The organism is Corynebacterium sp. LK2510, from assembly GCF_040946405.1.
GTDB lineage: Bacteria > Actinomycetota > Actinomycetes > Mycobacteriales > Mycobacteriaceae > Corynebacterium.
This window is the reverse complement of the sequence record NZ_JAYWLR010000005.1, coordinates 1-113,528: the sequence shown is the minus strand read 5'-3', so window position 1 is coordinate 113,528 and position 113,528 is coordinate 1. Positions and strand designations below refer to the sequence as shown.

Below are 113,528 nucleotides of genomic sequence, written 5' to 3'. Positions count from 1 at the left end.
TGTAGCGGCCGGTAAGCACGTCCGTGTAGAGGAACCCGTCGAGGTGACCCACCTCGTGCTGCAGGCAGCGCGCGAAAAATCCCTCGCCCTCGATTTCGATCTCGTTGCCGTTTTCGTCCAAGCCGGTGACCTTGGCCCAGTGGGCGCGGCCGGTCGGCCATCCTTCGCCCGGTACGGACAGGCATCCTTCGTCGTCCTCACCGTCGTCGCGCGGCATGGTCTTGGGGATCTCGCTGGTCTCGAGCACCGGGTTGATCACGGTGCCGCGGCGCATCGTATCGCCGTCGGGGCAGTGGTAGACGAACAGGCGCAGGTCGACACCAATCTGGTTCGCGGCCAGGCCGACGCCGTGGGCGGCGTCCATGGTCTCGTGCATGTCGGCGATGAGCTCGGCCAGCTCCTCAACCGGCTGTTCCACCAGGCGGGTGGGGTTGTGGAGGACGGGGTCCCCGTGAATCACGATGGGTCGAATTGTCATGCCAATATATTAGGCATGCTTTCCCCGGATGACTTAGCCATCCTCGACTTCGAGGCCTCGGCCCCCCGCGCGGTGGGCGCGAAGGAAGAGGCGATCCGCCAGCGCCTCGACTTGACGCCGGTGCGTTACTACCAGCGGCTCAATGTGCTTCTCGACGCCCCCGAGGCCCTCGCCGCCCGACCCCAGCTCGTGCGCCGGCTGCAGCGCATCCGCGACGACATGGCGTAAACGCTGTTTCTCGGCGCGTCTCCCGGCGTTACGGGTTCTGGTTATCTAATGTGGCTGCTGTGAATCGTGATAATACTGAGCCAGTTGATTCTTACGACAACGACGGCACCGACACCTTCCAGGCCGTCGACGCCGAGGACTACCGCGGCGCCCACCGTGCCGACGGCGACGACTACGCCTACGCTGCGGGCACCGGCGCAGGAAGCACTGCTGCTGCCGCCGGGGGCATCCCGAAGCGCGGCCTCGGCATGGTCCTCATCGCCGTCGCCGCAATCCTTCTGCTCTGGGGCGTCTACGCGTTGACTCAGGGCCCCGCCGACCAGGCGAGCAACACCGCAGGCAGCGCGACCACTGGTGTGCCGACTGCAGCCTCCGCCGCGCCGTCGGCTGCTGGTCAGCCCGGTGCTGTTGCGCCGTCGGCGGCTCCGTCTGCTGAGGCTGGTACTGAGGCTGAGGCTCCGGCTGATAATGCCCCTGAAGCTCCGGCTCCTGCTCCCGCTCCGGCTCCGGCCGGTGCGCCGCTGACCCGCGAAACCGCCGAGGTCCTGGTGTACAACAACTCCCCAACACCGGACCTTGCCAGCCGCACCGCCGACCAGCTGGGCCGCGACTACCAGGTGGTCAACAAATCGAACGACGCCGCGCAGATGAACCTGCCCGAGCAGACCTACGGCATCTTCCCGCAGACCACGGTCTTCTTCGACCCGGCCGTCCCGGGTTCCGAGCAGGTCGCAGCCGATGTCGCCCAGCGCGTCGGCGGCACCCCGATGCCGGTTACCGAGGTGCCGCAGGGCGCGTCTCTGCCGCGCGAAGCCACCGGCAACGCCCGCACCGTCACGGTCGTCCTGGCTGGCTAGTTCTGGTCCCAGCGCGCCCGCAGCGCCTCACCTTGGGTGGGGGTTGCGGGCGTTTTTGGTGGTTTGGCGGTTTGGTGGTTTGGCACCAGTGACAAATCTGGCCAGGGTGAAAATCTGACCTGGGGAAAGTGACACATCTGCACAGCCACCCGACACATTTGTCACCGACCACGGACAGCCAACCACCAACCCAACCAACCACCAACCACCAACCCAACCAACCACCAACCACCAACCAACCACCAACCCAACCAAAAACCCGCAGCGCAAAACCCCTCCCCGGTAAGCTTTCCGTCATGGATCCGTACCGCGACTTCGCCCGCTCACCCAAGCCGACGCTGGGAGTGGAGTGGGAGATCTGCCTCGTCGACCCCGAAACGCGCGATCTTGTCCCGCGCGCGGCAGAGGTCATCGACGAGGCTCACTCGCGATACCCGGAGCTTCACTTGGAGAAGGAGTTTCTGCAGAACACGGTCGAGTTGGTCACTCCGGTGTGCACCAACACCGCCGAGGCCCTCGATAACCTGCAGTCGACTCTGACCAAGCTGCGCACCGTCGCAGAGGACAAGGGCCTCAAGCTCTGGGCCGGCGGCGGCCACCCGTTCTCGGACTTCCGCACCCAGCCGCTCAGCCCGAAGATCACTTACCAGGAGATCATTGAGCGCACCCAGTACTGGGGTAGGCAGATGTTGCTGTGGGGTATCCACTGTCACGTGGGCATCCGCCACGAGGACCGGGTGTGGCCGATCATCAACGCGTTGATGACCAAGTACCCGCACCTGCTGGCCATTTCGGCGTCGAGCCCGGGCTGGGACGGCATCGACACGGGCTACGCCTCGAACCGTACGATGCTCTACCAGCAGCTGCCCACTGCCGGCATGCCGTACCACTTCGACACCTGGGACGAGTGGGTGCAGTTCATGACGGATCAGCGCACCTCAGGGGTGATCAACCACACCGGGTCGATGCACTTTGACATTCGTCCGGCCGCGAAGTGGGGCACTATCGAGGTGCGCATCTGCGATGCGACGTCCAACCTGCGCGAGCTCGCCGCGGTCGTCGCGCTGACCCACTGCCTGGTGGTGCACTACGACCGGATGCTCGACGAGGGCAGGCAGCTGCCGAGTCTCCAGCCATGGCACCTCGCCGAGAACAAGTGGCGCGGCGCCCGCTACGGCCTCGAGGCCCTCGTCATCACCTCCCGCGAGACTGACGAGCGCTGGGTGACAGAGGAGCTCGCCGAGCTTGTCGACGTCCTCCAGCCCATCGCCCGGGAACTCGGTTGCGTCGATGAGCTCAACCTCGTTCTGGAAGTCCTCGAGCGCGGTCCCGGCTACAAGCGGATGCGCCGGATCTACAACGTCCACCGCGACTGGAAGCCGGTCGTGGACGCGTCCTGCCGGGAGATGATCGAGCTCGCCTGGCGCTAACGCTGCGCGTCGGTGTCGAGCTCGACGCGCATCGGCTCGTTGCGCTTGGACGCAACGCCGCGGCGCGGCTGGAGCTCGGTGGGGTGCTCGTTGCGCGACAGGGAGTCTTCATCGCCGTAGAGGCCTTCGCGGCGGGCGATGCGCCCGAGTCGCTGCGCGGTGACCGGGTTGGTCATGAGTGCGAAGAGGACGAGCAGGACGAGGACGCCGACGTCGCCGCGCTCGCCGGGGCCGAAGGTGGGGTGGGTGACAACGCGGATGAGCGTGCCGATGACCATGAGGACCAGGCCGGTGGTCTGGGGTTTGGTGATGGCGTGGATGCGCGACATGGTCGACTTGAAGCGCACCGAGCCCACCGCGGCCGAGAAGACCATGAAGGCCCCGGGGAGGATGAAGATGAGCGAGACGATGTCGCCAATAAGGTGCCAGTTCACAGTGAGCCGTCCTTTCGGCGGAAGCGGGCCACAGCCAGCGAGGCGATGAAGCCGAGCAGTGCGATGACCATCATGATGTTGACCACGGTGGTATCGAGGGTCCAGGCGATGTAGAGGGCCAAAACACACTGGAGGGAGGCAGTCACGGCGTCGTTGCCGAGCACTCGGTCCATGGAGTCAGGCCCGACGACGATGCGCCAGCTGATGATGAACATGCCGAGGACGATCAGGGCCGCGGCGATGGTGAGGAAAAAGGTGTACAGGGTGTGGTCCACGGTGCCTACCTCCTGCTTTCGAAGATGTCGATCATCTGGCGTTCGAGCTTGAGCACGTTGTTGATCTCCCTGTCGATGTCGTCTTCGGTCTCGGCGTCGAGGACGTGGATGGTCCACTCGCGGTTGGCGATGTCGATGTCGGAGACCGAACCACCGGGCTGCAGGTTGTAGAAGCAGGTGGCGAGGTAGAGCACGAGGTCGTTAGAGACGCGCATCGGAACCCGCAAGATGGCGTTGCGCGGCGGCTCCTGGGGGCGCAGCGCGAGCCAAGCCACCTTGATGGAGGCGGTGATGAGGGTTCCGATCCATTGCAGCAGGAAGACAAACAGCTTGCCGTAGTGGATCTTGTAGTCGCTGACCGGTACCTGCGGCAGCGGCAGCGCCAAGACGATGATGGTGGCCAAAGAGACACCGGCAATGAGGTTGCCCCACGTCAGCTCACCCTGCAGAAGGATCCACATGACGGTGAGCCAGAGGACGAACGAGGGGTGGAAGCGTTTCGCAATTCCGGACATGGTTACTGTTCACCTCCGACGGCGTTGCTGCGGGCGCCGACAGGCTCGGGCACGGCGACCGTGGAAACACCGGTGGCATCGGGGATGGACCCGCGGTCGTCGACAGTTCCGTCGTGCTCGCTCGCGGGCGCGAGGGAATCCTCGCGGTTGCGGTTTGTGATTTCGTCGCGGGTACCGCGGTTGGGTTCGACGGCGGGGCGGTCAAGGCGGCGCGTCGGATCGTCGGCATTCTCGCCGAGCACGGCACTGCGGTAGATCGAGCGGTCGGAAGCGGATTCGGCGGCGCGGTCCGTAACAGACGCCATCGGCCCGGCGAGCACCGTGATTGCCAGAGACGCGACGACGAGGGTGGTGGTGGAGGCAACCATGCCAACCGGCAGGCGGCCGACGTCGTCACGCTCATCCTTCGACACTGTCTCCTTGACGTCAGCGAGCGCGGACGGACGAGCGATGACAACGTCACCTTCGGGGGCGTCGGCGCGATCGCGTAGGAAACCCTTCGACCAGACGATCATCATCACGTACAGGGTCAGCAGCGAGGTGATAACCGCGCCGGCGATGAGCACCCAGCTCAACCAGGAGCCTTCGTTAGCGCCGGCCTCGAGCAGCATGATCTTGCCCAGGAACCCGGAGAACGGTGGGATGCCACCGAGGTTAAGCGCCGGGATGATGTACAAAATGGCGATCAGCGGCGCCGTGTAGAGCAGCGAGCCGAGGCGGCGCAGCTGCGAGGTGCCGGCCTGGCGTTCGATGAGACCGACGACGAGGAACAGCGTGGTTTGCACAAGCACGTGGTGGACGGCGTAGAAAATCGCGCCGGACAGTCCCTGCAAGGTGCCAAGTGCCACACCGAAGAGCATGTAGCCGATGTGGCTGACCAGGGTGAACGAGAGCAGACGCTTGATGTCGTTTTGGGCGAGAGCGCCCATGATTCCCACGATCATCGTGGCCAGGGCCACCCACATAAGCATCGTGTCGAGCGAACCGGCGGTAAATACCGAGGAGCGCATGCGGATGATCGAGTAGATGCCCACCTTGGTCAGAAGGCCCGCGAACACGGCGGTGACGAGCGAGGCGGCGGTGGGGTAGGAGTCGGGCAGCCAGGCGTCGAGGGGGAAGACGGCGGCTTTGATGCCGAAGGCCACGAGCAGCGTGGCGAAGATAGCGGTGCGGGTGCCGTCCGGGATCTCCTCCATGCGCAGGCCAGCCTGGGCCATGTTCACGGTTCCCACCGAGGCGTAGACCATCGCAAGCGCGAAGAGGAAGACCATCGACGAAGCCATCGAGACGACGACGTAGCTAATGCCCGAGCTCACTCGCGCGGGGGAGGCGCCCATGGTGAGCAGGATGTAGGAGGCCACGAGGAAGATTTCGAAGCCGACGTAGAGGTTGAACAGGTCGCCGGCGAGGAACGCGAGGTTCACGCCCATGGACAGCAGCATGTAGGTGGGTAGGAAGACGGCGACGGGGTCGTCCTCGACGCCGTCGCGAAGCCCCTGCGAAATGCCGTACCACATGACGGCGAACAAGACGATGGAGGAGACGAGCAGCATCACAGTGGAGAGGCGATCGGCCACTAACGTGATGCCGATGGGCGCGTCCCACCCACCCATCTGCACTGTTTGGATGCCGTAGAGGTCGGCGACGAGCAGCAGTGTGGTGGCGATGCCGGCGAGGGCGAGCAGCGCGATGAACGCGATCGCGCTCTGCAGCTGCACCCAGCGGCCGGTGACCAGGATCAGGGCTGCGGCAACTGCGGGAAGCAGCACCGCCATCGGGATGAGCTGGTGTGCGTGGGGCAGTGCCCACGCCGCGTACGCGAGAAAGAAATCAGTCACCCTTGGCCTCCTTGACGGGCTCCTCGAAGCTGCGGGGGCCGAAGCTGTCACCTGACGAGCTCGCGCGCCCAGTGCGGGGGTCGTCGGACGCGTCGTGGTCCGGCGCCGCGGACGGGGTCGACGGGCGCGCAGCAATCGCCCGGTCCTCCACGTCGCGTTCAATCACGTCGGCGGTGCGGTAGCGGTACTGCCTGTACGCCAGCGCCAGCATGAAGGACACCAGCGCCATCGAGATGACGATGGCGGTCAAAATCATCGCCTGCGCCAGCGGGTCAGCGACGTGATCGCCGTAGAGTTCGCTCTCGCGGCCGCGTATGGGCGGGGAACCCGCCTGCCCGCCCGCCTGCAGGATGAGCAGGTTCGCGCCATTTCCGATGAGGGTCAGCCCGAGGATCATGCGCAGCATGACGCGGTCGAGCATCAGGTAGACCCCGGCGGCGATGAGCACACCCGAGCCGATCAGCAAAAAGAGGTTGGCCTCCATTTATTTCTCGCTCCTTTCGCTTGTCGACGCCACCCGGATCGACGTCGATCCCGACGTCGCCACCGCCTCGCGCTCCGAGGCGCGTTCCTGGCGGCGTGCGTTCTGCTTCTCGCGGCGGACCTTGTTCTTCTCCTGCAGCTGGCGTGCGCGCTCGCGGGCGCGCTCCTTGCGCTGGTGCTCCTCGTAGTCGAGGTGGGCACCCACGGACAGGAGGACGTGCATGGTCAGGCCGATGACGATGAGGTAGACACCCGCGTCGAAGACGAGGGCCGACGGGATCGCGACCTCGCCAATCAGCGGCAGATCCGGCTCGATGTACCCACTGGTCAGCGGCGGGTTGCCCAAGAACATGGGGGCGATCGCCGCCACAGCGGCAACGATGAGGCCGACTCCCAGCATCTTCGCCGGGTCGATGGGCAGCGCCGCGGTGATCTCGCGGCGCCCGCCGGCGAGGTAGCGCAGTGCCAGGGCGAGGCCAGCGACAAGGCCACCGGCGAAGCCGCCGCCCGGGGCGTTGTGGCCGCCGAAGAAGAAGTACATCGACAACAAGAACATCGACGGGAACAGCACGCGGGTGGACACATCGACCATGAGCGAGCGGTTCTGCGCCGTTTCGGTGTCCACACCTGCGGCGAGCCAGCGCGGCTTGGTGGTTAGCAGTACCGGTCGCCGCGAGGGGCGGCGGAACGAGCCGGTGCCGTAGATGAGGCTGGCTACACCGGTCGCGGCGATGACCAGAACGGAAATCTCGCCGAAGGTATCCATCGCACGCAGGTCCACGAGCAACACGTTGACGGTGTTCGCGCCGTGGCCGATCTCGTAGGCCAGGTCGGGCATCGCCGTCGAGATGGGCTCTGCCACGCGCGACGAGATGGCGGTCATGGCCACCACCACGACGGACACGCCGGTGCCGATAGCCAACCAGGAGCGCAGGCGCACGTCCTCGGCCCGGACTTCGATCTCGGTGGGCATCTTGCGCAGCACCAGCATGAAGATGACCATGGAAATCGTCTCAACCAGCACCTGCGTTAGTGCGAGGTCGGGTGCGCCGTGGAGGGAGAAGATCACGGCCATGGAGTAGCCGCTGAGCCCGACCATGACAACGCCGGAGAGGCGGTTGCGCTGCAGTGTGGCGGCAACGGCCACGATCACCAGGAACGCGACCGTCACACCCTGCAGGGGGCTGTCCCACACGATCATGCGGATCGAGTTGCTGTCTCCGAGGATAAGCGCGGACAGCGGCAGGACCATGAGGACGAAGAAGATAACAGCCAGGTTGATGGTCAGCGAGCCGCGCTGAGTCGACGCCGTCAGGCTGAGCGACCAGCTGCGCAGGCGCGCGAGGATGTTGTCCCAGACTGCGTCGGCGTCACCAAGCGCGGGCTTATCAAACTGCGCCTTGGCCACCAGGCGGCGCTGCCAGAACATGATGGAGCCGAGCGCAACAATGATGGCAGTGAGCAGCAGCGGCAGGGTGAATCCGTGCCACAGCTTCAGGTAGGAGCCTTCGACGTCTGGGAAGCGCACGTCGAGGTACTCGTTAAACGCATCCGACAGCGGCAGCGGGAAGACGCCGAGGACCGCGGTGATGGCTGTGAGCAGGAAGGGCGACAGCCACAGCGCCGGGCCAATGGGCTCCATGCGCTCAACAGCTTCCGACGTCACGCCGTCGCCCTTCGTGGCAAAAGCACCGTACAAGAAGTGCAGGGAGTAGGCCATGGTGAGGATGGATCCGGCAATCAGGCCGACGAGCATCATGCCGCCGGGCATGCCGACGAGGAGCTCTTCGTGCAGGACAGCCTCGAGCGCGGCCTCCTTGGACACGAAACCGAACAGCGGGGGAATGCCCGCCATCGACGCTGCGGCGATAACGGCCAGCGTGGCCAGCAGCGGGGCGCGGCGGCCGAGGCCGGAGAGCTTGCGGATGTCGCGGGTGCTGGTGGAGTGGTCGATCGCGCCGACGATCATGAACAGCGCTGCCTTGAACAGCGAGTGGGCAAACGTCAGCGCGAGGCCCGCCATAGTCGCCTCGCGCGAACCCACGCCCATCACTGCGGTGATGAAACCGAGCTGGGAGACGGTGCCGTAGGCGAGGATGAGCTTCAGGTCTTTTTGCTTCAGCGCCATCCAGCCGCCGAGCAGCATGGTGAACACGCCGGTGCCGATGACCACGATGTGCCAGGTCGGAACGGCAGAGAGGTCCGGGGCGAGGCGGGCGACGAGGTAGATACCGGCCTTCACCATCGCGGCCGCGTGCAGGTACGCCGAGACCGGGGTGGGCGCGGCCATCGCGCCGGGCAGCCAGAAGTGCCACGGTGCCTGGGCGGACTTGGTCAGCGCGCCGAGCATGATCAGCACGATCGCCACGGAAATCGCCGGGGCGGAGTCGATGTTTGCAAACTGGGAGATCTCGGACAGGCGCCAGATTCCGGTCTGGCGGCCGAGGAGAATGATGCCCACAAGCATGGACAGGCCGCCGAAGGTGGTGACAATGAGCGCTTGGAGGGCCGAGCGGCGCGCGGAGGCGCGCTCGCCGTAGTAGCTCACCAGCATCTGGGACAGGATCGATGTCAGCTCCCAGAAGACGTACATGAGCAGGAAGTTGTCGGAGATGACAAGCCCGTACATGATGGCGGCGAAGCCGGTGAGTTGCCCGCCGAAGACCGCGAGGCGGCGCGGGTTGGAGTCGAAGTATCCCCAGCAATAAAAAAGGACGAGTGCGCCGATGCCGAGGATGATCAGGCTGAACAGGCCTGCCAGGGCATCGAGGCGGAACTCCAGGTTCAGGTGGGCGCTGGGCATCCATGTGTATCTGGCGAGGATTTCACCGCCGTTGCTGAATGCTCCGTCATAAAACAGACTCACCATCCACGCGAACCCTCCCAGCGGCACGAGGGCGAGAAGCGCGAAGGCGACGCGTCCGAGTGCGCGAATCAGGAAGGGGGCGGCGAAGGTGGCAACGAACAGCGCGACCATCAATGTCAGCACGTGGCAGGCCCTCCTCAAGCTCCGTTTTGTGGCGGACCTGTACCCACGCGGGTGGTGAGGCGGGGGCAGACCCAGTTCGTGTTCTAACCGCGTCCAACGATCCCTTATATGAACCCACGCATGGGCCCGAACATGGGACTGCACTCCACCGCATCAACTTGAGTAGCTACCCAAACAAATGTGAGGCGCGTCATGTCGTGGCGCGACCAACATCGACAACTTTACATTTATGCGCGGCTTTTAGCGAAGGCGGCCTTAGAAGTTTCCGTGGATGCGCTGAGCCGCCGAGGACAGGGCCGCGGCAACGGAGTGGGATGCATCGGAGTGGAATCCAATGGCCCATGCGCGGCGGTTCTCGTTGGTCTGGTGCTGGACTTTGACGCAGGTGACGGTGGCTTCGTAGAGCTCGATCTGGTGGAAGGAGAGCATTTCGACGAAGCGGCCGTAGCGGTGGAGGACCTCGGTGATCGCCCCGACTGGGCCGGAGGCGGTGACTTCCTCGATGGAGGTGTGCGGAGTGGCGGTCTTCGGCAGCGCGGTAGTAGCCAAACGGAAGTGGGTGTTCAACCAGGATTGGGCGGATGCGTCGGTGATGGCGACGTGGAACGTGGGGGCTGGGGCGTAGGTGGCCATGAACAGGCCCCAATCCATTCCTTCTGCCTCGTCGCGCAGGTCCCGCGGCAGTTTCCTGTCGATGTCGTACCGTGCCTGCAGCGGATCGCGGGTGTCGCGGAAAACGGTGGCGGTTCGCGTTTGGGTCTGCGTCTGAACGTGCGGTGCGGTTCCGAACTGGGTTCCAAACTGAGTGCCAAACTGGGTGTTGAAGTAGGTGGCGAAGCTGGTGTCGGTCAGATTGCGGGTCATCGCGGCCGGTTTCCTTCTTGTGGCTCGAGGTTGGTTTTCACCGGTTCTCGTGGTGCTGGTAAGTCCTACCGACTACTTCCCCGTGCCACATGAACCGGTGGGCTATGTGTGGCCGGGGTACGTAGCCTTTGCTACCGCTGCTGCGAGAAGAAGAATCTGAGTCACGTAGGTCACACTAACGGAGATAAATGTGGCCTGCAACTCATTTTTGAAACTATTTTCCGCGTCACGTTCCATAGGGTGGGCAGGAACGCTGTTTAACTCCCAAAATGTGGGAAGCGTAAAGCCCCGCGCGCCGGGGTGAATCCGGTGCGCGGGGCTCGTCTTGGGTGGGCAATCCGGAGAATCTACGCCCCGAACCGCCGTAGGAACAACGCTTCGGCCACCGCGATGCGCTCGATCTCGCTCGGGTCTACGGACTCGTCGACCCCGTGGATGCCGCACTGCGGCTCCTCCACGCCGAACAGCGCGATCTCGGCGTTGGGGAACTGCTCCTGCAGCGTGATGGTCAGCGGGATGGAGCCACCCGCGCCGACAACGGCAAGCGAATCGGTGCCGTAGGCCTCGCGCAGGCACTCGCCCAGAAGCTTGGCGGCCGGGCCATCGGGGTCGGTGGAGAATGGTTGGTTGAGGCCAGAGATGTTTACCTCGACCTTCGCGCCCCACGGCGTGTGGGCGCGGATGTGCTCCTCCATCTTCTCTGCCACGAACTCCGCGTCCATGCCGGCGGGCACGCGCAGGTTGAACTGCGCTTCGGCGCGTGGGTTGACGGCGTTGACCGCTTCGGCGACCGGGGTGGAGGTGAACCCGATCATCGTTACCGCCGGTCGCGCCCACACCATGTCGGCGGGCTCGTCCTCAACGGTGCCGAGGAGCTGTACGCCCTCGAGCACGCCGGCATCGAGGCGGAAGTCCTCGCGGGTATACGGGTCGCCCTCCCACGTGGCGAGGCAGCTGACTCCGTCGATGGATGTGCGGCCGTGCTCGTCGAAAAGCGAGTTGGCGATGCGCACGAGGGCGTGGGCCGCATCCGGTGCCGCCCCGCCGAAGCTGCCGGAGTGGATCGCGCCCTCGAGTGTTTCCACGGTGACGTTGACCTGCGCCCCGCCGCGCAGTGACGTGGTCAGGGTCGGGGTGCCGACGGCGACGTTGCCGGAGTCTGCAATAAGTATGGCATCGGCGGCGAAGAGGGCCGGGTCGGATTCGATGAGGCGCACGAGCCCGTCAAGCCCGCCGAGCTCCTCGGATCCCTCGACGACGACCTTGAGTCCGAGGTCGGTTCCACCCGCGGCCTGGGTAAGACGCAGTGCCTCGAGGTGCATGGCGAGGTTGCCCTTGCAGTCGGCGGCGCCGCGGCCGTACCAGCGCCCGCCGCGCTCGGTCAGGGTGAAAGGGTCGGATGTCCATGCGGCGGGGTCGCCGGCGGGGACGACGTCGTAATGCGAGTAGAGCAGCACGGTCGGGGCGTCGCCGACGGGGTCCTTCGTGGCGATGACGGTGTCCGCATCGTCCACGGTGGCGTGGCGGGTCACGTTAAGCCCCAGCTGCTCGAGCGCGGAGACGGTCCAGGCGCACGCCGCCTCGTGCTCGCTCGCAAGCTCCGGCGTGGAGTGGGGCGAGTTGAAGGAGACGAGGGCGGACAAGTCCGCGAAGATGCGGTCGCGGTGCGGGGAAAATGCGTCGGGGGTCGTCATGGCCCCGAACGTACCACCGCGGTTGGTGCCGTTAAGCACAGTGCTTATCGACGCCCACCTGCACCCATCAACCCTCACGCCGCGTCGTTGCACTCGGGGGCCGAGAGTGCTAAAAATGGTCACTAGCACTCGACGCATGTGAGTGCTAAGAACGAATACTCTCAAGTAGGTGAGGCTGACACCACTCATCAGCCGTGCCGTCGCGGGCGCCTGCTTATCCGCTGACGTCCGCCTGGCCCCAACGTTTACGGAGCCGGGCGGTGGAGTGTCGTCGCTCAACGAAAACTCTGACTCACTAAGAGGAGCAACAAACTCACATGGCAAAGATGATCGCATTCGATGAGGAAGCACGCCGCAGCCTTGAGAACGGCCTGAACACCCTGGCAGACGCTGTCAGGGTCACCCTCGGCCCCAAGGGTCGCAACGTCGTCCTGGAGAAGTCCTGGGGCGCGCCGACCATCACCAACGACGGCGTGACCATCGCTAAGGAGATCGACCTCGAGGACCCCTACGAGAAGATCGGCGCCGAGCTGGTCAAGGAAGTAGCGAAGAAGACTGACGACGTCGCCGGCGACGGCACCACCACCGCTACCGTCCTCGCCCAGGCACTCGTGCGCGAGGGTCTGCGCAACGTTGCCGCTGGCTCCAACCCGATGGGCATCAAGCGCGGCATCCAGGCTGCGACCGAGAAGGTCTCCCAGTACCTGCTCGACAACGCCAAGGAGGTCGAGACTCAGGAGCAGATCGCCTCGACCGCGGGTATCTCCGCCTCCGACCCGGAGATCGGCAAGAAGATCGCCGAGGCCATGTACGCCGTCGGCAACGGTGCCGTAAACAAGGAATCCGTCATCACCGTTGAGGAGTCCAACACCTTCGGTGTTGACCTCGAGGTCACCGAGGGCATGCGCTTCGACAAGGGCTTCATCTCCGCGTACTTCGCCACCGACATGGAGCGCGGCGAGGCCGTCCTCGAAGATCCGTACATCCTCCTGGTCTCCTCCAAGATCTCCAACGTCAAGGAGCTCGTCCCCGTCCTGGAGCAGGTCATGCAGTCCGGCAAGCCGCTGCTGATCATCGCCGAGGACATCGAGGGCGAAGCCCTGTCCACCCTCGTGGTCAACAAGATCCGCGGCACCTTCAAGTCCGTCGCCGTCAAGGCACCGGGCTTCGGCGACCGCCGCAAGGCCATGCTCCAGGACCTCGCCATCCTCACCGGTGGCCAGGTCATCTCCGAGGAGGTCGGCCTCTCCCTCGAGACCGCCGGCATCGAGCTGCTCGGCCAGGCCCGCAAGGTCGTCATCACCAAGGACGAGACCACCATCGTCCAGGGTGCCGGCGACCAGGCCCAGATTGACGGCCGCGTCAAGCAGATCCGCGCCGAGATCGAGCACTCCGACTCCGACTATGACCGTGAGAAGCTGCAGGAGCGCCTGGCCAAGCTGGCCGGCGGTGTTGCCGTGATCAAGGTCGGCGCTGCCACCGAGGTGGAGCTCAAGGAGCAGAAGCTGCGCATCGAGGACGCCGTCCGCAACGCCAAGGCTGCCGTTGAAGAGGGCATCGTCGCCGGCGGTGGCGTGGCCCTGCTGCAGGCCGCCAAGGAGCTCGAGAACGACCTCGGTCTCGAGGGCGACGAGGCGACGGGCGTGAAGATCGTCCGCGAGTCCCTCTCCGCTCCGCTGAAGCAGATCGCGCTCAACGCCGGCCTCGAGCCGGGCGTTGTGGCCGACAAGGTTGCCAACCTCCCCGACGGCCAGGGCCTCAACGCGGCCACCGGCGAGTACGTCGACATGATGGAGGCGGGCATCAACGACCCGGCCAAGGTCACCCGCTCCGCACTGCAGAACGCGGCCTCCATCGCCGCGCTGTTCCTCACCACCGAGGCTGTTGTCGCGGACAAGCCGGAGCCGGCTGGCGCTGGCGCTGGCATGGACCCGGAAGCAATGGGCATGATGTAAGAATTCTGTAGCCCCGCTACAGATATATAAGGAGGTGCACCCCCGGCGACGCTGCCGGAGGTGCACCTCCTTTTTGTGGATATCCACCCCGGCCTGACTGTTGTACAGATCCTTCCATTGGAACTAGACAAATCTGTTTGCTTTGGGCGTACAGGCAGGTGTAAGTTTTGATAGGTCTTATTATCTCAATGCTTTAGGAGTTTCTAATGGCACTTACGCGTTCTGCGGCTGCCCTCAGCGCGATTGCGCTCGTTTTCTCCCTCAGTGCCTGCGGTTCCGACGCGGAGACCGACGCCAAGACGATCCGCGTCGGCGTGTCCCCCGGACCGTACTCCGTGCTGTTCCAAGACGGAATTGATCCCATTCTCACCGAGGAAGGCTGGAACATCGAGTACACCGAGTTCACCGACTTGCAGCAGGCCGATATTGCCGTGCAGGAGGGCTCGGTGGACCTCAACGTCGACCAGCACACCGCATACATGAACGTGTTCAACCGGGAGAAGAACGCTGACCTCGCCTCGTTCACGGAGATCCCCACCGTGCCCGCCGGCCTGTACTCGGAGCGTCACTCGACCATGGACGCAGTGGCCGAGGGGCAAACCGTGGCTATCCCGCAGGATGCCTCCAACACCTCCCGCGCCTACAACATCCTTGCCAGCGCCGGCTGGATCGAGATCAAGGACGGCGCGGACCCGGCCCTGCTCACCGAGAACGACATCATCAACGACCGCTACAAGCTGGACATCAAGACGATGGACTCCGCGACCATCCCGCGTGCTCTTCCTGATCTTGACTGGGCTGTCATCCCCGGTGCGATCAGCTACTCCTCCAAGGTCGACCCGAGCCTGCAGCTGTTCCAGGAGACCCTGCGCCCGGAGCTGATCCTCGTCGCGGCCACCCGCTCCGACGAGATCGGTGAGGAGTGGACGAAGGCTGTCGCCGACGCGTACCGCGACGACTCGTTCCACGAGTTCCTGGACAAGGAAAACGTGAACAACTACTGGTTCGTCCCGGAATCCATTAGGTAATGCCCGCAGTAACCTTCAACCGTGTCACCAGGACGTACGGTGACATCACCGCCTTGGAGGATGTGAGCTTCGCCGTGCCTGCGGGCTCCATCTGCGGTGTGGTGGGCACCTCCGGTGCGGGAAAGTCCACCCTGTTGCGCACGGTCAACGGGCTGGAGGTCCCGACCGGTGGGTCCGTGACCGTGCTTGGTCAGGAACCAGCACAACTCAAGTCCGGGGAGCTGCGGGCTCTGCGCCGCGACGTTTCCATGATCTTCCAGCACTACAACCTGCTCGGCTCAAAGACGGTGGCGGAAAACGTTGCGATTCCGCTGCGCCTGGCAGGGGTGGGCAAGGCGGAGATCGCGCAACGCGTGGCGGATGCTCTCGACCTCGTGGGGCTTACCGATCGTGCCGGCCACCTCCCGCGCCAGCTTTCCGGCGGACAGCGCCAGCGCGTGGGCATTGCCCGTGCACTGGTCACGAACCCCAAGATCGTGCTGTGCGATGAGCCGACGAGTGCGCTGGACCCGATCACGACCGCGCAGATCCTCGACCTTCTGGTCAAGATCAACGACGAGCTCGGGATCACCATCCTCATCATTACCCACCAAATGGATGTCATTGCCAAGATTGCGGACTTTGTCGCGGTGCTCGAGAACGGGCGTTTGGTGGAAAAGGCCTCCGTCGGCGAGATTTTCGCTCGTCCCCGCGCCGAGCTGACCCGCCGTTTCGTGGAGACCGTGGTCCCGCAGCGACTCCCGGCATCGTTGGCGCAGGACGCTGCGAAAGGTGCGTTGGGCACGGTCGTTCGTGTCGTCCACGAGGGCGGGGCCGGCCGGAGCCTTCTCAACGACCTGCACAAGATCTTCGGGGTCGATGCCTCATTGCTGCATGCTGCCGACGCCCCGCTGCGGCACACCACAGTCGGCACCATGGTGCTGGGGCTCCAGGGGTCAGACGATCGGGTGGGCCAAGCGCTGGACTGGCTTGCCGCCCGCAACGGAATCACTGAGGAGGTGCTGTCATGACCGACCTTTTTGAGACACGTGTGACGCTGCAGCAGTACGTCGATGCAGGCTGGGAAACCCTCTATATGGTGGGTATCTCGCTTTTCATTGGCGCGCTCGCTGGGATCCCGCTAGCCCTCGTGCTGGTCATCACGCGGCCAGGGGGACTGCGGCCGCGCCCCGTGATCTACCACATCGCCAATGTCGTGGTGAACATCATCCGCTCGCTGCCATTCGTCATCCTGATGGTGGCCATCGTGCCGTTGACCCGGCTCATTACCGGCACCTCGATTGGTACGACCGCGGCGCTGGTGCCGTTGACCATCTATATTTCTCCGTTCATCGCCCGCCTCATCGAGGCATCGCTGCTTGAGGTCGGCTCCGGAATCCTCGAGGCCGCAGAGGCGATGGGCGCGACGATGTGGCAGACCATTTTCTGGTTCATGCTGCCCGAAGCCCGCGCGTCGATCATCCTCGCGCTGACCACGGCGACCGTCGGCCTCATCGGCGCAACCGCGATGGCCGGCACTATTGGCGGCGGTGGAGTGGGTGACCTGGCCATCTCCTACGGCTACCAGCAGTTCGATACCTTCGCGATGCTCGCAACCGTCATCATCCTCATCATCGTGGTTCAGGCCATCCAGTCTCTCGGTAATTGGCTTGCTCGCAGGGCTCGTTACTAGAGCGCAGCGCACGAAAATGGGGCCTCACCGTTAGGTGGGGCCCCTTCGCTTTGCTTGGCGACGATCGGCCTACTTCACGTGCTGCGACAACCACTCGCGCTGCAGCGGGGCGCTCGCCGGCACGGTGTCGCCGTGCGTGGCGTCCGCGACCTCCTGGTACTCCACGCTCGCACCCTTGCCCTGCCATGCCTTAATAACGGACTTGATCGACTCGCGGTTAACAGTCGTGTCCTTGTCGCCCGCCACCACGAACACCGGGCCCTGCGGCAGCATGAGCTCCATGCGCTGCTCGTCCAGCAGGTCCTGCATCGGCTTCGTGTTCGCCTTCGAGATGAACAGCTCGCCGCCGGACGTGTCCGCGACCTCCGTGCGCATCTCGGGCAGGGTGAGCTTTTCCGCCTTATCGACGAGCTCCTTGCCGCGCTCGCTCAAGAACTCGTCGCCGTCGACCCCGTCGAAGGCGTTAAGCGCACCCGCAATGACGATGGGGAAGAAGCGCACCGCGGTGCCCTTGAGCATGCGGGCGACGTCGACGGGGCGCACGCCCATCAGGCGCAGGTTCTTGTTCACCAGCTCTGTGTCGCCGGGAGCGATGGCGACGGTGGCCGCGAGACCTGCGGCCGGGTTATCGGCCGCCGCGATGGCCGCGTAGCCGCCCTGGCTGAAGCCGACGTTGATCCAGCGCTCGCCCGAGCCGAACTTCTCACGGGTCGACTCCACGAGGCCGTTGATTGCTCCGGCGAGTGACCCCTTGTGCATGTAGGTCGCGCTGACCTCCTCGACGCCGAGGCCTTCATAATCTGGCTGGGTGACGATGTAGCCCTCATCAACCCACCCTTGCAGGTACTCCGTCCAGGGGGTGATGTAGCGCTCGATGGGGTCGCCCTTGGTGTGCAGCGACGGTGCACTGTTGGTGGACAGCCCGGTCGTGCCGTGTGCCCAGCTGAAAATCGCGCCGTCGGCGCGGCGGTTCTCCGGAATCGTGACCAGGCCCGTCATGGGGACAGGGCCGCGGGCGCCCTCAGCGGTGTAGCGCACCCGGTAGGTTGCCGCACCGGTCGGGGCGGCCGGCACCTCGTCGTTCGGGGTTTCGATCCATTCGGCGGCGGTGTCCATGTTTTCCTCCATGCTTTGTGGGGCCGTGTGTGGGCCGTGTGTGGGCACTGTATTCATTGCGGCTGGTGCGAACCCAGCGCAGTTCCGAGTTCCCACTTTAGGCGCTGGACGCTGCTGTGCCTGTGATGGTGAGCATCCGGTGCTCTCGTCCTCATTGATGCACAAGCATTGCCTGACGCTGGGGCGATGTTGCTTGGCTGTCTACGAACGGCAGTGAATCCCCCCGGATTGGGGGAGCGGATAAACCGGTTTTGGCGCGCGGGGAACCCCGATTATCGGTGATGAAATTCCCGCCGTTACAGAAGTCTTTCGCCGTTCACCTTGCATTTACCGTTTCGCGAACGTCTCCCCAGTTCATGCGCATAGTTTAATAATCGAAAGAATTCTGCTGTGTGCCGTAGGTAACGGTCGTGCAAAGATTCGCTCACGAATGAATCGAAGCGAGATGTTGACGGGGTTGGAGATTGTGGCAAGATGTTCCGTGTGACGCTCCACGGGGTGTCAGAATCTGTCCAGATACGCCAGGGTCACTCTGGCACCTACTCCAAAAGGGGAAAAACATGGATCTCGGTACCATTGCTACCCAGTTCAAGGACCTCGGCACCGTGCTGAACGCTATCGCTAAGCTTTTCTCGGTCACCGAGAACGGTGGCCTCTACGACGTTTTTAAGACCATCGGTGGTCTGTCCAGCGACGACAACGCTTTCGAGGGCTCCTCTGAGCTCTTCTCCGGTTCCTCCAAGTCCGACGCTAAGTAATCGGTCTTACACACTTTTTGAAAGGATTTTGACATGAACGAGATCTCCTCCCAGTGGGTTGAGCTTTCCTCCGGCGACGGCATCGGCGCCACCTTCATCGACCTGGCCGAGACCTTCGGCGACTTCTTCAAGGCTTTCGGCGACCTCGCCGGCGTTGCTGCGAAGTACATGTAAGGACTTGTGGGTTTAGCCCACACCTTGCACCGACCCCGTCGCATTGCGGCGGGGTTTTTGCATGCTTGCAGGGCGCGCATCCAGGCATTTCGTTCGCAGAGCACAGCAGGCCCAGTGCAGCTAGAATGGGCGCCATGGCTGAGCACAACGACGACGATATGCCGATGGTCGACCTTGCACAGGTCGAAGGCTACTGGGTGGACGATTCCGACGAGGATGACCCGGTCCTGCTGAAGGCAGACGGCTCGCCGATCCAAACGTGGCGCGAGAATTACCCCTACGACGAGCGCATGAGTCGCGACGAGTACGAAAAGACGAAGCGCGCGCTGCAAATTGAGCTGCTGAAGTGGCAGAACTGGACCAAGGACACCGGCCAGCGCCACATTATTATTTTCGAGGGTCGCGACGCTGCCGGCAAGGGCGGCACCATCAAGCGTTTCAACGAGCACCTCAACCCCCGCGGTGCGCGCACGGTCGCTCTTGAGAAGCCGTCGCCGCGCGAGAGCACGTCCTGGTACTTCCAGCGCTACATTCAGCACTTCCCATCGGCAGGCGAGATCGTGTTTTTCGACCGCTCCTGGTACAACCGCTCCGGCGTCGAGCGCGTTATGGGTTTCTGTACGGAATCCCAGCACGCTGAGTTCCTGCGTGAGGTGCCCATGCTGGAGAACATGATCTTGGGCTCGGGCATCTCGCTGACCAAGTTCTGGTTCTCTGTGACTCAGAAGGAGCAGCGCACCCGCTTTGCTATCCGCCAGGTCGACCCGGTGCGCCAATGGAAACTCTCGCCGATGGACCTTGCCTCCTTGGACAAGTGGGAGGACTACACCCGCGCGAAGGAAGAGCAGTTCCGCTACACGGATACTGACGAGTCCCCGTGGATCACCATCAAGTCCAACGACAAGAAGCGCGCCCGCATCAACGCGATGCGCTACATCCTGAGCAAGTTCGAGTACACCAACAAGGACCACGAGCTCGTCGGGGAGCCCGACCCCTTGATCGTCAAGCGCGGCCGCGACCAGATCGGCGACTAGTGTTCGTCTCCACCGAACGCCTCGATGACGTCGCGGTGCTCAGCCTCGCGCGCGACGAGAAACGCAACGCCATCAGCATGGCGCTGGCAGACGAACTGACCAGCGCCGTCGATGCCGTGGCGGACTCGGCCCGCGCGGTCGTAATCACTGGCGAGGGCTCCTGTTTCTCTGCCGGTGCCGACCTGAGCGAAGACAAAGTCGGCCCGGGATTTTTCAACTCCTTTGACGCGCTGACCGACGCGATCCGCACCGCCGATGCGCCTGTAATCGCCTACGTCAACGGCCCCGCCATCGGCGCGGGCACAATGCTTACCCTCGCGTGCGACATTCGCGTCATTGCCCCGCAGGCCCAGTTCCGCATCCCGGTGGGAGACGTTGCTATCGGTGTCAGCGAGTGGGTCGTGAGGGCGCTGTCCGACCTCGTCGGCGGGGCGCGTGCCCGTACCATGCTTTATACGGGCCTGCCACTGATCGCGGATGAAGCCGTCGCCTGCGGATTTGGCCTGGCAGGCCAGTACGATGACGCCCTCGAGATTGCCCGCCTCGTCGCAGCCAAGGCCCCGCTGACCCAGCGCAGCATCAAGATGCAGTTCGCCCCGGAGCTTTACTCCGCGGAGCAGCGCACCGCGGCGACGGCAGCGCCGTTCGCCTCCGAGGACATCCGGGAGGCCGCCCGTGCGCGAGCTGAGAAACGCCCCCCGCGTTTTACCGGGCGCTAAGCCTTGAGCTGAGAGAAGCGTTCCAGGTCGTCTGGGGCGCCGGCGAGCACGACCAGATCGGTTGCAGCGAGGCCCGCGCCGGGGGAGAACGGCTGCCACACGCCCTCGGCGGAGCGCACCGACACGACCTGGACACCAAAGTCGCGCCACAGCGCGGCGCTATCCACCGGCGCGCCGAGCAGGGGCCGGGGAGTAGACATCGTGATCACGCCGTAGTTGGGTGCGAGCTCGGCGAAATCCTGGAATCGGCCGCCGAGGAGGTGGGCGACCCTGCGGCCGGTGTCGTGCTCCGGGCGGATCACGTGGTGGACGCCGAGCTGGCGCAGGATGCGCGCGTGCGAGTCGGAGTCGGCCTTGGCCCAGATGTCGGGCACGCCGAGTTCGACCAGGTTGGAGGCAGTAAGGATCGAGGCTTCGAGGTGGGCGCCGATGCCGATGACGACCCGCTCCATCTCTGCGACACCCAGCTGGCGCAGGGCTTCGGCGTCGGTGGTGTCGGCCACGGCGGCGTCGGTAAGCATGGGCGCGTAGGTGCGGACCCGCTTCTCGGTGGAGGCGATGCCGAGGACTTCGACGCCGTAGCGGGTGAGCTCGTGGGCCAGCGCGCCGCCGAAGCGGCCGAGGCCGATCACGACGACCGGGGTGATGTTGATTCTCTGCTTGCCCCGCAAACGGGAGCCGAGGGTGCTAGCCAATGAAGGGCCTTTCTATGGGGTAATCAAACCTGCGAATAACGTGCCGTGAGGCCAGTGCCGCCACAAGGGTGAACGGGCCGACACGGCCCAGGTACATCAAAGCGCACAGGACGAGCTGCGAGGGCGTGCTGAGCGAGGCGGTGATGCCGGTGCTCAAACCCACGGTGGCGAACGCCGAGAACACCTCGAAGTTGACTTGGTCGGCAGTGAACTGCGGGTCGAAGGCGCGCAGCGCGGCCACACCGAGCGTGACCGCCCCGACACCAGCGGCGGCGACGGTCATGGCCTGGCGCACCACGGACGAGGGGATTCGGCGGTGGTCGACGGCGGTGGATGGCCTGCCGCGGAACTCCGCCGCCATCGCCGCGAGCAGGACGATGGCGGTGGTGAGTTTGATGCCGCCGGCGGTACCGGCGGATCCTCCACCGATGAACATGTAGATGTCGGTGATCATCAGCGTGATCGGGTGGGCGTGGGCGTAGTCGATCGAGTTGAAGCCGGCGGTGCGCGGGGTGACACCGCTGAAGAAGGCGTTGAGAAGCTTCGAAGCCAAAGGCATGTCAGCGAAGACGCCGCGCCATTCCGTCAGCGCCAGCAACACCGTGGCGGACAGGACCAGGACGAGCGTTCCCCACAGTGTCATGCGGGTGGTGACAGACAACCGCCGCGCGCTGACGGGGCGCCCGTCCACGATGCCGCGGACGCGTTCTTTGAGCCGGTGCACCAGTTCGGCGAGCACCGGATACCCCAGCCCGCCGATCATGAGCGCGCCCGCGAGCGGCACGAGGATCCACCCGTCGGTGTTGTAGGACACCAGGCTGTCGGAGCGCAGCCCGAACCCGGCGTTGTTGAACGCCGAGACCGCGTGGAAGATCCCCTCCCACGCGGCGCGCGCCGGCGGCATACCGTAGGTGGCGGCGAAGCGGACGCCGACGATGAGGGCGGTGAGAACCTCGAACACGAGCGTGAGAATGAGGGTCTTGATAAGTGTCTCGCGCACACTGCCCTCGGTAATCGGGCGGCCTTCGGCGGCCGTCGAGTAGCGGGTGCGCAGCGTGACCCGGCCAGAAAGCAGCATGCCGGTCAGGGAGGCGATGCTCATGATGCCGAAGCCGCCGACCTGGATCAGGGCGAGCACCACGACCTGGCCGATGATGTTGAAGTGGCTGCCGGTGTCCACTACGACAAGCCCGGTCAGCGTCGTCGCCGAGGTGGCGGTAAACAGTGCCGCCATCGGGGAGGTGAACTGCCCGGTGGCGGAGGAAAACGGCATGGACAAAAGCAGCGTGCCGAACAGGATGAGCAGGGCAAACCCCGCCGCTGTGAGCTGTGTTGGCCGCAGCCAGCCCGACGAAGAACTCTCCACCAGCAAAAGCGTAGACCTCGCGGCGCACCGCGAGGCGAGGATTGGAAGAAATTGCTAGTGTTGCACCGGCTCGATCGGGTTGCCCTGCCACACCGAACCCGCCGGGACGTGGTCGCCGCGCATCATGAGCGAGCCCGGCTGCACCGTCGCACCGGCACCGATGTGGGAGGCGGGCAGGGCCACCGAGTGCGCTGCAAGGGTCGCGCCGGGGGCGATGTCGACGGTGTCGAGACTCATCACGCGGTCCTGGAACAGGTGAGTCTGCACCACGGTTCCGGGGCCGACGGTCGCACCCGCGCCAACGGAGCACAGGTCGGTCTCCGGGAACCAGTACGAGTCCACCCACGCCCCGCGTCCCACGCGCACGCCGAGCAAGCGCAGCGCCGCGTTCATCTCGCCGGTGCCGTGCGCGTGCGCGAAGAACCAGGGGGCGGCGACCAGTTCGACGAACTGGTCCTGTAGCTCGTTGAGCCAGACAAACCAGCTGTACAGCGGGTGCTCGCCGGGCACGTGGCGGCCCACGCACACCCACTTCGCCACCGCCGTCATCGCGAGCGCGCCCGCGGCACACGCCATGAAGATCACGCCGCCGAGCGCGTACGCCCACCACCCCAGGTACGCCAGGGCGGAGTGGACGCCGACGATGAACGCCGCGGTGACCATCGCGTGCCCCATCGGGGCGAGCAGGCGCATCGTCTCGATCATCCCGCGCTTGCGCTTCACGCTTGTCGACGGCCGATAAGTCAGCGCCTCCCCACCCTCGGCCTCGACCTCGACGCGGCGCATCCGCTCTGGCGGCGAGCCCCACCAGTTCGAGCCGGCCTTCGACTTCTTCGGGGTCGAGGACAACACCGCCACGAGGGAGTTCTTGGCCAGCTTGCGCCCGGGCATGGTGATGCCGGAATTACCCACGAACGAGCGCTTGCCCACGGTGGTCGTGCCCGTGCGCATCCAGCCGTGGCCGAGCTCGTAGGTGCCCACGAGGGTGTCGTCGGCGAGGAAGGCGCCGTCTTTGACCGTGGTCAGGCTGGGCACCATCACGGCGGTGGAAATCTCCACGTCGCGGCCGATGGTCGCGCCGAGTAAGCGCATCCAGGTGGGGGTCAGGGCGCCGGCGTAGAGGGGGAACAGGCGCGTGCGGGCGTCGTCAAGCAAACGCGTAATCGCCCACAGCTTCCAGCCGCTGGCGGAGCGAACCGGGGTCACACCGGGGCGCAGACCCGGTGACAGGGCGCGCACGGCTAGCCACGTCAGGGCGATCGACGCGGCGAGGTAGACCAGCCCGCCGACCGGGGCGAACAGCAGCGCGCCGATGGCGGGGTGGCCGCCGGTCAGGGCAACGAGCCCGATGACGACCAGGACACCTGCGGCGGCAGCCACGATGGGCAGACACGCCAGCGCGAGGGAGGTCGCGCCGTAGAGCCACGCCCAGTAGCGGCGCCGCGGGGGGCGCTCGGCGGGGAAGCGGTGCTTGGAGCGGCCGACCTTGCGCGCCGGCGAACCGGCCCAGCGCGCGCCCTTCTTCACGGGCTTGTCGCCGGTGACCGTCGAGCCCGCCTCGATGTGGGCGCCGTCGTGGATGACGGTGCCCGGCAGCATCGTGGACCGCGCGCCGACGCGCACCTCGCGGCTGATGGAAATCGCGCCGATGCGCACGACGTCGCCGTCGATCCAGTAGCCGGTGAGGTCGACCTCCGGCTCCACAGCGGCACCCTGGCCGAGCTCGAGCAGGCCGGTGGTCGGCGGAAGGGAGTGCAGGTCCACGCCGGTGCCGACGCGCGCGCCCAGCAGGCGGGCGACGTAGGCCACCCACGTCGAGCCCGAGAGGTTCAGTGCGCCGGAGGCAGCCATCCAGCGCTCGGCGGCCCAGAGCCGGATGTGCGTGACCCCGCCGCGCGGGTACTCGCCAGGGGTGATGCGCCCGCGGATAAGACGCGCGCCGAGGGCACCGATGTGCAGCCGGCCCAGCGGGGTGCACAGCACCACGAACAGTACGGCGAGGACGACCCAGTCCAGCTGGATGAGCCCCAGCGCAGTAGCCAAGATGGCCCACCACGTGACGTACGTGGCGGCCTGCAGGGTCAGCAGCGGGACCTGCAGGAGCGTTTGTGTAAAGCGGGTTCCGGCGCCCACGGGTACGACGTCGCGCTCGCGCACCGGGGCGGGGGCCGAGTCCGTCAACGAATCAATGAAGGCGGCCAGCACCTCGAGGCGCGGGTGGTCGTAGAGGTCGCGCACCGCGATCGTGGGGACACGCTCGCGCAGCCGGGCGATGAGCGTGGCCGCCGCCAGCGAGGACCCGCCGAGCTCGAAGAAGTCGGCGTCGCGGGACTCGACCGGCGTGCCCAGCACGTCGAGCCACACCGCGGCCAGCCACGTCTCAGTCGGGGTCATGCCGGCAACCTCCGCGGCTGCGGGAAGCGGCCACGGCAGTGCCTTCTTGTCCACCTTGCCCGAGGTGCGGATGGGCAGCTCATCCATCACATGCAGGCGCGGAACGAGGGCGGCGGGCATGAACTCCGCCAGGCGCTCGCGCGCAGCGTGGACGTCCCACGGCTGACCCGGATCGTCCAAAGAGACGTAGCCGACCAGGACCTTGTCGCCCGCGCCGGTGGTCTGCACAGCCACAGCGGAGTTGTACACGCCCGGCAGGGACGCGACGTTGGCCTCCACCTCGCCGAGCTCGATGCGGCGCCCGCCGATTTTTACCTGGTCGTCGGCGCGGCCGATAAACGCCAGGCCGAGGTCGGTGGCGCGGACGTTGTCGCCAGTGCGGTAGGCCCGCTCCCAGTCGCCCATGGGCGCGTACTTCTCCGCGTCCTTGGCAGGATCGAGGTAACGCGCCAGGCCGACGCCACCAATGACGAGCTCGCCGCCCGCGCCGGGTGCGGTCTCTTCTACGCGCAGGTCCCAGCCGTCGAGAGCCCAGCCGATGGTCACAGGCTCGCCCGGGTGCAGCCGCGCGGCGGACGCCACCACGGTGGCCTCGGTCGGGCCGTAGGTGTTCCACATCTCGCGGTCAGCGGTGGCAAGCCTATCGACGAGCTCCTGGGAGCACGCCTCACCACCGACGATGAGCAGCCGGACGTTCTCGAGCGCCTCGGCGGGCCACAGGCCCGCGAGGGTGGGCACGGTGGAGACTACCGAGATGTCGCGGCGGATCAGCCAGGGGCCGAGGTCCTGGCCCGAGCGCACCAGCGAGCGCGGCGCGGGCACCAGGCAGGCGCCGTGTCCCCATGCCAGCCACATCTCCTCGCAGGAGGCGTCGAAGGCGACGGACAGGCCGGCGAGCACGCGGTCGTCCGGGCCGAGGGGCTCGTCCTGGCAGAACAGGCGGGCCTCGGCGTCGACAAAGGCGGCGGCGCTGCGGTGGGTCACGGCCACACCCTTCGGCGTGCCGGTGGAGCCTGAGGTGAAGATGATCCAGGCGTCGTCGTCAAGCGCGGGCGAGTTCGTGTCTCCCGCCGGGGAGCTGGTGTCTTTGAGCGGGCGGAAACCGTCGTCGGTGAAGATGCCGTCGATGTGGGCTTCGCCGAAGACGATCTCTGCGCGCTCGTCGGGGTCGTCGGCATCGACGGGGACGTAGGCGCACCCGGCCCACAGGGTGCCGAGGATGGCGATGTAGAGCTCGCGCGTGCCGGAGGTCATGCGCACGCCGATGCGGTCGCCGCGGCGCATGCCGGCTTGGTGCAGGTCGCCTGCGACCTCCCGGATGCGCTCGACGAGCTCGGCGTAGGTGAGGATGTCGCCGTCGTCGATGGCGGCGGCGTCGGGGTGGCGCCGCGCGGTGTCCGACAGGATGTCGATGAGCGTGCGCGGGGCAGGCGCAAGGTGGCTACGCAGGAGCTTGTCGGCGTACGTCATGGGGCACAGGATAGCGGGCTACAGTGGCGCGCCAAAATAGTTGGTGTTAAACCAGGATTGGATTACTCCGCGTCTTGGGCAATCGCCTTGTGCAGCTTCTTCAAGCTCTTGAGTTGCTTCTGGGAGCTGGCGTCCAGTGCGAGATCCTCGGCGGCGCCGACGGCGGCGGCGAGTTCGGCGTGCGCCTTCCTGCCCTTCTTCGTCGGCGTGACGATCTGGCGGCGGCGGTCCTTCGGGTCGCGGTCGCGCGTGACCCAGCCGTGGCTCTCGAGCGAGTCGACGAGGCGCACCATGTCTGAGGCGTCGATAGCCAAAAGCGAGGAGAGCTGGGTCTGCGAGTGCGGGCGCTCGGTCACGCAGGTGAGGATCCAGTACTCGCGCATGGTGGTGTTGCGCTCGGCGAGGGCGCGCTCCACCCCGTCCTTCGTGTGTCGGCGGACGCGCTCGATCTGGAAGGAGGGGGACTTCGTCAACGCGGAGGGCAGATCAAGTGAAGGGGCCATGCCCTCAATTTACGACAATCGTTGGGGAGCTTCAACATTCCTATGCTCCCACGATCAACGCATTTCCGGGCTCTGGACGAGGCGTTTCGAGTGTGGCCCAGGAGCGGTTGCGGCGCAGCGCGGGCTTACTGCGTGGGCAGGTTCGCCTCGACCCAGGCGATGGTGCCCCCCTCGACGTTGATGAGGTGTTCTGGGTCCCAGCCCACGGCCTGCTCGAAGTATTCGCACGCCTGGGCGGAGCGCCCGCCGGACCTGCAGATGACGTAGATGTCGCGCTCTGTGTCGATCTGGTTGTACGTCGCGATGAGCTCGCTTAGGGGGAGATTGATGGCGCCGGCGGCGTGGACCTCGGCGAATTCGTCGCGTTCGCGCACATCGATGAGCTGCGCGTCGGAGGGGACATCGGTGACATTGACGTGTTTCATATGCGAGAGCGTACAAGCGTGGCGCGGCGCAGGGGGTTGACACTAACGCTAAAGTTGATGTTGAGACTTTGTGAGAGAGTGTTTCCTACCCCAGTGCCCGAGTCGAGGAGAATCCAATGAAGCGCACCCGCCTGACCATCCTGACCACGAGCCTCGCCGCAGCGATCGCGCTCGGCGCCCCCGCAGCGTTCGCCGCTGATTCGCTGCCTAAGGAGACCACCGCGGCCACCGGCGAGTCCTACTACCTCAACGCGGAGGGCACCCACTACGTGCCCACCCGCGAGGCCGTTGAGACCCCGTTCGCCGACCTCGACAGTGCGGTGCGCGAGAAGTCCGTGGCAGTGGACCATGCCACAACCGCTGGCCTGCTGCCCGCACAGCCGGCTGCCGACCAGCCTGCGCAGGAGGTCCCGGCTGGCGAGGGCGCCCCGGCGGAAAAGCCGTTTACCCGCGAGCACGTGGACCCTGACTCCGATCACCCTGTCGCCGCGGGCCTGGTTGCCCTGCCGTCCGTGCTGACTATCGAGGGCAGCACCTACTATCTCAACGCCGACGGCGAAACCTACGTCACGGACGTCGCCCGCGTTAGCGAACCGCCGACGCAGGACGAGGTCACGGCCTCCAACAAGCTTCTGGCGCAGCACAGTGCCGAGGTGGCGCGCCAGGCACTCGCCGAGGTGCGCGCCGGTAACAGCGCTGCGGGCGAGGCGGGGGCTGCAGCCGAAGCGCCGCAGGCCGACACCCAGCGCGCCGCCTACGCCGCTCCTGTCGTTGAGGTGGGCACAACCGCCGCCGCAGCCCAGGATGGGCCCGCCGCTCAGGACGTTGTGGCTGAGGCGCGCGGCATCGGCGCGGAGACCGGCTCCAACGCCGTGGCCCGCGCGCTTGCTGCGCTGCTCGTGGCCTCCCTCGTCGGTGCCGCAGTCTTCGCCTACGGCCGTCGCCGCCTGGTGTAGTGCCCTCGTCTGCGCAGCGCCCGCCGCGCCGCGCGGCGGGCCAACGACCTTCTACGGCCAGGCCAACACGCCGCCCCACGCGCCTCCGCCCGGACCGCCGCGTCTTCCTCATCCGCCGGGCCGTGGCCGCGGGTGCGGCGCTTCTGCTTGTCCTCGGTCTGGCGAGCATGTGCTCCGGCGGTGAGGCCACCTCGCCGGCTCCGGTGGCGCCGTCAAACTCTGCACATGCAGCGCCATCGGCTACTGAGAGACCGGCGCCATCTGCATCCGCGGCTTCCGCTATCGCGCCACCGTCGACCGAGACTGTTCCCGTAGGCCGGCCCGTCCAGCTTGCCGTGCCGTCGCTGGGGATGGACGCGCCGGTCGAACAGGAGGACTGCCGCGTCGTCGGAGATGTCATCGACCCTGTTTCCTTGCGCGAGGCCTGCGCGTACACCGCGCCCGACCGCCCGTACTCGCTGCCCGGCAGCGACGCGCCCGATGTGGTCGTCATCGCCGGCCATACCGGTGCCGGGGTTCCCGCGGTGTTCAATTCGCTTTTCGACGGCCGCTCCAACCGCCACACCGTCTCCATCGGCGACGTACTGTACGTGCGCACGCGTGAGTCGGGGAGTGACTGGCTCGCGTACCGCGCCACCGACCTGCATGAGCCGCGCAAGGAAGGGCTGGCGGAGTCGGCGGAGATCTGGGGGACCGGCCCGACTCCGGGCAGGTTGCTCACCATTAGCTGTATCCAGCCGGCTAACCCGCTGGCCAACTCCGTGCAGAACGCCGTGGTGGGCTGGCAGTTTGACCGCGTGGTCAGTGGTGAGCAAGTGGACGCGAACATGGGCTGGTCGCGCTAAATGGGGCCAGCTATGCCAAATTGTTACCCGTGTGACTGGTGTGACTAAAGAAACTCGCGTAGATTAGTGCCGAACCCTAAAGCTTGCCTTGAGACTTGAGAGTTTTGCTCGAGACTTCAAAGCACCGCCCGCACCCGTTGGAGTTGCTCATGACCATCGCTAAGACCCTTCCCGCCCTCGCTCTCGCCGCCGCGCTGAGCTCCACCATCGTCCCCGCAGCCCAGGCCCAAAGCTCGCAGGAAGGTGCCGGCCAGCCGCAGGAACAAACCCAGGAACAAACCCAGGAACGGGCACAGGGGCAAGCGCAGTCCTCGATGACCGGCTCCAGCGCCTCAGCCGCCGCTGCTGCCGGCCAGGAGGACCTCCCGCCGCTGAGGGCCTTTGAAGTGGGTGGGGTGGCCGGCACCTACAACGGTGTGAACTGGTACTACCACGCCAATGAAACCCACGTCGTCGACAACACCGCCAACGTCGTGGCGGACGTGACCACCCTCGGCACTAAGGCCATGACCATCGAGGCCTTCGCCGATCTCGCCGGCTACCGCGTCCCCACCAAGGAGGACAAGGCTGCTGGCTCTAACGCGTCGTCGGATTCCTCGTCGGTGCTGTCCCCGCAGATCTCCGGCACCCAGCTGGCCGACGCCTCCTCCCTTCCTGCTCTGCCGCTGGCCGCAGTAGGCGAGTTCGCCGGTCGTCTTGCCGGTCAAGACTGGTTCTACAACCGCGACGTCTCCTTCGTGGTCAACAGTCGCGACCTGATCAACCAGCAAGTCGACGCGGGCCAGGCCGGTGTGAAGTTCACCGCCGACCTCGCGCGCGAGCTGCAGCGCTCCCTGCCGGTCAACGTTGTGGTTGATGGACTGTCCTCCACCCCCGGCGCCCAGACGCCGGCCACCGCAGGGTTGGACCTTGGCTCGAGTGCCGGTGAGATCGCGGGCAGCTCCGCCAACGACATGGCGCGCCTGGCACTTTTTGCCCTGCCGGGTATCCTGCTCATCGGCGGGATCACCTGGTACCTCAACCAGGACGGCCGCACCTACGTGGAAAGCTCTTCGCGCACTAGCTCCGCACCTTCTGAGCAGGAGATTGCCTCCTCCGAGAACATGCTGAGCAGCAACCGCTCCGAGGTGCAGCGCCAGGCCCTCGGCGGCTCGTCGCTGGGTGGCAACGGCGATTTCGGTGGCTCCTCCGCGGCGAACGGATTCGCCAACGGGTCCAGCAATGGTGCTGATGTCAATATCGCCACCACCGCAGCCCAGGGCCGCGGCATCGGCGCGGAGACGGGCTCCAACGATTTTGCCAAGGGCCTTGTCGGCTTAGTTCTCGCATCGCTTATCGGCGCGGCCGTGTTCTTCGTCGGCCGTAGGCAGCTGGTCTAAGGCTTTCGCCTCACGGCAGCACGGAGAACTGCGTGGCGCTTAGCGACGCAACCCAACACGCAGCAACACCCCGCAGGAGATTTCCCTGCGGGGTGTTGCCTTGTTTGTGAATGCTCATACCCACGACATGAGCAACGCCCGGTTGCCGTGGCAACCGGGCGTGGGGAGGCCGGGGAGGCGTCGACAAGCGAAGGCTTAGTTGACGGTCTTGGCTTCCTTCTCATCCTCGAGGTGGTCGCGGGAGTTGTCGCCGACCTTCTTGTAGTTCTCGAGGGCTTCGTTCAGGATGCGCTCGGCCTCCTCGCGGTTGCCCCAGCCGGAGCCGGTGACTTCCTTGTTCGGCTCGAGGTCCTTGTAGTGGACAAAGAAGTGCTCGATCTCGTCCTTGGTGAAGTCATCGATGTCGTCGATGTCCTGGAAGGACTCGTAGCGCACGTCGTCGAGGACGCAGAGCAGCTTGTCGTCGCCGCCGGCCTCGTCCGTCATCTTGAACACGCCGACCGGGCGGGCGATGACCGTGACACCCGGGAAGACCGGCTCCGGGGTGATGACGAGCGCGTCGAGGGGGTCGCCGTCGTCAGCAAGCGTGTTGTCGATGAAGCCGTAGTCCGCCGGGTAGGCCATCGGGGTGAACAGGTAGCGGTCCAGGAAGATGCGGCCGGACTCGTGATCGACCTCGTACTTGTTGCGCGAACCCTTGGGGATCTCGATGATGACTTCGATGCTCATGCATGCTCCTTCGGTTGGGAGATAGTCGGCGGGCGAGCGCCGGTGAATAATCGCCCACCATCATACGTCGGCTAGTCTTTAGCGCGATGAAGGTATGGACATGGGCACTTGCCGCCGTTGCCGCAGTCGCAGTGAGCGGCGTCGCCGTGGCAGGCGTGAGCGCGCAGCGCGAACTCGCCGCACTGACACACGAGGCGCCCTACGTGCTGCCCACTCCGACACCTCTCATGGAGCCCGCCACCCCGGAACCTATTGACACCGCCCAACGCGACGAGATCATCTCCCGGCTCGCGGACAACCCCGCGCTGGCCACCTTCCACGCACGGGTGTCCTCCGCTGACACGGGAGAGGTGGTCTTCGACCGTCTTTCCGCCGAGCCGCTCCTGCCGGCGTCGTCGACCAAGGTGCTCACCGCCTCCGCCGCGTTGCTCGAACTCGGCCCGCACGATCGCATCACCACCACCGTCGTCGAAGGCGATCACCCGGGGGCGGTGGTGATCAAGGCGGCAGGCGACGTGTGGTTTGACGAGGACCAACTCGACGACCTCGCCCGCCAGATCGGCTCCGCCACGGCGGTGTACGTAGATACCTCCGCCTGGCCGGCCGAGACAAAGCTGCCCGGTTGGGACCCGGTGGACATCGACGCAGGTTACGTCGCCCCGCTCGAGCCGATCATGCTCCACGGCGCGCGCATCGGCGCGACCGAGGGTGACGTGCCGCGCTCGCACACCCCGGCTCTCGACGTCGCCCAGGGGCTGGCCGACCGGTTAGGGGCGCAGACCGTTGGATACGCGCCCGCGCGCGACGCTGCGCCCACGCTTGCACAGGTGCAGTCGCCCGATCTGACCACCCGCCTTAGTGCGATGATGAAGAACTCGGACAACGTCATGGCCGAGGCCATCGGCCGTGAGATCGCGCAGCACCGCGGCGCCACCAGCCCGCAGGCAACAATGGATGTTTTGGCGGAAAACGGCTACGACCTGACCTACGTCACGCTCGCCGACAGCTCAGGGCTGTCCACCTTCAACCTCATCCCGCCGCGACTGCTCGACCAGCTCATGCTCGACGCCGCCCGCAAAGAACCCCTGCGCCCGCTGCTGGCCACCCTGCCGGTTGCCGCGGCGGAGGGAACCCTGGCGGAGCGCTACGGCGACCTCCCTGGGCGCGGGTGGGTGCGTGCCAAGACGGGCACCCTCGACGAGGCATCCGCGCTAGTGGGAACCGTCACCAGCGACAAGGGCAACGTGTACACCTTCGCGCTACTGTCCAACGGCAGCGACATCCTCGCCGCCCGTCGCGCCCTCGACGAACTGACCTCCGCGCTGCGGGCGTACTAGGAGTACCTGGTGGAGCCCTTCTGGCCGCGCCGCTCACCCCACTTTCTGGACTGCCGCCGCGCCGTGCGTCCTTTCGACGGGCCCGCGGTCATTGGCCTGTCCGGGGGAGCTGACTCACTCGCGCTGGTGGCCGCTGCCGCGGCGGAGAGCAAAGACGTCGAGGCGGTGGTGATCGACCACGGCCTGCAGGACGGCTCGGCGGAGGTTGCGCAGCGCGCCGCCGCAGCGGCCCGCGCACTCGGTGTGCCAGCCACCGTCGTGGCAGTCGAGGTTGCTGCGGGCAACCTCGAGGCCGAAGCGCGCCGGGCACGATACGCTGCACTTCGAGAGTTCGGAGTGGACGTGTGGGTGGCGCACACAGCCGACGACCAGGCAGAGACGTTTCTTCTCGGGGCGCTGCGCGGCAACCCGTCGGGGATGACGGCGCGTTCGGGTGACATCGTGCGGCCGTTTCTCAGCGTGCGGCGGCGGGACACGGTCGGGGCGTGTGAAGAACTCGGCCTGACATGGTGGGACGACCCCATGAATGAGGATTCGGCCTTTCGACGGGTCGCGGTGCGCACTCAGGTGATCCCCCTGCTCAGCGACCTCGTCGGCGGGGACTGTGTACCCGCGCTCGCCCACACAGCCGACCGCGTGGCGGGCGGCAACGAGCTCGTGGGTGCCCTCGCAACGACCGAGATCGCCTCGTGCGCCGAGCTTGCCGCCCAGCCTGCGGTAGTGCGGCGCACACGGATCCACGCTTGGCTCCAAGGCGAAGGGATTAATGCCAACCGTGGCCAGCTCGATGCCATCGAACATCTGGTGACGAACTGGCGGGGTCAGGTGGGAGTCGACGTTGCAAGAGGAAAAAGAGTGGTCCGCCAGGGTGGGGGACTCTGTGTAGTCAGACGTTAGAGCCGAAGGCCGACGGGTGATGGTTGACTGCCGGTGTCGTTTTCAATAGCTTCTTCCTTGAGGGCCCCAGGACGATCCCTGCATTAAGTTGCACATCCCTGGGGTCATTGTTTTCGGTGTGGCTTGGGGTTCTCCAGGGGCCCGAGCCCAGTGCCTGAGGACATTGCCGGGCACATCTGCGCTTCACCCGCCGCCGTGGTTGTCGCGGAGTATCGCGAAGTGGCAATATGCAAGGGTGGCACGAAGAGCGGAGCCCGCCGCCGGCGGAGCTCGACGCACCGTGGCGCCGAGCCCGCGGAAGCGCGGACTCGGAGCGGACATTCCAGGAAAGGGCACCGATGACGCATATTGACCACCCGATGCACGACACGAAAGATTTCAACGTGCCGCCGCACCGCTACGGGGACGACGTCGAAGCGATTCTGATTTCCGAAGAGGCGCTCAAGGCCCGCATTCAGGAGCTCGCGGACATGGTCTCGGAGACCTACCGCGACGCCGAGGACGAACTCATTCTCGTGTGCGTGCTCAAGGGTGCAGTGTTCTTCCTCACCGACTTCGCCCGCCAACTCTCCATCCCGTGCCAGCTCGAGTTCATGGCGGTGTCCTCCTACGGCAACTCGACGACGAGTTCCGGCGTGGTGCGCATCCTCAAGGACCTGGACAAAGACATCCAGGGCCGGGACGTGCTCATCGTCGAAGACATCATCGATTCCGGCCTGACGCTGTCGTGGCTGATGCGCAACCTGCGCGGACGCCAGCCGCGCTCGCTCAACGTGATTACGCTTTTGCGCAAGCCGGAGGTCCAGACCGCCAACATCGAGCTGATGGATGTCGGATTCAACATCCCGAACGAGTTCGTCGTCGGATACGGCCTCGACTTCGCCGAGCGCTACCGCGACCTGCCTTACCTGGGCACGCTGCACCCGCGCGTCTACGGCGGCGAAGAAAAGACCCCTGAGCCCGCCCCGCAAGCGGGCCCCGAGCACACAGAGATCTAGGATCTAAGGCCTGATCTCAGGCCTGCTCCACCTCCCTAGCTTTTTCCGCACCCTTTCAACCCGGGACTTTATGGACAACAAAAAAGTAATGCGCTGGGGCGTCTTCGCCGCCCTCGCCCTCATCGTTCTCTACCTGTTCACGTTGATAGGGGACGACACCCGCTCCTATCAGAAGGTGGACACTTCGGTTGCCCTCGAGCAGCTTGCCGAGGGCAACGCCGAGAAGGTGCAGATCGACGACCGCGAACAGCGCGTGCGCATCGACCTGCGCGAGCCGATCACCGTCGAGGAACGCGAGGGCATTGAGTCCGTCATGGCGCAGTACCCGGCGCGGACCTCCCCGGTCGTCTTCGACGCAGTGCGCACTTCAGGTGCGGACTCGTTCAAAACCAACGTGACGCAGGAATCCTTCCTGATGTCCATGCTGAGCTTAATGCTGCCGATGCTTCTCATCTTCGGCCTGTTGTCCTTCTTCCTGTACCGCATGCAGGCTGGCGGCGGAATGTTCGGCATCGGCAGCTCCAAGGCGAAGCAGCTAACCAAGGACAAGCCGACCAACACGTTTGCGGATGTTGCCGGCGCCGACGAGGCTGTTGACGAGCTCCAGGAAGTCGTCGACTTCCTCCAAGATCCGGAGATCTACGAAAAGCTGGGCGCCAAGATCCCGCGCGGCGTGCTGCTCTACGGCCCTCCGGGAACAGGTAAGACGCTCATCGCTCGCGCAGTCGCTGGTGAGGCGGGGGTCTCGTTCTTCACCATCTCCGGCTCCGACTTCGTGGAGATGTTCGTGGGCGTGGGTGCCTCGCGCGTGCGCGACCTGTTCAAGCAGGCCCGGGAGAACGCCCCCTGCATCATCTTCGTCGACGAGATCGACGCCGTCGGCCGCCACCGCGGCTCCGGCATGGGCGGAGGCCACGACGAGCGCGAGCAGACGCTCAACCAGTTGCTCGTGGAGATGGACGGCTTCGGCGACCGCGAGGGTGTCATCCTCATCGCCGCGACGAACCGCCCGGACGTCCTCGACCCGGCTCTTCTGCGCCCGGGCCGCTTCGACCGCCAGATCCCGGTGACCAACCCGGACCTCGCCGGCCGAAAGCAGATTCTCAAGGTTCACGCGAAGGACAAACCGCTCGGCCCCGACGCCAACCTCGAGGCCTTGGCAAAGCGCACCGCCGGCATGTCGGGCGCGGACCTGGCCAACGTGCTCAACGAGGCCGCGCTGCTCACCGCCCGCATCGGCGGCAACGTGATCACGGCGGACGCGCTCGAGGAAGCGACGGACCGCGTCATCGGTGGCCCGCGCCGCAGCTCGAAGATCATCTCTGAGAAGGAGAAGAAGGTCACCGCGTACCACGAAGGCGGCCACACCCTGGCCGCGTGGGCGCTCAAGGACATCGAGCGCGTCTACAAGGTCACCATCCTCGCGCGCGGGCGCACGGGTGGGCATGCGATGACGGCCCAGGAAGACGACAAGGGCATGTACAACCGCGATGAGCTCTTCGCTCGCCTCGTCTTCGCCATGGGTGGCCGCGCCGCCGAGGAGCTCGTCTTCGGCGAGCCCACCACGGGCGCAAGCTCCGACATCGAGCAGGCGACGAAGATTGCTCGCGCGATGGTCACGGAATACGGCATGTCGAGCGTGCTCGGTACCGTCAAGTACGGCACGGAAGAGGGCGACCCGTTCTCCGGCCGCGGCGGCGGTGGCAGCCTCCAGTATTCGCCGACGGTCGCCGAGACCATCGACCGCGAAGTGCACGAGCTTATCGACGCCGCCCACGAGCGCGCCTACTCCATCCTCGCCGCCAACCGCGACTACCTGGACACCTTGGCATCCAAGCTGCTGGAGAAGGAGACGCTGCGCCGGCCGGACCTGGAGGACATCTTCGACGGTATTGAGCCGCAGGGCTCGGGCCTTCCGGACGTCGACAAGCGTTTCACGCAGCAGGTTGGCCGCACTCCGGTGCAAACGCCGAATGAGCTGGCTGAGGCGCGCGGCGAGGAGCCGCCGAAGAAGCTCTCCCTGCTGGAGATGTCGCGCGAGGCGCGCAAGCGCCGCATGGCCGAGCGTGGCCAGGCATCCGGCGCTGCCGCTGGCGAGCGCTCCCGGACTGGTTCCACGAAGTGGCGCCCGGGGAGGGACAACCGCGCTGGTGACACCACGGGTACGCCGCGCTACGGCGGCCCGAAGCCGCCGGCGGACTGGACCTACCGCGGCGGTGATGCCACCCCGCAGCCCCCGGCGGAGCACCCGGGCATGCGCAACTACGCCGAGCCGGAGTCCGGCCCGCGCCACGCGGCAGTCCCGAAGCCGGCCGAAGAAACTCGGGTTGAAGCACCGCGCGCCGAGGAGCCGCTGATCGGCTTCCGCCTTCCGGAAAATGAGCGCCCAAGCAGGCCGGAGCGCACAAGCGACGACCAGACCACCGAGATCCCTCGCGTCGACGCGGAGGATGTCGCCGCGCCGGAGACCGAGGACATGTCCCTGCCGAAGGAGCGTGGCGAGAATGACTAACCCCGCCTTTGACCGCGAGCGCGCGGAGGCCGCGGTGCGCGAGCTGCTCATCGCGGTGGGGGAGGACCCCGAGCGCGAAGGGCTGAAAGAAACGCCGGCTCGCGTGGCGCGGGCCTACGAGGAGGTCTTCGCCGGCCTGCACCAGGACCCGACTGAGGTGCTGAGCAAGAGCTTCGCAGAAGACCACAACGAGCTCGTCCTGGTGCGCGACATCCCGATCTACTCCACGTGCGAGCACCACCTGGTGCCCTTCTTCGGCATGGCGCACATCGGCTACATCCCGGGCGCGGAGGGCAAGGTCACCGGCCTGTCCAAGCTGGCGCGCCTGGCGGACCTTTACGCGAAGCGCCCCCAGGTGCAGGAGCGTCTCACCTCGCAGATCGCCGACGCGCTGGTGGAGAAGCTCGGCGCGCAGGCCGTGATCGTGGTCATCGAATGCGAGCACCTCTGCATGGCGATGCGCGGCATCCGCAAACCCGGGGCCGTCACAACAACCTCCGCCGTGCGCGGCGGGTTCAAGACCTCCGCGGCGTCGCGCGCCGAGGTCATGAGCCTGATCAGGAGCTAAGAATGCCGACCACCCTCGCCGACCTTGCCATCAGCGGGCGCACCGCGGTGATGGGCATTGTCAACGTCACCGAGGACTCGTTTTCCGACGGCGGGAAGTACCTCGCCGTGGACGCGGCAGTGGACCACGCGCGTGAGCTTGTCGCACGTGGGGCGGACATCATCGACGTCGGTGCGGAATCGACTCGCCCCGGCGCCACGCGCGTGCCTGCCGAGGTCGAGGCGCAGCGCATCCGCCCGGTCATTGAGGCGCTGCACGCGGCAGGCATCCGCACCTCGATCGACACCATGCGCGCCTCGACGGCGCGTGTCGCGGCCGAGGCCGGGGTGGATCTGATCAACGACGTCTCCGGCGGGCTCGCCGACCCGGACATGTACCGCGTGATGGCGGAGACCGATCTTCCGGTGTGCCTCATGCACTGGCGCGCCGCGACCTTCGGCGATGCCGCCGGTGCCGCCGACCACGGCGGGGACGTCGTGCGCGACGTGCGCGAGGTTCTCGCGCGGCTGACGGACAACGCTGTCGCCGCAGGCGTCGACCCGCGCAACATCTCAGTCGACCCCGGCCTCGGATTTGCCAAGACCGCACAGGAGAACTGGGAGCTTCTCGCCGCGCTGCCGCAGTTCACTGCCGGTGACTATCCGGTGTTGGTGGGGGCGTCGCGCAAGCGCTTCCTCACCGAGATCCGCAAGGACCGCGGGTTGACGCACTCGCCTGTCGACGCCGACCCGGCCACCGCAGCCGTGACCGCGCTTTCCGCCCAGGCGGGCGCGTGGTGCGTGCGCGTGCACGAGGTCGCCGTCTCGCGCGACGCCGTTGACGTGGTCGCCCGGTGGCAACGCGCCAAGGAAGGAAACGTCTAGATGGCGGACAGGATTGAACTGAAAGGGCTGCGGGTCTACGCCCACCACGGTGTGCTCGCGCACGAGACCGAGCACGGCCAGGCGTTTAGCGTCGACATCGTGTGCTGGCTCGACTTTGCCGAGGCCGCGGCGAGCGACGACTTAAGCGCCACGATCAACTACGCGGAGCTGGCCCAGCTCGCCTACGACATTGCCGGTGGCACGCCCCGCCAGCTCATCGAAACCGTCGCATCCGAGATCGCGGACACCGCACTTGAGCGCTTTGCGCTGCTCCACGCCGTGGAGGTCACGCTGCACAAGCCCCACGCCCCGATCCCGCTGACCTTCGACGACGTTGCGGTGGTGGCGCGACGCTCCCGCAACCGCCGCGCGGAGAGGTGATCGGCGTGCGCGCTGTCTTGTCCACCGGGTCCAACATGGAGGACTCGCGCGCGCACCTGCGCCGGGTCGTCGACGACTTCGCAGGCGAGCTCGTCGCCGCAAGCTCGCTCTATGCCACTGCGCCGTGGGGTGGTGTCGAGCAGCCCGACTTCATCAACCAGGCATTGCTTGTCGAGGTCTCCCTCACCCCCCGCGAACTCCTTGAGCGCTGCCAGCGCCTCGAGCGCGACGCCCATCGCGTGCGCGACGTCAGGTGGGGCCCGCGCACCCTCGACGTGGACATCGTCGCCATCGACGGTGTCACCTCCGACGACCCACAGCTGACCTTGCCGCACCCGCGGGCCCACGAGCGCGCCTTCGTGCTCATCCCGTGGCTCGAGATTGACCCGGATGCCACGCTGGGCGGGGAATCGGTTGCGGGGATCGTCGATAAGCTTGGCCATCAAGGGGTGAGAAAGCTATGACCCGGACGAGCACCGCTGAACTCGTGCTGGTGGCGGGCTTCATGGCCGCTGCAGCCTTCATCCTCGTGCGCAGGTTCTACGGCATGCTCACCGCCGTCGACGCGACGCTGTCGCTGCCGCTGTGGGTGACGGCCGCTGTGTGCGCCTTCTGCGCCCACATGGTCCGCACGCGCCGCAAAGAGGGCAAGGTGGGGCTCGATCGCTCCCAGCTCAACCCGATGATGGCCGCCAACCTCATGGTGCTGGGCAAGGCCTCTGCCTGGTCGGGTGCGATCTGCGGCGGGATCTTCACCGGCCTTGCCGTCTACGTCGCCCCGCGCGCTGCCGATCTTGCGGCCGCGGAGGCGGACCTGCCCGGTGTGATCGCAGGAGCTCTGGGAGGCGTGGCCCTAGCTGTCGCGGGAGTCGTGCTCGAGCGCAGCTGCGAGGTGTCGCCTCCTGGCGAGGGGGAGTCGGTTCAGTAAGCTGTGGGGCATGACTGCCGAATCCCCGACACGCGACTATGCCGGCCTGTGGGTGCTCGTCCCCTTCGTCCTGGCGGTGCTGGGCACCATTGTCATGCTGTTTACGAACTCGGCAAACATCCTCAAGGTCTCCCTCATCCTCGCCCTGTGGGCAGCTGCGGCGGGCATCCTCGTGATTGCCCGGCTGCGCCGCGACCGCGACGAGGCCGAGCGCGTCCTGACTGAGCGCGACCAGCTCCACCAGGCGGAGCTCGAGGCCGCCACCGCGCGCGCCGAGGCTGCCCGCAGCGCGCAGGCGGGTGCTGGCGATGCCCCGGGCGGGGCGGACATGCAGGTGCTGCGTGAGATCCAGGAGGAGCTCAAGGCCCTGCGCGCCCAGCTCACCGAGATGTCGGGCCGCCAATTCGAGTACGAGCCGGCCGCACTTCGCGCAGAGGCCCGCCGCATCGCCGAGCTCGGAGCGACGCGCCCCGAGCCGAAGCCTGAGCCTGCGCCGGTCGTGGAGACCGTCGAGCCGGAGCCGGCCAGCCCCTCTTCGGACGGGCCGTCTGCCGCTGAGACTGCACGCCTGCAGCCCATCAAGGATGTGGGCGAACCGAAACGCAAGCAGTCCCGCCCCGCCGGCGCCCCCACCTCCGAGGCCATCGCCGGTCGCCTGGGCGCCCAACCGAGCAAGCGCTCGGTGCAGCACAACCCGCTGTCCCAGCTGATCAGTGAACGACAGGCCGAGGCGTCCGCCGCGCCCGAGCCCGCCGACACCCCGAAGCCCGCAACGGCACCGAAGTCGAGGCCGGCTCCGACGCTGCCGAGCGCAGCGGAGCCCGCACCGACGGAGGCCCCCAAGCAGCATGATCAGCACGAACGGCACGGCCGCCGCCGTCGCGATGAGCGCGGTTCGAATGCCGTGTCCGTGGCTGAGCTGCTCGCGCGCCGCAACGAGGAAAGCAAGTAGATGGCGCCCCGCCTGCAGGTGTGCCTGGTGCGCGACCCCCGGTCCGGGGAATACAGCGCGGTGGGCAGTGCCCTAGGGCTCGCCGGTCACAGCGTCACGGAGGTCCCCGCACTCGCCGGGACAGAGGAATGCGACGCCGCCCGTGAGGCGAATCTCGTCATCATCGACTCGGATGATCCAGAGTGGGTGACAGGGTGCGTCGATAAGCTCGAACCCCTCACTCGCCCCAAACAGATGGTGCTGCACACCTGCCTCGCCGTCGGAGTGCAGGCGCTTGACGAGGTCGAAGTGCGCGGCGCAGTGACCATGGCCGCCCACCCGATCGTGCCGGATTGTTGGGTCACCTCCGCCACCGACGAACTCGGCGAGGCTACTCTCGCGCTGTTGGTCGGCGAGATGCACGGGATGAACGTGTCCATCGATGACGCGCTGCGCCCGCACCTAGTGGCCGCGGCCCGCATCATGGCGCTGAGCAGTACCGGAAGCCGCGACGGGCTTGAACTTATCGGCGCCGCGCTACCGGAAGCCGGGGCCGCGCTGGCGCCGTACATGGACGCTGCGGAAATGACACCGGTCGTGGCGCTGGATCCTGCGCACTTGGAGCGGGCGAACTCCGCCATCGCGGATCCCTCTCTGGCGAGGTTCCACGCGGAACTGGAGCGCCGCGAGGCCGAGCGCACACACAACGCGGACGTTCAGCTGTGGGCGACGGCAACGATCTCGACAAAGGAGCAGTAGTGGTTTTCCAACCCGGGCAGGCAACAACCGTGACGGATCTAGACCGCCTGGCCACCTACGGCCGAGCCTTCCGCAAGGTTGGCAAGTCAGTCGTCGTGGTCCCGCTCGGTACCGGGGTGCACGCCGGTCACATCCAGCTGATCCGCGCCACGCGCTCGCTGCTCGGCTCCATCGTCATGGTGACCTATGCGGGGGCGGAGGAGGAGATCCCGGACGTGTTCGCCGAGGAGTCTGTCGACGTCGTCTACCACGGCCAGCTCGGCGGAGCCGAGGTGCGCACCCCGCTCGACCACCTGGAAGACGCGGACGAGGTGGCGCGCCGTGTCGGGGCGGTGCTGGCTGCAATCAACGCCACCCACGCCACAGACGTCGTGCTCGGGGAGAAGGACTTCGAGCTGCTCGTCGCGGTCCAACAGGCCGTGACCGCGCTGCGCATGGAGGTTAGGCTCCACAGTGTGCCGACCGTGCGCACCGCCGACGGGCTGGCCATGTCGCTGCGCAACGCGCAGGTGCCGGAAGACCAGCGCGAGGCAGCCCTGGCGCTTCCGGCGGCGCTGACCGCGGGCGCGCACGTGGCTGAACGCGGGGCTGAAGCGGTGCTGGATACAGCGCGTGGGGTCTTCGCCGCTGCGGGCGTCGAGCCCGCCTACCTTGAGCTGCGTGATTTGGGCTTCGGGCCCGCACCGGTCGAAGGTGACGCCCGTTTGCTCGCCGCAGTAGAGCTTGGCGGGGTGCGGTTGAGCGACAACGTCGGCGTGCCCGTGGGAATCGGGTTCGCCAACCTGCCCGCGCAGTAGCGGCGTCTCGCATACCGCGTAACTGACATGCGCCGGGCGCGCATCCGTTACTATCAACCCACTAGCGCTTTTGCTGTCCTGTTAGCGGCCGATGCAGCCTCGCACACAGCGGCGCCACCGTAGTATCGACTGCTTGAACTGAGGATTCCGACATGGCTGACAACGCCCTCACCTCCCTCGCCGCCACCGTGAACGCGGCCGGGTACGGACACATCGAGGAAGTGGCCCGCACCGAGTCGTCCACCCTGTACCGTGCGCAGCCGCTGGTAGATACCGGGGCGGCCGCAGAGGTCGAGGTCGAGGAGTTCAACATTCCGCTCTCGCCGGCGGCAGTCAACGAGGTCACTGCCGCAGCCGACACGCTCTCGGCTGTGGACCTGCCCGGCGTGTTCGCCCCGCGCCACGCCGCTATCACCGACGCGGGCAAGCTCGTCGTCGTGCGCGACGCCGCCGCTGGCATGCCGCTGCGCGAGCTGGCCCGGGAGCGGTTTGCCAAGGAAGGCCACTTCAACGCGGCCGAGGTCCTCAACCTGCTGCTTCCGGTGGCCGAGGCGATCGACCACTACGCGCAGGTTGGCCAGTCCGGGTTCGTCACCCGCTCACTTACGCTCGACCGGATGCTCGCCCAGCCTGGTTGGGCATCCGCGCCGGTGAAGCTGTCGATGGTCGGCCCGACGCCGCAGGCGGCAGGTTCGTCGTCAGCGCACAACCGGGAGACGTTCATCAGCCTCGTCTCCGACCTGACAGGTCTGCCGGTGGATCCGGACATGGTGGCCCGCACCGGAACGTGCCGCAACTACTTGCTCGCTCTCGCCGGGGAGCCGGTGGATGAGCCCGCACCCGCGCGACGCCTAACGCGCCGCATCCCCGCTGCCCAGCCGAGCTCGCCGTGGCCGTGGCTCGTGGCTATTTTGGCGGTGGTGCTTCTCCTAGCCGCTGGACTGTGGTTCTGGAACAACACGCGCGGATCTGCATGGGAGGGTGCTGAGGCCCAGCTGCAGGAGACATACCCGCAGCTCATCTCCGAGCGCGAAGGCGGTAAGGGTTGGAAGGGCCTGGAGTGCGAGTCCGCGGCGCTCGAACCGGGGCAGACCGCGAAGATCCGCTGCGCGGACGAAAACAGCGGCGTGAGCATCGCCTCCTACTCCACGGCAGCCGACCGCAACGCCGGCCTGCCGAGCCAGGACCAGGCCGTGACACTGGGATCGGGCGAGTGCATGATCGACTCGTTCGCGGTGCCGGGTGTGACCCCGCCGGCGTTCGTGATGGCGCCGCGCGACCAACAGCACGTGCGGCTGCTGATCAACGGCGAGAACGCGGAGGCCGAGCGTCTCGATCTGCCGCTGTGCCCGGGCCAGTAGCAAGGGTAGATGGGCAGGCACTACTCTAGGCAGACGTGACTACCCAGGACCTTACAGAGCAGCAACAGTTCCGCCGCGCGAAGCGCCAGAAGCTCATCGACTCGGGCAGGGAGGCCTACCCGGTCGTCGTCGACCGCACCGACTCCCTGACCGAGGTGCGTAAGCGCTACCAGGTCCTCGCGGAAGGGGAGACCGCAACTCCCGTGGAGGGTGTGACTGTGCTCGAGGCGGGCCAGGAGACCTCGGACGAGGTCGCCGTCGCTGGCCGCATCATGTTCAAGCGCGACACCGGCAAGCTGTGCTTCGCCACCCTTCAGGAGGGCAACGGCACCCAGCTCCAGGTCATGCTGTCTCTCGCCGAGGTCGGCGAGGAAGCCCTGACCAGCTGGAAGGAAGACGTCGACCTGGGCGACATCGTCTCCGTCCGCGGCCGCGTCATCGCGTCGCGCCGCGGCGAGCTTTCCGTCATGGCCACGACGTGGCACATGGCGTCGAAGGCACTGCGCCCGCTGCCGGTCGCGTTCGCGGACATGAACGAAGAGCAGCGCGTGCGCAACCGCTACACGGACCTGATCATGCGCGAGGCCGCACGTGACAACGCCATGACCCGCATCAAGGTCATCGCCGCGGTGCGCAAGTACCTCACCGGCCTGGACTTCGTCGAGGTTGAGACGCCGATGCTTCAGACGCTGCACGGCGGCGCGGCGGCACGGCCCTTCGTCACCCATTCCAACGCGATGGATATCGACCTCTACCTGCGTATCGCCCCCGAGCTCTTCCTCAAGCGCTGCGTTGTCGGCGGCATCGAGCGCGTCTTCGAGATCAACCGCAACTTCCGCAACGAGGGCGTCGACTCCTCTCACTCCCCGGAGTTCACCATGCTGGAGACCTACCAAGCATGGGGCACCTACAAGGACGGCGCCGAGATGATCAAGGGCCTCGTCCAGTTCGCCGCCACCGAAGTTTTCGGCTCCACGACGGTCACGCTTGCCGACGGCACCGAGTACGACCTCGGCGGCGAGTGGAAGGTGATGGAGATGTACCCCTCCCTCAACGAGGCGCTGCAGCGCACCCACCCGGGCCAGCCCGAGGTCACGGTTGACTCGACCGTGGAGGAGCTCAAGGCGATCGCCGAGGTCATCGGCCTGAAGGTGCCGGAGAACGCCGGTTGGCTGCACGGCAAGCTCGTCGAGGAGATCTGGGAGCACCTGTGCTCCGATCAGCTTTACGAGCCGACCTTCGTGACGAACTTCCCGGTGGAGACCTCTCCGCTGACGCGCGACCACCGCGACAAGCCGGGCGTGACCGAGAAGTGGGACCTCTACGTCCGCGGTTTCGAGCTGGCCACCGGTTATTCCGAGCTCGTCGACCCGGTCATCCAGCGCGAGCGCTTCGAGGACCAGGCCCGCCTGGCCGCCCACGGTGACGACGAGGCTATGGTGCTCGACGAGGACTTCCTGGCCGCGATGGAGCAGGGCATGCCGCCGACCTCGGGCACGGGTATGGGCGTCGACCGCCTGCTCATGGCCCTGACGGGTCTGGGCATCCGCGAGACCGTCCTTTTCCCGATGGTCAAGCCGGACGCGAACTAGCCGTTCCGTGCGATCCGTGCGCGCATCGCTTATCGACGCCACCAGCCCCACCGCCGCCAGCTGCAACAGCTACGACCGCTACCGCGCGTTGGCCATGCGGTTTCTGTGGTTTGTCGCCGTCGTCGGGATCATCCGTGCCTTCCTCGTCGCGCCCGTGACGAACTCGGGCACGGATTTCGTGCCCATCTGGGACGCGGTGCAGCGCTACGTCCACGGTGTCGCGGTTTACAACGAGGACTACTCCACCTCCGACCCGCACTATCTGTATTCCCTCGGCGCCAACGTTGTGCTCGCGCCCCTGGCCGTGCTGGGCAACTTCACGGTGGCGCGGTGGGCGATGATCTTCGCCACCGCGGTCAGCGTGGTTGTCGCGATCTGGCTTAGCGCGCGCCTTCTGGCACCGCGCTTGGTCACGCCGCTGACCGTGGCTGCCGTGGCGGTGTTCTTCAACACCTCCGAGCCGGTCGCGTCGACGGCGAAGTACACCAACATCAACGGGTTCCTCCTGCTGGTGATGGTTGTGTTCGTGTGGTGCTGCGTGGCCCTCGACGCCCCGATGCGCCGCCAGTTCGCCCGCCCCGAGATGTGGGCCGCCGGCGTGGTTCTGGGCTACGCGGTGACGATTAAGCCGCAGTTCGTGGTGCTCACCGCCGTGCCGGTGCTGCTGATGCAGTGGCCCGTGCTCGCGGTTGCTGTGGCCTTCTACGCCGCGCTGTTCGGCCTGGGCTGGGTAACGACTGCGCAGCCGCAGCTGTACGTGGAGCGACTGTTGCCGTATCTTGCCGATCCGCGCGATTACGACAACGGTTCGCTCGCAGCTGTCCTTGAGCAGCTGGGGCTGGGCAGCGCTGGGCAGATAGTCTTCGTCGGCGCCGTGCTTGCCGTCGTGGCGCTCGCCGTCATCGCGTTGTTCCCCTTGCGCAACCGCCACCGCGCGGCCTGGGCGTTCACCACGCTCGGCGTGCTGTTCGCCGGGGTGTTCCTCGGCGGGGGTCTCCTGCAGGGCTACTACGTGATGTGGTTGATCCCCCTGGCGATGACGATCGTGCTGCCGCGCACGCCCATGGCATGGCCGGCGATGTGGGTTGCCGTCCTGCTCGCCGTCGGCGGATTCGCAGACCTTTTCGCCCCCGCCATCCGCTACGGCTGGCCGGCGAGTCTCACCGCGACGGCGGGTTGGGTGTTGGTCCCCGTCATCATCGCCGCGTGGGCGCTGCGCGAGAACCTGCTGCAGCGCCGCGCAGGGGCGTTCTCTAACGGTGAACACGGCGCGTGAGCTGCGCAAATGGAGTGAGTGTTCGAACCTGGAGTGGAATCCCGGGAAGAGGTGTCGTATCCGCGCGTTATGGTGGGTGACATCTTTATCGCGAACGTCATTTCAGAAGGGGAAGGGTAGCCACATGTTCGAGCGGTTTACCGACCGAGCCCGCCGCGTCATCGTCCTGGCACAGGAGGAAGCGCGTGCGCTCAATCACAATTACATGGGCACCGAGCACATCCTGCTCGGCCTGATTAAAGAGGGCGAGGGCGTGGCGGCCAAGGCCCTGGAGTCCATGGGCATCAACCTCGAGGACGTCCGCCGCGAGGTCGAGGAGATTATCGGCCACGGCAGCCAGCCGGTCACCGGCCACATCCCGTTTACCCCGCGCGCCAAGAAGGTGCTCGAGCTTTCCCTGCGCGAGGGCCTGCAGATGGGCCACAAGTACATCGGTACCGAGTTCCTGCTGCTCGGCCTCATCCGAGAGGGTGAGGGCGTTGCGGCGCAGGTGCTGATCAAGCTCGGTGCGGACCTGCCGCGTGTGCGCCAGCAGGTTATCCAGCTTCTTTCCGGCTATGAGGGCGGTGACGGCCAGAACCCTGAGGCTCCCCAGCAGGGTGGTTTCGCGGGTGCCGGCGCCGGCGGAGGTGCCATGGGCGGCGGCGGACGCGGTGGCCAGCAGGGCGAGCGCTCCAACTCGCTGGTCCTCGACCAGTTCGGCCGTAACCTCACCGTTGCTGCCCGCGAGGGCAAGCTCGACCCGGTCGTCGGCCGCGAGAAGGAAATCGAGCGCATCATGCAGGTGCTCTCGCGCCGCACCAAGAACAACCCGGTGCTCATCGGTGAGCCCGGCGTGGGCAAGACCGCCGTGGTGGAGGGCCTGGCCCTCGACATCGCCAACGGCAAGGTTCCGGAGACGCTGAAGGACAAGCAGGTCTACTCCCTCGACCTCGGCTCCCTGGTGGCGGGTTCGCGCTACCGCGGTGACTTCGAGGAGCGCCTGAAGAAGGTGCTCAAGGAGATCAACCAGCGCGGCGACATCATTCTGTTCATCGACGAGATCCACACCCTCGTCGGCGCGGGTGCGGCAGAGGGTGCGATCGACGCGGCCTCGCTGCTCAAGCCGAAACTGGCCCGCGGCGAGCTGCAGACCATTGGTGCGACCACGCTTGACGAGTACCGCAAGCACATCGAGAAGGACGCCGCCCTGGAGCGCCGCTTCCAGCCGGTCCAGGTCGACGAGCCGTCCGTTGAGGACACCGTGACCATCCTCAAGGGCCTGCGCGATCGCTACGAAGCGCACCACCGCGTCTCCTACACCGACGATGCGTTGATCGCGGCGGCAAACCTGTCGGATCGCTACATTAACGACCGCTTCCTACCGGACAAGGCCGTCGACCTTCTCGACGAAGCCGGCGCCCGCATGCGCATCAAGCGCATGACCGCGCCGGAGGGCCTGCGCGAGGTTGATGAGCGCATCGCGGAAGTGCGCAAGCAGAAGGAAGCCGCGATCGACGCCCAGGACTTCGAGAAGGCCGCGGGCCTGCGCGACACCGAGCGCAAGCTCGGCGAGGAGCGCTCCGAGAAAGAGAAGCAGTGGCGCGACGGCGAGCTCGAAGAAATCGCTGAGGTCGGCGAGGAGCAGATCGCTGATGTGCTGGCCAACTGGACCGGCATCCCCGTGTTCAAGCTCACCGAGTCCGAGTCGTCCCGCCTGCTCAACATGGAAGACGAGCTGCACAAGCGCATCATCGGCCAGGACGAGGCAGTGCGCGCCGTGTCGCGTTCCATCCGTCGCACCCGCGCTGGCCTGAAGGACCCGAAGCGCCCGTCTGGCTCGTTCATCTTCGCCGGCCCGTCCGGTGTGGGTAAGACGGAGCTGTCCAAGGCGCTCGCCGAGTTCCTGTTCGGTGACGAGGACGCCCTGGTCCAGGTCGACATGGGTGAGTTCCACGACCGCTTCACCGCGTCGCGTCTCTTCGGTGCGCCTCCGGGATACGTCGGTTACGAAGAGGGCGGCCAGCTCACCGAGAAGGTGCGCCGCAAGCCGTTCTCCGTGGTGCTTTTCGACGAAATCGAGAAAGCGCACAAGGAGATCTACAACACCCTGCTCCAGGTGCTCGAAGAGGGCCACGTCACCGACGGCCAGGGCCGCGTGGTGGACTTCAAGAACACCGTTTTGATCTTCACCTCCAACCTGGGCACGGGCGACATCTCCAAGGCCGTGGGTCTCGGCTTCACTGGCAACACGGCTACCGACGCCGATGCGCAGTACGACCGGATGAAGAGCAAGGTCCACGACGAGCTGAAGAAGCACTTCCGCCCCGAGTTCCTCAACCGCATCGACGAGATCGTGGTCTTCCGCCAGCTCACGCAGGACGAGATCGTCGAAATGGTCGACCTGCTTATCGGCCGCGTGGACAAGAACCTGGCCGCGCAGGATATGGGCATCGAGCTGACCGACAAGGCGAAGAACCTCCTCGCCGTGCGCGGCTTCGACCCGGTGCTGGGTGCGCGACCGCTGCGTCGCACTATCCAGCGCGAGATCGAGGACATCCTGTCCGAGAAGATCCTCTACGGCGAGATCGGCGCCGGCGAGATCATCTCCGTGGATGTGGAGAACTGGGACGGCGACGTCGAGGCTGCCCGCGCCGCACGTGGTAAGGCCGCCGAGGGTGCCAAGTTCACCTTCACCCCGCGCCCGAAGCCGCTGCCGGCCGAGACCTTCGACACCGAAGAGGTTGAGGTCCGCGACATTGACGGCGACTCGGCTGACTCTGCGGACACCGTGACCGCGGACGTTCCGCCGACGACCGACGACGGCGGCGACAGCGCCGCAGGCGAGCCGGTTGACGAGGTCAACGATCGCACCCCGTCTGAGGGCGACGACGGCACCCCGCCGCCCGCTGGTGCAGGCCAGCCGCTGTAGCCGGCGCCGCGCCCGCACACCTCAACCCACGATCACCGCGCCGAGTGCCCCGCTAGCTTGGGGCATCCGGCGCGGTGATCGCGTTTTTCTGGGAGCAATCCGTGCTTGGGGAGTCTAGAACTCTCCGCAGTTCGACACAGCCTCGACGCCGCCGAAGCGGTCGTTGAGCCACTGCACCGACGGCACCGCCTGGGTGGCGATTCCGAGGGCGTGGTTCACACCCGCCTTCAGCTGAGGGGTCAGCGCCGAGATGTTCTCGTTGAGCAGGTTGACCGGCGCACCGATGGCGCAGTAATCGCGGGCGAGCTGGACAACCTGGGCGCTGGGGACCACGTCGTCGTTGCCGCCGGTGGTGACCAGGATGGGGGAGGTTGGTGCGCGGCGGCCGAGGCGCTGGGCGTCGAAAAGCTTCTGCAGCTCAGGTTCGCGGCGGGCGATCTCTGAGAGGGATTCGCCGGTGGAGGTCAGCGCGCGCGTGTCCGTCAGCGCCCACCGCACAGCGCCGTCGCTGATACACGAGTTTGCGGTGGTGCGCACGAACTCGCGGCCGCGGTCGTTGAGCACGGGATCGACGATGCCGTTCATCTGTGGGTAGCGGTCCGCCCAACCGTTGAGCGCGTAACCGAGGACGGCGACGATGGCGGATCCGTCCACGCCCTCCATCGTGGCGAACAAGTCGGCGGGCGGGGCACCGGCGAAGGTGCCACGGAGGTTGATTTCGGGGGCGTAGCTCGGTTGCAGCTCGGCAGCCGCCGCGGCGGCGCCGCCGCCCTGGGAGTAGCCGTAGAAGGCGACCGGGTCGCCGGCGGGGGCGACCGCGCGGGCGGCGTCGATGACGGCGTGTGCCTCTTCGTCGTGGAGCACGTACGTGTGCGGGCCCGGAGTACCCAGGCCGATGTAGTCGACCACGACCACCCGCATTCCCAGCAGTGCCGCCGCGGTGTAGCTGGGCAGTTCGTAGTTCAACCCGAGCGCAGGTGCGACGGCATCGAGCTGGGCGGTTAGCCAGGGGCCGCGCGACGGGGCGCACGCGTCGCCGGAGCCGCGCGTGCCGGGGGCGAAGACCACCGTGGGGGTGGGGCCCGGGCCGCGCCACGGGTTGGCGGGCTGGATCACAAAACCTGAGGTGGCCACGCGCTCGCCGTGGACGGTGGTGGAGGTGTAGAGGATTTTTTCGGCGTAGCCGGGAAAGCCGGGGCCGAGGATGTTGAGCAGGTGCGGGGCGGCCTGGCGGCGCAGCACGGTGCCTGGGGAACCGAGATCGTCGACTGGGTCGTCGTAGAACGGGTCGTATCCGGCGACAGGATTGCCGGCTGGGGTTGCCGAGGCGTGGCGGAGGCCGTCGACAAGCGGCTCGAGCTGGGTGGAACTGTGTGCGCTGGCTGTCGCAGAGCCAGTTACGCACAGGGCGACGGCGGCAATGGCTGAGGTCAGGCGAGTGCGGAGCAACATGGGACGAATCCTACTAAGACGAGGACATCCCCGAAGCCCTTTAATGCCAGCGGCTAGCTCATCATGGCCAGGCTGAGCGCCATGACACCCATACCGGCGATGACGCTGTAGATGCTGTGGTGGTGGTGCCCCGTCTGGATGGCGCTGGGTAGCAGCTTGTCAAAGCTGATGAAGACCATGATGCCGGCTACCGCGGCGTAGGACAGCCCCAGTGTCGATGGGCCCATGAAGGGCAGCAGGATGAGGAAGCCGACGACGGCGCCGGCGGGCTCGGCAAGCCCGGATAGTGTGGCCCAGCCGGCCGCGCGCCACTTCCGGCCCGTGGCCTCGCGCAGGGGAGCAGCGACCGCGATGCCCTCGGGGATGTTGTGGATGGCGATGGCGACCGCGAGCGGGGCGGCCAGTACCGGATCAGCCAGCGCAGCCATGAAAGTGGCGAAGCCCTCCGGGAAGTTGTGCAGCGCAATCGCCAGACCCGCCATCACTCCCGCCTTGGCCAACGCGGGCGAGGGTTTCGTCTCGTGGAGCTCGTGCGGGTTGACCTCGTCCGGCACCATCCGGTCAATCACGGCGATGAGCAGCACACCGGCGAAGAACGCCACGATGGCCTTCCCCTGGCCGACCTGGTCGATGCCCTTCGGCAGGATCTCCACTAAGGAGATGTAGACCATCACGCCCGTGGAGAAACCCAGCGCGCCGGCGAGGAAGCGATCGGACGGGCGCGAGCGCACCGCGACGATGAGCCCACCCAGGCCTGTTGAGATGCCGGCGAGGAGAGTCATGCCGAACGCGATCGCCACCGCGTGCGGGCTGTATCCGGCGAGCAACTCCATAGCCTCACACCATATCGCCCGGCGCAAACTAGACTTCACCGCATGGGCATTCTCTACCGCAACAAGAAAAAGCTGGGCAAAGGCTCGTGGCTCAACATCTCCAAATCGGGCGCGTCGGTCTCCACGAAGGTGGGGCCGGTGACCATCAACTCCCGCGGCGGCGTGTGGGTCAACTTGCCCGGTGGCATGAACTACCGCGGCAGGTGGAAATAACCGGCGTCGTCTTGCTCGGCGAGGTTGTCGTCGAGAAGCGAAAAGAGCGCGCGTGAGAGTTGGACATTGTCTGGCCACAGCGCGTCGATCTTGGCGCGGGAGACGGGGGTGTTGCTCTCGCGCAGCAGTTTCATGATGGTGCCGCGCACCTGCCGGTCAGTGCCAGCGAACTTCTGCACCTTCTTCTTCCGCAGCTCCTCCGGCGACGGCTCGGGCCTGCCGGCGGCAACCCAGGCGCAGTCCGCTTCGAGCGGGCAGGACCCACACTTGGGATTCGCGGCGGTGCACACGAGGGCGCCGAGCTCCATCAGCCCCGCCGAGAACACCGGGCCGTTGCGCTCGGGGAGCAGCGCGGCGACGTCGGCGATCTCGCTTTTGCGGGGCACAGCGAGGAACCGGCCCGACTCTGCGCGGGCGTAGACGCGGCGCACGTTGGTGTCCACGACCGCGACGTTCGCACCGAACGCGAAACACGCCACGGCGCGCGCGGTGTAGTCGCCGACCCCGGGCAGCGCGAGCAAAGCCTCCACATCCGCGGGCACCTCGCCCGCGTGGGCATCCACGATCACCTGCGCGCATTCGCGCAATCGCAGCGCCCGGCGCGGGTAGCCCAGCGACCCCCACGCCCGCAGGATGTCGTCAGGCGAGGCCGCGGCGAAGTCACGCGGTGTGGGCCAGCGCTCCACCCACTCTTCCCACACGGGAGCGACGCGGGCGACGGGGGTCTGGTGGCTCATCACCTCGGACAACAGCACGCCCCAGGGGGTTGTCCCGGGCCTGCGCCACGGGAGGTCGCGCGCGTTGGCCTCAAAATAAGCGACGATCTTTTCCGGTCTGATCACAATATTTGCCACAATAATGGGCATGGCTGACACAACCACGCCCGGCTCCGTCTGGCAGAAGCTGCTGGAGGGCAACGCCCGCTTCGCCGACGAGACGCTCGAGCGCCCCAACTCCGACCACAACCGCCGCGAGGAGCTGCGCGGCGGCCAGGCCCCAGTTGCCGCGATCTTGTCGTGTTCCGACTCGCGCGTGCCCGTCGAGATGCTTTTCGACGCCGGGCTCGGCGACATCTTTGTCATCCGAAACGCCGGCGGCTGCGTCGACGCCGCCGTCGCCGGGTCGCTGGACTTCGCCGTTGAGACGCTCGGGGTCAAACTCGTGGTGGTGCTGAGCCACGAGGCGTGCGGCGCGATCGGCGCGGCCATTCGGGCTGTCGACGAGGCGCACATCCCGGTCGGCCTGCAGCGCGTCTTTGTGGAGAAGATCGCCCCGAGCGTGATCGCCGCCAAGGCGTGCGGGCACACGGAGCGCTCCGAGATCGAAAAAGAGCATGCCGGCTTCACGGCCGAGCACCTCGTCGACCGCATTCCCGCGATCCAGGCGGGCATCGCCGCTGGCGATCTCGGGGTCGTAGCCGCGCGGTACCGGCTCGAAGACGGCCGCGTCGAGACCGTGATGGAGCATTTCTGACGCTAAAGTTGAGCCCGTGACGAACCACCGACCAGACCCCGCGAACACCACCAGGCCCCTGCCGCCGGAGATCTACGTGCGCCGCCGCGTCGCCGCGCTCGCCGTGGTGCTCGTGCTCGTGGCACTGCTGGTGTGGGGGTTGACGGCCGCGGCGAGGTCGGGTTCCTCCAGCGGTGACTCGGGCTCGGCAACGTCGGCGACGATCACTGAGGACATCACCACCGAGCCGACCGTGCCCGCCCCGGGGGAGACGACCACTCAGACCTCCACCACGACCACGACGACGTCGACGGAACCGACCACCCGCGAGTCAACGACACGCGCTGCGGCCGCCGACGGCACATGCGTGATCGAGGACCTGGTCATCACAGCCCGCACCAGCCAGCCCAGCTTCGATCCCGGGCAGCAGCCGGCGTTCTACATGAGCGTGGAGAACCCGACCGACGCGGACTGCACGGTCGACCTGTCGCAGGAGCAACTGCGCTTCGAGGTCTACGATATGGCCACCAACCAGCGCATCTGGTCCGACACCGACTGCCACCCGGCAGTCGTGACCGGCGAGCAGGTCTTCGAGTCGCGCGCCGCGCGTGACTTCGAGGCGATCTGGTCGCGCAAGGATTCCCAGCCGGGGCTGTGCTCCAACCGCCAGGACGTGCCGGCAGGAAGCTACTACCTCCACGCCGTGATTGGAACCCACGCCTCCGACCCGGCCGATTTCACACTGCGCGCCTAGCTTTCACCAGAATCTCCAGGGCGCTCATTGTCCTGAACACAGCGCGGACCGACTAGGAGAAGCGGCGCAGGCCGTCGAAGATGTGGCGCGCCCACAGCGGGGAAACCCCGTCTGCTGCGGCGATGTCGTCGACGGTGGCGTCGATAAGCTTGGGCAACTCCCCGAACTCGGCGATGATGTTGTCCATGAGGAACTTCTGCACCCGGGGGATGCGCGCCAGCACGCGGTAGCCGCGCGGAACGACGTCTTGCATCAGGTTCTCCTCCGCCGCCGGCAGACCCAGAGCCTGGGCAAGGGTGGCGGAGTTGAGCAGTTGCGAATCCGGCAGCTCGGCGAGCGCCTGCATGGCCTCGTCGACACGCTCGTCTTCCGGGATCGTGGCGGCGGCCATGTAGTCGCGCACCAGCATCTCGATCTCGTTGGGGGAGCTTCGCAGCTCCGTCAGCTGCAGGGTGAGCTGGCGTGCATCCACGCCGAGCTCAGCAACGTGTTCGTCCATGTCGTCCGCGGCGCGCTCGAGCATGATCTGGCGCTGCAGCACGTTAAGCACGTCTGTCACGGTGGCGTAGTTGTTCATCTCCGCCACGTGGAGGCGCTGGTTGGCCAGATCCAGGCGACTGCGGTAGCGCTCCACCGTCGACAGCGCCTGGTTGGCGTGCTGCATCAGCACGGCGGGCTCCTCCATGAGGTGGCGCTGGCCCTCGGCGTAGAGGGTGATGGTGTTCATCGACGCGGAGACAGCCACAACCGGCACACCCGTCTGCAGCGCGGTGCGCTCCGCGGCGCGGTGGCGGGTGCCCGACTCGACCGTGGGGTAGGAGGGCGCGGGCACGAGCTGGACGTTTGCGCGCAGGATCCGGGCGCCGTCGCCGGATAAGATGACGGCGCCGTCCATCTTGGACAACTCGCGCAGCAACGTCGGCTGGAATGGGATGTCGAAGCTGATGCCGCCGTCGCACAGCTCCACCACGTCGGCGCTATCACCGATGACGATCAGCCCGCCGGTGTGGCCGCGCTGGATGCGCTCGAGTCCGTCGCGCAGCTGGGTGCCGGGAGCGAGCATCTCGAGCGTTTCCCGCAATTTCTTGTGGGATGCGGCGGCCACAGTGTCAGTCATGCAACACATCCTAGACCGCGCGGGGCGCGGGTCTACCCGCCGAGGACCTCGATGGCCTCGCGCAGCGTCCCAGCCTGGGTAACACGCATTCCCTCGATGGTGACGCGCTCCCCGGCTGGCACGATGGCGCGGGTGTAGCCGAGCCGCGCCGCCTCCTGCAGCCTCCTGCCCAGGTTGGGGACGCGGCGCAGCTCACCGGCCAAGCCGACCTCGCCGACGACGACCGTCTTCGCGGGCAGCGGCCGCTCGTGCAGGCTCGACCACGTGGCCAGCGCGACCGCCAAATCCGTGGCTGTCTCGGTGATGCGCACGCCGCCGACGGTGGCGACGTAGGCGTCCTTGTCGTTGGTGGCCTCATTACACCGGGCCTGCAGGACGGCGAGCACCATGGGCACGCGGTTGGCGTCCAGGCCGGTCACTACCCGGCGCGGGCTCTTGTTCACCGGCGCCACGGTCAGGGCCTGCACCTCGGCGAGGATGGGGCGCACCCCGTCCATCGCCACGGTCACGGCCGATCCGTCGGGGGTGCGGCCGCGGTGGGAGAGGAACAGTCCCGACGGGTCCGGAACCTCGCGGATGCCGTCCGCGGTCTGCTCGAAGCACCCGACCTCGTCCGTGGCGCCGAAGCGGTTCTTGATGCCGCGCAGCATGCGCAGGCTGGACTGGCGGTCGCCCTCGAAGTTGAGCACCACGTCCACGAGGTGCTCGAGCACGCGCGGGCCAGCCACGTTTCCGTCCTTGGTGACGTGGCCGACCAGCAGGATGGGCAGGTTGGTGGTCTTGGCAAGCGTGGTCAGCGCGGCGGTGACGGCGCGCGATTGCGCCACGCCGCCTGCGACACCTTCCACACCGGGCGCGTGCATGGTCTGCACTGAATCCACGATGAGCAGCGAGGGTTTGATCTGCTCGACATGGCCAACGATGACCTCGAGGTTGGATTCCGCCGCGAGGTAGAGGGAATCCTCTAGCGCACCGGTGCGCTCGGCGCGGGCGCGGACTTGCCCAGCGGATTCCTCCGCCGTGACGTACAACGCGGTGCGCCCGCCCTGCTTCGCCCACCGCGAGGCAACCTCGAGCAGGAGGGTGGACTTGCCCACCCCGGGCTCCCCGGCCATCAGGACGACAGAGCCGGGCACCACCCCGGAGCCGAGGACCCGGTCGAGCTCGCCGATCCCGGACGGGGTGGAGTGGCTCGCGGCGGCGTCGATAGCCGTGATGCGGGTGGCGGGCTGCGCGGGAGTGAGCGCCTGAAGCTGCACCGCACCCGACCGGGCGGACGAGGAGGACGCGGACGCGACCGGGGCCTGCTCCTGCAAGGTGCCCCACGAGCCGCAGTCGGGGCAGCGCCCAAGCCACTTGGGGGAGGAGTAGCCGCACTCCGAGCACGTGTGCAACGTGCGCTGTTTTTTCGCCATGGAACCACCCTAGAATACGGCCCGGACATCGACCGCACCCAGGGAAAACGAGCCGCATATAAGAAAAACCGCCGGCCCCGAGAACAGGGCGCGGCGGCGGAGGTACGGCGTGAGGCTTAGTGCGTCGGCTGGGCCTCGTCGCGCATTGCCTCACCGGACTGCAGCCTCGGAGCGGAGACGGTCGCGGTGACGTCGATGGTGCCTGCGTCAAACGTGAACTCGACGGGGAGGTTGCCGGCGAAGGCGAAGTCGTTGTTCGGCAGGGAGGTTGCGACGTAGCTGATGCAGTCGGACTCTGCCTGCGGGATGGACTCCAACGCGGTAGCGGAGTCGCCGACGAGGTTGCAGCTTGCGTCGAACTGGGTAGCGCCACTGAGCTGGACCGGGACACCGTCCACGGTGACCGACTCGAGAGAGTGCGGCTGGCGGTGAATGTTCTGGTTGATCGCGGTGAACTTCAGGGCGGCCTGGCCTGCGTCGCCAAGAATCACGGTGACGTCCTGCACCAGGATCTCGTTGTCGTTGGTTGCGGCGGCAGCACCGTCAACGGCCGCGACCTGGTCGGCGGTCTGGGTGATCTGGCCTGCGGAACAACCGGCAAGCAGCAGAGCAGACGCAGCAACGGCGGAAACGGCGGCCGGCTTCAGGGACTTCACGTGGTGTCCTCCATACTTTTCGTTCACGTAGATATCTCCGCTTACCTTAATCGTTCCTGGGGCGGTTTTCCCACTTTCTCGCCCTGTAAGTGCGCTTGTCGGCGCCGTGGATGGGGTCGTTCGGGGGTAACCTTTCCCGGTGCTGGAGACCCGCTCCCCGCCGCCTCGCCGTGGCCGCCCTCAGTGCCCGCCCTCAACTCCGCGGCAGCGGGGCCGGTTCCGACACTGCAGTAGCCCTGCGTCGCTGCCGGGACGGGTGGTAGAATTGCGCGGTTGTAAGTGCGTTGGCCCGTTTTCCCAGAGCCCGACTCGGGTGAAGCGTGGTTTGAACGCGAATTGGCGCGCCGGGCAAGGAGAGTCTATTTCTATGGAGTTCAACGTCGGAGAAGTTGTTGTCTACCCGCACCACGGCGCCGCGCGCATCGCGGATATTGAGCAGCGTGAGATCGGCGGGGAGACACTCGACTTCCTCGTCCTGAAGATCCTCCACTCCGACCTTGAGGTCCGCGTGCCGGTGAAGAACACCGAGCTCGTCGGTGTCCGCGACGTGGTTAACGAGAAGGGCCTGCAGAAGGTGTTCTCCGTCCTGCGCGAGACGGACGTCGAGGAGGCTGGCAACTGGTCCCGCCGCTACAAGGCGAACCAGGAGCGCCTCGCGTCCGGCGACATCAACAAAGTCGCCGAGGTTGTGCGCGACCTGTGGCGCCGCGACCAGGGCAAGGGCCTGTCCGCCGGTGAGAAGCGCATGCTGGGCAAGGCGCGCCAGGTGCTCGTCGGCGAGCTCGCTCTCGCGCAGCCTGTCGACGACGCCAAGGCCGACGCGATGGAAACCGAGATCGCCGAGATCATCGAGAAGCAGGTCGCCGCGGGCATCTCTATCGACCCGGACGCGTCCCAGGGCTTCGACGACGATGACGTGGATCTGGACGACCTCAGCTTCGACGACGAGGACGAGGGCGACGACAAGTAGCGTGGCGCACACGATCGGGCCGCGCCGCGTCGTCGCGGTGGTCGCGGCTGCGGGGCAGGGCACCCGCCTGGGCGCGCCGCTGCCCAAGGCCTTCGTGGACCTAGCTGGCGCCAGTGTGCTCGCGCGCAGCGTGGCGGGCATGAAAGCATCCGGTGTCGTCGACGAGATTGTCGTACTTGTCAGCCCAGAGATGGAGGACCTCGCCCGCGAGCAGCTCGCAGGTCACGACGTAACCTTCGCCCACGGAGGCCGCGAGCGCGCCGATTCGATTTTCAACGGGCTGTCCGCCATCGACGCCGAGGACAATGAGGGAGCTGTCGTGCTCATCCACGATGCGGCCCGCGCCCTGACCCCGCCCGAGATGATCCGCCGCGTCGTCGACGCGGTCCACGGCGGCCACCTCGCCGCTATCCCGGTCCTTCCGGTGGCGGACACGATCAAGGTCGTCGAAGGCGATACGGTGCTCTCCACCCCCTCGCGGGCGCGTTTGCGCGCGGTCCAGACCCCGCAGGGCTTCGATCTGGCCACGCTGCGCCGGGCGAACGAGGCCTACTTCGCCTCTCAGCGCGATTTCGAGGCCACCGACGACGCCAGCCTGATGGAGTGGTTCGGCATCCCCGTGGCTACGGTCGCCGGTGATCCGCTGGCGTTCAAAATCACCACGCCGCTGGATCTGCAGCTCGCGCTCAGCGTCCTGGGCAGCTAGCTCGAGCGCCCGGTTTGCCAGTCCACGTACCTTTAGTGACATGACAAATCTACGAGTGGGCAACGCCTTCGACGCGCACCAGATCGAGGCGGGCAAAGACTGCTGGATCGCCGGCATCCTCCACGAGGGCGTGGACGGCTGCGAAGGGCACTCCGACGGCGATGTCGTCAGCCACGCCGTTGTCGACGCGGTCCTGGCCGCCGCGGGGCTGGGCGACCTGGGATCGTTTGTCGGCACCGGCCGGCCTGAGTACGACGGAGTGTCTGGTGTTCGGCTCCTCCAAGAGCTCAAGGAGCTTGTCGACGCCCACGGGGTCCGCATCGTCAACGTCTCCGCGCAGCTGATCGCGCAAACCCCGAAGATGGGCCCGGTGCGCGAGGAAGCGGAGCGCGTCCTGTCCCAGGCCCTCGGCGCGCCGGTGTCGGTATCGGCCACTACCACCGACCACATGGGTTTCACCGGGTCGGGCCAGGGCAGGGCAGCGATTGCCACCGCGCTGGTTGAACTAAGCTGATGGCCGTGACTACCCCATCGAGCGAAACGGTATCCCGCCAACAGATCTTCGACACTGCCTCGCGTAGCCTGCGGCCTTTCGAGCCGCTGCGGCCCGGGCACGTGTCGATGTACGTGTGTGGTGCGACGCCGCAGTCCTCGCCGCACATCGGGCACCTGCGCTCCGGCGTCGCGTTCGACATTGTGCGCCGCTGGTTCACGGCACAGGGCTACGACGTCGCTTTCGTACGCAACGTCACGGATATTGACGACAAAATCCTGGACAAGGCCGAGGCCAACGGCCGGCCTTGGTGGGAGTGGGTGTCCACCTACGAGCGCGAGTTCACGCGCGCCTACAACACCCTGGGCGTGCTGCCACCGTCGGTGGAGCCGCGCGCGACCGGGCACGTCACCCAAATGGTCGACTACATGAACCGGCTGATCGAGCGCGGATTCGCCTACGAGTCCGAGGGCTCTGTCTACTTCGACGTCGACGCCTGGGTGCGGGCGGAGGGCTCCGACTACGGCGCGATCTCCGGCAACCGCGTCGAGGACATGGAGCAGGGCGAGACGGAGACGCGCGGCAAGCGCGGCAGCCGCGACTTCGCCCTGTGGAAGGCCGCCAAGCCCGGTGAGCCGAGCTGGCCGACCCCGTGGGGCGACGGCCGGCCGGGCTGGCACCTCGAGTGCTCAGCCATGTCCACCTGGTACCTTGGCAGCGCCTTCGACATCCACGGCGGCGGCCTCGACCTGCAGTTCCCGCACCACGAGAACGAGCAGGCGCAGTCGCACGCGGCCGGTGACGAGTTTGCCACCTACTGGATGCATAACCACTGGGTGACGATGTCGGGCGAGAAGATGTCGAAGTCGCTGGGCAATGTCGTTGCCATCGACAACATGCTCGAGCTCGTCCGCCCGGTCGAGCTGCGCTACTACCTGGGCTCGGCGCACTACCGCAGCGTGCTCGAGTACTCCCCGGCCGCGCTGCAGGAAGCAGCCGCCGGGTACCGTCGCATCGAGGACTTCGTCGCGCGCTGCGCCACCCCGGAGCCCACGACGTGGACGGAGGAGTTCGCGGCCGCGCTTTTCGACGACTTCGGGGTCCCGAAGGCCCTCGCCGAGATTCACAACGCGGTGCGCGAGGGCAACAAGGCGCTCGCCGCGGGCGAGACCGAGCGGGCGGGCGAGATCGCCGGCCAGGTCCGCGCCATGACCGCGGTGCTGGGCATTGATCCGGGGCAGTGGTCCGAGGGGGCGTCGACAAGCGATGCCGCCGAGGCCGCCCTCGATGTCCTCGTCCGCGCCGAGCTCGACCGCCGCGCCGAGGCGCGTGCGGCGAAGGACTGGGCGGCAGCTGACGACGTCCGCGACCGACTCACCGCCGCAGGCATTGACGTCACCGACACACCCGACGGCCCGCAGTGGGCCCTGAAACCCTAGGAAAGGGAGGCTGAGACGATGGCGAAACCATACCAGCGCAAAGACATCCAGAAGACGAACAAGAAGGGTGCCACGAAGGGGTCGGGCGGGCAGCGTCGCCGCGGGCTAAAAGGCAAGGGCGCGACCCCGAAGGCGGAGGACCGCGTCTACCACTCCGCGCACAAGCGCAAGCTCGAGCGTGAGCGCCGCTCGTCGGGTCGCCACGAGCGCGAGAGCGCCGACCTGGTGGTCGGACGCAACCCCGTCGTGGAGTGCCTCCACGCGAAGGTGCCCGCCGAGGCCCTCTACGTCGCCCAAGGCACGGGCCACGACGACCGGCTGAGCGAGGCCGTCACCCTGGCCAACGCCAAGGGCCTGCCCGTGCACGAGGTACCGCGCCGGGACCTGGACGCGATGACCGGAAACGGCATGCACCAGGGCATCGGCCTGAAGATCCAGCCGTACAAGTACGCGGACGTCTTCGACCTCATCGCCGGGGTGAAGGACCGCGGGGAGACCGGCATGTTCGTCGTACTGGACAACATCACCGACCCGCGCAATCTGGGCGCTGTCATCCGCTCCACCGCCGCGTTCGGCGGCCACGGCGTGATCATCCCGGAGCGCCGCTCCGCCCAGGTCACGGGCGTGGCGTGGCGCACCTCCGCCGGTACAGCGGCGCGCCTGCCGGTGGCGAAGGCGACCAACATCACCCGCACGATCAAGGAGTTCAAGGACAACGGCTACATGGTCGTCGGCCTCGACGCCGGTGGCGAGCACACCCTGGACACCTTCGACGGGGCGAGCGACCCAGTCGTCATCGTCGTCGGCTCCGAGGGCAAGGGCATCTCACGCTTGGTGCGCGAGAACTGCGACGTCATCATGTCGATCCCGACCGAAGCATGGGTCGAGTCCCTCAACGCATCCGTCGCAGCCGGTGTGGTGCTCAGCGAGTTCGCTCGCCAGCGCCGCGTGGGCGCGTAGCCTAAGCGAGCCCGAAAAAGTCCGCGACGAGCTCCGCTCCGACGACCTTGTCGGTGCCGGGGCCGATGCGGGGATCGAGTTTCTTGGGCGAGGGGACAAGGTGCCCCATGCCCTCGATCGACCACAGCTCGACGGGTGCTTGCCCGCCCGTCCAGCTATCCACGCGCACGCCCGGAATCGGCTCGGCGCTGGAGTGCTCTCCCGCGCCGTTGAGGCCCGCGAAGTAGGCCGACGAGTCGGGCGCTGAGCGGGTCTCGCCGCGGTTGGCCTCGCCCAGCGCTGCGATCCCGCCCTCGTAGGGCACAATCGGGTCCGCGGTGCCCTGCACGGCGAGCACGGGAGTGGGCAACCAGTTCTCGGGGGAACAGATGGTGTTGCCTTCGGCGGGCATGGAGGAGCCGAACAGGGCAATGCCGTCTAAGGTGCCGGGGGCGTCGAAAAGCATGCGGATCAGCATCTGCCCGCCGTTGGAGAACCCGCAGCCGATGGTGCGCGGGGCATCGTATGACTCGATGAGGCGGGTGAGGAAGCCGACGTCGTCGATGCCGAGAGTGCGGGCGGATTCGGTGAAGCCGCGGCGCAAATCGTTGAAGTGGCGGCCGATGCCGTCGGGGTAGACGACCATGCACCCCGCCTCGGTGAGGCGATCGAAGGTTTTGCCGGTGAAGGCGCGGGCGACGTTGCCCGACTGCAACGAGCCATGAAGAAAGACCACGAGCGCGGCGACGTCGCCTTCGGGGGCGACTTCGATCCAGGTGCGTTCGTGGCCGTCGTGGAGAAGAGAGCGTCGGGTAGTTGTCATGCCCCCGAGTTTAGTGTGATTGTGCGGGAGCGGAATCCGCCGACTGCGCGGCAGATGAGGTAGATGCCAAACGAGATAAACGCTGCAACCACGCTGACAGGCAGACCTGGGGCGAGCGAGAGCACCACACCGCCCACCGCCGCGAGCAGGGCGAAGATGACCGACCAGACAACCGCGGCGACGGGGTTGGAGGTAATCGCCGCCGCGCTCGCACCCGGGGTGATCAGCAGGGCCATGACAAGCAGGACACCGACGATTTGCACCGCCTGGGCGGCAGTGATGCCGAGCAGGACCGCGAACACGATGGCCATGGCCTTCACCGGGACACCGGAGACGGCCGCGACCTCGGGGTCGGCGGAGGAAAACAGCAACGGGCGCCACAGCGCCACGACCGTGACCACGGCAATGACCGTGACAACCGACAGGGCCCCGACGCCGGTGCCGGACACCCCGACGATCTGGCCGGTCAGCAGCGCCAGCGCCGTCGAGGAGTTGCCGGGGTAGAGATGCAGCATGAGCAGCGACAAGCCCATACCGAAGCTCATCACCACGCCCACAGCCGCGTCGTTGCCTCCCTTGAAACCGAGGGCGGCGAGCACGATGGCGGCGGAGATAGAGCCGAGAGTCGCGCCCACGCTGAGGTTGAGGCCGAGAAACAGTGCCGCGGCCGCACCCATCAGGGCGAGCTCGGATGTGGCGTGGACGCCGAAGGACATCCGGCGCAGCACGATCAGCGGCGAAATTATCCCGGCCAGGATGCCGAGCAGTGCCGCCGCAGCGAGCGCGGTGCGGACGAAGTCGTACTCCATCAGCCGCGCCGTGGTCGCGAACGCGTCCGCGACATCGGCACTCACAACGTGAGTCATCTAGACGATCACCAGCTTTCCGTGCACGTTGACGACATCGACATGTGTGCCGTAGAGCTCGCTCAGCACAGACGAGCGCAGGACCTCGTTCGCCGGGCCGAGCACGTGACCGCGCGGGCCCAGGTAAAGGACGCGATCGATCATGTCGAGCACCGGGTCGAGCGCGTGGGTGACCAGCAAGACGGCCGCTCCGTGATTGCGCAGACGCTGCGCGGTCTCGCGCTGGCGGGCGACGTCGAGGGAGAGAAACGGCTCGTCCGCGAGGATGAGGTCGGGCCTGTTTGCCAGGGCCTGAGCCTGGCGGACGAGCTGCTGCTGGCCGCCGGAAAGGTTGCCCACGCGGCGGTTCGATAGGTGCGCCGCGCCGACGGACGCGAGAAGCTCCTCTGCGTGCGCGCGCTTCGCGCCGCGCCCCACCGTGAGTGCCACCACGTCACGGGCACGCAACGGCAGGCCCGGGGGGAACATCTGCTGCTGCGGAATGTAGCCCAGGCGGCCGGAGAACTCGATGCTGCCTCGGGTCAGCGGCCGCAACCCGGCAATGGCCTTGAGCAGCGTCGACTTGCCGGAGCCGTTGGGGCCGGTAACAGCGATCATTTCACCGTCACCGATGTGTAGGGAGATGTCCTCCCACAGAGGGGTGACGGTGGCGTCGATTAGCCTCGCGGTCACCGGGCGGCCCGGCTGATCTCCTCGACGATGCTTGCGAAGTAGTCGAAGAAGTTCTGGCCGTTCGGCGGGGTCTCGTAGACCTCGACGACGGGGATACCGGCCGCGCGGGCTGCGTCGACGATGCGCTGCTCGGAACCCGGGGCGCTCTGCGGAGACGCGATAAGGATGTCAACGGAGCCATCCTTGATGGCGTCGATGAACTCGGCCACGGCAGCACCGGAAGGCTCGATGTGGCTCAAAGACGCCGCGCGGTAGGCGTCGGGGGTTGCGGAGATAAGAGCCGATTCTTCGATGAGGGCGTCAGCGATGGGGTGAGCCTGGGCGACGCGGACGGCCGGAAGGTTGTTCACGGCCTCCTCGATCGGAGCCAAGCGGGCGTCGAGATCAGCGGTGTCGCCGCTGGTGCGCTCTGCGATCAGCTGGCCGACCCGGTTGACCGTCTCCGTGGAGTACCAGGAGTGCTCGGGAGCGTCGTGGTCATGGTCGTGCTCATCGGCGTGCTCATCGGCATGCTCGTCGCCATGCTCGTCACCGTGCTCATCGGCATGCTCGGCCTCGTCATCTGCGTGCGAGTGCGGGCCCGTCAACGGGAGAGCCGAGACGACGTGGGACGGATCGGCCGCAGAGTACAGGGCGGCGTCGTATGCACCGCCGTTGGCCACGACGATCTCGGCGGACTCGATCGCGGCGCGGTCGGCGGCGGTCGGCTCGTACTCGTGGGGGTCAACGGAGGAGTTCGAGATGATGGCGGTGACATCCTCGCCGACGACGGAGGACGCAACGTCTGCCCAAACGATCGTTGTTGCCACGATGTCCGTTCGGGTGGAGGCTTCCGTCGTCGTCTGAGTGTCGCCTCCCTGTGCGGAGCAGGCGCCGAGGGCGAGGGCGGAGGTGACGGCCACTGCGGCCAGTCGCGGGCGAGTGAGGGCTCTAGTGAACATGCTAGACATTTAATCACTAGTGAAAACATGTTTCAATTGAGGGTTTGTACCGCCACGCGTGAGGGTTTGTACCGCCACGCGCACCCGGACCAATACGATGGCCCCATGACCAACCGCCGAGGACACCGGGCCGGCCGCGCCCCCCGCGCGACGCTGGCGACGCTGGCCGAGGAGCTCGGGGTCTCGCGCACGACGGTGTCCAACGCGTACAACCGCCCCGATCAACTCTCGCCTGAGCTGCGCGAGCGCATCCTTTCCACCGCCCGGGCCCGCGGCTACAGCGGACCCAACCCGACGGCGCGCTCGCTGCGCACCAGCCGTGCCGGTTCCGTCGGCGTGATCCTGACTGAACGGCTTTCCTACGCCTTCGAGGACCAAGCGTCGTTGGACTTCCTCGCCGGCCTCGCCGAGGACAACGACTTTCTCCTCACCCTCATCCCGACCGGGCCGGGCGGGGAGGGGGGTCTGGGTGCCGACGCTGTCTCCAACGCGATTGTCGACGGCTTCGTGGTCTACTCCGTGCCCGCTGCCGACCCGAACCTGGCGTTCGCCCGGCAGCGCGGCCTTCCCGTGGTGGTGTGCGACCAGCCTGCGGATCTGCGCGGCGTCTCCTACGTGGGCATCGATGACTTCGCCGCGATCCAGCCCGCTGCAGCGGCGCTGGTTCAGGCCGGGCACCGCAACATCGGCATCCTAACCAAACGCCTCTTTTCCGGGGTGCGCGACGGCGCCGTCACCGCAGCGGACGTGGAGCTTTCGGACATGCACGTCCAGCGCGCCCGCGTCCGCGGGGCACTGGAGGTGTTTCGCGCCGCGGGGATGACACACGTGCCCATCGTCAACCGCCACTTCAGCGACATCGACTCGGCCGCCGATGGCGCGCGCGAGCTGCGCGGCCTGCACCCCGACATCACCGCCATCTTGTGCACCACCGATTCCATGGCCCTGGGCGTGATCGAGGCGTTTGGTGCGGAGGTGCCGCACGAGCTGTCGGTGACGGGATTCGACGCGATTGTCGACGCCACCCAGCGTGGTCTCACCACCGTCGAGCAGCTCAACCACGCCAAAGGCGAGCAGGTGGGAGCGCTGATTAACGCGCTGTTTCATAATGCGGGCGCCGCGCGGGCGACACCGCAGCGGGTTATCCTGCCAACCCGGTTTATTCCGGGCGCGACGGTTGCGCCGCCCGCCGCGCGCTAGCGAGCTCGGTGAGGAAGTGCGCCATGCGGGTGACCGTCGGCACGCGAAGCGTGGCCACCGACGGCTTCTCGCCGACCTTGATGCCCACGTCGTTCGGGCCAAGCGCGGCCATGGCGAACTCGTCGGTGGTGTCGTCGCCGGCGAAGAAGGTCACGTCGAATGAGCGCTTGTACTCTGCGAGCCAGTCGCCCTTGGATACGTCGAGGGCTGAGAACTCAACCAGGTTGTGCCCCGGGGTCACGGGCCGGCCTTCGGTGTCGATGGACAATCCCTCTTTGAGGATCGCTTCCGCGGCCGCCGGGTCGGTCTCGACCACGGGCGCGACGTGGAGGACCCGCTGATAGGGCTTGACCTCGACGTACGCGGGTGGGGTAGCGATGCGGCGCAGCTCAGACTCGATGCGATCCAGGTAGGCCGCGTCGGCGGCGGACAGCTCGGGCCCTCCCTCCGTCGGTTCGGCACCGTGGGAGCCGACTAGGACGACCGGGTCGCGCAGCGGGAACACCGCGCGCAGGCCCTCGAGGTGGCGCCCGCTGAGCACGGCGACCTGGGTACCGGGCTGGGAGGCGAGGTCCGCGATCGCGGTCAACGCCGCCGGGTGCGCGCTGGCGGCGTACGGGTCGGTGACGTGCTCAGACAACGTGCCGTCGAAGTCGAGGCAGACGAGCAGTGAGGGGGCAGCGGCGAGCGCGGCGAGCGCCTCGTCGAGCTGTGCGTTGTTCTGCGTGGTCACAGTGACATCACCCTTATCGACGGCGGATCGATTTCATCGCCCACCCTAGTCAGTACAGCTTCAGTGTCGCCGAAGCGGCGGACCGCGAACTCGCTTCCGGGGGCAAGCAGCTCGGTCAGCGTGTCGTGGACGTGGCGGGCGCCACCGACGCAGGTGTCCGGGATGTCGATCTCCACCTCGTCGAGGCGCAGCCGGTCCCCGGAAGCGCTGATTGCTGAGCGCACCGGCGCACAGCCGGTGCTCCCGTTCATGGAGCTCGAGCCGAACGTCAGCGCCGCCCGTCCCGCGGCGTCGGGAGGCAGCGCGCCGGGCTGGTCGGGGTCGGTGTAGACGGCCACGACCTGCCATGTCGGCCCTGCTAAGCCGTCGAGTGCGCCAGAGTCGGGGTTCTCGTTCGTGTTCGCGCAGGCGGTGAGACCCGCGCACAGCGCGGCCATGCCGAGGGTGGCGGCGCGCCGGGCGCTCATGCGTCGCGTGCTCACAGTGCCTCCAAAAAGGACGACGCCCACCGGTCGACATCGTGCTCCGCGACGTGGCGGTGCATCGCCCGCATCGCCTCAGCGTCGCCTTTCACCGCGGCGAGGATCGCGTCCTCCACCGACGTCAGGTCGAAGGGGTTGCACAGGTTAGCCCGGTCGAGCTCGACTGCGGCCCCGGCGAACTCGGAGAGCACCAAAGCGCCGTCGCCGTCGGGGTGGGCGGCGACGTATTCCTTGGCAACCAAGTTCATGCCGTCCTTGAACGGGGTGACCAGCATGACGTCGGCGGCCGCGTAGAACACGCCGAGGCGCTCCTTCGGAACCGGGCGGTTGATGTAGTGCACCACGGGCCGCCCGACATCGCCGAAACGGCCGTTGATCCGGCCCACGGCCTCCTCGACGTCGCGACGCGTCTCCTGGTAGTGGTCGAGGCGCTCGCGCGAGGGGGTGGCGAGCTGGATCACGGCGACGTCGTCAAGCTCGCCCTTCTCTAACAGGCTCTCCACGGCGAGCAGGCGCTGGAGGATCCCCTTGGTGTAGTCGAGGCGGTCGACCCCCAACATCACGGTCGCCGGGTTTCCCACGCTCGCACGCAGCTTCTCGACGTCCGCAGCGCTGCCCCGGTGAATCGCCGCCGGGTCAATCGAGATCGGAAACGTGCCCGTGCGAGGGCCGGCGTCGCCGACCAAAGCACGAAAGCTCTGCTCGTCTTCGGCGCGCTGGAAGCCGATGAGGTCGCAGCCCTCGAGTCCCTGGGCGATCTCGTCGCGCCACGGGAGCTGGCGGAAAATGTCCGGGGAGGGAAACGGGATGTGGAGGAAAAAGCCGATGGTCAGGTCGGGGCGCATCTCCCGCAGCAGCCCGGGGACGAGCTGCAGCTGGTAGTCCTGCACCCACACCACGCCGCCCTGCTCGGCGGCCTCCGCCGCGGCCTGAGCGAAACGCTGGTTGACCTCGCGGTAGGAGTCCCACCACTCCTGTTCATAGCGGGGCGCGACGATGAGGTCGTGGTAGAGGGGCCACAGCGAGGAGTTGGAGAATCCCTCGTAGAAGTTTTCGTAGTCCTCTTGGTTGAGCGCAACTGGGCGCAGGTCGATGCCCTCGAACTCGAAGGGCTCGACGTCGAGGTCGATCTCACCGGGCCAGCCGACCCAACACCCGGTGTGGGAGCGCAGAACCGGCGCGAGGGCGGCAACGAGGCCGCCCGGAGACGCCTCCCACCCGTCGCCAGTGCTGGAGCGATCCACCGGAAGGCGGTTCGCGACGACGACGAAGCGGTTGGCCCCTTTCATGGCGTTTTCCTACGCTTTGTCAGCGGCAGAAGAGGTCTTCTTGGTGGCCTTCTTCGTCGCCTTCTTGGCAGTCTTTTTCGCAGTTTTCTTAGCGGCCTTCTTGGTCGCTTTCTTCTTTGTGGCCTTCTTCTTAGACGCCTTCTTGGTGGCCTTCTTCGTCGTCTTCTCAGTGGCTTCGGCTGCGGCTGCTTCCTGCTCCTCGGCGTACTTCTTGTACACGAAGCCGCGCGGCTCGACGCCGAGCATGGACATCAATGTGACGCCATCGAAGAAGTCGTCCGCGTAGGTGGCCACAATCCGCCGAGCTCCGGATGCAGTCTGCTCCTCAACCGCGTGGAGAGCCTCGGGGGAGGGGCGGGAGTCGGTGATCTTGGGTGGCACTGAAGCTTCTCCTTCTACGACAACAGACGTGGGCCAGACAATTCTACGCTACGCGTTGGCCCGGTGCGTTCCCTCCGCGGGTCGGCGGCGCCGGCGGGCGCGGGCGACCTGCTCGGCGCGGCGGATTTGCTCGAACGTCATGCGGCCGGCGCGGCGGAAGGCGGTGTAGGGCTTGAAGATCTGCGGGCGGCGGATCCGGCGTGCCATCCACTCGCCCAGGACCACGCCGCTGGCGAGGGCCATGCAGGTGCCCACCGCGATTGCCAGGCTGGTCAGACCTACGACCATCTGCTCGTTGAGGATGGCGTACATGCCGCGGTAGATGCCAGAACCCGGGAGAAACGGCGTCACGCCCGCCACCGCGGTGATGACGGGATTGATGAGGAAACGGCGGGCGATGAGGCCGCCGGCGAGGCCGACCATGACCGCGCAGGCAAATGTCGCCAGGATGCGCCCGGTGCCCAGCGGCAGCAAGAACACGTAATACATCGCCGAGCCGGCCAGCGCCGTCATCGCGGAGACCAAGATGGCGGGCCGTTCCGCGAAACAGGTCACGGCGAAGGCGGACGAGGCGACGATGCTGCCGATGACACGCACGAGGGCCGAACTAAACGTCGGCGTGCCCAGCATTGTCTCCAGCGGCGGCAACCCCACACCGAGTAAGTCAGCGACGCTGATGCCGGTGGCTACTCCCGCGACGATCGCCCCGGTAAACAGCATTGTCTGGAAGAAGCGCGCAGACGCGGTCACGGGTGAGCCCGTGATGCCGTCGAGAAGCGATTGCACGAGCGTAAGGCCCGCCAAAAGGACGACAATGCCGGTCGCGATGACTTGGCTGGGCACCACGGTGACACCCATCGGTGCGGCGAACTGGTAGAAGATCACCGCCGGAACCGTGGCCAAAAACCCGCCGATGGCGCAGTGGAAGAAGTACGGCAGGTCGTTGCGCGAGAGGATCTTGCTGATCACCATGATCAGAAACGAGGTCAACCCGCCGACGACGGCCATGAACAGATCGCCGCCGAGCAGGATCGCGATCGCCGCCCCCATCACGATCCAGCCAGCGAGGAACCGAACGTTGCGGTGCGGGATGTACTCGCGCTCAATGTCGTCGAGGATGCGCTCCGCCATCTCGGGCGGTGTGGCACCTGAGCGGATGGAGCGGATCAGGCGGTCGGCTTCCTGCAGCTTGTGGTAGTTCGCCGAAAAGTCGTTGACCACGCGGAACACACTCACCGGCTGGCGGCGATCCACACCGATGATGGTGTGGACAGTCATGGTGTTGACGGTGATGTCCACATGGCAGTAGTGCAGTCCGTACGAAGACGTGACTGTGTGCACTTGCGCTCGCACATCGGAGCTGGTCGTGCCGTTGGTAATCAGGATGGACCCGATGCGGGCAGCGATGTTCATCACGGCGGCGACCTGAGCCGGGTCGGTGAGATCCACCGGGGCGAGCACCGACGGGGGCGGGGAGGTGCGGGCCTCGTCGATGGTGGCCACGTTGCGGGATTGCTGACGGAAGGAGTCCCACAACCCGGTCAGTCCAGTCAACCCGTTCAACCCGTTCAACCCGTTCAACCCGTTCAACCCGGTCGGTTCCGCCGCGTCGTTCGGCGTTGTGCTCGCTGTTGTCACAGGGCAAACACTAACGGCCGGCATAGTTTTCCGCACGCACTGGGGGCCATGTAGAATCACCCTCACTGCTGGAGTGGCGCAATCGGTAGCGCAACGCACTTGTAATGCGTAGGTTGCGAGTTCAAGTCTCGTCTCCAGCTCCATTTTGTCTCTCCCGGACGCGTTCGGCTGGTGCCTGTACGCGTCCGGGAGATTTTTGTGGTGGGCTCCCCTCAAAGAGCAACCTGTAATTCAGTCAGTGTCCAGGAATCGTTCAGGTTCGTGGCGTTTACTCGACACTCAATTACCTATGAAAGGGAGCAGTCACATGCCAGATTCCAACCAGGGCGTCAAGGTCCTCGTCGTCGACGATGAGCCGAACATTGTTGAACTCCTGACCGTGTCTCTGAAGTTCCAAGGCTTCGAGGTGGAGAGCGCGCAGTCCGGCCCGGAGGCGCTCAAGCTCGCCCACGAGTTCCGCCCCGATGCGTACATCCTCGATGTGATGATGCCCGAGATGGACGGCTTTGAGCTCCTGGGCAAGCTGCGCGCCGAGGGTCTCGACGGCCCCGCGCTCTTCCTCACCGCGAAGGACGCAGTGGAAGACCGCATCCACGGACTGACCATCGGCGCAGATGACTACGTGACCAAGCCGTTCTCCCTCGAGGAGGTCATCACACGCCTGCGTGTCATCCTTCGCCGCGGCAACGTCACTGAATCCGAGGACAACGACGGCACCCTGCGCTACGCCGATCTCACGCTTAACGACGACACCCACGAGGTGACCAAGGGCGACGAGATCATCGATCTTTCCCCGACCGAGTTCAACCTCCTGCGCTACCTCATGCTCAACGCCGAAGTTGTGCTGTCGAAGGCGAAGATCCTCGACAACGTTTGGCACTACGACTTCGGCGGGGACGGCAACGTTGTGGAGTCCTACATTTCCTACCTGCGCCGCAAGATCGATACCGGAGATGTTCCGCTGATCCACACGGTGCGCGGTGTGGGCTACGTCCTGCGCACGCCGCGCCAGTAGGCGCAGGTCAACGGTCCTAGTATGATCCGAGCGTCGTCAAAGGCACAGTTCGCAGCGAAACGAGTCCCACTCCAGAAGTCGCTTCTAGGCGTTGTGCTCCTCGTTTCCATCCTGGCCATGGCGATGAGCTTCACCGCCGTCTATTTGCTCATGCGCGGGCTGCTCTATCAGCGCGCCGACGATGAGCTCCGTGTCGGGCTAGAAACGTGGGTGGGGCAAGTGGCGCCGTGGCCGAGCTCGGGCGCGCCAAGCGAGTTCACGCAGTCGGTGTACTACCCAGGGCTAGGCAGGACCGTCAGCTACGCGCCCCGGGCGTTTCCACCGGATTACTCCCAGCTAGACGGGTATGAGCCGCAGACGATTACGTCTGACAGGAGTGCGGGGGAGGTGCGCTACTACCGCGCGTTGGCCCGCTACCAGTCGGACGGCAGCATCCAGTTTGTGGCAAAGTCGCTCGACACCGAGCGGCGTCTGCTGACGTCGCTGGCTATCACGGAGCTGGGCATCGGCGGAATCGCTCTGTTCTTCATCGGTTTCGGTGGCAACTACTTGGTGCGCCGCGCGCTGGCGCCGCTTCGCGAGGTCGAGGAAACCGCGCTCGCGATTGCCGACGGTGACACCTCTCGCCGAATCCCCTCCTGGCCGAGGGAGACCGAGGTGGGCAAGCTGTCCTACGCCGTCAACACCATGGTGGGCCAGCTGCAGGAGTCGATCGAGGAGTCCCGTTCCAAAGAGGAGCAGATGCGCCGCTTCGTCGGCGACGCCTCCCACGAGCTGCGTACCCCGCTGACTAGCATCCGCGGCTACGCAGAGCTCTACCATAAGGGCATGGCACCCGACCCGGACATGGTGCTCAGCAAGATCGACCAGGAATCCGGCAGGATGAAACTCCTCGTCGAGGACCTGCTCGCGTTGACGCGCGCAGAGGGCACCCAGATCAAGAAAGACGTCGTGGACACGGTGGAGATCTGCACCGCCGCCGCCGATTCCGCCCGCGCCGCCTTCCCCCAGCGTGAGGTGACGGTCTCGGATGAAACCATGCACGAGTCCCGCGTCGAGGGCGACGCGGACCGTCTGCACCAGGTCTTTCTCAACCTCATCATCAACGCCTTCAAGCACGCGGGCGACGACGCGAAGGTGACCGTGACCATCCGCGAGAACCTAGACAAGGTGTTCATCGACGTCGCCGATGACGGGGCCGGAATGAACCCGTCGGACGCCGAGCACATCTTCGAGCGCTTCTACCGCGCGGACGCCTCGCGCAACCGCTCCCGCGGGGGAGGCTCAGGATTGGGCCTGGCCATCACCAAGTCACTCGTGGAGCAGCACGGTGGTGCGATCTCGGTGAAGACGGCGCCGGGCGAGGGCTCGACGTTCACGATTTCCCTGCCGATGGTTGCGCAAGCTTGACCTTTCCGCTGCGGCAACCTGTTGAGTGGAGACCATGCACCTGATCAGCGACGCCGCGCGGGTCCTCGGGGTCACCACGAAGGCCCTGCGCCACTGGGATGCGCTCGGGCTGCTCGTGCCGCAGCGTCGCGGATCCTACCGCGTGTATTCGGAGGAGGACCTGCGGCGGGGAGCGGCCATCGCGTTGTTCCAGAGTGCGGGCGTCCCGCTGGCGGAGATGGGCCCGCTTCTCGACGCCCCGCCGGCCGACGTGCTCACCGAGGCGCTGCGCCGCCACCGGCGCTCGCTGCAGGCGCGGGCGCGCACGCTGAAACAGCAGGTGCAGGCAGTAGATCGTCTTATCGAGGAGGCAACTATGGAAGAACTGTCCGAATACATGGGCGAACACATGCCCGAGCACCAGCGTGAGGCGGAGCGGACGTGGGGCGCAACGCCCGAGTGGGAGAGTGCGCAGAAGCGCCTGCGCTCAGCGGGCGCCGAGGGCATGGCAGCGTTCGGCGGGGAGCAAGCGCAGCTGGGGAGAATCCTGGCGGCGGCGCACGCCAGAGGGGTGGAACCGGGTTCTGACGAGGCGAACGAGATCGTCGAACGCCACCGCGCCTCCCTCGCGCAGTGGTACCCCGTGACAACCGCGCGCCAGCTCATCCTGGCGCGGATGTACGTCGCCGACGCGCGCTTCCACGAGGCGTACGGGGGCGAGCAGGAGTATTTGCTGGGGCTCGTCGAGAAGCGTGCCGAGCAGGAGGGGGTCGACACGGCCAACCCGGCGTGGGACTGATGCCCTAGCGGCGTCCGTCCTCGCCGACGCCGAGGGCGCCGCGGAGCTTGGCAGCGGCCTCGTCCATCTTTGCGGGGTCCGTCTGGTCCGCCGGGGTGACGTTGGCCAAGCTGTAGCCGGACATGTCGTTGGCGGGGAAGACGTGGATGTGGGCGTGGGGAACCTCGAAACCGGCGATGAGGTAACCGGCGCGCTCGGCGCCGAAGACGTCGATGACCGCCCGGCCGATTTCCTGGGCGATGTCGTTCATGTGCGCCCACGTCGACGAGTCCACGTCAGTCCACTTGTCCACCTCGGCGACCGGGATCACCAGAGTGTGGCCGTAGGCGATCGGTTCGATCGACAGGAACGCCGCCACGGTGTCGTCGCGGTAGATGAAACGGCCCGGAATGTCGCCTTCGAGGATCTTCGTGAATACGGTGCTCATGCCACCCCAGGTTACCGGTAAGTTAGACACCATGCGCATCCTTGTTATCGGTTCGGGCGGCCGCGAACACGCCCTGCTCAACGGTCTGAAGGGCAATGAACTTTTCGTCGCGCCGGGCAATGCCGGCATGGCGGATCTTGCCGAGGTCCACCCGGTCGAGGTCGGCTCGCCCGACTCTGTCGTCGCGCTCGCCCGCGACCTCGACGTCGAGCTCGTCGTCATCGGCCCCGAGGTCCCGCTCGTCGCCGGTGCTGCCGACGCTCTGCGCGACGCCGGGATCCACGTCTTCGGCCCGTCCAAGGCCGGAGCACAGCTCGAGGGCTCCAAGGCCTTCGCCAAGGACGTCATGGCCGCCGCGGGCGTGCGCACGGCGTCCGCGACGAGTGTCACCGAGCTCAGCGAGATCGATGCAGCGCTCGACGAGTACGGCCCGAACTACGTGGTCAAGGACGACGGACTGGCTGGCGGCAAGGGTGTCGTTGTTACCCAGGACCGCGCCGAGGCCGAGGCCCACGCCCGCGCCGTGATCGAGGCCGGCAACCCGGTGCTGCTCGAGTCCTTCCTCGAGGGCCCCGAGGTGTCCCTGTTCTGCCTCGTCGACGGCGAAACCGTTGTGCCGCTGCTGCCCGCGCAGGACCACAAGCGCGCCCACGACAACGATGCTGGCCCGAACACCGGCGGCATGGGCGCCTACACCCCGCTGCCGTGGCTGCCGGAAGGCGGCGTGCAGCGCATCGTCGACGAGATCGCGGTGCCGGTTGCCCGCGAGATGGTCAAGCGCGGCACCCCCTACCAGGGTGTGCTCTACGTCGGCGCGGCCTGGGGCCCGGAGGGCCCGTCCGTGGTGGAATTCAACGCCCGCTTCGGCGACCCGGAGACCCAGCCGGTCCTGTCGCTTCTGAAGACCCCGCTGGCCGACGTCCTCTACGCCGCCGCCACCGGCACCCTAGCCGAGTGCGCCCCGCTGGAGTGGGAGGACGGTTTCGCCGCCACGGTCGTGCTCGCCGCGGAGAACTACCCGGCCGCACCGCGCACGGGCGATGCCATCATCGGCGACAACCTCACCGACCCGGCGAAGATCCTCCACGCGGGCACGGCGTTGAATGACGGCACGCTGGTCTCCGCCGGTGGTCGCGTCCTCAACGCTATGGGCAAGGGCGCCACGCTCGAGGAGGCCGTGGCCAACGCCTACGCCGAGATCGAGAAGGTTTCCCTGCAGGGCTCCTTCTACCGCACCGACATCGCACGCAAGGCGATTGAGGGCGTCATCCGCGTCGAGGGATAGGCAGCTTATGTCGGCGGGCGCGCGTGATTCACACCGTGTCCCCGCCGGCTGAAGCCGCACTAGTAGCGCAACCCCTCACGGCTACGCCACCATCGTGTGTTTTCCCGGGGGTGCATGTGTCGAGGGCGTGAGCGACGGGGAATCCTCTCGCCGCATCGACGAGTGGGCAGCGCAGTTTAACGCCGGAGCCTGACATGCGATAATGAGCGGCGTGGCTGAAAAACCGATGAACGCAAACGTCCTGTCCAACCGCTACGCATCGCCCGAGATGGCGTCGCTGTGGAGCGCCGAATACAAGATCGTCCTGGAGCGCCAGCTCTGGATCGCCGTGATGAAGGCCCAGCAGGGCCTCGGCGTGGACATTCCGGACGAGGCCATCGCGGCCTACGAAAACGTCATTGACCAGGTTGACTTGGCCAGCATCGCCGAGCGCGAGAAGGTCACCCGCCACGATGTAAAAGCCCGCATCGAGGAGTTCAATGCACTTGCGGGTCACGAGCACATCCACAAGGGCATGACCAGCCGCGACCTGACGGAAAACGTCGAGCAGCTGCAGATCGTGCGCGCCCTCCAGCTGACCCGTGACAAGTCGGTCGCCCTGCTCAAGGCTGTGGGCAACCGTGCTGACGAGTACAAGTCCCTGGTCATGGCTGGCCGCTCCCACAACGTCGCGGCCCAGGCAACCACGCTGGGCAAGCGCTTCGCGTCTGCCGCGGATGAGATCCTGCTCGCCGTCGAGCGCATCGAATCTGTCCTCGCCTCCTACCCGCTGCGCGGCATCAAGGGCCCAATGGGCACCGCGCAGGACATGCTCGACCTGATGGGCGGCGACGAGACGAAGCTGCGCGAGCTCGAGAGCCAGATCGCCAGCCACCTCGGCTTCAGCCGCACCTTCGATTCAGTCGGCCAGGTCTACCCGCGCAGCCTCGACTTCGATGCTGTCTCCGCCCTCGTCCAATTGGGCGCAGGCCCTTCGTCGCTGGCCACGACGATTCGCCTCATGGCCGGAAACGAGACCGTCACCGAGGGGTTCAAGGAGGGCCAGGTCGGTTCGTCGGCGATGCCGCACAAGATGAACGCCCGCTCCTGCGAACGCGTCGGCGGCTTCCAGGTCATCCTGCGCGGCTACCTCACCATGGTCGCGGATTTGTCTGGCCAGCAGTGGAACGAGGGCGACGTGTTTTGCTCGGTGGTGCGCCGCGTCGCGCTGCCGGATGCGTTCTTCGCCATCGACGGCCAGCTGGAGACCTTCCTCACCGTGCTCGCGGAGTTCGGCGCGTTCCCGGCGATGATCAACCGCGAGCTCGACCGCTACCTGCCGTTCCTTGCCACCACCCGCATCCTCATGGCCGCGGTGCGCGCCGGGGTCGGGCGCGAGACAGCGCACGAGGTCATCAAGGAAAACGCCGTCGCTATGGCGCTCGATATGCGTGAAAACGGTGCGGAGCAGAACCTCATCGAGCGCCTCGCCGCCGATGAGCGCCTCCCGCTCGATCAGGCTGCGCTCGACAGCGCTTTGGTCGACCGCCACGCGTTCATCGGCTCCGCGGAGACCCAGGTGGACAACGTGCTTGCGCGTATTCAGGAGCTTGTCAGCGCCCACCCGGACGCCGCCTCCTACTCCCCGGGCGAGATCCTTTAGCGCCTGCTGTTTGTCTACCGGGACCAGACCAGACGCTGGCGCGACTGGTCTGGGTTGCGCGGGCTGAGCTCCGCGGTCAGCTCCACTGCGGTGCCGACCACGCCGGGGTCGCGCACGCCCTCCCACGTCACCACGGCCGTGGTGTACTTCTCGCCCTGGCGCATGTCAGCGGTGTACGCGGGGACGTTGCCGTCGATGCCGCAGTAGTGCTGCGCGCCAGCGCCGACGTAGTTCGCCTCGGCCCCGGCGGCGTCGATAGGCGTCAGACGCGGCAGCTCCACCGAGACCGGGGCGTCGCGGCTGCTTAAACCGGTGCCCAGGGACGTGAAGGTGACGCGGAAGCAGGTGAACTGCTTGATTGGCTCCGCAGGGGCCGAGCCGATCCGCTGCGGGTCGCGCCCGAGGTTGCCCGCGACCTCTCTGACCGTCAGCGGCTGCGGCGGGTGCACCGTGACCTCCCAGTAGGCGGGCGCTCCCGTAGCGTAGTTCGTGGTCACGACCTGCGCGCTGTCGCCGAAGGAGAGCTCGGTTCCGTCCTTGGTGGCGGAAAAGCCGTCGGGGGCGTTGACGAGCTCGGTCACCGGAGCGCTCGCGGCGGGATCGACCGAGCCGCAGGCGCTCAGGGCGAGGGGGAGGGTGACCGCTGCAGCGGCGGCGGTAAGGCGGGTGACGTGCATGGCTCCTAACTCTAAGTCACCCGCCCTGGCATGCCGGTGACCCGGCGCGCCAGGGAGCACGGGCGGGACTACACTTGGGCGACATGCGTCCAGAGTTATCTGACTACACCCACCTCTCCGGCGGCAAGGTCCGGGAGATCTATGAAGTCGATTCCGATACCTTGCTCATGCTGGCGACGGACCGGATTTCCGCGTTCGATTTTTCCCTCGATCCGGAGATCCCGGACAAGGGGCGCGTGCTTACGGCGACGTCGATGTTCTTCTTCGACCTGCTGACTGATGTGTCCAACCACCTTGCCGGGCCGATCGATGACGAGCGCATTCCCGAGGAGGTCCTCGGACGCGCACAGGTGGTCAAGCGCCTAGAGATGCTCCCGTTCGAGTGTGTCGCGCGTGGCTACCTCACCGGCTCCGGGAAGAAGGAGTACGACCAGTCGGGCACCGTGTGCGGCATTGAGCTGCCGGAAGGCCTGGTCGAGGCCTCGCGCCTGCCCGAGCCGATTTTTACCCCGGCGACGAAGGCGCAGCAGGGCGACCACGACGAGAACGTCTCGTTCGACGTCGTCGTCGACTCGCTCGGCCGCGAGCTCGCAGAGAAGCTTCGCGACGCAACGCTGAGCATCTACTCGCGCGCCGCCAATTACGCAGAGTCCCGCGGAATCATCCTCGCGGACACCAAGCTCGAGTTCGGGTTGGACGACAACGGCACCCTCGTGCTTGCTGACGAAGTCCTCACCCCCGACTCGTCTCGCTACTGGCCGGCCGATTCCTACGAGGAGGGTCGCGTGCAGCCGAGCTTTGACAAGCAGTACGTCCGCAACTGGCTGACCGGCCCGAAGTCGGGCTGGGACCCGGCATCGGGGGATCTCCCGCCGGAGCTGCCGGGCTCGGTCGTCGAGGCGACGCGCGAGCGCTACGTCGAGGCGTATGAGCGCCTCAGCGGCAGGAAGTTCGCTGACTGGCCGGGCGTGAGGGCCTAGCCCGAAACGGGTACACTCGTCCGGCATGACAGCACACAGCTCCATGCCGGACAGCCGCCCTCCGCACGCGGCGAAACACCCCGTGACCCGCTCCTTCCACGGCCGGGACTTCGTGGACGACTACGAGTGGCTGCGTGACAAGGATTCCGCGGAGACGATCGCGTACCTCGAGGCGGAGAACGCTTATACGAGGCAGCGCACCGCAAATCTCGACGAGCTCAGCGAGGCAATCTTCGGCGAGATCAAGTCGCGGGTGAAGGAGACGGACATGTCCGTCCCACAGCGCCAGGGGCAGTGGTGGTACTACGGCCGCATGGTCGAAGGCCAAAGCTACGGCCTGAGCTGCCGCGTGCCAGCGGACGTCGCACAGCCGTGGACCGCCCCGGTCGTTCCGGAGGACGGGTCCCCGCTTCCCGGCGAGCAGGTCCTGCTCGACCTCAACGAGTTGGCCGAGGGCCACGAGTTCTTCTCGCTCGGCGCATCCAGCGTAACCACCTCGGGCAGATTCCTCGCGTTTTCTACAGACACCGCCGGCGACGAACGCTTCCAGCTGCGCATCAAGGATCTCACCACCGGTGAGCTTCTCGACGACACCCTCGACAACGTCTTTTACGGCGCCACCTGGGCCGGCGAGGACTACCTGTTCTACACCCGCGTCGACGATGCCTGGCGTCCGTACCAAGTGTGGCGCCACCGCGTGGGCACGCCCGCCAGCGCGGACGTGCTGGTCTACGAGGAAGCAGACGAGCGCTTCGGAGTCTCGATCGGCGCGGACCGCGCGGAGAAGTTCCTCTACATTTCCACCGGGTCGAAGACAACCAGCGAATGGGCCGTGTTGTCGCTCGACAACCCGGAAAGCGAGTTTGAGGTGCTCTGGCCCCGCGAGCAGGGCGTCGAGTACGACATCGACTACCTCGAGGTCGCCGGCCGCGCGCACTGGGTTGTTACCCACAACGCCTCCGGGCCGAACTTCTCCGTCGGTGTGTGCCCGGTGGGTGAGATCGTGGCGCTTAATAAGCTCGACGTGCTCGTGGCACACCGCGACGACATGCGCGTCGAGGGAATCGATTCCTACCGCGACTTCATGTTCTGCGCGTACCGCTCCGGCGGCATCAACCGCCTTGCCGTGGCGACGGTCGGGGACACCATCGGGGATTTCCGCGAGCTTCAGTTCTCCGAGGACCTCTACACCGTCTCGCTCGGCGGCAACCCCGAGTGGGACGCGCCGGTGGTGCGCATCGTCTACTCCTCCTACACCCAGCCCTCCCAGGTCTTCGATTACGTCGTCGCCACCGGCGAGTTCACCTTGCTGAAGGAACAGGAGGTGCTCGGGGGATACGACCGGTCGGAGTACGTCGCAAAGCGCATGTGGGCCACCGCCCCCGATGGCACCCAGGTGCCGATGTCCGTTGTGCACCGCGCGGACCTGGATCTCTCGGTCGCGCGTCCGACACTGCTCTACGGCTACGGCTCGTACGAAGCCTCCAACGACCCGGGTTTTTCCGTAGCGCGTTTGTCGCTGCTTGACCGCGGCATGGTGTGGGTGTGCGCCCACGTGCGCGGCGGCGGAGAAATGGGTAGGTCCTGGTACGACGACGGCAAGATGATGAAGAAGATCAACACCTTCACCGACTTCATCGCCTGCGCCGACGCTCTCGTCGATGCGGGAGTGACCACCTACGGCCAACTCGTGGCCGAGGGCGGCTCCGCCGGCGGGCTGCTCATGGGGGCGGTGGCCAACATGGCCCCCGAGAAATTCGCCGGCATCCAGGCGATCGTTCCTTTCGTTGACCCACTAACAAGCATCCTCAAACCCGAGCTGCCGCTGACCGTGCCGGAATGGGAAGAATGGGGCGACCCGTACCACGACTCGCAGGTCTACGACTACATGGCGACGTACTCGCCCTACGAGAACGTTACAGAGAAGAACTACCCCAACATTCTCGCTGTGACCAGCCTCAACGACACCCGTGTGCTGTACGTGGAGCCGGCGAAGTGGGTGGCAAAACTGAGGGAAAAGGCCACCGGTGGAGAGATCCTGCTGAAGACGGAGATGCAAGCCGGCCACGGCGGCGTGTCCGGGCGCTACGACCGCTGGAAGCAAACAGCCTTCGAATACGCCTGGACCCTCACTCGCAGCGGTGCGGAGCGGGGGTAAAAATACTCCCCTTCCGGCCTTCCCGCACGTCCGGATTATGTGATGTGGGTCGCCATAGCGTAGAAATTAAATGATTTTTACGCCCCTTTCACACGTGGAGGCCAACATGTCCACCCCCATTTCCCAGCCGGGCGGCGCCTCGGTGCCCTCGACCCCTCAGATCGCGGAGCCGAAGCAGCGCCGCGACCGCACCCACTGGCTCTACATCGCCGTCATCGCGGCCGTGGTCGGCGGCATCGCCCTAGGCCTCGTCGCCCCGGACATCGCAGTCCAGCTCAAGCCGATCGGCGACAGCTTCGTCTTCCTGATCAAGATGATCGTTCCGCCGGTCATCTTCTGCACCATCGTCCTGGGCATCGGTTCGGTCCGCTCCGCCGCAACGGTGGGCAAGACCGGCGGTCTCGCGCTGCTCTACTTCATCGTCATGTCGACCCTGGCGCTGGCCATCGGCCTCGGCGTGGGCAACCTGATCAAGCCGGGTGAGGGCCTCGACATCGCCTCGACCTCCGGCGAGGGTGCACGCTACGCCGAGATGGCTGCGGAGAACTCCCACGGACTGATCGGGTTCGTCCAGAGCATCATCCCGCAGTCCTTCTTCTCCGCCTTCACTTCCGGTTCTGTTCTGCAGATCCTGTTCATCGGCCTGCTCGTCGGCTTTGCCGTGCAGTCCATGGGTAAGCAGGGCGAGCCGATCCTCGCGTTCGTCGCTCACCTGCAGAAGCTGATCTTTAAGATCCTCGGCTGGATCCTGTGGCTCGCTCCGATCGGCGCGTTCGGCGCCATCTCCGCCGTCGTGGGTAGGACCGGTTTCAAGGCCGTGGTGCAGATGATCGTGCTGATGGGCGCGTTCTACCTCACCTGCTTCCTCTTCGTCTTCGGCGTTCTCGGCCTCGTCCTCATGGTCGTCGCCCGCGTCAACCCCTTCTCGCTGTTCAAGTACCTCGGCCGCGAGTTCCTGCTCATCCTGGCTACCTCTTCCTCCGAGTCGGCGCTGCCGAACCTGATGCGCAAGATGGAGCACCTCGGCGTGGACAAGTCCACCGTCGGCGTGGTTGTTCCGACCGGTTACTCCTTCAACCTGGACGGCACCGCGATCTACCTGACCATGGCCTCGATCTTCATCGCCGACGCGATGAACATGCCGATGTCCATGGGCGAGCAGGTCTCGCTGCTGGTGTTCATGATCATCGCCTCCAAGGGTGCCGCCGGTGTCACCGGCGCCGGCCTGGCCACACTGGCCGCCGGCCTGCAGGCATTCCGCCCCGAGTTGATCTCCGGTGTCGGCATCGTCGTCGGTATCGACCGCTTCATGTCTGAGGCCCGTGCGCTGACCAACTTCGCCGGCAACGCGATTGCAACCGTGGTGGTTGGTACCTGGACCCATACCGTCGACCACGCCCAGGTCCGCCGCGTGCTTTCCGGTGAGGATCCGTACGTTCCCAGCTCCGTCGACCACGACGTTGATCTGTCCAACCCGACGGTGGAAAACCCCGCCACGGAGCACTTGCAGCCGACGCCGCAGGTCGACCTGGCTGCCTACCAGGGCGCCGACAACTCGACCGGCGGGACGACCCAGACTGTGCGATAATTTCCTTCATGCCCGGCCACGTCCTCGTCTCGGTGTCTTCGATATTTGACGCCACAGTCGACGACGTGGCCGTTGTCGTTTCTGAGCTAGATCGCGCCGAGATCCCCGTTTCGCTTCTGGTCGCCCCGCATGTTGACAAGAAGTGGCACCTGTCTAAGGACACAAAGACACGCGGTTGGCTCGACGAGCAGCGCAAGGCAGGCCGGGCGCTCATCCTCAACGGCTTCGACCAGCCTGCTCAGGGCCGGCGCTCCGAATTCGCCACCCTCGGCGCACATGAGGCGCGCCTGCGGCTCAAGGGGGCGACGCGGCAGATGAGCTCGATCGGCTTCACCTTCGACATCTTCGCCCCGCCGCGCTGGCAGCTTTCCGAGGGCACGCTCGACGTAGTGGGCGACTTCGGTTTCGAGCTCGTCGCCTCGACGAAGGGCTTGCACATTGTCGACTCGGGAGAGTTTCACCGGTGCCGCAACCTGTCGGTGGGCGAGGGGTTCGGCGCCGCGAAGTGGTGGCGTCGCAACGTCATCCGCGCCGCTGAACGGGGCGCGGCGAAGGGCAACACCATCCGCTTGTCTGTCTCGGGCAGGGAGTTGGGAAGCAAGAAGGTCCGGTCGGACTTTCTGGACGCTGCCGTGGGGGCGGCGTCGCACGGTGCGGTGCCAGCGGACTACCGCACGTTCCTGCCGTAGGGTCCGTAGTGGCGTGGTACGAGCCACGCGCGGCATTGAGCTCACGCTTTACGACGAGAATGGCGCCACCACCTGTTCAGGTGGTGGCGCCATTATTGTGCTGGCTAATCCTAGAGCTTAAACAGCGACCTCAGTGCGCCGAAGATCGATTGGATGATGTTCCAGATGATGGCCAGCGGGTTGATGAACGACGACCCGTTGGAGGAGGAAGACGATCGGAGCTCGCCGATGAAGACGGCTTGGACACGGTCGTCAGCCTGGGTGAGCTCGTCGTGGTGGTCGGGGCCGTCGTGGTGGACGGTGCGGTGGTGACCGGTGTCGTGGTGGTCGGCTCGGTGGTCGTGACGAGGTCGAACCCGACCTTTACGGGGTCGTGGTCCGAGGAGCGGAACGGGTTGCCGTAGCCGTAGAGCGGGTCCGAGCCGTCGCCGAAGAAGTCCTGGACGTTGTAGTTGCGGCGCGAGTACTCGAACGCCACGGACTCGTCGCCGTTGATGTTCCACACAGCCGAGTCTCGCACGAGGGCCTGCGCTGGGGAGTTGGCCAGGACGTGGTCGAGGGAGCCGAGCTCCCCACCGAACTGGTAGGAGGCCTGGTCGAAGTCCTTATCGGTGTGGACGATGTCGAAGCCGCCGTCGGCAAGCGTGGTCATCGCGTCCTCCATCGTGTAGGCGTTGAAGTCGCCGATGAGGAAGGCGGGCAGGTCAGTCCAGTCCTGCTGCGCGCGGAAGCGCTGGAGAAGCGCGGTGGCTTGGGAAACGCGCAGGTTGGCGTTGTTGCCCTGGCCGTCGCCGGAGTCTGCGTCGCCGTGTGCGACGCTGCCCTTGGACTTGAAGTGGTTGACCACGGCGACGAAGTCATCGCCGCCGCCGACCGGCTCGAAGGCCTGGGCGAGCGGTTGACGTGCGGTGCCGGTGAAGGCGCCGTCATCGAAGATGCGGGACTCGCCAACCGGCTGCACCGCCGCCGGGTCGTAGATGAAGGCGACGCGGATGACGTCCTCGCTGGCAGGAAGGGTGGTCGGCGCGGCAACGTAGGCCCAGCGGGTGTGGCCGGCGGCGCTGTTGAGGGCGTCGACAAGCGCGGCGAGCGCCTCGTCGCGGCGGGCCGGGTTACCCGTGACTGCGGCCGTGTTCTCGATCTCGGAGAGTCCGAGCACGTCCGTGTCGAGCTTGTTGATCGCCGTGACGATCTTTGCCTGCTGATCCTGGAACGCGTCCTGGGAGTACGCGCCGCGGACCCGGCAGTTGTTGGTGCCGACCGGGGTGTTGTACATGTCCTTGTAGGAGGAGCAACCAGTGGTGTCCTCACCCAGGGTGGTGAAGTAGTTGAGCACGTTGAAGAAGCCGATGGAGTTGTCGCCCTGGACTGTCGAGGGCACCTCAAAGGCGGCTGCGCGCGAGTCTTCCCAGGTAATCGGCAGCTCGTCGGACTGGTTCTTGCCGGTGATGGGCTGCAGCGGCTGGAAGCGCCACTGGTCGAAGGAGTAGTCCACGACCACGTCGGTGGTGAAGTCCACGACATCGCCGGTGCGGATGGCCTTGATGCCGGCGTCGGAGGTGACCAGGTAGGGCAGCGGGGTCATTTTATCCGTGCGGAAGTAGTTACGGGTGCGCCCGTCATCGAGGTAGACGACCTCGGAGTCGTTGCGGGCAGCGAGCTCGCGGGCGGCATCACCCGGGAGGACAACGTCGGTCGGCGTGCGGTGCGCCGTCGTGCCCGGAGCCAGGCCGAGGTCGCCGGTGTTGTTGAGGCTGTAGTTGTCCGTCACGGTGTACGCACCGGCGGGGCGCACCAGCATTCCCTCGAAGGGTTCGCGGGCGGAGTCGCCGGCAGGCAGGACATCCAGCTCCAGGGCCACGGGAGCGTCGAGGGGGTCGGGGAGCTCGCTTAGCGACGCAACCGAGATCTGCGTCTGCTGGTAGTACTCACTCACCGTGCCGGTGACGCGCACGGATGCGCCGCGCTGCGGGAACTGGGTGTGGTTGCCCATGTAAACAAAGATGCCGTCGGACGCGTCGCCCTCGCCTTTGACTGTCGTGCCCGTGCCAGCAGTCTGGAGGAAGAAGCCGTTCTTGCCTCCCTCGTCGTAGACGGCGGTGACGACGCCCTCGGTGGTGACGGTTTGGTCGACGAGCGGGGAGATCTCGCCCGTGCCCTGGATCGCGGCGATGGGGGTGATCGCCTCCGGATCAGCCGGGTCAACTGGATCAACCGGGTCGGTCGGCGCTTCGTCGCCGGAGGCCGTCGGGGTTGGCGCGCCGGGCGCGAAGTCGGCGGAGTTGTCGTCGGTGTCCGCGGCCGGGTCGAGGCGCTGGATGGATGTGGCGTTCTGGGTGCCCGCGGCGGGGGCAGTCTCAAACTCGGTGGCCGCGCCCCAGCCGACGAGGTCGACGCGCTCGGAGGTGGCGTCGATAAGCTCGGCGATAGCCGAGGAACCGGCGAAGTTGAAAGCGGCCTCGAGGTCCGGAGCCGGAAGCTCGCCGGTGGTTACGGTGCCCGCCGTACCTTGAATAAGGAAGTGAGATCTTGCCAGGACGACGCCGGACAAGACGACCGAGGCGCCGACGTTGCCCTTGGAGGACTTCTGCTTCAGCGTCCAGCCGGTGATGTCGATGTCGATGTCGGTCGGGTTGAATAGCTCGACGAAGTCGTTGGAGTAGACGGATCCGTTGTTGCCGCCACCTCCGTAGACCTCGGAGATGACAACGGTGGAGCCGTCGATCGCGGCGGTGGCGCGCTGTGGGGCGACGGTGACGGTTCCAGCGGCCAGTGCGATGGCGACCGCGGCGGACATAATGCGGCGAGGGGTGTGAGACATAGATAACCTTTGGTGCAAGAGGGGGAGAGGGCAGGCGTGCGTCGACCCTGGGGGAGAGACATACCGCGCTCAGATTAGGTAGGACGCGCAAAAGCGCGCTCAGTTCGTAGCGAAGAATTCACTCTCGGTTCACACCATGGGAACCTCACGGGAACCTGAGGGCGGCAAGTGGGGGACAGGTCACGGGTTTTCTGGGTTTTACCAGCGCGTCCTATATACTTGGCGCTGTCTTTGGACGCCTTTGACTTCCCATTGTGGACTCCAACTAGAGAAGGAAACTCATGGCACGTGTCGTGGTAAATGTCATGCCCAAGGCAGAAATCCTTGATCCGCAGGGCCAGGCGGTCCTGCGCGCGCTCGGCCGTATTGGCGTGAGCGGTGTCGAGGACGTCCGCCAGGGCAAGCGCTTTGAGATTGAGGTGGACGATTCTGTCACCGACGAGGAACTCCAGCGCGTCGCCGAAACCCTCCTCGCGAACACCGTCATCGAGGACTTCGAGGTTGTTCGATGACGGCAACCATCGGTGTCATCACGTTCCCTGGCACGCTTGACGACGTCGACGCGCTGCGCGCCGTCCGCCTCGCAGGGGCGGAGGCGAAGCCGCTGTGGCACGACGACGATGATCTCACCGGTGTCGACGCCGTGGTCGTTCCCGGAGGCTTCTCCTACGGCGACTACCTGCGCTCCGGCGCCATCGCCGCGCAGGCGCGCATGATGAAGGCAGTCGTCGAGGCGGCTGGCAAGGGCATGCCCGTGCTCGGCATCTGCAACGGCTTCCAGATTCTCACCGAGTCCGGCCTGCTGCCGGGCGCGCTGACCCGCAACCAGAACCTCAACTTCCACTGCGTGGATACCTACCTTGAGGTGGCGAACACCGAGACCGCGTGGACCTCGCACTTTGACGAGGGCTCCAAGATCCTCGTTCCTGCCAAGCACGGTGAGGGCCGCTACCAGGCCTCCGCCGAGACGATCGAGGAGCTGGAGAAGGAAGGCCGCGTGGTCTTCCGCTACACCGACAACTTCAACGGTTCGCTCAACTCGATTGCCGGCGTGACCAACTCCACCGGCCGTGTCGTCGGCCTCATGCCGCACCCGGAGCACGCCGTTGAAGATCTCACCGGCCCGTCCACCGACGGCCTCGGCCTGTTCCTGTCCGCCATTTCTTCGATCGGAGCCTAAAGACGTGACTGGCAACGCAAACACTTCTGCCGTGCGCAACGACACCGTCGAGAACGCCCAGGCCACCCCGGACCTGGCGCAGCCCTACGCGGAGCTCGGCCTCAAGGACGACGAGTACCAGCGCATCCGCGACATCCTCGGGCGCCGCCCGACGGACGCGGAGCTGACCGTGTACTCCGTGATGTGGTCGGAGCACTGCTCGTACAAGTCCTCCAAGGTGCACCTGCGCTACTTCGGCGAGACCATGACTGAAGAGATGGCCTCGAAGATTCTCGCCGGTATCGGCGAGAACGCTGGCGTGGTCGACATCGGGGGCGGCGACGCCGTTACCTTCCGTGTGGAAAGCCACAACCACCCGTCCTTCGTCGAGCCCTACCAGGGTGCGGCGACCGGCGTCGGTGGCATCGTCCGCGACATTATGGCGATGGGTGCGCGCCCGATCGCGGTGATGGACCAGCTGCGCTTCGGCCCGCTGGACGCCGACGACACCAAGCGTGTTCTCCCGGGTGTGGTCCACGGAATCGGCGGCTACGGCAACTCCCTGGGTCTACCCAACATTGGTGGCGAGACCGTCTTTGATGAGGCCTATGCTGGCAACCCGCTGGTCAACGCACTTTGCGTCGGCACGCTCAAGGTCGAGGACCTCAAGCTCGCCTTCGCCTCCGGTACCGGCAACAAGGTCGTCCTCTTCGGTTCCCGTACCGGCCTCGACGGCATCGGTGGCGTGTCCGTGCTCGGCTCCGCCACCTTCGAAGAAGGTGAGGAGCGCAAGCTCCCCGCCGTTCAGGTGGGCGACCCGTTCGCGGAAAAGGTGCTTATTGAGTGCTGCCTCGACCTGTACCAGGCCGGTGTCGTGGTGGGCATCCAGGACCTCGGTGGCGGCGGACTCGCCTGCGCCACCTCGGAGCTGGCGTCTGCCGGCGACGGTGGCATGCGCGTTGACCTAGACGCCGTGCCCCTGCGCGCTGAGAACATGAGCGCGGCGGAGATTCTCGCCTCCGAGTCCCAGGAGCGCATGTGCGCCGTGGTCACCCCGGACAACGTCGACCGCTTCATGGAGATCTGTGCCAAGTGGGACGTCAACGCCGCCGTCATTGGCGAGGTGACCGACGAAAAGGACCGCTACCTCGTGTTCCACAACGGCGAGCTCGTTCTCGACGCGCCGCCGACGAGCATCGACGAGGGCCCGGTCTATGAGCGCCCGTTCACCCGCCCGGACTGGCTGGACAAGGTGCAGGCCGCAGGTGACGTCGATAAGCAGACGCCCTTGGCTGAGGCGTGGCTGAAGATGGTCGCATCCCCGGCCCTGTGCTCGCGCGACTTCATCACCGAGCAGTACGACCGTTACGTCCGCGGCAACACCGTGCAGGCCAAGTACGCCAACTCCGGCGTGCTGCGCATCAACGAGGAAACCTCCCGCGGTGTGGCCATCTCGGCCGACGCATCGGGCCGCTACACCTACCTCGACCCGAACATGGGTGCACGCCTGGCGCTGGCCGAGGCCTACCGCAACGTGGTGACCACCGGTGCGACCCCGGTCGCCGTGACCAACTGCCTCAACTTCGGCTCCCCCGAGGACCCGACTGTGATGTGGCAGTTCCGCGAGGCCGTGCACGGACTTGCCGACGGCGCCCACGAGCTCGAAATCCCCGTCTCCGGAGGCAACGTCTCCTTCTACAACCAGACGGGCGACACCCCGATCCTGCCGACCCCGGTCGTTGGCGTCCTCGGCGTCATCGAGGATGTCACCAACACCGTGCGCAACCGCGTGACCCGGCAGGCTGAGGACTACAAGCTGATCCTCCTCGGTGAGACACGCGACGAGTTTGGCGGATCCGTGTGGCAGGACATCTCTTCTACCGGCGAGGCACGCCTGGCTGGCCTGCCCCCGCAGGTGGACCTGGCCAATGAGCGCCGCCTGGGCGAGTTCTTCGCCGACCACGCGGGCATTAACGCCGCTCACGACCTGTCCGAGGGCGGCCTGTCCCAGGCCGTGTTCGAGCTGCTGCAGGGCTCCGGCAAGGGTGCCGAGCTCGACCTCGGGGCAGTGCACGAGGACGCTTTCACGGCGTTGTTCTCCGAGTCCGCCTCGCGCGTGCTCGTCGCAGCGACTGCAGATCGCGTCGACGGTGTCATCGCGCGGGCAAACGAGCTGGGCATCCCGGCTGCCGTGATCGGCTCGACCACCTCCACCGGTGACATCACCGTCGCTGGCGAGACCGTCTCTATGGCGGACCTCGAGCGCGCGTGGGCGTCCACGATGCCCGAGCAGTTCAACCAGGCCACCGCGCCGAACGCAGCGGTGTAGCGCTCACACCTCCGGCACCCGGGGGTGAGCGCACCACAAGAGGGTGCCCCGGCCACTGCGGCCGGGGCACCCTCCTTTGTTTTTGCGGGTGGCGGTGCGGGTCAAAGCCGGGCGTGCTAGTCGATGCGTTGCTTTGCGGCTTCTGGTTTCACGAGCGGGATGGGGGTGTACTCTGCGCGCAGATCCTGCAGCGCCTGGGTGTGCTCCCACAGGCGGCGGTCCTCGTCCGTGCGCGGTGTAAACGGGCGGGCAGGAAGCGGCTGGCCGTCGATGTCCACGCCGATGTAGGTGAATGTCGCGTGGATCGCCATGCTCAGCTCGCTGCGGCTGGCCCGCGGGCTGCCGGAACGGACTTGGACTGCGACGTGCATGGAGCGGGCGTCGGTGCGTGTGACGCGCGCGTCGACCTCGATGAGATCTCCGATGGAGATGGGCTTGTAGAAACGGATGCCGCCGGCGTAGACGGCAACGGTGCGCTCGCCCGACCATTCCATCGTGCAGTTAATACCGGCCTCGTCGATCCATTCCATCGCGGTACCACCGTGGACGTTGCCGCCCCAGTTCACGTCGGTGGGCTTGGCCAAGAAGCGGTGCACCACCCGCGGTGCCGTGGAATCTTCCGTGTAGCTCTGCTCGAGCATCTGAGCTTCGATGTCTTTGCGCAGTTCAATGCGCGACAGCGCCGCGGCCTCGACGCGCTTTTCCTCGTCCGTCGTGGCGACAAACGTCGGTACCTGCATCGGCTTTCCCGTGGCCGGGTCCTTGGCCACAAAGATCACCAAACAATCGCAGGCGCGGGTGAACACGCCTTCGCGCGGGTCGGCGGAGAGTACTTCGTTGACAATGTGCATCGATGAGCGCCCGGTCATGGCGATCCGCGAGCGGATCTCCACCATGTGGCCCGAGGGGATGGGGCGGGTGAAGTGGATGTGGCCGACGTAGGCGGTGACGCAATAGGTTCCGGACCACTGCGCGGCGCAGGCGTAGGCGGCCTTGTCAATCCACTCGAGCACGCGTCCGCCTGATACGCCCTGGGCGCCGGCCACGATCACGTCGTTAGGCGCGGCCATGAAACGCAAGGTGATCTCGGGTGACTTACCTGTTGCTGTATCGGCTGCTGTCATGGCGGACATCCTAATGCGGATTCTTGTATAGGTGCGGCGACTTTTATCATGGGGGCCATGGCTGCCAAGAACGATCCGCTCCTGACCCGCAGCGCCGTAGAAGCAATCGCCCCGTGGCTGCGCGGTGAGGTCGACCAAACCCCCGCGAGGGCACTGCTTGCCGACGCCTGCCGTCGCACCGCCCGTACCCTGGCCGCCGAACTGCCCGGACACTCGGTCGAGCTGCGAGTCCCCCCGTTTGTTGCCGTGCAATGCGTCGACGGGCCGCGCCACACGCGCGGTACCCCGCCGAACGTGGTCGAGTGCGATGCCGAGACGTGGCTGCGATTGGCGGCGGGGTTGAGCACGCTCGAGGAGGAGATTGCGCAGGGGCGCGTCGATGTGAGCGGTTCGCGTGCCGGGGAGGTTGCGGCGGGGCTGCCAGTAATTGCCCTAGAGCGCGGTTAATCCACTAGAGTGGGGCAGGTGCAAACCGTGAATACCGGGGTTCATTCAGGCCCCGCGCCAACCCGCGCGGCGACCAACGCAGACGACGCACCTCGCGAGGAGTGCGGTGTCTTCGGCGTATGGGCCCCTGGCGAAGACGTATCCAAGCTCACCTACTTCGGCCTTTTCGCCCTGCAACACCGCGGGCAGGAAGGTGCTGGAATTGCGGTCGGGGACCACGAGAACATCGTGGTGTTCAAGGACACCGGCCTGGTTTCCCAGGTCTTCGACGAGTCCGTCCTCGACGCCCTGCAGGGCGACGTGGCGATCGGCCACACCCGCTATTCCACGGCCGGCGGCAACAACTGGGAAAACGTCCAGCCGATGTTCCGCACCTCGCCCAACGGTACCGACGTGGCGCTCGCGCACAACGGCAACCTGATCAACTATCAGGAGCTGCAGGACGAGGCTATAGCTCGCAAGCTCATCCCCGCCCAGGGCGTGGAAGGGCAGGGCTCGTCGTCGGACACGGCGGTCGTCTCCGCGCTTCTTGCCGACGCGATCCGTGAGGACGCATCGCTTCTCGACGCAGCCCGGGACCTCCTTCCCCGCGTCAAGGGCGCGTTCTGCTTCATGATCACCGATGGCCACACCCTCTACGCCGCGCGCGACCCCCACGGTGTTCGCCCGCTCGCGCTCGGCCGCCTCGACCGCGGTTGGGTCGTAGCCTCCGAGACGTGTGCTCTCGACATCGTCGGCGCGACCTTCGTACGCGACATCGAACCAGGCGAACTCATCGCCATCGACGCCTCCGGGGTTCACACGGAGCGTTTCGCCTCCACGCCGCGCGCCCACTGTGTTTTCGAGTACGTCTACGTCGCGCGCCCCGATTCCATCATTGAGGGCCGTTCGGTCCATGCCACCCGCATCGAAATCGGCCGTCGGCTCTCGCGCGTCGCGCCTGTCGACGCCGACTTGGTCATGCCCGTGCCCGAATCCGGCACCCCGGCCGCGATCGGATACGCCGAAGCGTCGGGCATTCCGTTCAAGCAGGGCCTGATGAAAAACGCCTACGTGGGGCGCACCTTCATCCAGCCATCCGACACCCTGCGCCAGCTGGGTTTGCGCCTGAAGCTCAACCCGGTTCGTGAGATTATTGAGGGCCAAAAGCTCGTGGTGGTCGACGACTCCATCGTTCGTGGTAACACCCAGCGCAAACTGGTCAAGCTCCTGCGCGAGGCTGGCGCTGCCGAGGTGCACGTCCGTATCGCCTCGCCGCCGGTGAAGTGGCCGTGTTTCTACGGCATCGACTTCGCCAGCCCGGGCGAGCTCATCGCGAACAATGGTGGCGGGGGAGATGACGCGGCAATCAGCGAGTCGATCCGCACCATGATCGGAGCCGACTCCCTGGCGTTCGTTTCCACCGAGGACATGATCGCCTCCACGGAGCAGCCCGCCGACTCACTCTGCGCAGCATGCTTTACCGGTACCTACCCGCTCGGACTTCCCGAGGGAAACCCCAACGCCGATCTCGTTCGCCGTCTCCAGAAAGGTGAGAACTAAACAATGACGAGGCCCACTGACGACACCACGCCCGTTTCCTACGAAGCCGCCGGCGTCTCCATCGAGGCCGGCGACAAGGCCGTCGAGCTGTTCGCCCCGCTGGCCAAGCGTGCCAGCCGCCCGGAGGTTCGCGGCGGGCTCGGCGGATTCGCCGGCCTGTTCGCCCTGGGTAAGTACCGCGAGCCGCTGCTCGCGGCTGGCTCGGACGGTGTGGGCACCAAGCTCGCGGTGGCCCAGGCAATGGACAAGCACGACACCATCGGCATCGACCTAGTCGCCATGTGCGTCGACGACCTTGTCGTTTGTGGCGCCGAGCCGCTGTTTTTGCAGGACTACATCGCCGTGGGCAAGGTCGTCCCGGAGAAGGTCGCCGAGATCGTCGCCGGCATCGCAGAAGGCTGCGTCCAGGCGGGTTGTGCCCTGCTCGGCGGCGAGACCGCTGAGCACCCGGGCGTAATGGACCCAGAGGACTACGACGTCTCCGCCACCGCTGTCGGTGTCGTCGAAGCTGACGAGCTGCTCGGGCCGGACCGCGTCCGCGAGGGTGACGTCATCATCGGCATGAAGTCCTCGGGTCTGCACTCCAACGGTTACTCCCTGGCGCGCCACGTCCTGCTCGAGCGCGGCGGACTGGCCCTCGACGGGCACATGGAAGAGCTTGGCCGCACCCTCGGCGAGGAACTCCTCGAGCCGACCCGTATCTACGCCCTCGACTGCCTCGAACTGGCCAGCGAGTGCGAGGTGCGCACGTTCTGCCACGTCACCGGCGGCGGCCTCGTCGGCAACATGGAGCGCATCATCCCTGAGGGCAAGGTGGCGGAGATGAACCGTGGGTCCTGGACCCCGGCACAGATTTTCCGCACGATCCGCGTTATCGGCCAGGTGCCGGACTCCGAGATGGAGAAGACGTTCAACATGGGCGTCGGCATGGTCGCCGTTGTCGCCCCTGAGGACCGCGACAGGGCGCTGGCCATTCTTGCCGCGCGCCACGTGGACAGCTGGGTGCTCGGCGAGGTCCGTCGCGCCGAGGACGGCGAGACCGCCCGCGCCACGCTGACCGGCAACCACCCGCACTACTAGAAACGACGAAACCCCGGGTGGACAGACCCGGGGTTTATGCGGTGCCGTGCGCGGCGGCTGGTTTAGCGGCTGGCGCCCCAGTTGCCGTAATCGGCGTAAGGATCGTCGTTGTCGTCGCTGTCATCCCAGTCATCGCGGGGGGATTGGCCGGCAAGCTCTCGCTGCAGGGACTCGAGGTCCATGTCAGGAGTGTTGTACTTGAGTTGGCGAGCAACCTTGGTCTGCTTTGCTTTGGCGCGTCCGCGACCCATGGCGTGACCCCCTTGAGGTGGTTTCTTTGGGCGACCCGGTTAATAAGGGCGGCCTCTGAAAATTATGTTCTGATTTTGTCCTGTGGAACATAATAGCCTGTCGTCCAAAAAAAATCTGCAACGGCACCTGACCTGCTAAAACGCCCGCACCCTCACTCGCGGCCGCGCAGGCTCTCCACAGCGCGACGTCCCGCGTGGTCGCCCTCATCGCGGGGGAGCGAGGACGGATCGACGCGCGCGGCGACCTCGACATCGCCGGCGATGGTGACCTCACCGGCGCCACCAAGGGCGGATCGTTTCACCAACGCGAGCGCGACGGGACCGTAGTCGGCATCGTGCACGACGGTTCCGAGCCGGCCCACCTTTCTGCCGCCTAGGGTGATCTGCGCGCCGGTGGCAGGCTCGACGGGCGCGGATCCGTCGAGATGCAACAGGATGAGAAGGCGCGGAGAACGGCCGAGGTTTTCCACCCGTGCGACTGTCTCCTGCCCGCGATAACAGCCCTTTTCAAGGTGGACTGCGCCGATGTGTTCACCCCGGTTGATTAGCATGGGGGCCTCGTGGGGGATGGACTTCTCATCTAAGTCGGCCCGCAGTTCGGGCTCGCCGGCAAACACACGCTCGGCAGTAAACGCCATGAGCCCCGCGAGTGTCCCGCCCGCGGCGACGAACGCGTCGGCCGCCGCCGTCAGGTCGTCGCGTCGCACGGCGACATCGAACCTGTCCACGCGGCCCCAGCCAGGAATTGATCGTGTGAAGACGGCGTCGACAGCGTCGACAGCTTTGAGCGCGGTGCTGGAGCCGGATCCGGAGCCGGCCGGGGCGAGGACTGTCAGGATGGCCAGGTCGGCTTCGTCGATCGTGACCTCCGACCAGAACACCATGCGCTCAAGGAAGTCGATCAGGCTGCGCGCCTGGTAGCTAGGCATGTCGAGGTAGAAGGCTGAACCGTCCGCGTACACGTCTACGTGGTGCAGGATATGGCCCTGCATGTCGAGGTCGAGCGCTGCTGCGGAGAAGCCCGCAGTGACGTCGATAAGCTTCTGCGAGAGCAAGTTGTTAAGAAAAGTCGCGGCATCGGGACCCGAGACACGCAGAACTCGCCGGTGAGAGCGGTCCACCATGACCGGCTGGTGCGCGATCGCGTGCTGTTCACCGAGTGGATCGCCGTAGTGCCACGCGACCCCTGTGGCGTCGAGAAGCGATGCCTCAGCATCCGGCAACTCGGCGGCGCCATCACGGGCGAGAAGCGGAGAACGGTAGGGCAACAGATCAACCACGTTTTCCTCAGTCACGGCCCCGATCATACGTGCATAATGGAAAGACATGGCCCCCTCGCTTCTGCCCCCGCCGCCGGTGATCTACCTCGTGGAACCGTTTGGTGGATCGCTGCGCAGACAGAACCCCACCATGCCGCACGTCTTCTGGGACGACGCCGCCGTCACGCGCGGCGACGGCATCTTCGAGACGATCCTCGTCCGCGACGGAAAAGCCGTCAACCTGGATAAACACATGAAGCGCTTCCGGGCGTCAGCTGCCGCCCTTGATCTTCCTGAGCCGAGGGAGCAGCAGTGGATCTCAGCCACGCGCGAGGCGGTGGCGGATTTCGTTCGTGAGCGCGGGCTCCAGCCCGGCGACCCGTCCGAGGCAGCATGCACCTGGACGATGACCCGCGGACGGGAATCCACGGGCGTGCCGACCGCGTGGATCACGGTCAGGCCGCCGAAGCCCGAGCTTGAGGTGCAGCGCCGCAAGGGTGTCAAGGTGCTCACCACCGGTCGCGGCTACACCATCGATACGGGCCGGGGTGCCGCACCGTGGCTCGGCCAGGGTGCGAAGACACTGAACTATTCCGCCACTATGGCCGCGCTGCGCTGGGCGAAAAGCCAGGGTTGCGACGACGTTATCTATATCGAGCCGGCGACGGGCCGGGTCCTCGAAGGTGCGACGTCGTCGGTGCTCGTGGTCAAGCGCGGCACGCGGCTGCGCACCCCGGAGCCGGGCCCGGATATCCTATCGGGTACGACGCAGCGGGCGGTCTTCGATTACGCGTCCGCGCACGGGTGGAAGTGCAAAGCTAAGTCGCTGTACGTTGACGACTTGTTCTCGGCCGAGTCCGTCTGGTTGCTCAGCTCGGTGCGGCGTGGCGTGCGCGTGACGCACATCGACGGCAAGAAGCTCAACAAGCCCGACAACCTCGACGAGATCGCCGCGCTTATCGACGCCTCCCTGAACGCCGCCGACAGCTAGCCGGCCACGCGCTTGAGTTCGGCGGACATATAGGGAATAAGCTCCCCATTCACGAGGCGCTCGTCCACCCAACCGAGGTTGTTGTTCGGCAAAAGCCCATAGAGGCGCTTTCCGGGTCCGTGCGCTGCCGGGCCGGTGGCCGTGACGATGGTGGAGGCGCTTTCCAGCTGCCAGGCGCGCTCGTTGACGGGCTCGCCGTACATGATCTCGACCAAGCCGCGTGAGTTGGTCAGTGTGACCTCGATTTCGTCCTTCAGCGAGATCCGCCAGAACCCGATTTCGCGCTGATCAGCGCCGGTCGAATTGCCGTCCTCGTCGAGGCGCCACGTGCGGGAATCGAACCGCAGGTAGTTCTCGCCGTCGTGGGAGATGACCAGCTGCTGTCCGAACGCGTACTCGTCGCCGTTGTCGTTGACCTGGCCGGAGCCTGACCAGACGCCGACGAGGGGGAGGAGGGCAAGGAGGCCGTCGTGAAGCGAGGGGCCCTGCCGCAGGTTGGCAGTGTCATCTTCCAACGGGAAGCCCTCAAAGTCGGGGGAGGGAATGTTGCGGTGGGCAGTACTTTTCGACTGCTCTGCAGCCAGATTCACGGCCTCGCTGCCGTTGAGGCTCGCGGTGGTGTTCGCGCTAGTGTTCGCGCTGTCGTTGTCCAAGCTGTTGTCCATATGTGCAAGGGTACCTACCTGCCCGACACGGTCGAGAAAGCGCAAGCACACCCTCGGTTACAGGTCAGCTGGCGTAGCGAGGGGAGTGAAATCTTCCGGGCTGAGTGTGACGTTCATCCGGTCGCGTGAAAACTCGATCGAGCCGCCGGAGAGCTGCACGAGTCCAGCTGGGCCACCTAGGGGAAAGTCGCGGGTGTCGAATGTCAGCGTGAACGCGTCGAGGACTCGTTCGGTGTCCTCGGGGGCGACGTCGACAAGCTTGCTCGGGCGCATCTCGAACACGCCGTCGGTCAGGCGAAGCGCTACCACCACCGTCGCGGGGGTGTCGGTATCAGGCACAGTACCCATGAGCTGCGCCTGGCTTGCCACGCCGCCGCGCGGGGAGATGTCGTACGGGTTGGCGATGTCCAGGTCGGTCATCCCGAGCAACGCTCCGAACGCGACACCGTCGAGGCGAATCTTTCGGCGCACCAGGGTCGCCTCGCCCCCAGTGAAATCCGCGGCGAGAATCTTGTCCCCCGGAATGTCCACATCGAATGCTTCCGCTGAAGCGTTGACCACCCCGACGCCGTCGACGGGGACATCCAACGAGCTGACCCTCACAGCCGGCACCGAATCCGCGGCTACGGCGGCGAGGAAGGGAAATCCGCCGATGTAGACATCCGGGGCGGTGGGAAGATTGTCGCGTAAGACCGCCTGGAGAGACAGCGCGCGCTCCGTGCGCGAAGCGATGGCGGCATCAACTAACGCGAGGGACGCTACCAATAGCGCGGCGAGCGTCGCCGCAGCGAGCGCGCGCCGGCGCCGGACCTTATTCCACGCTCGGAATTCCACACCCCTATTTGTACCGTAGCCTGGTGGCATGTCTGACACAGGTGAGCGCACTCAGCTACTAGCGGCAGCCGAAGAACACGATGGGTTTGCGGCGTTTTCGGAGGCATTCGTGCGAGGTCTCGAGCGCGGCGACGAGCGCGGCGCGGGCCACCAGCACCTTGAAAGGCGCGTCGACGGCGCACTCGTGGGGTTGGCGGCACTGGCCCCAGACGGGTCTGCAGAACTTGTCGTCCACCCGGACGCGCGGCGGCGCGGCCTGGGCAAGGACCTGGCGGCCGAGGTGCTTCGGATCAATCCGGCGGCTGGGCTGTGGGCGCACGGCAATCTACCTGGCGCCCAGGCCACAGCCTCCTCGCTGGGGTTGGTACCTACGCGAGAGCTCTATGTCATGGAGATCTCCGGGGAGGCGCTGATTCAGGCCGCGGACGTGCGCCTCCCGGAGGGTGTCGAGGCGTTGCCGTACCCCGAGGCGGTCGAGCGGTACGGGGTCGAGAGCGTGGACCAGCAGTGGCTCGAGGTCAACAACGACGCGTTCTCCTGGCACCCCGAGCAGGGAGGGTGGGATCTCAAGCGGTTGCGCGACGCCACCGGTGCTGCCTGGTACTCGCCGGAGGGCGTCTGGTTCCTCTACGAAGACGGCGACATGGCGGGCTTCCACTGGACGAAGCAACACTCCGCGGGGGTAGGCGAGGTATACGTGGTGGGGTTGTCGTCCGCGGTTCGCGGCCGTGGCCTCGGCACGCCAGTTATGGGAGTGGGGCTAAAACACCTGGTTGGGGCTGGAGTGAACAAAGTTATTCTTTATGTGGAGTCCGATAATGAGCGTGCGGTTCGCCGTTACAGGGCGCTCGGATTCCGCGTCAGTGAATCTCATGTGGTGTATGCCATACCTGAATAAAAACCGTTTGAAGTGCGCATATTCGAACGGGCTGAGATTGCCTGAAAAGTTAACTGATTGTTCACCCCGACCGATACCAACGGTTAACAATCGTTTCGTAGCTTTACGCGTGTGAGAAATCGGACCGTCGCCGAATTCTGCTTGGCGTGGCTTAACCATGATCCTTGCGGAGGGGCGATGCCCTCGCACGAGGGCCGATTCTCGGACAATGACCTGTTATTGGACCTGAAAGGTACCTCGTGAACCGCAATTTCAAGCGCACTGCAACCGTCATCGGCGTCGTCGCCGTCTCTTCCGCTTCCCTGGTTGCTTGCTCGAACGCCGCCGAGGATGGGGCTACCGCCACCTCCACCGCGTCTGAGACCGCCACCGAGACCGCTACCGCAGTCGCAGGCGAGCTCACCGGCCAGACCGGCCAGCTCGTCGCCGAGGGTGCTACCTCTCAGCAGAACGCGATGGACTACTTCGGTGCCCGCTACTCGGAGGAGGTGCCGGGTGCGAACCTCGCTTACAACGCCACCGGTTCCGGCAACGGCATCAAGAACTTCATTGCTGACCAGGCCAAATTTGCCGGCTCCGACTCCCCGCTGAAGGACGACGAGATTGCACAAGCATACGAGCGCTGTGGCAACAACGACGCATGGCACCTGCCGTTCGTCATCGGCCCGGTCGCTATCGCCTACAACCTTGACGGCGTCGACGAGCTCAACCTGACCGTCGAGAACCTTGTTGACATCTTCCAGGGCAACATCACCTCCTGGAACGACCCGGCCATCGCCGAGTCCAACCCGGGCGTTGAGCTTCCGGACGAGAACATCTCCGTCATCTACCGCTCCGACGAGTCCGGCACCACCGACAACTTCCAGAAGTTCCTGGCTGCTGCTTCCGACGGTGCATGGACCGGTTCCGGCAAGGCCTTCCCGGCCACCGTCGGCGCTGGCGCCAACGGCTCCACCGGTGTTGCTGAGCAGGTTAACTCCACCCCGGGTGCTATCACCTACGTCGAGGCTGGCTTCGCTGAGAACATGGCCAACATCGACTTCGGCAACGGCCCGGTCGAGCTCAACGCCGAGACCGTCGGCAACGCTCTCGACTCCATGGAGTTCACCACCGAGGGTCACGACATGGTCGTGGACTCCGCTGCTCTGTTCGCATCCAACGCCGCTGACAGCTACCCGCTGGTTCTGACCACCTACGAGATCGTTTGCTCCGCTGGCTACGACGAGCAGACCAGCAACATGGTCAAGGACTTCCTCAACGTCGCTCTCGACTCCCAGGACGACGAGCTCGCTGCTGAGGGCTTCATCCCGGTCCAGGGCCGCCACGCTGAGCGCCTCCGCGAGGCCGTCGCTGCAATCGGCTAAGAGTCGCGTTTCGCAACTCCATTGCACCGGAGTTTGCCCCCCGTCCGGATCCGTCTGGCTTGGGGGGCACTCCCATGCATGACTGTTTTCCTCGCGTCACCGCGACAGGTTTAACGCGGGTGACACCCGCTCCGTGCAATTACATAAAAGGACCGTGACTATGGCTGAAAAGCACCTGCCTGGCACCAACCGTGATGATCGCCGCGCTGAGACTACCGAAGTCAGCAACCCGACAACGATGGTCGATTCCACTGGCACGCCCCTCCTCGCAGCAGAAACGCCTGAAACTGAAACCGCCGCCGTCGCTTCGACGGGTACGGCTGTCAAGCGCCCCGGCGACCGCGTCTTCGAATTCCTCGCGACGGCGTCCTCGGCACTCATCACCGTGATCATCGCTGCCATTGGCCTGTTTCTGCTCCTGCAGGCAATTCCTCCGCTCTTGCGGAATGAGGGAGGCCTGCTCGGCTTCTTCACCTACCGCGGACAGTGGCAGACCGCCAACCTGGATGCCATGCAGTTCGGTATTCCGAACCTGTTTCTCTCCACAGTCACGATCTCGCTCATCGCCCTAGTGCTCGCGATGCCCGTGGCACTGGGAATCGCACTGTTCCTCTCCAACTACGCACCGAAGAAGCTGGTGCGCCCGCTCGGCACACTCGTCGACATGCTGGCTGCGGTCCCCTCGATCGTGTTCGGTCTGTGGGGTGCGCAGGTGCTCGGCCCCAGGCTCGGCTCGTTCTACGAGTGGATCAACTCGTGGGGTGGCGACTTCTTCCTGTTCGCGCACTACCAGAACTCCCCGTCGTTCGCGACGGGCCGCAACATGCTCACCGGTGGCATCGTCCTCGCCGTCATGATTCTCCCGGTCATTGCCGCCACCGCCCGCGAAGTCTTCGTCCAGACCCCTCCGGGACAGGTCGAAGCTGCACTGGCCCTCGGCGCCACCCGCTGGGAGGTCATCCGCATGACCGTCATTCCGTTCGGCCTCTCCGGCTACATCGCGGGCTCCATGCTCGGCCTCGGCCGCGCGCTCGGTGAGACGATGGCGCTCTACATGGTCGTGTCCCCGGGTCTTCTGTACCGCGGTTCGCTTTTCGACGGCGGATCGACCTTCGCAACCCACATCGCGAACGCCTCTGCCGAGTTCAACAACGCGACCAGCGCCGGCGCCTACATCGCTGCGGGTCTCGTGCTATTCATCCTGACCTTTATCGTCAACTCGATTGCCCGCGCGATCGTCAACAAGAAGAAGTAAGGGGAGAAGCGAACCAATGAGTACCGCAATTTCTAACACCCCCAACGACAACCGCGGCGGAAACGCAACCTCCGCGACTGCCGACCGCCCCGTCTCTGACGTCGAGCGCACCCCGTTTACGGACATCTCCAGCAGCCGTAAGACGACGAACTCCATGATGGGCCTTCTGATGTGGGTCTGCATGATCATCGCTCTTATCCCACTGCTGTGGCTCCTGATCACCGTGGTCGGCCGCGGTTGGTCCGCAGTATTCGACATCTCCTGGTGGACCGAAGATATGGTCGGCGTCCGCGCCCGCAGCGTTGGCGGCGGTGCGCTCCACGCCATCGCCGGCACCCTGATGCAGACCTTGGTTGCCTCCCTGTTCTCCATCCCGATCGGCGTGTTCACCGCGATCTACCTCGTGGAGTACGCCAACGGAAGCCGCCTGGGCAAGATCACCACCTTCATGGTGGACATCCTCTCCGGTGTCCCGTCCATCGTTGCAGCCCTGTTCATCTACGCACTGTGGATCACTGTCCTGGGGCAGCAGCGCTCCGGCTTCGCGGTGTCGCTGTCCCTGATTCTCCTCATGGTGCCCATCGTGGTGCGTAACACCGAGGAGATGCTGCGCATCGTTCCCATGGATCTGCGCGAAGCGTCCTACGCGCTGGGTGTTCCGAAGTGGAAGACCATCGCGCGAATTGTTCTGCCGACCGCTCTGTCGGGCATCGTCACCGGCATCATGCTCGCCGTCGCCCGCGTCATGGGTGAGTCCGCCCCGGTGCTCATCCTCGTCGGCTCCACTCCGGCACTGAACTGGCTCGGCCTGTTCGGCGAGCCTCAGTCCTCGCTTCCGCTGTTCATGCTCGACATGTGGAAATCTGGCGCAACCGGCGCCGCCATGGACAGGCTCTGGGGCGCAGCCCTTACCCTTGTCATTCTCGTCATCACTCTCAACCTGCTGGCCCGTCTCATTGCGTCCCGCTTCTCGGTGAAGAAGTAACGCGCACAGCCACTACATACAACCACTGAGGAGAACCCCAGATGTCCAAGCTCGAACTCAACGACGTCAACATCTACTACGGCGATTTCCACGCCGTGCAGAACGTCAACATGCACATCCCGGCCCAGGCTGTGACCGCGTTCATCGGTCCGTCCGGCTGCGGTAAGTCGACCGTGCTGCGCACCCTCAACCGCATGCACGAGGTCATTCCGAACGCCTCCGTCCGCGGCGAAATCCTGCTCGACGGCCACGACATCTACGGCCCGAAGGTCGACCCGGTCGGCGTGCGCAACACCATCGGCATGGTGTTCCAGAAGGCCAACCCCTTCCCGACCATGTCCATCGAGGACAACGTCGTGGCGGGCCTGATGCTCTCCGGCGAGAAGAACAAGAAGAAGCTCAAGGAGGTTGCCGAGGAGTCCCTGCGCGGCGCCAACCTGTGGGAAGAGGTCAAGGACCGCCTTGACAAGCCGGGCGGCGGCCTTTCCGGTGGCCAGCAGCAGCGTCTCTGCATCGCCCGCGCCATTGCGGTGCGCCCGGAGGTGCTGCTCATGGACGAGCCCTGCTCCGCTCTCGACCCGATCTCCACGCTGGCTGTGGAGGACCTGATCCACGAGCTGAAGAACGACTACACCATCGTGATCGTGACCCACAACATGCAGCAGGCTGCCCGTGTGTCCGACAAGACGGCGTTCTTCTCCCTCGAAGCGACCGGAAAGCCGGGCCACCTGGTGGAGTTCAACGACACCACCACGATCTTCGAAAACCCCGAGAAGAAGGAAACCGAAGATTACATCGCGGGCCGCTTCGGCTAAGCCACACCCGCACTTCACTCGCCGCCGTCGCGGCGCCGCTTACAGCGTGGGCTTGTTCGACTGGCCCGGCCGGAAGCGGCGCTCGATGGCGGCGAGTTTTTGGTCCATCTCGAAACCGTCCGCGATGCACTGCTTTTCCAAGTAGGCCTCCGGTTTGAGGCCGGTGATGAGGAAGACGGTCCGTGCCGCGACGTTGATGCAGTGGTCGGAGTACCGCTCGTAATGGCGGCTCAACAGCGCCAGGTCGGCGGCTTCGCGGGCGCTATGCTCCCACTTTGGGTGGGTTACCGCGTTGAGGATGTAGTTGCTCATCGCGTCAACTGCATCGTCGTCGTCGCGCAGGGTGATGCCGACCTCGACGTCGGGGTCGACCAGAAGATCGTGGGTTTTTGTCCCCAAGTCGTCGGCGAGACGGGCCAGCTCGGCCACACAACTGACCATCGACTCGGGTACGACGGGGTGGGGGTGGCGCATCCGAGCGATGTTGGCCACGTGCATTGCGAGCACACCCATGCGCTGGAAGTCCTCGACGATGTAGATCGAGGACACGACCTGGCGCAGGTCTGAGGCAACCGGATTCTCAAGGGCGAGCAGCTTCATACTGCGGTTCTCACACCGCTGGCGGATTTCCTCAAGCCCGTCCAAAGACGACAGTGCTTCCTCTGAATGGTCGAGGGACTGCGTTAGAAGGGCAACGGAGGCGTTCGACATCACGTCGCGGACGAGGTCGCACATTTCCAGGAGGTCGTGCGAGAACGCCTCCAAGTGATCGCGGTACACCGTGCGAAGCGGAGCGGTCTTACCGGCTTCCATGTTTCTAGCCTCCGTTGTTGTCTATCTCCGCGCCTTCGGGCACGGTGTCGTCTTCTGGGTCGTCGAGCCAGCCCTCGGGGAGGGCGACCTTGGACGATGAGCCCTGCCGCCCGCGGGCGTCATCGGCATTTTCCGCCAGTTCTGTCGAGTCGGCGATGGTGGAGAGCAACTCGCTCAACTCGGCGAGAGACTCGACACGGGCAAGGTTTTTGCGGAACTCGCCTCCCACGGGGAAACCGCGCAGGTACCAACCCGTGTGCTTGCGGATGTCCCTGCACGCGTGCTCTTCGCCGTCGTGGGAGGCAAGCAGCTCGGCGTGGCGGTAGATGATGCGGGAGACGTCGCCAAGCGTGGGCTCACCGGGGATCTCCTCGCCGCGCAGCTGGGCACCGAGTTGGGCGAACAACCACGGCCGGCCGAGGCAGCCGCGGCCGACCTCGACGCCGTGGCAGCCGGTTTCGCTCATCATGCGGGCGGCGTCTTCGGCGGCGAAGATATCGCCGTTGCCGATGACGGGCAGCCCCGTGGGCTCCATGTGCTCGACAAGCCGGGCAATCTCGCCCCAGTGGGCCATTCCGGAGTAGCGCTGGTCGGCGGTGCGGGCGTGGAGCGCGACGGCGGCTGCACCTTCTTCGGCTGCGATTCGGCCCGCGTCGAGGTGCGTGTGGTGCTCGTTGTCGATGCCGATGCGGAACTTCACTGTGATAGGGATTCCGGAGCCCTCCGCGGCGCGAACGGCGGCGGCAACGATATTGCCGTACAGCTTGCGCTTGTAGGGGATCGCGGATCCGCCTCCGCGGCGCGTGACTTTGGGCACGGGGCAGCCGAAGTTCATGTCGACATGGTCGGCGATGTCTTCTTCGACGATCATCCGCACGGCCTCGTACGTGTAACGGGGGTCGACGGTGTAGAGCTGCATGGAGCGCGGCTTCTCAACGTCCGCGAACGTCGTCATATGTAGCGTCTTCTCGTTGCGCTCGACGAGTGCGCGGGCAGTAATCATCTCGCATACGTACAACCCAGACGAGGTCCCGGTGAGGGATTCCTCGATTTCGCGGCACAGCACGCGAAACGGCATGTTGGTTACCCCCGCCATGGGCGCGAGGATCACGGGGGAGTCGAGCTCGTAGCCCCCGATCCGAAGCGGGGCCGGAGCCACATTCGGCGGCAGCAGCTGTGTCATAGTGCTCCTATTGTTCCCTTTTCGCCATGAACAGTCTAATTCCGCGCCGCGACACCCAACGTTTGCCTCGGGGGGACGAAGCGGGGGTAGTCGCCGCGCCCACTAGCGCGAGATTAGCGGGGATGCAAATGCGGGGGGACTGTTGTCACCTGCCAGATTAACAGTCTTGCAAAGTTATCCATCAAATTATGGGAATGAGGTGAATGGCAGTGAAGCGTAGGTCACAATAAGGTGGAGTCACAGTCCGCTACGACTAAGGAGATCTTCATGAGTGATCGGATCGCAAACGCGCAGCTGCGCGACAAGGTCATGACGGCCGAAGAGGCCGCTCAGTTTGTCAACCATGGTGACAAGGTGGGCATGTCCGGCTTTACCGGCGCGGGATACCCGAAGGCTCTGCCCGGCGCCATCGCCGAAAAGGCGAAGGATGCGCACGACAAGGGCCAGGACTTCAGTATCGATCTCTTTACTGGCGCCTCCACCGCCCCCGAGTGCGACGGCGTTCTTGCGGAGGCCAACGCGCTGCGCTACCGCATGCCGTACCAGTCGGATCCGACGATGCGCAACAAGATCAACGCCGGCGAAATGAAGTTCCAGGACATTCACCTGTCCCACTCCGGCATGATGGTTGAGCAGGGTTTCTTTGGTGACCTCGACCTTGCCATCGTCGAAGCAGTCCGCATTACCGAGGACGGCAACATCGTGCCGTCCTCCTCCGTGGGCAACTCCGTGGAGTACCTCAATGCCGCCTCCAAGATCATCATCGAGGTCAACGAGTGGCAGTCGCCTGAGCTCGAGGGCATGCACGACATCTGGTTGGTGCCGCCGCTGCCGAACCGCATCCCGATCCCGATTACCAAGTGCGGCGACCGCATTGGTACCACCTACATCGAGATCGATCCGTCCAAGGTCGTTGCCGTCGTTAAGACGAACAACCCGGACCGCAACGCCCCGTTCAAGGCGCCGGATGACGTGTCCAAGCAGATTGCGGGCCACTTCCTCGATTTCCTCGAGAACGAGGTCAAGGCCGGTCGCCTCGCGTACGATGGTTACATCATGCAGTCCGGCGTGGGCAATGTTCCGAACGCCGTCATGGCGGGTCTGATGGACTCCAAGTTCGAAAACATCCAGGCCTACACCGAGGTTATTCAGGACGGCATGGTCGACCTTATCGACGCCGGCAAGATGACCGTCGCCTCCGCGACGTCGTTCTCCCTGTCCCCGGAGTACGCGGAGAAGATGAACAGCGAGGCGTCCCGCTACCGTGAGTCGATCATTCTGCGCCCGCAGTCGATTTCCAACCACCCGGAGGTCATCCGCCGTACGGGCCTGATCGCTTCCAACGGCATGATCGAAGCCGACATCTATGGCAACGCCAACTCCACGCACATCAACGGCTCCCGCCTGATGAACGCGCTCGGCGGTTCCGGCGACTTCACCCGCAACGCTTACATCTCGTCCTTCATCTCGCCGTCGGTGGCGAAGGACGGCGCGATCTCCGCGATCGTTCCGATGGTGTCTCACGTCGACCACACCGAGCATGACGCGATGGTCTTTATCACCGAGTACGGTGTCGCGGACCTGCGCGGCCTCGCACCGCGCGACCGCGTCCAGAAGATGATCGCCATTGCTCACCCGAGCTACCGCCCGCTCCTCGAGGAGTACGTGGAGCTGGCCTCCAAGTCGAAGTTCCAGGCCACCCCGCACAACCTGCAGCATGCCTTCGACTTCCACAACCGCATCGCCGAGACCGGCACGATGCAGAAGTAGCGCAGCGCTTATCGACGCCTCCTCCAGCCCGCTCTGGTGGAGGCGTTGTGCTACCCCGAGTCGGAATGTGCGGCGCGGGGACGCTACACTAGTGCAACGTCGCACCTTTGGTGGTGGGATGGGCCTTTAGCTCAGTTGGTAGAGCTACGGACTTTTAATCCGCAGGTCCCGGGTTCGAGCCCCGGAGGGCCCACAAGAGTTAGGCACCGCTGTTGTTGGTTTGTGAGCAGCAGCGGTGCCTTGCTTTCGTCTCGGGTGGAGACTGGCTTCGGCCTAAAGCCGGCCTAAAGTCGCACGTCTAGCGCCATACCTCGAGGCGGATCAAGGTTGCGTCGTCCTCGCGCACCAGCGCGAGCGCGTCGTTGTCGGCGGTAGGGCCGTGGATAACTCTCTGGATGCGCAACTCGTAGCGGTGCGGCTGGCCGTCGACCACGACGGAGCCAAAGGACGTCCAGCCGTTGGATTCCTCGATCTCCACGTCGGCGACCGTCGCCTCTGGGGTCAAACCGTTTCCGCGCACGGAAAACAGTGGCGCGCCGTTGCTGAAGTCAGCTCCTGAGTCCCCGGAGAGAATGAGTCGAATGATCTCGCGGACGCCAACAGGGTCGTCGGTGAGATAGGCGACGGAGCGCTCGCCGAGCGTCGAGTGCGCCAGGCGCGTGAGCTCGGTGTCCAACGCCTGATCCGCCGGGCGGTAGGTCAAGCCGACCTGGGCTTGGTTTCCCTCGGCGTCTTTGCCCACGAGCACTTCGATGCCGACAACGTTGTCGGCGTCGACCGCCCTGTACGAGCCGTCGACAGCTGTGAGCGGGGAGTAGGCAGAGGCCACCTCGGCCTTGGTTGGGTTGAGTTCTGCGTCCAGGATCTCGGCCGTAGCCACTAGCTTTTCACCATCCTTCTGATAGCTTGCATTGCTTCCTCGACCTTAGCGCTCGCCGTGTCGTTGCTTCGCGGGCAGTCGGAATGACCCGGATCGCACTCGTGCCCGTCAACGATGGCGTCGGTGACGCAGTGCTTGAGGTGGTCGTCGAGAAGCGCGAGCCCGACGTTCTCGAGGGCCGAGGTGATCGCCGAGATCTGGGTCAGGATATCGATGCAGTACTTGTCCTCGCTGATCATCCGCTCGATGCCCCGTACTTGCCCCTCGATGCGTTTCACGCGGGACACATACTTCGCGCGCTGCGCCGCGTAACCGTGTTCGTGCTCGCTCATGCCGATGAGACTACCGCAGGTCATGCAGGCAACGGGGCTGTTAGGGGCCTCGGTTTGGTGGCAGCGGAGTGGCTGGATTATGATGAGCGGGCTGTCTGAAAGCGTCGCGCTTTAGGTCAGCGGGCCCCCATCGTCTAGTGGCCTAGGACTCCGCCCTTTCACGGCGGCAACACGGGTTCGAATCCCGTTGGGGGTACAGGATCGTCTCTTTCTGGGATGGTTCCGACAAGAAAATAAGGCCCTGTGGCGCAGTTGGTTAGCGCGCCGCCCTGTCACGGCGGAGGTCGCGGGTTCAAGTCCCGTCAGGGTCGCACGATAAAACCCCGGAGCACTGATAGTGTTCCGGGGTTTTCGCGTACCCGGGTCGGAGTGGGGGCGAAGGGGTTAAAACGGTGCCGCCGAAATGCGGGGAAACAGCGCCAACATGCTGCTTATAGTGCGGATTTGTGGAGTTTCTGCGACTCTGTGTAGAGTAACAACTCGTGCAAGCGACAGTGTGAAAGCGCTAGAGCGGGTACAGAACAAGAGAATAAGGCCCTGTGGCGCAGTTGGTTAGCGCGCCGCCCTGTCACGGCGGAGGTCGCGGGTTCAAGTCCCGTCAGGGTCGCAGAACAGCTTTACGGAGCGGTTCTGGCCAGATAGCTCAGTCGGTAGAGCACACGCCTGAAAAGTGTGGGGTCGCCAGTTCGATCCTGGCTCTGGCCACATTTAAAGCCTCTCCCTTTTATAAGGGGGAGGCTTTTGTGCGTCTCCAATATGGCCCGTGTGTGGCTAGGCTTGGTTCCACCCGAAGAAAGGAATCACCATGGCAGACACCACCGACTACGAACTGGCAATCAACCACGACGCAAGCCAGTATGAACTGCGCATCGACGGCAACGTCGCCGGATTCGCCACCTATCGCGACCGCGACGGCTCCCGCATCCTGCCCCACACCGTGGTGGAGGAGCAGTACCAGGGCAAGGGCCTGTCCAAGCCCCTGATCAAGTTTGCACTCGACGACATCCGAGCCGCGGGCCTCAAGGTAGTCCCGGCGTGCCCGGCTGTTGCCGGCTACATCGCCAAAAACCCCGAATACAAAGACCTTGTGGGGTAGGGCATAACAAAGCCCGCCTGCCGGAGTTGAATTCCGGCAGGCGGGCTTTGTTGCTTCACGGGGGGTGCGCTAGATCATGTAGCTGCCGGAGTCGAAGTACTTGTCCGGGTCGACGAGGTGCTTCGTCTCTTCCTCGGTGCGTTCGCGCGCCTTGGCAGGGATACCTACTGCGATGGAGTTCGGGGGAATTGACTTAGTCACCACCGCGTTGGCGCCGATGGCGGAATTCGCGCCGATGACTACCGGGCCTAAGACCTTCGCTCCGGCGCCGATGGTGACATTGTCCTCGATAGTGGGGTGGCGCTTGGTCTGGGTGAGGACCTGCCCGCCGAGGGTGACTCCGTGGTAGAGCATGACGCCGTCGCCGATCTCAGCGGTCTCACCGATGACGATGCCCATGCCGTGGTCGATGAAGAATCGGCGGCCGATGGTCGCGCCCGGGTGGATCTCCACGCCGGTAAGGAAGCGGGTGAACTGGGCGAGAATGCGAGCCGGGCCTTTGTGGCCGCGGGTCCACATCCAGTGGCTCACCCGGTGCGCCCAGATGGCGTGAAGACCCGAATAGACGAGTGCGTTCTCGGCGTCGCCTCGGGCGGCGGGATCGTGGACGCGCGCATTCGCCAGATCCTCTTTGACCATCGTGATGACCTTCAACATGGCCTTGACTGTACCAATGCACAACCCGCCTGCGAACAGGACAATGCCCCGCGCGGAGAGCGCGGGGCATTGTGTGGCGTCGAAAAGCGAAGGCTTAGTCGTGCAGGTCTTCGTAGAGGACCGTGGAGACGTAGCGCTCGCCGAAGTCGCAGACGATGAAGACGATGGTCTTGCCGGCGTTCTCCGGGCGCTCCGCAACCTCGAGGGCTGCCTTGAGGTTGGCACCGGTGGAGATGCCGCCGAGGATGCCCTCCTCGCGGGCGAGCTTGCGCGAGTACTCAACGGCGTCTTCGTTGGTGACAGTGAGGATCTCGTCGACGATGCCGCGGTCGAGGGTGGCCGGCACGAAGTTCGCGCCCATGCCCTGGATCTTGTGCGGGCCGGCCTCGCCCTTGGACAGCAGCGGCGAGGACGCGGGCTCAACAGCAATGAGCTGGACGTCCGGGTTCTGCTCCTTGAGGTACTTGCCGGCACCGGAGATGGTGCCGCCGGTGCCCACGCCAGAGACGAGGATGTCGACCTTGCCGTCGGTGTCGTTCCAAATCTCCGGACCCGTGGTCTCGTAGTGGACCTTCGGGTTGGCCTCGTTCTCGAACTGGCGGGCCAGGACTGCGCCGTCGTTGGAGGCGACGATCTCGTCTGCCTTCTCCACGGCGCCCTTCATACCGGCCGCACCCGGGGTGAGGACGAGCTCTGCACCGAGAGCACGGAGGATGACGCGGCGCTCGGTCGACATGGTCTCCGGCATGGTGAGAATGACCTTGTAACCCTTTGCGGCGCCGGCCAAAGCGAGCGCGATACCGGTGTTGCCGGAGGTTGCCTCGACGATGGTGCCGCCCGGCTTCAGCTCACCGGAAGCCTCAGCTGCCTCGACGATGGCCTTACCGATGCGGTCCTTGACTGAGTTGGCCGGGTTGAAGAACTCCAGCTTGCCCAGCACGCGTGCGTCGGCGTTGCCGGGGACGGTGTGGAGCTCGACCAGCGGAGTGCCGCCCACGAGGTCGAGGACGTTATTCGCGATGTTCGCCATAAGTGTTAGGTCCTTTCGGTTGTTCGACGGCGGGAGGTGGAGCTTCGTGGGCCGCATCAGGACTCGTCTCGCGGCACGTCCGCGCCTTCCGCGTGTCAGTACGGGGCTGAGTGTACACCCCGAATATGGAAGGAGTAGTACGGACCTAATAGACCGGTTGGTCTATACGGTCTGTACGTGTGGGTCCTGGGGGTGATGGGGCGGAATTTGGCCACCCCCGAAAGCGCGATATGATGACGGGGATCCGCGGTCAAATCCGGACACCCCGGTGTACCCCTTTGGGGACACCCATTGGGGTGGAAACCTAAGGAACGATGATGGAAGCACAGACAGTCCGGGACGATGACGACGCCATCCGGGCGGCACTGACGGCCCTGAAGACGGCCACCGGTATCCCGGTTGCCATGTACGGCACCCTGCTTTCGGACAACCGACTGCAAATTACGCAGTGGATTGGCCTGCGCACACCCGCGTTGCAGAACCTCATTCTCGATCCGGGCGCCGGCGTAGGAGGTCGCGTCGTGGCTACCCGCCGCGCCGTGGGCATTTCGGATTACACCCGCGCCAACGTCATCTCCCACGAACACGACAAGGAGATCCAGGACGAGGGCCTGCACTCCGTCGTCGCCGTTCCCGTGATCGTCCAGCGCGAGATTCGCGGGGTGCTCTACGTGGGAGTCCACTCGCCCGTCCGCCTCGGCGACAAGGTCATCGAGGAAGTCACCATGACGGCACGCACGCTCGAGCAAGACCTTGCGGTCAATTCCGCTTTGCGACGCTCGGACGGCGGCAAAGGGGTCACCAACGCCGGTCGCGTCATGAACGGCGCCGAGTGGGAGCAGGTCCGCTCCACTCATTCGAAGTTGCGCATGCTCGCCAACCGGGTGGAGGACACCACGGTGCGCAAGGAACTCGAGCAGCTCTGTGACCAGATGGTGTCGCCGGTTCGCGTGAAGCAGTCCACGAAGCTGTCGGCCCGTGAGCTCGATGTCCTTTCCTGCGTTGCCCTCGGTCACACGAACGTGGAGGCGGCCGAGGAGATGGGAATCGGCGCGGAAACTGTGAAGTCTTACCTGCGCAGCGTGATGCGCAAGCTTGGCGCGCACACCCGCTACGAGGCGGTCAACGCGGCGCGTCGCATCGGGGCTCTGCCGTAGCAGCACTTCGGTAGTGTGGGCGGAGTGAAAGAACGATTTGAGGTCCACGGCGGCGCCCGACTCGAGGGCGTTGTCAAGGTAGACGGTGCAAAAAACAGCGTGCTCAAGCTCATGGCGGCCGCGCTTCTTGCCGAGGGCACGACCACACTGCGCAACTGCCCCGAGATTCTCGACGTCCCCCTGATGCGCGACGTCCTCGTCGGCCTCGGGTGCGAGGTCGACATTGACGGTTCCGTTGTGCGCATCACGACGCCCGCCGAGGTCTCGCCGCACGCCGACTTTGAAGCTGTCCGCCAGTTCCGGGCATCGGTTGCGGTCCTCGGCCCGCTCGCCGCCCGCTGTGGCGAGGCCCATGTGGCGCTTCCCGGCGGCGACGCCATCGGCTCGCGCCCCCTGGACATGCACCAGTCCGGGTTGGAGAAGCTCGGAGCCACGACCCACATCGAGCATGGCGCAGTCGTGGCCAAGGCCGAGCGCCTTGTCGGTGCGACCATCGGGCTCGATTTCCCGTCCGTCGGCGCGACGGAAAACATCGTGACTGCCTCTGTGTTAGCCGACGGTACGACCGTTCTGAAAAACGCCGCGCGCGAGCCCGAGATCGTTGATCTCTGCAACATGCTCAATGCCATGGGCGCCCGCATCTCCGGTGCTGGCACTTCCACGATCACTATCGAAGGCGTGGACAAACTCAACCCCACCGAACACACGGTGGTGGGGGACCGCATCGTCGCCGGCACGTGGGCGTACGCGGCCGCGATGACCAAGGGGGACATCACGGTGACCGACATTGCGCCGCGGAACCTGCACCTCGCACTGCAGAAGCTCAAGGTGGCAGGGGCGGATGTTGAGACCTATGAGCACGGTTTCCGCGTGCGCATGGAGCGCCGCCCCCAGGCTGTTGACTATCAAACGTTGCCCTTCCCGGGCTTCCCGACGGACCTCCAGCCGATGGCAATTGGCATCGCCGCTATTGCCGAGGGGGCTTCCGTGATTACCGAGAACGTTTTCGAGGCGCGCTTCCGGTTCGTCGACGAGATGATGCGCCTCGGAGCCGATGCCACGGTCGACGGTCACCATGTGGTGCTGCGCGGAGTTGATCAGTTGTCATCGACGGACGTATGGGCTTCCGATATCCGCGCCGGCGCCGGTCTGGTCCTCGCCGGCCTGGTCGCCGACGGTGTCACGACCGTTCACGACGTCGCTCACATCGATCGCGGCTACCCGCGATTCGTTGAATTACTGACCGAACTTGGAGCGGTTATTG

Annotated in this window: 109 protein-coding genes and 6 tRNA genes (1 of these 115 running past the window's edge); 70 read left to right on the top strand and 45 right to left on the bottom strand. The window is 65.9% G+C overall.

The window, feature by feature from the left end:
• Nucleotides 1-478, bottom strand: the 5' portion of a protein-coding gene (locus tag VVR41_RS04665; protein ID WP_321101075.1) for a peptide deformylase. Its footprint begins 95 nt before the window's first position; 478 of the gene's 573 nt are visible here — the first part of the coding sequence; the start codon lies at nt 476-478; its stop codon lies off the left edge, out of view.
• A gap of 15 nt (nt 479-493) precedes the next feature.
• Between VVR41_RS04665 and VVR41_RS04660 the strand changes: the two genes are divergently transcribed.
• From VVR41_RS04660 to VVR41_RS04650, 3 genes are all read left to right on the top strand, one after another.
• On the top strand, nt 494-706 hold the full coding sequence (locus tag VVR41_RS04660; protein WP_368523791.1) for a DUF3263 domain-containing protein: 213 nt from the start codon (nt 494-496) through the stop codon (nt 704-706).
• A 59-nt stretch (nt 707-765) separates the two neighbouring features.
• Nucleotides 766-1,563, top strand: a complete 798-nt coding sequence (locus VVR41_RS04655; protein WP_368523790.1) for a LytR C-terminal domain-containing protein — start codon at nt 766-768, stop codon at nt 1,561-1,563.
• 296 nt (nt 1,564-1,859) lie between these two features.
• On the top strand, nt 1,860-2,993 hold the full coding sequence (locus tag VVR41_RS04650; RefSeq protein ID WP_368523789.1) for a glutamate--cysteine ligase: 1,134 nt from the start codon (nt 1,860-1,862) through the stop codon (nt 2,991-2,993).
• Here VVR41_RS04650 and VVR41_RS04645 read toward each other — a convergent pair.
• From VVR41_RS04645 to VVR41_RS04610, 8 genes are all read right to left on the bottom strand, one after another.
• On the bottom strand, nt 2,990-3,427 hold the full coding sequence (locus tag VVR41_RS04645) for a monovalent cation/H(+) antiporter subunit G (protein ID WP_368523788.1): 438 nt from the start codon (nt 3,425-3,427) through the stop codon (nt 2,990-2,992). The genes VVR41_RS04650 and VVR41_RS04645 overlap by 4 nt on opposite strands.
• Nucleotides 3,424-3,702, bottom strand: coding sequence for a monovalent cation/H+ antiporter complex subunit F (locus VVR41_RS04640; RefSeq protein ID WP_368523787.1), 279 nt, complete (start codon nt 3,700-3,702; stop codon nt 3,424-3,426). Before VVR41_RS04640 ends, VVR41_RS04645 begins: the two co-directional genes overlap by 4 nt.
• 5 nt (nt 3,703-3,707) lie before the next feature.
• A complete protein-coding gene (locus VVR41_RS04635) occupies nt 3,708-4,217 on the bottom strand; it encodes a Na+/H+ antiporter subunit E (RefSeq protein WP_321101063.1) in 510 nt (169 codons plus the stop codon).
• A gap of 2 nt (nt 4,218-4,219) precedes the next feature.
• Entirely contained in the window at nt 4,220-5,992 is a 1,773-nt protein-coding gene (locus VVR41_RS04630) for a Na+/H+ antiporter subunit D (RefSeq protein WP_409338275.1), read from the bottom strand.
• 55 nt (nt 5,993-6,047) lie between these two features.
• On the bottom strand, nt 6,048-6,539 hold the full coding sequence (locus tag VVR41_RS04625; RefSeq protein ID WP_321101059.1) for a Na(+)/H(+) antiporter subunit C: 492 nt from the start codon (nt 6,537-6,539) through the stop codon (nt 6,048-6,050).
• The gene (locus VVR41_RS04620) at nt 6,540-9,527 is read right to left on the bottom strand and encodes a Na+/H+ antiporter subunit A (RefSeq protein WP_368523786.1); all 2,988 of its coding nucleotides are present in this window, start codon (nt 9,525-9,527) and stop codon (nt 6,540-6,542) included.
• A 255-nt stretch (nt 9,528-9,782) separates the two neighbouring features.
• Nucleotides 9,783-10,391, bottom strand: a complete 609-nt coding sequence (locus VVR41_RS04615) for an acetyl-CoA acetyltransferase (RefSeq protein ID WP_368523785.1) — start codon at nt 10,389-10,391, stop codon at nt 9,783-9,785.
• 347 nt (nt 10,392-10,738) lie between these two features.
• The gene (locus VVR41_RS04610) at nt 10,739-12,085 is read right to left on the bottom strand and encodes a dipeptidase (RefSeq protein ID WP_368523784.1); all 1,347 of its coding nucleotides are present in this window, start codon (nt 12,083-12,085) and stop codon (nt 10,739-10,741) included.
• Between the two features lie 317 nt (nt 12,086-12,402).
• Here VVR41_RS04610 and groL point away from each other — a divergent pair, with 317 nt between their 5' ends.
• The 4 genes from groL (at nt 12,403) to VVR41_RS04590 (ending at nt 16,740) form a co-directional block, all read left to right on the top strand.
• Nucleotides 12,403-14,040, top strand: coding sequence for a chaperonin GroEL (gene groL, locus VVR41_RS04605; RefSeq protein ID WP_368523783.1), 1,638 nt, complete (start codon nt 12,403-12,405; stop codon nt 14,038-14,040).
• Nucleotides 14,041-14,246: 206 nt separating this feature from the next.
• Entirely contained in the window at nt 14,247-15,068 is an 822-nt protein-coding gene (locus VVR41_RS04600; protein WP_321102516.1) for a MetQ/NlpA family ABC transporter substrate-binding protein, read from the top strand.
• On the top strand, nt 15,068-16,078 hold the full coding sequence (locus VVR41_RS04595; RefSeq protein WP_368523782.1) for a methionine ABC transporter ATP-binding protein: 1,011 nt from the start codon (nt 15,068-15,070) through the stop codon (nt 16,076-16,078). The genes VVR41_RS04600 and VVR41_RS04595 overlap by 1 nt, the downstream gene beginning before the upstream one ends.
• Complete coding sequence (locus VVR41_RS04590) at nt 16,075-16,740, top strand: methionine ABC transporter permease (RefSeq protein WP_368523781.1); 666 nt, start codon at nt 16,075-16,077, stop codon at nt 16,738-16,740. Before VVR41_RS04595 ends, VVR41_RS04590 begins: the two co-directional genes overlap by 4 nt.
• Nucleotides 16,741-16,809: 69 nt before the next feature.
• Here the strand turns inward: VVR41_RS04590 and VVR41_RS04585 are convergent, their stop codons facing one another.
• Complete coding sequence (locus VVR41_RS04585; RefSeq protein ID WP_368523780.1) at nt 16,810-17,856, bottom strand: alpha/beta hydrolase family protein; 1,047 nt, start codon at nt 17,854-17,856, stop codon at nt 16,810-16,812.
• Between the two features lie 560 nt (nt 17,857-18,416).
• Between VVR41_RS04585 and VVR41_RS04580 the strand changes: the two genes are divergently transcribed.
• The 4 genes from VVR41_RS04580 to VVR41_RS04565 all read left to right on the top strand — a co-directional run bounded on the left by VVR41_RS04580 (nt 18,417) and on the right by VVR41_RS04565 (nt 20,541).
• Nucleotides 18,417-18,614 (top strand): hypothetical protein, encoded by a 198-nt coding sequence (locus VVR41_RS04580; protein WP_368523779.1) that lies wholly within the window; start codon nt 18,417-18,419, stop codon nt 18,612-18,614.
• A 33-nt stretch (nt 18,615-18,647) separates the two neighbouring features.
• On the top strand, nt 18,648-18,788 hold the full coding sequence (locus VVR41_RS04575) for a hypothetical protein (RefSeq protein WP_368523778.1): 141 nt from the start codon (nt 18,648-18,650) through the stop codon (nt 18,786-18,788).
• 134 nt (nt 18,789-18,922) lie between these two features.
• Complete coding sequence (gene ppk2 / locus VVR41_RS04570; protein WP_368523777.1) at nt 18,923-19,822, top strand: polyphosphate kinase 2; 900 nt, start codon at nt 18,923-18,925, stop codon at nt 19,820-19,822.
• The gene (locus VVR41_RS04565) at nt 19,822-20,541 is read left to right on the top strand and encodes an enoyl-CoA hydratase-related protein (protein WP_368523776.1); all 720 of its coding nucleotides are present in this window, start codon (nt 19,822-19,824) and stop codon (nt 20,539-20,541) included. The genes ppk2 and VVR41_RS04565 overlap by 1 nt, the downstream gene beginning before the upstream one ends.
• On the opposite strand, the gene VVR41_RS04560 is transcribed toward VVR41_RS04565, so the two are convergent.
• From VVR41_RS04560 to VVR41_RS04540, 5 genes are all read right to left on the bottom strand, one after another.
• Entirely contained in the window at nt 20,538-21,236 is a 699-nt protein-coding gene (locus tag VVR41_RS04560; RefSeq protein ID WP_368523775.1) for a TrkA family potassium uptake protein, read from the bottom strand. The genes VVR41_RS04565 and VVR41_RS04560 overlap by 4 nt on opposite strands.
• On the bottom strand, nt 21,229-22,605 hold the full coding sequence (locus tag VVR41_RS04555) for a TrkH family potassium uptake protein (RefSeq protein WP_368523804.1): 1,377 nt from the start codon (nt 22,603-22,605) through the stop codon (nt 21,229-21,231). The genes VVR41_RS04560 and VVR41_RS04555 overlap by 8 nt, the downstream gene beginning before the upstream one ends.
• Nucleotides 22,606-22,656: 51 nt before the next feature.
• On the bottom strand, nt 22,657-26,466 hold the full coding sequence (locus tag VVR41_RS04550; protein ID WP_368523774.1) for a Pls/PosA family non-ribosomal peptide synthetase: 3,810 nt from the start codon (nt 26,464-26,466) through the stop codon (nt 22,657-22,659).
• A gap of 62 nt (nt 26,467-26,528) precedes the next feature.
• A complete protein-coding gene (locus VVR41_RS04545; RefSeq protein WP_368523773.1) occupies nt 26,529-26,969 on the bottom strand; it encodes a MarR family winged helix-turn-helix transcriptional regulator in 441 nt (146 codons plus the stop codon).
• A 125-nt stretch (nt 26,970-27,094) separates the two neighbouring features.
• Entirely contained in the window at nt 27,095-27,394 is a 300-nt protein-coding gene (locus VVR41_RS04540; RefSeq protein ID WP_368523772.1) for a rhodanese-like domain-containing protein, read from the bottom strand.
• Nucleotides 27,395-27,510: 116 nt separating this feature from the next.
• On the opposite strand from VVR41_RS04540, the gene VVR41_RS04535 reads away from it, so the two are divergent.
• From VVR41_RS04535 to VVR41_RS04525, 3 genes are all read left to right on the top strand, one after another.
• Nucleotides 27,511-28,350: a hypothetical protein gene (locus VVR41_RS04535; RefSeq protein ID WP_368523771.1), complete on the top strand. Its 840-nt coding sequence runs from the start codon at nt 27,511-27,513 to the stop codon at nt 28,348-28,350.
• Nucleotides 28,350-29,195, top strand: coding sequence for a class F sortase (locus VVR41_RS04530; RefSeq protein ID WP_368523770.1), 846 nt, complete (start codon nt 28,350-28,352; stop codon nt 29,193-29,195). The genes VVR41_RS04535 and VVR41_RS04530 overlap by 1 nt, the downstream gene beginning before the upstream one ends.
• A gap of 149 nt (nt 29,196-29,344) precedes the next feature.
• Nucleotides 29,345-30,574, top strand: coding sequence for a hypothetical protein (locus VVR41_RS04525; protein WP_368523769.1), 1,230 nt, complete (start codon nt 29,345-29,347; stop codon nt 30,572-30,574).
• Between the two features lie 195 nt (nt 30,575-30,769).
• Here VVR41_RS04525 and VVR41_RS04520 read toward each other — a convergent pair whose 3' ends face one another.
• Nucleotides 30,770-31,303, bottom strand: a complete 534-nt coding sequence (locus VVR41_RS04520; RefSeq protein WP_368523768.1) for an inorganic diphosphatase — start codon at nt 31,301-31,303, stop codon at nt 30,770-30,772.
• Between the two features lie 86 nt (nt 31,304-31,389).
• Between VVR41_RS04520 and dacB the strand changes: the two genes are divergently transcribed.
• From dacB to VVR41_RS04440, 16 genes are all read left to right on the top strand, one after another.
• The gene (dacB, locus tag VVR41_RS04515; protein WP_368523767.1) at nt 31,390-32,640 is read left to right on the top strand and encodes a D-alanyl-D-alanine carboxypeptidase/D-alanyl-D-alanine-endopeptidase; all 1,251 of its coding nucleotides are present in this window, start codon (nt 31,390-31,392) and stop codon (nt 32,638-32,640) included.
• A gap of 9 nt (nt 32,641-32,649) precedes the next feature.
• Nucleotides 32,650-33,537: a tRNA lysidine(34) synthetase TilS gene (gene tilS, locus VVR41_RS04510; protein WP_368523766.1), complete on the top strand. Its 888-nt coding sequence runs from the start codon at nt 32,650-32,652 to the stop codon at nt 33,535-33,537.
• 359 nt (nt 33,538-33,896) lie between these two features.
• Nucleotides 33,897-34,535 (top strand): hypoxanthine phosphoribosyltransferase, encoded by a 639-nt coding sequence (gene hpt / locus VVR41_RS04505; protein WP_368523803.1) that lies wholly within the window; start codon nt 33,897-33,899, stop codon nt 34,533-34,535.
• Between the two features lie 70 nt (nt 34,536-34,605).
• Nucleotides 34,606-37,047 carry an ATP-dependent zinc metalloprotease FtsH gene (gene ftsH, locus VVR41_RS04500; protein WP_368523765.1) on the top strand — a complete coding sequence of 814 codons (2,442 nt, stop codon included), beginning with the start codon at nt 34,606-34,608 and terminating at the stop codon, nt 37,045-37,047.
• Entirely contained in the window at nt 37,040-37,615 is a 576-nt protein-coding gene (folE, locus tag VVR41_RS04495; RefSeq protein WP_368523764.1) for a GTP cyclohydrolase I FolE, read from the top strand. The genes ftsH and folE overlap by 8 nt, the downstream gene beginning before the upstream one ends.
• A 2-nt stretch (nt 37,616-37,617) precedes the next feature.
• Nucleotides 37,618-38,478, top strand: coding sequence for a dihydropteroate synthase (gene folP / locus VVR41_RS04490; RefSeq protein ID WP_368523763.1), 861 nt, complete (start codon nt 37,618-37,620; stop codon nt 38,476-38,478).
• Nucleotides 38,479-38,859, top strand: a complete 381-nt coding sequence (gene folB / locus VVR41_RS04485) for a dihydroneopterin aldolase (protein ID WP_321103942.1) — start codon at nt 38,479-38,481, stop codon at nt 38,857-38,859.
• Nucleotides 38,860-38,864: 5 nt separating this feature from the next.
• A complete protein-coding gene (folK, locus tag VVR41_RS04480; protein WP_321103941.1) occupies nt 38,865-39,323 on the top strand; it encodes a 2-amino-4-hydroxy-6-hydroxymethyldihydropteridine diphosphokinase in 459 nt (152 codons plus the stop codon).
• Nucleotides 39,320-39,787, top strand: coding sequence for a DUF3180 domain-containing protein (locus VVR41_RS04475; RefSeq protein WP_368523762.1), 468 nt, complete (start codon nt 39,320-39,322; stop codon nt 39,785-39,787). The genes folK and VVR41_RS04475 overlap by 4 nt, the downstream gene beginning before the upstream one ends.
• 10 nt (nt 39,788-39,797) lie before the next feature.
• Nucleotides 39,798-40,739, top strand: coding sequence for a DUF6779 domain-containing protein (locus VVR41_RS04470; protein WP_368523761.1), 942 nt, complete (start codon nt 39,798-39,800; stop codon nt 40,737-40,739).
• Nucleotides 40,740-41,477 carry a hypothetical protein gene (locus VVR41_RS04465; protein WP_368523760.1) on the top strand — a complete coding sequence of 246 codons (738 nt, stop codon included), beginning with the start codon at nt 40,740-40,742 and terminating at the stop codon, nt 41,475-41,477.
• Nucleotides 41,477-42,274, top strand: a complete 798-nt coding sequence (locus tag VVR41_RS04460) for a pantoate--beta-alanine ligase (RefSeq protein WP_368523759.1) — start codon at nt 41,477-41,479, stop codon at nt 42,272-42,274. The genes VVR41_RS04465 and VVR41_RS04460 overlap by 1 nt, the downstream gene beginning before the upstream one ends.
• Before the next feature lie 152 nt (nt 42,275-42,426).
• Complete coding sequence (locus tag VVR41_RS04455) at nt 42,427-43,635, top strand: hypothetical protein (protein ID WP_368523758.1); 1,209 nt, start codon at nt 42,427-42,429, stop codon at nt 43,633-43,635.
• Between the two features lie 35 nt (nt 43,636-43,670).
• Nucleotides 43,671-45,227, top strand: coding sequence for a lysine--tRNA ligase (gene lysS / locus VVR41_RS04450; RefSeq protein ID WP_368523757.1), 1,557 nt, complete (start codon nt 43,671-43,673; stop codon nt 45,225-45,227).
• 16 nt (nt 45,228-45,243) lie between these two features.
• A complete protein-coding gene (locus VVR41_RS04445; RefSeq protein WP_368523756.1) occupies nt 45,244-46,503 on the top strand; it encodes a glycosyltransferase family 87 protein in 1,260 nt (419 codons plus the stop codon).
• Between the two features lie 124 nt (nt 46,504-46,627).
• Nucleotides 46,628-49,414 (top strand): ATP-dependent Clp protease ATP-binding subunit, encoded by a 2,787-nt coding sequence (locus VVR41_RS04440; RefSeq protein ID WP_368523755.1) that lies wholly within the window; start codon nt 46,628-46,630, stop codon nt 49,412-49,414.
• A gap of 114 nt (nt 49,415-49,528) precedes the next feature.
• Here the strand turns inward: VVR41_RS04440 and VVR41_RS04435 are convergent, their stop codons facing one another.
• Both VVR41_RS04435 and zupT read right to left on the bottom strand, forming a co-directional pair.
• Entirely contained in the window at nt 49,529-50,866 is a 1,338-nt protein-coding gene (locus tag VVR41_RS04435; protein WP_368523754.1) for a lipase family protein, read from the bottom strand.
• A 53-nt stretch (nt 50,867-50,919) separates the two neighbouring features.
• The gene (zupT, locus tag VVR41_RS04430) at nt 50,920-51,699 is read right to left on the bottom strand and encodes a zinc transporter ZupT (RefSeq protein WP_368523753.1); all 780 of its coding nucleotides are present in this window, start codon (nt 51,697-51,699) and stop codon (nt 50,920-50,922) included.
• A gap of 42 nt (nt 51,700-51,741) precedes the next feature.
• Between zupT and VVR41_RS04425 the strand changes: the two genes are divergently transcribed.
• The gene (locus tag VVR41_RS04425; protein ID WP_321103718.1) at nt 51,742-51,912 is read left to right on the top strand and encodes a DUF4236 domain-containing protein; all 171 of its coding nucleotides are present in this window, start codon (nt 51,742-51,744) and stop codon (nt 51,910-51,912) included.
• Here the strand turns inward: VVR41_RS04425 and VVR41_RS04420 are convergent.
• Nucleotides 51,891-52,778, bottom strand: coding sequence for an A/G-specific adenine glycosylase (locus VVR41_RS04420; protein WP_368523752.1), 888 nt, complete (start codon nt 52,776-52,778; stop codon nt 51,891-51,893). The genes VVR41_RS04425 and VVR41_RS04420 overlap by 22 nt on opposite strands.
• Here VVR41_RS04420 and VVR41_RS04415 point away from each other — a divergent pair.
• Both VVR41_RS04415 and VVR41_RS04410 read left to right on the top strand, forming a co-directional pair.
• Complete coding sequence (locus VVR41_RS04415) at nt 52,777-53,385, top strand: carbonic anhydrase (RefSeq protein WP_321103721.1); 609 nt, start codon at nt 52,777-52,779, stop codon at nt 53,383-53,385. The two genes, VVR41_RS04420 and VVR41_RS04415, sit on opposite strands and share 2 nt — an antisense overlap.
• A gap of 16 nt (nt 53,386-53,401) precedes the next feature.
• On the top strand, nt 53,402-54,118 hold the full coding sequence (locus tag VVR41_RS04410) for a hypothetical protein (protein WP_368523751.1): 717 nt from the start codon (nt 53,402-53,404) through the stop codon (nt 54,116-54,118).
• Nucleotides 54,119-54,170: 52 nt separating this feature from the next.
• Here VVR41_RS04410 and disA read toward each other — a convergent pair whose 3' ends face one another.
• From disA to VVR41_RS04395, 3 genes are all read right to left on the bottom strand, one after another.
• On the bottom strand, nt 54,171-55,235 hold the full coding sequence (gene disA, locus VVR41_RS04405; RefSeq protein ID WP_368523750.1) for a DNA integrity scanning diadenylate cyclase DisA: 1,065 nt from the start codon (nt 55,233-55,235) through the stop codon (nt 54,171-54,173).
• Between the two features lie 32 nt (nt 55,236-55,267).
• The gene (gene radA, locus VVR41_RS04400) at nt 55,268-56,650 is read right to left on the bottom strand and encodes a DNA repair protein RadA (protein ID WP_368523749.1); all 1,383 of its coding nucleotides are present in this window, start codon (nt 56,648-56,650) and stop codon (nt 55,268-55,270) included.
• A gap of 116 nt (nt 56,651-56,766) precedes the next feature.
• Nucleotides 56,767-57,306 carry a hypothetical protein gene (locus VVR41_RS04395; RefSeq protein ID WP_321102834.1) on the bottom strand — a complete coding sequence of 180 codons (540 nt, stop codon included), beginning with the start codon at nt 57,304-57,306 and terminating at the stop codon, nt 56,767-56,769.
• A 367-nt stretch (nt 57,307-57,673) separates the two neighbouring features.
• Here VVR41_RS04395 and VVR41_RS04390 point away from each other — a divergent pair, with 367 nt between their 5' ends.
• Genes VVR41_RS04390 through rlmB form a run of 5 tightly spaced genes read left to right on the top strand, consistent with a single transcriptional unit; the run spans nt 57,674 to nt 61,874 of the window.
• Nucleotides 57,674-58,276: a CarD family transcriptional regulator gene (locus VVR41_RS04390; protein WP_321102832.1), complete on the top strand. Its 603-nt coding sequence runs from the start codon at nt 57,674-57,676 to the stop codon at nt 58,274-58,276.
• Complete coding sequence (ispD, locus tag VVR41_RS04385; protein ID WP_409338273.1) at nt 58,218-58,982, top strand: 2-C-methyl-D-erythritol 4-phosphate cytidylyltransferase; 765 nt, start codon at nt 58,218-58,220, stop codon at nt 58,980-58,982. Before VVR41_RS04390 ends, ispD begins: the two co-directional genes overlap by 59 nt.
• Before the next feature lie 40 nt (nt 58,983-59,022).
• On the top strand, nt 59,023-59,496 hold the full coding sequence (gene ispF, locus VVR41_RS04380) for a 2-C-methyl-D-erythritol 2,4-cyclodiphosphate synthase (protein WP_321102829.1): 474 nt from the start codon (nt 59,023-59,025) through the stop codon (nt 59,494-59,496).
• 5 nt (nt 59,497-59,501) lie between these two features.
• Nucleotides 59,502-60,914 (top strand): cysteine--tRNA ligase, encoded by a 1,413-nt coding sequence (gene cysS, locus VVR41_RS04375; RefSeq protein WP_368523747.1) that lies wholly within the window; start codon nt 59,502-59,504, stop codon nt 60,912-60,914.
• An 18-nt stretch (nt 60,915-60,932) separates the two neighbouring features.
• Nucleotides 60,933-61,874, top strand: coding sequence for a 23S rRNA (guanosine(2251)-2'-O)-methyltransferase RlmB (gene rlmB, locus VVR41_RS04370; protein WP_368523746.1), 942 nt, complete (start codon nt 60,933-60,935; stop codon nt 61,872-61,874).
• A gap of 1 nt (nt 61,875) precedes the next feature.
• Here the strand turns inward: rlmB and VVR41_RS04365 are convergent, their stop codons facing one another.
• Genes VVR41_RS04365 through VVR41_RS04350 form a run of 4 tightly spaced genes read right to left on the bottom strand, consistent with a single transcriptional unit; the run spans nt 61,876 to nt 65,155 of the window.
• Nucleotides 61,876-62,676: a PHB depolymerase family esterase gene (locus VVR41_RS04365; RefSeq protein ID WP_368523745.1), complete on the bottom strand. Its 801-nt coding sequence runs from the start codon at nt 62,674-62,676 to the stop codon at nt 61,876-61,878.
• Nucleotides 62,673-63,542, bottom strand: a complete 870-nt coding sequence (locus VVR41_RS04360) for a metal ABC transporter permease (protein ID WP_368523744.1) — start codon at nt 63,540-63,542, stop codon at nt 62,673-62,675. The genes VVR41_RS04365 and VVR41_RS04360 overlap by 4 nt, the downstream gene beginning before the upstream one ends.
• Nucleotides 63,543-64,214: a metal ABC transporter ATP-binding protein gene (locus VVR41_RS04355; protein WP_321102011.1), complete on the bottom strand. Its 672-nt coding sequence runs from the start codon at nt 64,212-64,214 to the stop codon at nt 63,543-63,545.
• Complete coding sequence (locus tag VVR41_RS04350) at nt 64,211-65,155, bottom strand: metal ABC transporter solute-binding protein, Zn/Mn family (RefSeq protein WP_368523743.1); 945 nt, start codon at nt 65,153-65,155, stop codon at nt 64,211-64,213. Before VVR41_RS04350 ends, VVR41_RS04355 begins: the two co-directional genes overlap by 4 nt.
• Before the next feature lie 105 nt (nt 65,156-65,260).
• On the opposite strand from VVR41_RS04350, the gene VVR41_RS04345 reads away from it, so the two are divergent.
• On the top strand, nt 65,261-66,355 hold the full coding sequence (locus tag VVR41_RS04345) for a LacI family DNA-binding transcriptional regulator (RefSeq protein WP_368523742.1): 1,095 nt from the start codon (nt 65,261-65,263) through the stop codon (nt 66,353-66,355).
• Here the strand turns inward: VVR41_RS04345 and otsB are convergent.
• Genes otsB through thrE form a run of 5 tightly spaced genes read right to left on the bottom strand, consistent with a single transcriptional unit; the run spans nt 66,315 to nt 70,785 of the window.
• On the bottom strand, nt 66,315-67,088 hold the full coding sequence (gene otsB, locus VVR41_RS04340; protein WP_368523741.1) for a trehalose-phosphatase: 774 nt from the start codon (nt 67,086-67,088) through the stop codon (nt 66,315-66,317). The two genes, VVR41_RS04345 and otsB, sit on opposite strands and share 41 nt — an antisense overlap.
• The gene (locus VVR41_RS04335; RefSeq protein ID WP_368523740.1) at nt 67,085-67,570 is read right to left on the bottom strand and encodes a hypothetical protein; all 486 of its coding nucleotides are present in this window, start codon (nt 67,568-67,570) and stop codon (nt 67,085-67,087) included. The genes otsB and VVR41_RS04335 overlap by 4 nt, the downstream gene beginning before the upstream one ends.
• The gene (locus VVR41_RS04330) at nt 67,567-68,859 is read right to left on the bottom strand and encodes a trehalose-6-phosphate synthase (RefSeq protein WP_368523739.1); all 1,293 of its coding nucleotides are present in this window, start codon (nt 68,857-68,859) and stop codon (nt 67,567-67,569) included. The genes VVR41_RS04335 and VVR41_RS04330 overlap by 4 nt, the downstream gene beginning before the upstream one ends.
• Before the next feature lie 9 nt (nt 68,860-68,868).
• Complete coding sequence (locus VVR41_RS04325; RefSeq protein WP_368523738.1) at nt 68,869-69,240, bottom strand: histone; 372 nt, start codon at nt 69,238-69,240, stop codon at nt 68,869-68,871.
• Nucleotides 69,241-69,288: 48 nt separating this feature from the next.
• On the bottom strand, nt 69,289-70,785 hold the full coding sequence (gene thrE / locus VVR41_RS04320; protein WP_409338274.1) for a threonine/serine exporter ThrE: 1,497 nt from the start codon (nt 70,783-70,785) through the stop codon (nt 69,289-69,291).
• A gap of 160 nt (nt 70,786-70,945) precedes the next feature.
• Between thrE and VVR41_RS04315 the strand changes: the two genes are divergently transcribed.
• From VVR41_RS04315 to VVR41_RS04300, 4 genes are all read left to right on the top strand, one after another.
• Nucleotides 70,946-71,021: transfer RNA gene (locus VVR41_RS04315), tRNA-Thr, on the top strand.
• Between the two features lie 164 nt (nt 71,022-71,185).
• Nucleotides 71,186-71,893 (top strand): response regulator transcription factor, encoded by a 708-nt coding sequence (locus VVR41_RS04310; protein ID WP_321102024.1) that lies wholly within the window; start codon nt 71,186-71,188, stop codon nt 71,891-71,893.
• A 93-nt stretch (nt 71,894-71,986) separates the two neighbouring features.
• Nucleotides 71,987-73,303 carry a sensor histidine kinase gene (locus VVR41_RS04305; RefSeq protein ID WP_368523737.1) on the top strand — a complete coding sequence of 439 codons (1,317 nt, stop codon included), beginning with the start codon at nt 71,987-71,989 and terminating at the stop codon, nt 73,301-73,303.
• Nucleotides 73,304-73,337: 34 nt separating this feature from the next.
• Entirely contained in the window at nt 73,338-74,081 is a 744-nt protein-coding gene (locus VVR41_RS04300) for a MerR family transcriptional regulator (RefSeq protein ID WP_368523736.1), read from the top strand.
• 4 nt (nt 74,082-74,085) lie between these two features.
• Here VVR41_RS04300 and VVR41_RS04295 read toward each other — a convergent pair whose 3' ends face one another.
• Nucleotides 74,086-74,508, bottom strand: coding sequence for an HIT family protein (locus tag VVR41_RS04295; protein WP_368523735.1), 423 nt, complete (start codon nt 74,506-74,508; stop codon nt 74,086-74,088).
• Between the two features lie 31 nt (nt 74,509-74,539).
• On the opposite strand from VVR41_RS04295, the gene purD reads away from it, so the two are divergent.
• On the top strand, nt 74,540-75,793 hold the full coding sequence (gene purD, locus VVR41_RS04290) for a phosphoribosylamine--glycine ligase (protein WP_368523734.1): 1,254 nt from the start codon (nt 74,540-74,542) through the stop codon (nt 75,791-75,793).
• A gap of 202 nt (nt 75,794-75,995) precedes the next feature.
• Nucleotides 75,996-77,435 (top strand): adenylosuccinate lyase, encoded by a 1,440-nt coding sequence (gene purB / locus VVR41_RS04285; protein WP_368523733.1) that lies wholly within the window; start codon nt 75,996-75,998, stop codon nt 77,433-77,435.
• 14 nt (nt 77,436-77,449) lie between these two features.
• On the opposite strand, the gene VVR41_RS04280 is transcribed toward purB, so the two are convergent.
• Nucleotides 77,450-78,112: a hypothetical protein gene (locus VVR41_RS04280; protein WP_368523732.1), complete on the bottom strand. Its 663-nt coding sequence runs from the start codon at nt 78,110-78,112 to the stop codon at nt 77,450-77,452.
• A gap of 83 nt (nt 78,113-78,195) precedes the next feature.
• Here VVR41_RS04280 and VVR41_RS04275 point away from each other — a divergent pair, with 83 nt between their 5' ends.
• The 4 genes from VVR41_RS04275 (at nt 78,196) to VVR41_RS04260 (ending at nt 83,527) form a co-directional block, all read left to right on the top strand.
• Entirely contained in the window at nt 78,196-79,092 is an 897-nt protein-coding gene (locus VVR41_RS04275; protein ID WP_368523731.1) for a phosphoribosylaminoimidazolesuccinocarboxamide synthase, read from the top strand.
• A gap of 25 nt (nt 79,093-79,117) precedes the next feature.
• Nucleotides 79,118-81,250, top strand: a complete 2,133-nt coding sequence (locus tag VVR41_RS04270; RefSeq protein ID WP_368523730.1) for a S9 family peptidase — start codon at nt 79,118-79,120, stop codon at nt 81,248-81,250.
• A gap of 106 nt (nt 81,251-81,356) precedes the next feature.
• Nucleotides 81,357-82,838, top strand: a complete 1,482-nt coding sequence (locus VVR41_RS04265) for a cation:dicarboxylate symporter family transporter (protein ID WP_368523729.1) — start codon at nt 81,357-81,359, stop codon at nt 82,836-82,838.
• An 8-nt stretch (nt 82,839-82,846) separates the two neighbouring features.
• A complete protein-coding gene (locus tag VVR41_RS04260; protein WP_368523728.1) occupies nt 82,847-83,527 on the top strand; it encodes a DUF2334 domain-containing protein in 681 nt (226 codons plus the stop codon).
• Nucleotides 83,528-83,657: 130 nt separating this feature from the next.
• Here VVR41_RS04260 and VVR41_RS04255 read toward each other — a convergent pair whose 3' ends face one another.
• Nucleotides 83,658-86,348: an ExeM/NucH family extracellular endonuclease gene (locus VVR41_RS04255; protein ID WP_368523727.1), complete on the bottom strand. Its 2,691-nt coding sequence runs from the start codon at nt 86,346-86,348 to the stop codon at nt 83,658-83,660.
• Between the two features lie 281 nt (nt 86,349-86,629).
• On the opposite strand from VVR41_RS04255, the gene purS reads away from it, so the two are divergent.
• The 3 genes from purS to purL are packed head-to-tail and all read left to right on the top strand — an operon-like array spanning nt 86,630 to nt 89,836.
• A complete protein-coding gene (gene purS, locus VVR41_RS04250) occupies nt 86,630-86,860 on the top strand; it encodes a phosphoribosylformylglycinamidine synthase subunit PurS (protein WP_321102549.1) in 231 nt (76 codons plus the stop codon).
• A complete protein-coding gene (purQ, locus tag VVR41_RS04245) occupies nt 86,857-87,528 on the top strand; it encodes a phosphoribosylformylglycinamidine synthase subunit PurQ (RefSeq protein ID WP_321102548.1) in 672 nt (223 codons plus the stop codon). The genes purS and purQ overlap by 4 nt, the downstream gene beginning before the upstream one ends.
• A gap of 4 nt (nt 87,529-87,532) precedes the next feature.
• The gene (gene purL, locus VVR41_RS04240) at nt 87,533-89,836 is read left to right on the top strand and encodes a phosphoribosylformylglycinamidine synthase subunit PurL (RefSeq protein WP_368523726.1); all 2,304 of its coding nucleotides are present in this window, start codon (nt 87,533-87,535) and stop codon (nt 89,834-89,836) included.
• Nucleotides 89,837-89,952: 116 nt separating this feature from the next.
• On the opposite strand, the gene VVR41_RS04235 is transcribed toward purL, so the two are convergent.
• Nucleotides 89,953-90,960 (bottom strand): acyl-CoA thioesterase, encoded by a 1,008-nt coding sequence (locus VVR41_RS04235; protein ID WP_368523725.1) that lies wholly within the window; start codon nt 90,958-90,960, stop codon nt 89,953-89,955.
• 57 nt (nt 90,961-91,017) lie between these two features.
• Here VVR41_RS04235 and VVR41_RS04230 point away from each other — a divergent pair, with 57 nt between their 5' ends.
• Genes VVR41_RS04230 through purM form a run of 3 tightly spaced genes read left to right on the top strand, consistent with a single transcriptional unit; the run spans nt 91,018 to nt 94,029 of the window.
• Nucleotides 91,018-91,407, top strand: coding sequence for a sterol carrier family protein (locus VVR41_RS04230; RefSeq protein WP_368523724.1), 390 nt, complete (start codon nt 91,018-91,020; stop codon nt 91,405-91,407).
• Nucleotides 91,408-91,434: 27 nt separating this feature from the next.
• Nucleotides 91,435-92,949, top strand: a complete 1,515-nt coding sequence (purF, locus tag VVR41_RS04225; RefSeq protein WP_368523801.1) for an amidophosphoribosyltransferase — start codon at nt 91,435-91,437, stop codon at nt 92,947-92,949.
• 3 nt (nt 92,950-92,952) lie between these two features.
• A complete protein-coding gene (gene purM, locus VVR41_RS04220) occupies nt 92,953-94,029 on the top strand; it encodes a phosphoribosylformylglycinamidine cyclo-ligase (RefSeq protein WP_368523723.1) in 1,077 nt (358 codons plus the stop codon).
• Nucleotides 94,030-94,091: 62 nt separating this feature from the next.
• Here purM and VVR41_RS04215 read toward each other — a convergent pair whose 3' ends face one another.
• Complete coding sequence (locus VVR41_RS04215; RefSeq protein ID WP_368523722.1) at nt 94,092-94,280, bottom strand: DUF3073 domain-containing protein; 189 nt, start codon at nt 94,278-94,280, stop codon at nt 94,092-94,094.
• Between the two features lie 152 nt (nt 94,281-94,432).
• Nucleotides 94,433-95,587: a folate-binding protein YgfZ gene (locus tag VVR41_RS04210; protein WP_368523800.1), complete on the bottom strand. Its 1,155-nt coding sequence runs from the start codon at nt 95,585-95,587 to the stop codon at nt 94,433-94,435.
• Nucleotides 95,588-95,606: 19 nt separating this feature from the next.
• On the opposite strand from VVR41_RS04210, the gene VVR41_RS04205 reads away from it, so the two are divergent.
• Complete coding sequence (locus VVR41_RS04205; RefSeq protein WP_368523721.1) at nt 95,607-96,530, top strand: aminodeoxychorismate lyase; 924 nt, start codon at nt 95,607-95,609, stop codon at nt 96,528-96,530.
• Here VVR41_RS04205 and VVR41_RS04200 read toward each other — a convergent pair.
• Complete coding sequence (locus tag VVR41_RS04200) at nt 96,527-97,195, bottom strand: FABP family protein (protein ID WP_368523720.1); 669 nt, start codon at nt 97,193-97,195, stop codon at nt 96,527-96,529. The two genes, VVR41_RS04205 and VVR41_RS04200, sit on opposite strands and share 4 nt — an antisense overlap.
• Before the next feature lie 57 nt (nt 97,196-97,252).
• Nucleotides 97,253-98,029 carry a DUF2993 domain-containing protein gene (locus VVR41_RS04195; RefSeq protein WP_368523719.1) on the bottom strand — a complete coding sequence of 259 codons (777 nt, stop codon included), beginning with the start codon at nt 98,027-98,029 and terminating at the stop codon, nt 97,253-97,255.
• Nucleotides 98,030-98,057: 28 nt separating this feature from the next.
• Between VVR41_RS04195 and mshD the strand changes: the two genes are divergently transcribed.
• The 5 genes from mshD (at nt 98,058) to pstB (ending at nt 103,346) form a co-directional block, all read left to right on the top strand.
• The gene (gene mshD / locus VVR41_RS04190) at nt 98,058-98,927 is read left to right on the top strand and encodes a mycothiol synthase (RefSeq protein WP_368523718.1); all 870 of its coding nucleotides are present in this window, start codon (nt 98,058-98,060) and stop codon (nt 98,925-98,927) included.
• A 239-nt stretch (nt 98,928-99,166) separates the two neighbouring features.
• The gene (gene pstS, locus VVR41_RS04185; protein ID WP_368523717.1) at nt 99,167-100,291 is read left to right on the top strand and encodes a phosphate ABC transporter substrate-binding protein PstS; all 1,125 of its coding nucleotides are present in this window, start codon (nt 99,167-99,169) and stop codon (nt 100,289-100,291) included.
• A 160-nt stretch (nt 100,292-100,451) separates the two neighbouring features.
• Complete coding sequence (gene pstC, locus VVR41_RS04180) at nt 100,452-101,546, top strand: phosphate ABC transporter permease subunit PstC (protein WP_321103478.1); 1,095 nt, start codon at nt 100,452-100,454, stop codon at nt 101,544-101,546.
• Between the two features lie 16 nt (nt 101,547-101,562).
• On the top strand, nt 101,563-102,531 hold the full coding sequence (gene pstA / locus VVR41_RS04175) for a phosphate ABC transporter permease PstA (RefSeq protein WP_321103476.1): 969 nt from the start codon (nt 101,563-101,565) through the stop codon (nt 102,529-102,531).
• 41 nt (nt 102,532-102,572) lie between these two features.
• Nucleotides 102,573-103,346, top strand: coding sequence for a phosphate ABC transporter ATP-binding protein PstB (pstB, locus tag VVR41_RS04170; protein WP_321103474.1), 774 nt, complete (start codon nt 102,573-102,575; stop codon nt 103,344-103,346).
• Nucleotides 103,347-103,385: 39 nt separating this feature from the next.
• Here pstB and VVR41_RS04165 read toward each other — a convergent pair whose 3' ends face one another.
• The gene (locus VVR41_RS04165) at nt 103,386-104,159 is read right to left on the bottom strand and encodes a phosphate uptake regulator PhoU (RefSeq protein ID WP_368523716.1); all 774 of its coding nucleotides are present in this window, start codon (nt 104,157-104,159) and stop codon (nt 103,386-103,388) included.
• Between the two features lie 4 nt (nt 104,160-104,163).
• Nucleotides 104,164-105,342, bottom strand: coding sequence for a tRNA dihydrouridine synthase DusB (gene dusB / locus VVR41_RS04160; RefSeq protein WP_368523715.1), 1,179 nt, complete (start codon nt 105,340-105,342; stop codon nt 104,164-104,166).
• A 267-nt stretch (nt 105,343-105,609) separates the two neighbouring features.
• Between dusB and VVR41_RS04155 the strand changes: the two genes are divergently transcribed.
• Nucleotides 105,610-107,112 (top strand): acetyl-CoA hydrolase/transferase family protein, encoded by a 1,503-nt coding sequence (locus VVR41_RS04155; RefSeq protein WP_368523714.1) that lies wholly within the window; start codon nt 105,610-105,612, stop codon nt 107,110-107,112.
• A 120-nt stretch (nt 107,113-107,232) separates the two neighbouring features.
• Nucleotides 107,233-107,305: transfer RNA gene (locus VVR41_RS04150), tRNA-Lys, on the top strand.
• Nucleotides 107,306-107,410: 105 nt separating this feature from the next.
• Here VVR41_RS04150 and VVR41_RS04145 read toward each other — a convergent pair.
• Together VVR41_RS04145 and VVR41_RS04140 are read right to left on the bottom strand one after the other, a co-directional pair.
• Entirely contained in the window at nt 107,411-107,992 is a 582-nt protein-coding gene (locus VVR41_RS04145; RefSeq protein WP_368523713.1) for a CG0192 family protein, read from the bottom strand.
• The gene (locus VVR41_RS04140) at nt 107,992-108,324 is read right to left on the bottom strand and encodes a metal-sensitive transcriptional regulator (RefSeq protein ID WP_368523712.1); all 333 of its coding nucleotides are present in this window, start codon (nt 108,322-108,324) and stop codon (nt 107,992-107,994) included. The genes VVR41_RS04145 and VVR41_RS04140 overlap by 1 nt, the downstream gene beginning before the upstream one ends.
• Before the next feature lie 123 nt (nt 108,325-108,447).
• Here VVR41_RS04140 and VVR41_RS04135 point away from each other — a divergent pair.
• The 5 genes from VVR41_RS04135 (at nt 108,448) to VVR41_RS04115 (ending at nt 109,420) form a co-directional block, all read left to right on the top strand.
• Nucleotides 108,448-108,520 (top strand) — tRNA-Glu (locus VVR41_RS04135).
• Nucleotides 108,521-108,561: 41 nt separating this feature from the next.
• Nucleotides 108,562-108,635, top strand: a tRNA-Asp gene (locus VVR41_RS04130).
• Nucleotides 108,636-108,857: 222 nt separating this feature from the next.
• Nucleotides 108,858-108,931, top strand: a tRNA-Asp gene (locus tag VVR41_RS04125).
• 25 nt (nt 108,932-108,956) lie between these two features.
• A tRNA-Phe gene (locus tag VVR41_RS04120) sits at nt 108,957-109,029 on the top strand.
• A gap of 100 nt (nt 109,030-109,129) precedes the next feature.
• Nucleotides 109,130-109,420, top strand: a complete 291-nt coding sequence (locus VVR41_RS04115; protein ID WP_321101461.1) for a GNAT family N-acetyltransferase — start codon at nt 109,130-109,132, stop codon at nt 109,418-109,420.
• A 69-nt stretch (nt 109,421-109,489) separates the two neighbouring features.
• On the opposite strand, the gene epsC is transcribed toward VVR41_RS04115, so the two are convergent.
• Complete coding sequence (gene epsC, locus VVR41_RS04110; RefSeq protein WP_321101459.1) at nt 109,490-110,077, bottom strand: serine O-acetyltransferase EpsC; 588 nt, start codon at nt 110,075-110,077, stop codon at nt 109,490-109,492.
• A 94-nt stretch (nt 110,078-110,171) separates the two neighbouring features.
• Nucleotides 110,172-111,107: a cysteine synthase A gene (cysK, locus tag VVR41_RS04105; RefSeq protein ID WP_320597760.1), complete on the bottom strand. Its 936-nt coding sequence runs from the start codon at nt 111,105-111,107 to the stop codon at nt 110,172-110,174.
• Nucleotides 111,108-111,424: 317 nt separating this feature from the next.
• On the opposite strand from cysK, the gene ramA reads away from it, so the two are divergent.
• Both ramA and murA read left to right on the top strand, forming a co-directional pair.
• Nucleotides 111,425-112,264, top strand: a complete 840-nt coding sequence (gene ramA / locus VVR41_RS04100; protein WP_368523711.1) for an acetate metabolism transcriptional regulator RamA — start codon at nt 111,425-111,427, stop codon at nt 112,262-112,264.
• 24 nt (nt 112,265-112,288) lie between these two features.
• Nucleotides 112,289-113,528, top strand: a 1,240-nt coding sequence (gene murA / locus VVR41_RS04095; protein ID WP_368523710.1) for a UDP-N-acetylglucosamine 1-carboxyvinyltransferase, incomplete at its 3' end; no start/stop codon positions are given.

Coding starts and splice junctions, on each gene's coding strand:
- VVR41_RS04660 (WP_368523791.1), top strand. CDS start 494: ATGCTTTCCCCGGATGACTTAGCCATCCTCGACTTCGAGGCCTCGGCC.
- VVR41_RS04650 (WP_368523789.1), top strand. CDS start 1,860: ATGGATCCGTACCGCGACTTCGCCCGCTCACCCAAGCCGACGCTGGGA.
- VVR41_RS04635 (WP_321101063.1), bottom strand. CDS start 4,217: ATGTCCGGAATTGCGAAACGCTTCCACCCCTCGTTCGTCCTCTGGCTC.
- VVR41_RS04630 (WP_409338275.1), bottom strand. CDS start 5,992: ATGGCGGTGCTGCTTCCCGCAGTTGCCGCAGCCCTGATCCTGGTCACC.
- VVR41_RS04625 (WP_321101059.1), bottom strand. CDS start 6,539: ATGGAGGCCAACCTCTTTTTGCTGATCGGCTCGGGTGTGCTCATCGCC.
- VVR41_RS04615 (WP_368523785.1), bottom strand. CDS start 10,391: ATGACCCGCAATCTGACCGACACCAGCTTCGCCACCTACTTCAACACC.
- VVR41_RS04610 (WP_368523784.1), bottom strand. CDS start 12,085: ATGACGACCCCCGACGCATTTTCCCCGCACCGCGACCGCATCTTCGCG.
- groL (WP_368523783.1), top strand. CDS start 12,403: ATGGCAAAGATGATCGCATTCGATGAGGAAGCACGCCGCAGCCTTGAG.
- VVR41_RS04600 (WP_321102516.1), top strand. CDS start 14,247: ATGGCACTTACGCGTTCTGCGGCTGCCCTCAGCGCGATTGCGCTCGTT.
- VVR41_RS04595 (WP_368523782.1), top strand. CDS start 15,068: ATGCCCGCAGTAACCTTCAACCGTGTCACCAGGACGTACGGTGACATC.
- VVR41_RS04590 (WP_368523781.1), top strand. CDS start 16,075: ATGACCGACCTTTTTGAGACACGTGTGACGCTGCAGCAGTACGTCGAT.
- VVR41_RS04585 (WP_368523780.1), bottom strand. CDS start 17,856: ATGGACACCGCCGCCGAATGGATCGAAACCCCGAACGACGAGGTGCCG.
- VVR41_RS04580 (WP_368523779.1), top strand. CDS start 18,417: ATGGATCTCGGTACCATTGCTACCCAGTTCAAGGACCTCGGCACCGTG.
- VVR41_RS04575 (WP_368523778.1), top strand. CDS start 18,648: ATGAACGAGATCTCCTCCCAGTGGGTTGAGCTTTCCTCCGGCGACGGC.
- ppk2 (WP_368523777.1), top strand. CDS start 18,923: ATGGCTGAGCACAACGACGACGATATGCCGATGGTCGACCTTGCACAG.
- VVR41_RS04550 (WP_368523774.1), bottom strand. CDS start 26,466: ATGACGTACGCCGACAAGCTCCTGCGTAGCCACCTTGCGCCTGCCCCG.
- VVR41_RS04545 (WP_368523773.1), bottom strand. CDS start 26,969: ATGGCCCCTTCACTTGATCTGCCCTCCGCGTTGACGAAGTCCCCCTCC.
- VVR41_RS04540 (WP_368523772.1), bottom strand. CDS start 27,394: ATGAAACACGTCAATGTCACCGATGTCCCCTCCGACGCGCAGCTCATC.
- VVR41_RS04535 (WP_368523771.1), top strand. CDS start 27,511: ATGAAGCGCACCCGCCTGACCATCCTGACCACGAGCCTCGCCGCAGCG.
- VVR41_RS04525 (WP_368523769.1), top strand. CDS start 29,345: ATGACCATCGCTAAGACCCTTCCCGCCCTCGCTCTCGCCGCCGCGCTG.
- VVR41_RS04520 (WP_368523768.1), bottom strand. CDS start 31,303: ATGAGCATCGAAGTCATCATCGAGATCCCCAAGGGTTCGCGCAACAAG.
- dacB (WP_368523767.1), top strand. CDS start 31,390: ATGAAGGTATGGACATGGGCACTTGCCGCCGTTGCCGCAGTCGCAGTG.
- hpt (WP_368523803.1), top strand. CDS start 33,897: ATGCACGACACGAAAGATTTCAACGTGCCGCCGCACCGCTACGGGGAC.
- ftsH (WP_368523765.1), top strand. CDS start 34,606: ATGGACAACAAAAAAGTAATGCGCTGGGGCGTCTTCGCCGCCCTCGCC.
- folE (WP_368523764.1), top strand. CDS start 37,040: ATGACTAACCCCGCCTTTGACCGCGAGCGCGCGGAGGCCGCGGTGCGC.
- folP (WP_368523763.1), top strand. CDS start 37,618: ATGCCGACCACCCTCGCCGACCTTGCCATCAGCGGGCGCACCGCGGTG.
- folB (WP_321103942.1), top strand. CDS start 38,479: ATGGCGGACAGGATTGAACTGAAAGGGCTGCGGGTCTACGCCCACCAC.
- VVR41_RS04475 (WP_368523762.1), top strand. CDS start 39,320: ATGACCCGGACGAGCACCGCTGAACTCGTGCTGGTGGCGGGCTTCATG.
- VVR41_RS04470 (WP_368523761.1), top strand. CDS start 39,798: ATGACTGCCGAATCCCCGACACGCGACTATGCCGGCCTGTGGGTGCTC.
- VVR41_RS04465 (WP_368523760.1), top strand. CDS start 40,740: ATGGCGCCCCGCCTGCAGGTGTGCCTGGTGCGCGACCCCCGGTCCGGG.
- VVR41_RS04455 (WP_368523758.1), top strand. CDS start 42,427: ATGGCTGACAACGCCCTCACCTCCCTCGCCGCCACCGTGAACGCGGCC.
- VVR41_RS04440 (WP_368523755.1), top strand. CDS start 46,628: ATGTTCGAGCGGTTTACCGACCGAGCCCGCCGCGTCATCGTCCTGGCA.
- VVR41_RS04435 (WP_368523754.1), bottom strand. CDS start 50,866: ATGTTGCTCCGCACTCGCCTGACCTCAGCCATTGCCGCCGTCGCCCTG.
- zupT (WP_368523753.1), bottom strand. CDS start 51,699: ATGGAGTTGCTCGCCGGATACAGCCCGCACGCGGTGGCGATCGCGTTC.
- VVR41_RS04425 (WP_321103718.1), top strand. CDS start 51,742: ATGGGCATTCTCTACCGCAACAAGAAAAAGCTGGGCAAAGGCTCGTGG.
- VVR41_RS04415 (WP_321103721.1), top strand. CDS start 52,777: ATGGCTGACACAACCACGCCCGGCTCCGTCTGGCAGAAGCTGCTGGAG.
- VVR41_RS04420 (WP_368523752.1), bottom strand. CDS start 52,778: ATGCCCATTATTGTGGCAAATATTGTGATCAGACCGGAAAAGATCGTC.
- disA (WP_368523750.1), bottom strand. CDS start 55,235: ATGACTGACACTGTGGCCGCCGCATCCCACAAGAAATTGCGGGAAACG.
- radA (WP_368523749.1), bottom strand. CDS start 56,650: ATGGCGAAAAAACAGCGCACGTTGCACACGTGCTCGGAGTGCGGCTAC.
- VVR41_RS04390 (WP_321102832.1), top strand. CDS start 57,674: ATGGAGTTCAACGTCGGAGAAGTTGTTGTCTACCCGCACCACGGCGCC.
- ispD (WP_409338273.1), top strand. CDS start 58,218: ATGACGTGGATCTGGACGACCTCAGCTTCGACGACGAGGACGAGGGCG.
- ispF (WP_321102829.1), top strand. CDS start 59,023: ATGACAAATCTACGAGTGGGCAACGCCTTCGACGCGCACCAGATCGAG.
- rlmB (WP_368523746.1), top strand. CDS start 60,933: ATGGCGAAACCATACCAGCGCAAAGACATCCAGAAGACGAACAAGAAG.
- VVR41_RS04365 (WP_368523745.1), bottom strand. CDS start 62,676: ATGACAACTACCCGACGCTCTCTTCTCCACGACGGCCACGAACGCACC.
- VVR41_RS04360 (WP_368523744.1), bottom strand. CDS start 63,542: ATGACTCACGTTGTGAGTGCCGATGTCGCGGACGCGTTCGCGACCACG.
- VVR41_RS04350 (WP_368523743.1), bottom strand. CDS start 65,155: ATGTTCACTAGAGCCCTCACTCGCCCGCGACTGGCCGCAGTGGCCGTC.
- VVR41_RS04345 (WP_368523742.1), top strand. CDS start 65,261: ATGACCAACCGCCGAGGACACCGGGCCGGCCGCGCCCCCCGCGCGACG.
- VVR41_RS04330 (WP_368523739.1), bottom strand. CDS start 68,859: ATGAAAGGGGCCAACCGCTTCGTCGTCGTCGCGAACCGCCTTCCGGTG.
- VVR41_RS04310 (WP_321102024.1), top strand. CDS start 71,186: ATGCCAGATTCCAACCAGGGCGTCAAGGTCCTCGTCGTCGACGATGAG.
- VVR41_RS04300 (WP_368523736.1), top strand. CDS start 73,338: ATGCACCTGATCAGCGACGCCGCGCGGGTCCTCGGGGTCACCACGAAG.
- VVR41_RS04295 (WP_368523735.1), bottom strand. CDS start 74,508: ATGAGCACCGTATTCACGAAGATCCTCGAAGGCGACATTCCGGGCCGT.
- purD (WP_368523734.1), top strand. CDS start 74,540: ATGCGCATCCTTGTTATCGGTTCGGGCGGCCGCGAACACGCCCTGCTC.
- purB (WP_368523733.1), top strand. CDS start 75,996: ATGAGCGGCGTGGCTGAAAAACCGATGAACGCAAACGTCCTGTCCAAC.
- VVR41_RS04280 (WP_368523732.1), bottom strand. CDS start 78,112: ATGCACGTCACCCGCCTTACCGCCGCCGCTGCAGCGGTCACCCTCCCC.
- VVR41_RS04275 (WP_368523731.1), top strand. CDS start 78,196: ATGCGTCCAGAGTTATCTGACTACACCCACCTCTCCGGCGGCAAGGTC.
- VVR41_RS04270 (WP_368523730.1), top strand. CDS start 79,118: ATGACAGCACACAGCTCCATGCCGGACAGCCGCCCTCCGCACGCGGCG.
- VVR41_RS04265 (WP_368523729.1), top strand. CDS start 81,357: ATGTCCACCCCCATTTCCCAGCCGGGCGGCGCCTCGGTGCCCTCGACC.
- VVR41_RS04260 (WP_368523728.1), top strand. CDS start 82,847: ATGCCCGGCCACGTCCTCGTCTCGGTGTCTTCGATATTTGACGCCACA.
- VVR41_RS04255 (WP_368523727.1), bottom strand. CDS start 86,348: ATGTCTCACACCCCTCGCCGCATTATGTCCGCCGCGGTCGCCATCGCA.
- purS (WP_321102549.1), top strand. CDS start 86,630: ATGGCACGTGTCGTGGTAAATGTCATGCCCAAGGCAGAAATCCTTGAT.
- purQ (WP_321102548.1), top strand. CDS start 86,857: ATGACGGCAACCATCGGTGTCATCACGTTCCCTGGCACGCTTGACGAC.
- VVR41_RS04235 (WP_368523725.1), bottom strand. CDS start 90,960: ATGACAGCAGCCGATACAGCAACAGGTAAGTCACCCGAGATCACCTTG.
- VVR41_RS04230 (WP_368523724.1), top strand. CDS start 91,018: ATGGCTGCCAAGAACGATCCGCTCCTGACCCGCAGCGCCGTAGAAGCA.
- purM (WP_368523723.1), top strand. CDS start 92,953: ATGACGAGGCCCACTGACGACACCACGCCCGTTTCCTACGAAGCCGCC.
- VVR41_RS04215 (WP_368523722.1), bottom strand. CDS start 94,280: ATGGGTCGCGGACGCGCCAAAGCAAAGCAGACCAAGGTTGCTCGCCAA.
- VVR41_RS04210 (WP_368523800.1), bottom strand. CDS start 95,587: ATGATCGGGGCCGTGACTGAGGAAAACGTGGTTGATCTGTTGCCCTAC.
- VVR41_RS04205 (WP_368523721.1), top strand. CDS start 95,607: ATGGCCCCCTCGCTTCTGCCCCCGCCGCCGGTGATCTACCTCGTGGAA.
- VVR41_RS04200 (WP_368523720.1), bottom strand. CDS start 97,195: ATGGACAACAGCTTGGACAACGACAGCGCGAACACTAGCGCGAACACC.
- mshD (WP_368523718.1), top strand. CDS start 98,058: ATGTCTGACACAGGTGAGCGCACTCAGCTACTAGCGGCAGCCGAAGAA.
- pstC (WP_321103478.1), top strand. CDS start 100,452: ATGGCTGAAAAGCACCTGCCTGGCACCAACCGTGATGATCGCCGCGCT.
- pstA (WP_321103476.1), top strand. CDS start 101,563: ATGAGTACCGCAATTTCTAACACCCCCAACGACAACCGCGGCGGAAAC.
- pstB (WP_321103474.1), top strand. CDS start 102,573: ATGTCCAAGCTCGAACTCAACGACGTCAACATCTACTACGGCGATTTC.
- VVR41_RS04165 (WP_368523716.1), bottom strand. CDS start 104,159: ATGGAAGCCGGTAAGACCGCTCCGCTTCGCACGGTGTACCGCGATCAC.
- dusB (WP_368523715.1), bottom strand. CDS start 105,342: ATGACACAGCTGCTGCCGCCGAATGTGGCTCCGGCCCCGCTTCGGATC.
- VVR41_RS04155 (WP_368523714.1), top strand. CDS start 105,610: ATGAGTGATCGGATCGCAAACGCGCAGCTGCGCGACAAGGTCATGACG.
- VVR41_RS04140 (WP_368523712.1), bottom strand. CDS start 108,324: ATGAGCGAGCACGAACACGGTTACGCGGCGCAGCGCGCGAAGTATGTG.
- VVR41_RS04115 (WP_321101461.1), top strand. CDS start 109,130: ATGGCAGACACCACCGACTACGAACTGGCAATCAACCACGACGCAAGC.
- epsC (WP_321101459.1), bottom strand. CDS start 110,077: ATGTTGAAGGTCATCACGATGGTCAAAGAGGATCTGGCGAATGCGCGC.
- cysK (WP_320597760.1), bottom strand. CDS start 111,107: ATGGCGAACATCGCGAATAACGTCCTCGACCTCGTGGGCGGCACTCCG.
- ramA (WP_368523711.1), top strand. CDS start 111,425: ATGGAAGCACAGACAGTCCGGGACGATGACGACGCCATCCGGGCGGCA.